The organism is Streptomyces sp. NPDC032940 (genome assembly GCF_040636935.1).
Taxonomy (GTDB): domain Bacteria; phylum Actinomycetota; class Actinomycetes; order Streptomycetales; family Streptomycetaceae; genus Streptomyces.
In genome coordinates this window covers 1-111,093 of record NZ_JBEZVJ010000006.1, presented here as the reverse complement: position 1 = coordinate 111,093, position 111,093 = coordinate 1, and the positions used below count along the sequence as shown (strand labels likewise).

102 protein-coding genes and 3 pseudogenes are annotated in these 111,093 nt (G+C 73.9%); 70 read left to right on the top strand and 35 right to left on the bottom strand.

The genetic code is table 11. The features are described 5' to 3' along the window. Window positions 1-56 precede the first annotated feature (56 nt). The 9 genes from AB0E77_RS10680 (at window position 57) to AB0E77_RS10640 (ending at window position 9,768) form a co-directional block, all read left to right on the top strand. Window positions 57-2,195 carry a hypothetical protein gene (locus tag AB0E77_RS10680; protein WP_361568522.1) on the top strand — a complete coding sequence of 713 codons (2,139 nt, stop codon included), beginning with the start codon at window positions 57-59 and terminating at the stop codon, window positions 2,193-2,195. A gap of 50 nt (window positions 2,196-2,245) precedes the next feature. Continuing rightward, window positions 2,246-3,769, top strand: coding sequence for a GT4 family glycosyltransferase PelF (gene pelF / locus AB0E77_RS10675; protein ID WP_361568519.1), 1,524 nt, complete (start codon window positions 2,246-2,248; stop codon window positions 3,767-3,769). After that, window positions 3,766-5,172 (top strand): hypothetical protein, encoded by a 1,407-nt coding sequence (locus tag AB0E77_RS10670; RefSeq protein ID WP_361568516.1) that lies wholly within the window; start codon window positions 3,766-3,768, stop codon window positions 5,170-5,172. Before pelF ends, AB0E77_RS10670 begins: the two co-directional genes overlap by 4 nt. Window positions 5,173-5,256: 84 nt before the next feature. Next, window positions 5,257-6,258: an SDR family NAD(P)-dependent oxidoreductase gene (locus AB0E77_RS10665; protein WP_361568514.1), complete on the top strand. Its 1,002-nt coding sequence runs from the start codon at window positions 5,257-5,259 to the stop codon at window positions 6,256-6,258. Window positions 6,259-6,291: 33 nt separating this feature from the next. Next, window positions 6,292-7,005, top strand: coding sequence for a sugar phosphate nucleotidyltransferase (locus AB0E77_RS10660; RefSeq protein WP_361568511.1), 714 nt, complete (start codon window positions 6,292-6,294; stop codon window positions 7,003-7,005). Window positions 7,006-7,012: 7 nt separating this feature from the next. Next, on the top strand, window positions 7,013-7,939 hold the full coding sequence (locus tag AB0E77_RS10655; protein WP_361568508.1) for an NAD(P)-dependent oxidoreductase: 927 nt from the start codon (window positions 7,013-7,015) through the stop codon (window positions 7,937-7,939). Beyond that, entirely contained in the window at window positions 7,936-8,598 is a 663-nt protein-coding gene (locus tag AB0E77_RS10650) for a spherulation-specific family 4 protein (protein WP_361568505.1), read from the top strand. Before AB0E77_RS10655 ends, AB0E77_RS10650 begins: the two co-directional genes overlap by 4 nt. Then, window positions 8,595-9,413: an endo alpha-1,4 polygalactosaminidase gene (locus AB0E77_RS10645; RefSeq protein WP_361568502.1), complete on the top strand. Its 819-nt coding sequence runs from the start codon at window positions 8,595-8,597 to the stop codon at window positions 9,411-9,413. Before AB0E77_RS10650 ends, AB0E77_RS10645 begins: the two co-directional genes overlap by 4 nt. 25 nt (window positions 9,414-9,438) lie before the next feature. Next, entirely contained in the window at window positions 9,439-9,768 is a 330-nt protein-coding gene (locus AB0E77_RS10640; protein ID WP_361568499.1) for an antibiotic biosynthesis monooxygenase, read from the top strand. Window positions 9,769-9,827: 59 nt separating this feature from the next. Here AB0E77_RS10640 and AB0E77_RS10635 read toward each other — a convergent pair whose 3' ends face one another. Then, window positions 9,828-13,202, bottom strand: coding sequence for a pyruvate carboxylase (locus AB0E77_RS10635; RefSeq protein WP_361568496.1), 3,375 nt, complete (start codon window positions 13,200-13,202; stop codon window positions 9,828-9,830). Between the two features lie 279 nt (window positions 13,203-13,481). Between AB0E77_RS10635 and AB0E77_RS10630 the strand changes: the two genes are divergently transcribed. Next, on the top strand, window positions 13,482-14,345 hold the full coding sequence (locus AB0E77_RS10630) for a CAP domain-containing protein (protein ID WP_361568493.1): 864 nt from the start codon (window positions 13,482-13,484) through the stop codon (window positions 14,343-14,345). 48 nt (window positions 14,346-14,393) lie between these two features. Here the strand turns inward: AB0E77_RS10630 and AB0E77_RS10625 are convergent, their stop codons facing one another. Together AB0E77_RS10625 and AB0E77_RS10620 are read right to left on the bottom strand one after the other, a co-directional pair. Then, on the bottom strand, window positions 14,394-15,701 hold the full coding sequence (locus tag AB0E77_RS10625) for a HAMP domain-containing sensor histidine kinase (RefSeq protein ID WP_361568490.1): 1,308 nt from the start codon (window positions 15,699-15,701) through the stop codon (window positions 14,394-14,396). Beyond that, window positions 15,698-16,387: a response regulator transcription factor gene (locus tag AB0E77_RS10620; RefSeq protein ID WP_361568488.1), complete on the bottom strand. Its 690-nt coding sequence runs from the start codon at window positions 16,385-16,387 to the stop codon at window positions 15,698-15,700. The genes AB0E77_RS10625 and AB0E77_RS10620 overlap by 4 nt, the downstream gene beginning before the upstream one ends. Window positions 16,388-16,423: 36 nt before the next feature. On the opposite strand from AB0E77_RS10620, the gene AB0E77_RS10615 reads away from it, so the two are divergent. Then, window positions 16,424-16,999: a hypothetical protein gene (locus tag AB0E77_RS10615; protein ID WP_361568485.1), complete on the top strand. Its 576-nt coding sequence runs from the start codon at window positions 16,424-16,426 to the stop codon at window positions 16,997-16,999. Between the two features lie 63 nt (window positions 17,000-17,062). Here the strand turns inward: AB0E77_RS10615 and AB0E77_RS10610 are convergent, their stop codons facing one another. Next, on the bottom strand, window positions 17,063-18,694 hold the full coding sequence (locus tag AB0E77_RS10610) for a cellulase family glycosylhydrolase (protein WP_361568482.1): 1,632 nt from the start codon (window positions 18,692-18,694) through the stop codon (window positions 17,063-17,065). Between the two features lie 227 nt (window positions 18,695-18,921). Further along, window positions 18,922-20,469 (bottom strand): alpha/beta fold hydrolase, encoded by a 1,548-nt coding sequence (locus tag AB0E77_RS10605; RefSeq protein ID WP_361568479.1) that lies wholly within the window; start codon window positions 20,467-20,469, stop codon window positions 18,922-18,924. Window positions 20,470-20,561: 92 nt separating this feature from the next. On the opposite strand from AB0E77_RS10605, the gene AB0E77_RS10600 reads away from it, so the two are divergent. After that, window positions 20,562-21,509, top strand: coding sequence for a MerR family transcriptional regulator (locus AB0E77_RS10600; protein ID WP_361568476.1), 948 nt, complete (start codon window positions 20,562-20,564; stop codon window positions 21,507-21,509). 33 nt (window positions 21,510-21,542) lie between these two features. Here the strand turns inward: AB0E77_RS10600 and AB0E77_RS10595 are convergent, their stop codons facing one another. The 3 genes from AB0E77_RS10595 to AB0E77_RS10585 all read right to left on the bottom strand — a co-directional run bounded on the left by AB0E77_RS10595 (window position 21,543) and on the right by AB0E77_RS10585 (window position 24,583). Then, the gene (locus AB0E77_RS10595) at window positions 21,543-21,809 is read right to left on the bottom strand and encodes a hypothetical protein (RefSeq protein ID WP_361568473.1); all 267 of its coding nucleotides are present in this window, start codon (window positions 21,807-21,809) and stop codon (window positions 21,543-21,545) included. Window positions 21,810-21,892: 83 nt separating this feature from the next. Further along, on the bottom strand, window positions 21,893-24,112 hold the full coding sequence (gene katG / locus AB0E77_RS10590; RefSeq protein ID WP_361568471.1) for a catalase/peroxidase HPI: 2,220 nt from the start codon (window positions 24,110-24,112) through the stop codon (window positions 21,893-21,895). A gap of 24 nt (window positions 24,113-24,136) precedes the next feature. Then, the gene (locus tag AB0E77_RS10585) at window positions 24,137-24,583 is read right to left on the bottom strand and encodes a Fur family transcriptional regulator (RefSeq protein WP_361568468.1); all 447 of its coding nucleotides are present in this window, start codon (window positions 24,581-24,583) and stop codon (window positions 24,137-24,139) included. A gap of 208 nt (window positions 24,584-24,791) precedes the next feature. Between AB0E77_RS10585 and AB0E77_RS10580 the strand changes: the two genes are divergently transcribed. Beyond that, a complete protein-coding gene (locus AB0E77_RS10580; protein ID WP_361568465.1) occupies window positions 24,792-25,892 on the top strand; it encodes a DUF475 domain-containing protein in 1,101 nt (366 codons plus the stop codon). Window positions 25,893-26,012: 120 nt separating this feature from the next. Beyond that, on the top strand, window positions 26,013-26,435 hold the full coding sequence (locus AB0E77_RS10575; protein WP_361568462.1) for a DUF350 domain-containing protein: 423 nt from the start codon (window positions 26,013-26,015) through the stop codon (window positions 26,433-26,435). 57 nt (window positions 26,436-26,492) lie between these two features. On the opposite strand, the gene AB0E77_RS10570 is transcribed toward AB0E77_RS10575, so the two are convergent. Continuing rightward, entirely contained in the window at window positions 26,493-27,569 is a 1,077-nt protein-coding gene (locus AB0E77_RS10570) for a polyprenyl synthetase family protein (RefSeq protein ID WP_361568459.1), read from the bottom strand. Window positions 27,570-27,720: 151 nt separating this feature from the next. On the opposite strand from AB0E77_RS10570, the gene AB0E77_RS10565 reads away from it, so the two are divergent. Next, on the top strand, window positions 27,721-29,646 hold the full coding sequence (locus AB0E77_RS10565; RefSeq protein ID WP_361568457.1) for a TerD family protein: 1,926 nt from the start codon (window positions 27,721-27,723) through the stop codon (window positions 29,644-29,646). 73 nt (window positions 29,647-29,719) lie between these two features. Here the strand turns inward: AB0E77_RS10565 and AB0E77_RS10560 are convergent. After that, window positions 29,720-30,058 (bottom strand): annotated as a pseudogene (locus AB0E77_RS10560) (hypothetical protein); the annotation flags it as partial. Between AB0E77_RS10560 and AB0E77_RS10555 the strand changes: the two are divergent. Both AB0E77_RS10555 and AB0E77_RS10550 read left to right on the top strand, forming a co-directional pair. Continuing rightward, window positions 30,057-30,200 (top strand): hypothetical protein, encoded by a 144-nt coding sequence (locus tag AB0E77_RS10555; protein WP_361568454.1) that lies wholly within the window; start codon window positions 30,057-30,059, stop codon window positions 30,198-30,200. The pseudogene AB0E77_RS10560 and the gene AB0E77_RS10555 sit on opposite strands and share 2 nt — an antisense overlap. 230 nt (window positions 30,201-30,430) lie before the next feature. After that, window positions 30,431-31,267, top strand: coding sequence for a lysozyme (locus AB0E77_RS10550; protein ID WP_361568451.1), 837 nt, complete (start codon window positions 30,431-30,433; stop codon window positions 31,265-31,267). 30 nt (window positions 31,268-31,297) lie between these two features. On the opposite strand, the gene AB0E77_RS10545 is transcribed toward AB0E77_RS10550, so the two are convergent. Both AB0E77_RS10545 and AB0E77_RS10540 read right to left on the bottom strand, forming a co-directional pair. Further along, on the bottom strand, window positions 31,298-32,020 hold the full coding sequence (locus tag AB0E77_RS10545) for an FAD binding domain-containing protein (protein WP_361568448.1): 723 nt from the start codon (window positions 32,018-32,020) through the stop codon (window positions 31,298-31,300). Between the two features lie 267 nt (window positions 32,021-32,287). After that, complete coding sequence (locus tag AB0E77_RS10540; protein WP_361568445.1) at window positions 32,288-33,094, bottom strand: alpha/beta fold hydrolase; 807 nt, start codon at window positions 33,092-33,094, stop codon at window positions 32,288-32,290. A 159-nt stretch (window positions 33,095-33,253) separates the two neighbouring features. On the opposite strand from AB0E77_RS10540, the gene AB0E77_RS10535 reads away from it, so the two are divergent. From AB0E77_RS10535 to AB0E77_RS10525, 3 genes are all read left to right on the top strand, one after another. Beyond that, window positions 33,254-34,054, top strand: a complete 801-nt coding sequence (locus tag AB0E77_RS10535; protein WP_361568443.1) for a thioesterase family protein — start codon at window positions 33,254-33,256, stop codon at window positions 34,052-34,054. 98 nt (window positions 34,055-34,152) lie between these two features. Beyond that, a complete protein-coding gene (locus AB0E77_RS10530; protein ID WP_361568441.1) occupies window positions 34,153-34,758 on the top strand; it encodes a flavodoxin family protein in 606 nt (201 codons plus the stop codon). 116 nt (window positions 34,759-34,874) lie between these two features. After that, window positions 34,875-35,456: a DNA starvation/stationary phase protection protein gene (locus AB0E77_RS10525; RefSeq protein WP_361568438.1), complete on the top strand. Its 582-nt coding sequence runs from the start codon at window positions 34,875-34,877 to the stop codon at window positions 35,454-35,456. 105 nt (window positions 35,457-35,561) lie between these two features. On the opposite strand, the gene AB0E77_RS10520 is transcribed toward AB0E77_RS10525, so the two are convergent. Further along, window positions 35,562-35,918 carry a PRC-barrel domain-containing protein gene (locus AB0E77_RS10520; protein ID WP_361568435.1) on the bottom strand — a complete coding sequence of 119 codons (357 nt, stop codon included), beginning with the start codon at window positions 35,916-35,918 and terminating at the stop codon, window positions 35,562-35,564. A 243-nt stretch (window positions 35,919-36,161) separates the two neighbouring features. On the opposite strand from AB0E77_RS10520, the gene AB0E77_RS10515 reads away from it, so the two are divergent. The 3 genes from AB0E77_RS10515 to AB0E77_RS10505 all read left to right on the top strand — a co-directional run bounded on the left by AB0E77_RS10515 (window position 36,162) and on the right by AB0E77_RS10505 (window position 38,361). Then, window positions 36,162-36,488: an STAS domain-containing protein gene (locus tag AB0E77_RS10515; protein WP_361568432.1), complete on the top strand. Its 327-nt coding sequence runs from the start codon at window positions 36,162-36,164 to the stop codon at window positions 36,486-36,488. Then, a complete protein-coding gene (locus tag AB0E77_RS10510; RefSeq protein WP_361568431.1) occupies window positions 36,485-37,426 on the top strand; it encodes an anti-sigma factor RsbA family regulatory protein in 942 nt (313 codons plus the stop codon). The genes AB0E77_RS10515 and AB0E77_RS10510 overlap by 4 nt, the downstream gene beginning before the upstream one ends. A 92-nt stretch (window positions 37,427-37,518) precedes the next feature. Continuing rightward, complete coding sequence (locus AB0E77_RS10505; RefSeq protein WP_361568428.1) at window positions 37,519-38,361, top strand: RNA polymerase sigma factor SigF; 843 nt, start codon at window positions 37,519-37,521, stop codon at window positions 38,359-38,361. Window positions 38,362-38,383: 22 nt separating this feature from the next. Here the strand turns inward: AB0E77_RS10505 and AB0E77_RS10500 are convergent, their stop codons facing one another. After that, window positions 38,384-39,385, bottom strand: coding sequence for a Ku protein (locus AB0E77_RS10500; RefSeq protein ID WP_361568426.1), 1,002 nt, complete (start codon window positions 39,383-39,385; stop codon window positions 38,384-38,386). Between the two features lie 283 nt (window positions 39,386-39,668). Here AB0E77_RS10500 and AB0E77_RS10495 point away from each other — a divergent pair, with 283 nt between their 5' ends. Then, the gene (locus AB0E77_RS10495) at window positions 39,669-40,790 is read left to right on the top strand and encodes a peptidoglycan bridge formation glycyltransferase FemA/FemB family protein (protein ID WP_361568423.1); all 1,122 of its coding nucleotides are present in this window, start codon (window positions 39,669-39,671) and stop codon (window positions 40,788-40,790) included. Window positions 40,791-40,806: 16 nt separating this feature from the next. Here AB0E77_RS10495 and AB0E77_RS10490 read toward each other — a convergent pair. Together AB0E77_RS10490 and AB0E77_RS10485 are read right to left on the bottom strand one after the other, a co-directional pair. Then, a pseudogene (locus AB0E77_RS10490) lies at window positions 40,807-41,094 on the bottom strand (hypothetical protein); the annotation flags it as partial. A 22-nt stretch (window positions 41,095-41,116) separates the two neighbouring features. Further along, window positions 41,117-42,568 (bottom strand): cytosine permease, encoded by a 1,452-nt coding sequence (locus tag AB0E77_RS10485; RefSeq protein ID WP_361568421.1) that lies wholly within the window; start codon window positions 42,566-42,568, stop codon window positions 41,117-41,119. 68 nt (window positions 42,569-42,636) lie between these two features. Between AB0E77_RS10485 and AB0E77_RS10480 the strand changes: the two genes are divergently transcribed. The 3 genes from AB0E77_RS10480 (at window position 42,637) to AB0E77_RS10470 (ending at window position 45,699) form a co-directional block, all read left to right on the top strand. Further along, the gene (locus AB0E77_RS10480) at window positions 42,637-43,278 is read left to right on the top strand and encodes a TetR family transcriptional regulator C-terminal domain-containing protein (protein ID WP_361568418.1); all 642 of its coding nucleotides are present in this window, start codon (window positions 42,637-42,639) and stop codon (window positions 43,276-43,278) included. A 20-nt stretch (window positions 43,279-43,298) separates the two neighbouring features. Next, on the top strand, window positions 43,299-44,924 hold the full coding sequence (locus AB0E77_RS10475; RefSeq protein WP_361568415.1) for an amidohydrolase: 1,626 nt from the start codon (window positions 43,299-43,301) through the stop codon (window positions 44,922-44,924). Window positions 44,925-45,000: 76 nt separating this feature from the next. Next, window positions 45,001-45,699 carry a type 1 glutamine amidotransferase gene (locus AB0E77_RS10470; RefSeq protein ID WP_361568412.1) on the top strand — a complete coding sequence of 233 codons (699 nt, stop codon included), beginning with the start codon at window positions 45,001-45,003 and terminating at the stop codon, window positions 45,697-45,699. A gap of 115 nt (window positions 45,700-45,814) precedes the next feature. Here the strand turns inward: AB0E77_RS10470 and AB0E77_RS10465 are convergent. Next, window positions 45,815-46,123 (bottom strand): annotated as a pseudogene (locus AB0E77_RS10465) (YrdB family protein); the annotation flags it as partial. 126 nt (window positions 46,124-46,249) lie between these two features. Between AB0E77_RS10465 and AB0E77_RS10460 the strand changes: the two are divergent. The 5 genes from AB0E77_RS10460 to AB0E77_RS10440 all read left to right on the top strand — a co-directional run bounded on the left by AB0E77_RS10460 (window position 46,250) and on the right by AB0E77_RS10440 (window position 50,929). Continuing rightward, on the top strand, window positions 46,250-47,182 hold the full coding sequence (locus AB0E77_RS10460) for a hypothetical protein (protein ID WP_361568409.1): 933 nt from the start codon (window positions 46,250-46,252) through the stop codon (window positions 47,180-47,182). 341 nt (window positions 47,183-47,523) lie between these two features. Further along, entirely contained in the window at window positions 47,524-48,348 is an 825-nt protein-coding gene (locus AB0E77_RS10455) for a hypothetical protein (RefSeq protein WP_361568407.1), read from the top strand. Between the two features lie 79 nt (window positions 48,349-48,427). Beyond that, a complete protein-coding gene (locus AB0E77_RS10450; RefSeq protein WP_361568404.1) occupies window positions 48,428-49,291 on the top strand; it encodes a DMT family transporter in 864 nt (287 codons plus the stop codon). 127 nt (window positions 49,292-49,418) lie between these two features. Next, window positions 49,419-50,162 carry a GntR family transcriptional regulator gene (locus tag AB0E77_RS10445; RefSeq protein WP_361568401.1) on the top strand — a complete coding sequence of 248 codons (744 nt, stop codon included), beginning with the start codon at window positions 49,419-49,421 and terminating at the stop codon, window positions 50,160-50,162. After that, entirely contained in the window at window positions 50,162-50,929 is a 768-nt protein-coding gene (locus AB0E77_RS10440) for a sulfite exporter TauE/SafE family protein (protein ID WP_361568398.1), read from the top strand. Before AB0E77_RS10445 ends, AB0E77_RS10440 begins: the two co-directional genes overlap by 1 nt. A gap of 8 nt (window positions 50,930-50,937) precedes the next feature. Here the strand turns inward: AB0E77_RS10440 and AB0E77_RS10435 are convergent, their stop codons facing one another. Further along, window positions 50,938-51,198, bottom strand: coding sequence for a hypothetical protein (locus AB0E77_RS10435; RefSeq protein ID WP_361568395.1), 261 nt, complete (start codon window positions 51,196-51,198; stop codon window positions 50,938-50,940). A 246-nt stretch (window positions 51,199-51,444) separates the two neighbouring features. Here AB0E77_RS10435 and AB0E77_RS10430 point away from each other — a divergent pair, with 246 nt between their 5' ends. Continuing rightward, on the top strand, window positions 51,445-51,900 hold the full coding sequence (locus tag AB0E77_RS10430) for a hypothetical protein (RefSeq protein ID WP_361568392.1): 456 nt from the start codon (window positions 51,445-51,447) through the stop codon (window positions 51,898-51,900). Between the two features lie 29 nt (window positions 51,901-51,929). On the opposite strand, the gene AB0E77_RS10425 is transcribed toward AB0E77_RS10430, so the two are convergent. The 3 genes from AB0E77_RS10425 to AB0E77_RS10415 form a co-directional block, all read right to left on the bottom strand. Beyond that, window positions 51,930-54,308 carry a glycosyl hydrolase family 65 protein gene (locus AB0E77_RS10425; RefSeq protein WP_361568389.1) on the bottom strand — a complete coding sequence of 793 codons (2,379 nt, stop codon included), beginning with the start codon at window positions 54,306-54,308 and terminating at the stop codon, window positions 51,930-51,932. 35 nt (window positions 54,309-54,343) lie between these two features. Beyond that, complete coding sequence (locus AB0E77_RS10420) at window positions 54,344-56,737, bottom strand: phosphoketolase family protein (protein ID WP_361568386.1); 2,394 nt, start codon at window positions 56,735-56,737, stop codon at window positions 54,344-54,346. 382 nt (window positions 56,738-57,119) lie between these two features. After that, the gene (locus AB0E77_RS10415) at window positions 57,120-57,398 is read right to left on the bottom strand and encodes a metal-sensitive transcriptional regulator (RefSeq protein ID WP_361568383.1); all 279 of its coding nucleotides are present in this window, start codon (window positions 57,396-57,398) and stop codon (window positions 57,120-57,122) included. Between the two features lie 76 nt (window positions 57,399-57,474). Between AB0E77_RS10415 and AB0E77_RS10410 the strand changes: the two genes are divergently transcribed. The 4 genes from AB0E77_RS10410 (at window position 57,475) to AB0E77_RS10395 (ending at window position 62,235) form a co-directional block, all read left to right on the top strand. Beyond that, complete coding sequence (locus tag AB0E77_RS10410) at window positions 57,475-58,122, top strand: TetR family transcriptional regulator (RefSeq protein WP_361568380.1); 648 nt, start codon at window positions 57,475-57,477, stop codon at window positions 58,120-58,122. A gap of 96 nt (window positions 58,123-58,218) precedes the next feature. After that, window positions 58,219-59,793 (top strand): MDR family MFS transporter, encoded by a 1,575-nt coding sequence (locus tag AB0E77_RS10405; protein ID WP_361568842.1) that lies wholly within the window; start codon window positions 58,219-58,221, stop codon window positions 59,791-59,793. A 299-nt stretch (window positions 59,794-60,092) separates the two neighbouring features. After that, entirely contained in the window at window positions 60,093-61,727 is a 1,635-nt protein-coding gene (gene abc-f / locus AB0E77_RS10400; protein ID WP_361568377.1) for a ribosomal protection-like ABC-F family protein, read from the top strand. Window positions 61,728-61,782: 55 nt separating this feature from the next. Then, on the top strand, window positions 61,783-62,235 hold the full coding sequence (locus AB0E77_RS10395; RefSeq protein WP_361568374.1) for an NAD(P)H-dependent oxidoreductase: 453 nt from the start codon (window positions 61,783-61,785) through the stop codon (window positions 62,233-62,235). A gap of 23 nt (window positions 62,236-62,258) precedes the next feature. On the opposite strand, the gene AB0E77_RS10390 is transcribed toward AB0E77_RS10395, so the two are convergent. From AB0E77_RS10390 to AB0E77_RS10380, 3 genes are all read right to left on the bottom strand, one after another. Next, on the bottom strand, window positions 62,259-63,191 hold the full coding sequence (locus AB0E77_RS10390) for a M56 family metallopeptidase (RefSeq protein WP_361568371.1): 933 nt from the start codon (window positions 63,189-63,191) through the stop codon (window positions 62,259-62,261). 6 nt (window positions 63,192-63,197) lie between these two features. Continuing rightward, window positions 63,198-63,584, bottom strand: a complete 387-nt coding sequence (locus AB0E77_RS10385; protein ID WP_361568368.1) for a BlaI/MecI/CopY family transcriptional regulator — start codon at window positions 63,582-63,584, stop codon at window positions 63,198-63,200. Between the two features lie 126 nt (window positions 63,585-63,710). Further along, window positions 63,711-65,810 (bottom strand): DUF1996 domain-containing protein, encoded by a 2,100-nt coding sequence (locus tag AB0E77_RS10380; RefSeq protein ID WP_361568365.1) that lies wholly within the window; start codon window positions 65,808-65,810, stop codon window positions 63,711-63,713. 742 nt (window positions 65,811-66,552) lie between these two features. On the opposite strand from AB0E77_RS10380, the gene AB0E77_RS10375 reads away from it, so the two are divergent. The 19 genes from AB0E77_RS10375 (at window position 66,553) to AB0E77_RS10285 (ending at window position 83,162) form a co-directional block, all read left to right on the top strand. After that, window positions 66,553-67,005 carry a hypothetical protein gene (locus AB0E77_RS10375; RefSeq protein ID WP_361568363.1) on the top strand — a complete coding sequence of 151 codons (453 nt, stop codon included), beginning with the start codon at window positions 66,553-66,555 and terminating at the stop codon, window positions 67,003-67,005. Window positions 67,006-67,142: 137 nt separating this feature from the next. Beyond that, complete coding sequence (locus AB0E77_RS10370; RefSeq protein WP_361568360.1) at window positions 67,143-67,799, top strand: class I SAM-dependent methyltransferase; 657 nt, start codon at window positions 67,143-67,145, stop codon at window positions 67,797-67,799. Window positions 67,800-67,911: 112 nt separating this feature from the next. Next, window positions 67,912-68,229, top strand: a complete 318-nt coding sequence (locus tag AB0E77_RS10365) for a gas vesicle protein (protein ID WP_361568357.1) — start codon at window positions 67,912-67,914, stop codon at window positions 68,227-68,229. A 37-nt stretch (window positions 68,230-68,266) separates the two neighbouring features. Next, complete coding sequence (gvpJ, locus tag AB0E77_RS10360; RefSeq protein ID WP_361568355.1) at window positions 68,267-68,797, top strand: gas vesicle protein GvpJ; 531 nt, start codon at window positions 68,267-68,269, stop codon at window positions 68,795-68,797. Then, a complete protein-coding gene (locus AB0E77_RS10355) occupies window positions 68,794-69,573 on the top strand; it encodes a GvpL/GvpF family gas vesicle protein (protein WP_361568352.1) in 780 nt (259 codons plus the stop codon). Before gvpJ ends, AB0E77_RS10355 begins: the two co-directional genes overlap by 4 nt. 4 nt (window positions 69,574-69,577) lie before the next feature. Then, a complete protein-coding gene (locus AB0E77_RS10350) occupies window positions 69,578-69,856 on the top strand; it encodes a gas vesicle protein GvpG (RefSeq protein WP_361568349.1) in 279 nt (92 codons plus the stop codon). Next, window positions 69,853-70,437, top strand: coding sequence for a hypothetical protein (locus tag AB0E77_RS10345; protein WP_361568346.1), 585 nt, complete (start codon window positions 69,853-69,855; stop codon window positions 70,435-70,437). Before AB0E77_RS10350 ends, AB0E77_RS10345 begins: the two co-directional genes overlap by 4 nt. Further along, window positions 70,434-71,342, top strand: coding sequence for an SRPBCC family protein (locus tag AB0E77_RS10340; protein ID WP_361568343.1), 909 nt, complete (start codon window positions 70,434-70,436; stop codon window positions 71,340-71,342). The genes AB0E77_RS10345 and AB0E77_RS10340 overlap by 4 nt, the downstream gene beginning before the upstream one ends. A gap of 18 nt (window positions 71,343-71,360) precedes the next feature. Beyond that, window positions 71,361-71,705: a gas vesicle protein gene (locus AB0E77_RS10335; RefSeq protein WP_361568340.1), complete on the top strand. Its 345-nt coding sequence runs from the start codon at window positions 71,361-71,363 to the stop codon at window positions 71,703-71,705. Continuing rightward, window positions 71,702-72,583, top strand: coding sequence for a GvpL/GvpF family gas vesicle protein (locus tag AB0E77_RS10330; RefSeq protein WP_361568338.1), 882 nt, complete (start codon window positions 71,702-71,704; stop codon window positions 72,581-72,583). Before AB0E77_RS10335 ends, AB0E77_RS10330 begins: the two co-directional genes overlap by 4 nt. Continuing rightward, window positions 72,580-72,828, top strand: coding sequence for a gas vesicle protein (locus tag AB0E77_RS10325; protein WP_361568335.1), 249 nt, complete (start codon window positions 72,580-72,582; stop codon window positions 72,826-72,828). Before AB0E77_RS10330 ends, AB0E77_RS10325 begins: the two co-directional genes overlap by 4 nt. Further along, window positions 72,825-73,118, top strand: coding sequence for a gas vesicle protein K (locus AB0E77_RS10320; protein WP_361568332.1), 294 nt, complete (start codon window positions 72,825-72,827; stop codon window positions 73,116-73,118). Before AB0E77_RS10325 ends, AB0E77_RS10320 begins: the two co-directional genes overlap by 4 nt. Before the next feature lie 101 nt (window positions 73,119-73,219). Then, on the top strand, window positions 73,220-74,317 hold the full coding sequence (locus tag AB0E77_RS10315; protein ID WP_361568329.1) for a substrate-binding domain-containing protein: 1,098 nt from the start codon (window positions 73,220-73,222) through the stop codon (window positions 74,315-74,317). A gap of 117 nt (window positions 74,318-74,434) precedes the next feature. Beyond that, entirely contained in the window at window positions 74,435-75,766 is a 1,332-nt protein-coding gene (locus AB0E77_RS10310; protein ID WP_361568326.1) for a sugar ABC transporter substrate-binding protein, read from the top strand. A 26-nt stretch (window positions 75,767-75,792) separates the two neighbouring features. Further along, a complete protein-coding gene (locus tag AB0E77_RS10305; RefSeq protein ID WP_361568323.1) occupies window positions 75,793-76,782 on the top strand; it encodes a sugar ABC transporter permease in 990 nt (329 codons plus the stop codon). Next, window positions 76,779-77,642: a carbohydrate ABC transporter permease gene (locus tag AB0E77_RS10300; RefSeq protein WP_361568320.1), complete on the top strand. Its 864-nt coding sequence runs from the start codon at window positions 76,779-76,781 to the stop codon at window positions 77,640-77,642. The genes AB0E77_RS10305 and AB0E77_RS10300 overlap by 4 nt, the downstream gene beginning before the upstream one ends. Before the next feature lie 56 nt (window positions 77,643-77,698). Then, window positions 77,699-78,679, top strand: a complete 981-nt coding sequence (locus AB0E77_RS10295; RefSeq protein WP_361568840.1) for a hydroxyacid dehydrogenase — start codon at window positions 77,699-77,701, stop codon at window positions 78,677-78,679. Beyond that, the gene (locus AB0E77_RS10290; protein WP_361568317.1) at window positions 78,676-80,565 is read left to right on the top strand and encodes a DUF2264 domain-containing protein; all 1,890 of its coding nucleotides are present in this window, start codon (window positions 78,676-78,678) and stop codon (window positions 80,563-80,565) included. The genes AB0E77_RS10295 and AB0E77_RS10290 overlap by 4 nt, the downstream gene beginning before the upstream one ends. Window positions 80,566-80,882: 317 nt before the next feature. Further along, complete coding sequence (locus AB0E77_RS10285) at window positions 80,883-83,162, top strand: catalase (protein ID WP_361568314.1); 2,280 nt, start codon at window positions 80,883-80,885, stop codon at window positions 83,160-83,162. A gap of 43 nt (window positions 83,163-83,205) precedes the next feature. Here the strand turns inward: AB0E77_RS10285 and AB0E77_RS10280 are convergent, their stop codons facing one another. Next, complete coding sequence (locus tag AB0E77_RS10280) at window positions 83,206-84,087, bottom strand: diacylglycerol kinase family protein (protein ID WP_361568311.1); 882 nt, start codon at window positions 84,085-84,087, stop codon at window positions 83,206-83,208. 117 nt (window positions 84,088-84,204) lie between these two features. Next, window positions 84,205-85,800 (bottom strand): FAD-binding oxidoreductase, encoded by a 1,596-nt coding sequence (locus tag AB0E77_RS10275; protein WP_361568308.1) that lies wholly within the window; start codon window positions 85,798-85,800, stop codon window positions 84,205-84,207. A 71-nt stretch (window positions 85,801-85,871) separates the two neighbouring features. Here AB0E77_RS10275 and AB0E77_RS10270 point away from each other — a divergent pair, with 71 nt between their 5' ends. After that, the gene (locus tag AB0E77_RS10270; RefSeq protein ID WP_361568305.1) at window positions 85,872-86,486 is read left to right on the top strand and encodes a TetR/AcrR family transcriptional regulator; all 615 of its coding nucleotides are present in this window, start codon (window positions 85,872-85,874) and stop codon (window positions 86,484-86,486) included. After that, entirely contained in the window at window positions 86,483-88,066 is a 1,584-nt protein-coding gene (locus AB0E77_RS10265) for a glycerol-3-phosphate dehydrogenase/oxidase (RefSeq protein ID WP_361568302.1), read from the top strand. The genes AB0E77_RS10270 and AB0E77_RS10265 overlap by 4 nt, the downstream gene beginning before the upstream one ends. Window positions 88,067-88,122: 56 nt before the next feature. Here AB0E77_RS10265 and AB0E77_RS10260 read toward each other — a convergent pair whose 3' ends face one another. Then, on the bottom strand, window positions 88,123-88,404 hold the full coding sequence (locus AB0E77_RS10260; RefSeq protein WP_361568839.1) for a hypothetical protein: 282 nt from the start codon (window positions 88,402-88,404) through the stop codon (window positions 88,123-88,125). 163 nt (window positions 88,405-88,567) lie between these two features. Between AB0E77_RS10260 and AB0E77_RS10255 the strand changes: the two genes are divergently transcribed. Continuing rightward, window positions 88,568-88,933, top strand: a complete 366-nt coding sequence (locus tag AB0E77_RS10255; RefSeq protein ID WP_361568300.1) for an STAS domain-containing protein — start codon at window positions 88,568-88,570, stop codon at window positions 88,931-88,933. Between the two features lie 227 nt (window positions 88,934-89,160). Beyond that, window positions 89,161-89,592, top strand: coding sequence for a VOC family protein (locus tag AB0E77_RS10250; protein WP_361568297.1), 432 nt, complete (start codon window positions 89,161-89,163; stop codon window positions 89,590-89,592). A gap of 81 nt (window positions 89,593-89,673) precedes the next feature. Here AB0E77_RS10250 and AB0E77_RS10245 read toward each other — a convergent pair whose 3' ends face one another. Continuing rightward, complete coding sequence (locus tag AB0E77_RS10245) at window positions 89,674-91,017, bottom strand: endo-1,4-beta-xylanase (protein WP_361568295.1); 1,344 nt, start codon at window positions 91,015-91,017, stop codon at window positions 89,674-89,676. Window positions 91,018-91,322: 305 nt separating this feature from the next. On the opposite strand from AB0E77_RS10245, the gene AB0E77_RS10240 reads away from it, so the two are divergent. The 3 genes from AB0E77_RS10240 to AB0E77_RS10230 all read left to right on the top strand — a co-directional run bounded on the left by AB0E77_RS10240 (window position 91,323) and on the right by AB0E77_RS10230 (window position 97,632). Further along, window positions 91,323-93,911: a SpoIIE family protein phosphatase gene (locus AB0E77_RS10240; RefSeq protein ID WP_361568292.1), complete on the top strand. Its 2,589-nt coding sequence runs from the start codon at window positions 91,323-91,325 to the stop codon at window positions 93,909-93,911. Between the two features lie 88 nt (window positions 93,912-93,999). Beyond that, window positions 94,000-96,750: a SpoIIE family protein phosphatase gene (locus AB0E77_RS10235; protein ID WP_361568290.1), complete on the top strand. Its 2,751-nt coding sequence runs from the start codon at window positions 94,000-94,002 to the stop codon at window positions 96,748-96,750. Between the two features lie 42 nt (window positions 96,751-96,792). Continuing rightward, a complete protein-coding gene (locus AB0E77_RS10230; protein WP_361568287.1) occupies window positions 96,793-97,632 on the top strand; it encodes a chitosanase in 840 nt (279 codons plus the stop codon). An 89-nt stretch (window positions 97,633-97,721) separates the two neighbouring features. On the opposite strand, the gene AB0E77_RS10225 is transcribed toward AB0E77_RS10230, so the two are convergent. Beyond that, entirely contained in the window at window positions 97,722-97,895 is a 174-nt protein-coding gene (locus AB0E77_RS10225; protein ID WP_361568284.1) for a CsbD family protein, read from the bottom strand. A 162-nt stretch (window positions 97,896-98,057) separates the two neighbouring features. Between AB0E77_RS10225 and AB0E77_RS10220 the strand changes: the two genes are divergently transcribed. Next, window positions 98,058-98,204, top strand: coding sequence for a hypothetical protein (locus AB0E77_RS10220; RefSeq protein ID WP_107481856.1), 147 nt, complete (start codon window positions 98,058-98,060; stop codon window positions 98,202-98,204). Window positions 98,205-98,236: 32 nt separating this feature from the next. On the opposite strand, the gene AB0E77_RS10215 is transcribed toward AB0E77_RS10220, so the two are convergent. Further along, window positions 98,237-99,703, bottom strand: a complete 1,467-nt coding sequence (locus AB0E77_RS10215; protein ID WP_361568281.1) for an MFS transporter — start codon at window positions 99,701-99,703, stop codon at window positions 98,237-98,239. A gap of 219 nt (window positions 99,704-99,922) precedes the next feature. Between AB0E77_RS10215 and AB0E77_RS10210 the strand changes: the two genes are divergently transcribed. Further along, window positions 99,923-101,287 (top strand): FAD-dependent oxidoreductase, encoded by a 1,365-nt coding sequence (locus AB0E77_RS10210; RefSeq protein ID WP_361568278.1) that lies wholly within the window; start codon window positions 99,923-99,925, stop codon window positions 101,285-101,287. Window positions 101,288-101,364: 77 nt separating this feature from the next. On the opposite strand, the gene AB0E77_RS10205 is transcribed toward AB0E77_RS10210, so the two are convergent. The 4 genes from AB0E77_RS10205 to AB0E77_RS10190 form a co-directional block, all read right to left on the bottom strand. After that, a complete protein-coding gene (locus AB0E77_RS10205) occupies window positions 101,365-101,739 on the bottom strand; it encodes a hypothetical protein (RefSeq protein WP_361568276.1) in 375 nt (124 codons plus the stop codon). A 79-nt stretch (window positions 101,740-101,818) separates the two neighbouring features. Then, window positions 101,819-102,355 carry a roadblock/LC7 domain-containing protein gene (locus tag AB0E77_RS10200; RefSeq protein WP_361568273.1) on the bottom strand — a complete coding sequence of 179 codons (537 nt, stop codon included), beginning with the start codon at window positions 102,353-102,355 and terminating at the stop codon, window positions 101,819-101,821. A gap of 41 nt (window positions 102,356-102,396) precedes the next feature. After that, the gene (locus AB0E77_RS10195) at window positions 102,397-103,182 is read right to left on the bottom strand and encodes a hypothetical protein (RefSeq protein WP_361568270.1); all 786 of its coding nucleotides are present in this window, start codon (window positions 103,180-103,182) and stop codon (window positions 102,397-102,399) included. Next, a complete protein-coding gene (locus tag AB0E77_RS10190) occupies window positions 103,179-103,577 on the bottom strand; it encodes a hypothetical protein (RefSeq protein WP_361568268.1) in 399 nt (132 codons plus the stop codon). The genes AB0E77_RS10195 and AB0E77_RS10190 overlap by 4 nt, the downstream gene beginning before the upstream one ends. 371 nt (window positions 103,578-103,948) lie before the next feature. On the opposite strand from AB0E77_RS10190, the gene AB0E77_RS10185 reads away from it, so the two are divergent. Beyond that, the gene (locus tag AB0E77_RS10185) at window positions 103,949-105,016 is read left to right on the top strand and encodes a YihY/virulence factor BrkB family protein (protein WP_361568265.1); all 1,068 of its coding nucleotides are present in this window, start codon (window positions 103,949-103,951) and stop codon (window positions 105,014-105,016) included. A gap of 9 nt (window positions 105,017-105,025) precedes the next feature. Here the strand turns inward: AB0E77_RS10185 and AB0E77_RS10180 are convergent, their stop codons facing one another. Next, window positions 105,026-105,820, bottom strand: coding sequence for an SDR family oxidoreductase (locus tag AB0E77_RS10180; RefSeq protein ID WP_361568262.1), 795 nt, complete (start codon window positions 105,818-105,820; stop codon window positions 105,026-105,028). A 194-nt stretch (window positions 105,821-106,014) separates the two neighbouring features. Between AB0E77_RS10180 and AB0E77_RS10175 the strand changes: the two genes are divergently transcribed. From AB0E77_RS10175 to AB0E77_RS10160, 4 genes are all read left to right on the top strand, one after another. After that, window positions 106,015-107,163, top strand: coding sequence for a hypothetical protein (locus tag AB0E77_RS10175; RefSeq protein ID WP_361568259.1), 1,149 nt, complete (start codon window positions 106,015-106,017; stop codon window positions 107,161-107,163). A 145-nt stretch (window positions 107,164-107,308) separates the two neighbouring features. Beyond that, complete coding sequence (locus AB0E77_RS10170) at window positions 107,309-107,875, top strand: 2Fe-2S iron-sulfur cluster-binding protein (RefSeq protein ID WP_361568257.1); 567 nt, start codon at window positions 107,309-107,311, stop codon at window positions 107,873-107,875. Beyond that, the gene (locus tag AB0E77_RS10165) at window positions 107,872-108,864 is read left to right on the top strand and encodes a xanthine dehydrogenase family protein subunit M (protein ID WP_361568254.1); all 993 of its coding nucleotides are present in this window, start codon (window positions 107,872-107,874) and stop codon (window positions 108,862-108,864) included. Before AB0E77_RS10170 ends, AB0E77_RS10165 begins: the two co-directional genes overlap by 4 nt. A 25-nt stretch (window positions 108,865-108,889) precedes the next feature. Continuing rightward, a complete protein-coding gene (locus AB0E77_RS10160) occupies window positions 108,890-111,019 on the top strand; it encodes a xanthine dehydrogenase family protein molybdopterin-binding subunit (RefSeq protein ID WP_361568251.1) in 2,130 nt (709 codons plus the stop codon). The last annotated feature ends 74 nt before the right edge of the window (window positions 111,020-111,093 follow it).

The window sequence follows — 111,093 nt, the reverse complement described above, 5'->3', positions numbered from 1 at the left end:
GGTGGGGGCTCCGCAAGGGGCGGCCGACCCCTGCCCGGGGGAGGGAATCTCACCGCATGAAGCGGACCATTCGCACGACCGCACTCACCGTGGGCGCGCTGATCGCGTCGCTGGCGCTGCCGGCCGGCACGGCCCGGGCGGAGGATCCGGCACCGCGCGTCGACCTGCGCGTGCTGGTCGTGAGCGACGGAGGGCCGGCCACCGACGCGATCGCCGCCGAACTCGAGACCGCGGGAACGCCGTACACGGAGGTCGACCTCGGGGACGCCGGCCGGCCCTCGATCGACGCCGGCTTCCTGGCGGACACCGTGGACGGACGGCCCCGCGCCAGGTTCCAGGCCGTGGTCATGCCCAACGACAACCCCTTCCCGGCGGGTTCGGGCGAGATGGCGGCCCTGGCCGCCTACGAGGCGGAGTACGGGATCCCGCAGGTCGACGCCTACACGTACGCGCGTCCCGAGGTCGGACTCCAGTACGCGGTCGGTACCGGGTACGCCGGCAGCCTGGACGGCGTACGGGCCGAGGTGACCGAGGCCGGTCTGGCGGGCCCCTTCGGCTATCTGGACGGGGCCGTGCCGTTCGAGGACAACTCCCCCATCGTGGGCGAGTCCTACGCCTACCTGTCGACGCCCGCGCCGGGCGCGGACTTCGTTCCCTACGTCCAGGCGGCGATCCCCGGGCGGGCGACGAAGGGCTCGCTGGTGGGCGAGTATCGGCACGACGGACGGCGTGAGCTGGTCGTCACCTTCGTCTACAACCGGTACCAGCAGCAGTTCCGGCTGCTGGCCCGCGGCATCGTGGAGTGGATGACCGGCGGGGTCCATACGGGCGCCGACCGCAACTACTTCGCCGTCCACGTCGACGACGTGTTCGCGGCCGACGACCGCTGGGACACCGCGCTCAACTGCACGCCCGGCGACGTGGACTGCGCGCCGGGCGAGGGGACGCCGAACCCGATCCGCATGGTGCCCGCCGACGTCGACCACGCCATCGCCTGGCAGGACAGCAGGGACTTCACCCTCGACCTGGCCTACAACGGCTCCGGCAGCGTCGACCACCGCCAGGACAACGGCGGCGCCGACCCGCTCGCCGACAAGCTGATCGCCGACCGCGGCGCGTTCCGGTGGATCAACCACACCTACACGCACGCCTTCCTCGGCTGCGTCCAGGACGTGAGCGTGGTGCCGTGGAAGTGCGCCACGAACCCCGACGGCAGCACCCGGTGGGTGACCCGCAACGAGATCGCGGACGAGATCGCCACCAACCGCGTCTGGGGTGAGGGGGCCGGGCTCCCGCTGGACGACGACGAGTTGGTGACCGGTGAGCACTCGGGCCTGAAGGTGACCCCGCAGCAGCCCGAGGACAACCCGAACCTGGGCCCGGCCCTCACGGACAACCGCGTCGCCTGGCTCGGCTCGGACAACTCCCGCGACCCCGTGCAGCGCCGGGTCGGCAGCGCCACCACCGTCTCCCGCTATCCGATGAACGTCTTCTACAACGCCGGGCGGGCCGCCGAGCAGGTCGACGAGTACAACTGGATCTACACCAGCCGCGCCCAGGGCGGCAGCGGCATCTGCGAGGACAACCCGGCCACCTCCACCTGCCTGCCCGCACCGCTGGACCCGGCCACCGGCTACGCCGGCCACATCGTGCCGCTGGAGACCCGGATCGCCCTCGGGCACGTCCTGTCCAACGACCCCAAGCCGCACTTCATCCACCAGTCGAACCTGGCGGAGGAGCGCATCGCCTACCCCGTCCTCGACGGTGTCCTGGACGACTACGCCGGACTGTTCGCCGACAACACGCCCGTGGTGAACCTGCGGATGGCGGACATCGGCGTCGAACTCCAGCGCCGCGCCGCCTGGCAGGCGGCCCTCGACGCCGGCCAGGTCACCGCCTACCGCGTCGGCGACGCGGTGACCGTGAAGGCGCCCGACGGTGTCGCGGTACCGGCGACCATGCCGGCCGGCACCCTGCACGCGGGCACGGCCTTCGGCGACGCCTATGCCGGTGCGGTGTCCGGCTGGACGACGCCCGGGTCCGGACAGCCCCTCGTCCTTACCCTGCCGTCGTCGGCCACCGCTCCCCCGGCCGCCGCCGGCTCCGGCGGCACGGCCGCCACGCCGCCGGCCGCTCCGCGCACCCGGGTCCCGGCCGGCGTGCGCGAGCCGGTGCCCTACGGCACGGAGCGCTGAGCGCACCACAGGTCCCGCCACACCCCACACCCCGGCCGTGGAGCACATCGATGCACGTTCCCCACGGCGCGCGGCGCCCCGGCGCGCCGCGCGTCACCCTGCTCACCGAGGGCACCTACCCGCACAGTCACGGCGGAGTGAGTGTCTGGTGCGACCAGCTCGTCACCGGCATGCCCGACCTGGACTTCGACGTCGTCGCCGTCACCGGCACCGGACGCGAGCCGCTCGTCTGGGACATCCCCCGGCATGTCGGCCGGGTGGTCTCCGTGCCCATGTGGGGGCCCGCCCCGCAGGGGCGCCCCTCGCGCGGGCGCGAGCGCAACCGGCTCGAGGCCGCCTACGAGCGGTTCGTCACCGCGCTGCTCGACCCGCGGGCCGAGGACGGGTTCGGCCCCGCCCTGTACGGGCTCGCGCGGGCCGCCGCCGACGGCCGGCTGGGCCCGTTCCTGCGCGGTGACCGGGCGATCGGCGTCCTGACCGCCGTCTGGAACCGTCCGGGGCTCGCCGTTCGGGAGGCCCGGCCCACCCTGCACGACGCGGTCACGGCGACCGCCCTGCTGGAGCACGCCCTGCGGCCACTGGCAGCCCCGGGCCCGGAGCGGGGCGTGGCCCACGCGGTCAGCGGCGGCGTCGCCGTGCTGCCGGGGCTGGCCGCGCTGGAACGGCACGGGGTGCCGCTGCTGCTGACGGAGCACGGGGTGTATCTGCGCGAACGCTACCTCGGTTACCGCACCGCCCCCTACCGCTGGCCGGTGAAGGCGCTCGTGCTCGGATTCTTCCGGCTGCTGGCCGAGGAGACGTACCGCAGGGCCGCCCTGATCACGCCGGGCAACCGCTACAACCGGCTGTGGGAGGAGCGGGGCGGCGCCGCCCCGGAGTCCATACGCACGGTCTACAACGGCGTCGACCCGGCCGCGTTCCCGCCCGCCGGTCCGGAGCCCTCGGAGCCGGTGCTCAGCTGGGCCGGCCGGGTCGACCCGATCAAGGACCTGGAGACCCTGATCCGCGCCTTCGCCCTGGTGCGGGCCGAACTGCCCGCGGCGCGGCTGCGGTTGTTCGGCGGCACGCCGCGCGGTGGCGAGGCCTACCGGGAGCGCTGCGAGGCGCTGGCGGCCCGGCTCGGCCACGGCGACGCCGTCACCTTCGAGGGCCGGGTCGAGGACATCAAGGACGCGTACGCCGCCGGGAACGTGGTGATGCTGTCCAGCATCAGCGAGGGCTTCCCCTTCACCCTGATCGAGGCCATGTCGTGCGGCCGGGCGACCGTCTCCACGGACGTGGGCGGCGTCCGGGAGGCCGTCGGCGACGCCGGTCTGGTCGTGCCGCCGCGCGACCCGGCCGCCATGGCCGCCGCCGCGCTGGAGCTGCTGGGTGATGCCGGGCGGCGCCGGGCGATGGGCGAGGCGGCACGGCTGCGGGTGATCGAGCAGTTCACGCTCCGGCAGACCATCGACACCTTCCGGTCCATATACCTGGAGCTGTCGGCGTTCGGCTCCGCGGCCGTGCCCACGGCGGCCGGCGACGACCCGTTCGCGGCGGCCGGCGCGGCGCCGGTGAGGAGTGCGACCGGATGAGCGGACCCATGGCGCTGGAGCCCGGCGGCGCGGAGCAGGACACGCTGGCGCTGCGCCTCGCCGACACGCGCCCGCCCGCCCCGCGCTCGGCCGACCACCACACGCTCGCCCTGGTCCGTCCCGGGCACGGCAGGCGGGAGGAGGCGGTCGACCGGCTGGCCGCCGAACTCGCCGACCGCATCGCCCCGGCCGTCCATCCCTACGAGGTGGCCGCGCTGCTGGAGTCCGAGGGGCTGACCGGCGAGACGATCACGGAGCGGTACGGGCACCGCGATCTGTTCTCGCTGGCCACCGCGTTGTACGAGCGTGTCCCGCGCACCTTTCCCGAGCCGCCGCGGCCGGCCGACCCCTGGCGGCCCGACCATGTGCGCTGCGCGCTGCGCGGAGCCCTGTTCGCGCTGCCCGGCCTCGGCTACGCGCTCGCCGGGCGCCTGCTGCCGAGCGGTCGCACGGTGACGGCGCTGGTGGTGGCGGGGCTGGTGTCCTGGGCGTGGAACCAGGCGCTGGGCCACCGCGCGTATCTGCGGCTGGCGGCCGGACGCCGGGAGGCCGGCCGCACCCTGCTGAAGGGGGCGCCGCTCGGTGCCGTGGCCGCGGTCGCGGCGGGCGCCCCCCTGGCCGGGACCGGCGCGGCGGTGGCGGCCGTGGCGGTCCAGTCGGGGTATCTCGCCGCGGCGGGCGTGCTGCTGGTGCTGGGCAGGGAGCGGCTGCTGCTGGCGGCGCTCGTGCCGGTGGTCGCCGGCGCTGCGGCGCTGCCGTGGTGGGAGCCCGGAGGCCTGCTGCGGGCGGTCCTGCCCGCGTTGTCGCTGGGGGGCGCGGTGGCCGCGGCCGGCTGGGCGCTGCGCGGCACCCTGTCGGCGGCACCGGTCGCGGGAGCGGTGCGTCCGCGGCCGTCGCGGTCGCTGCCGTACGGGCTGTTCGGGCTGGCCGCGGGGGTGCTGGTGTTCCTGACGGGACGTCACCAGCCGTGGGCGGTGGTCGTGCTGACCGTGTCCATGGGACCGGCGGAGTGGCTGCTGTACCGCTACCGCGGTCTGTCCGTGGCGGCGCTGCGGGCCACCGCCACCCCGGCCGCGTTCCGGCTGCGGTCGGCCGCCGTTCTCGCCGGCTGCCTGCTGGCCTACGCCGGGCCACTGGTACCGGTGGCGCTGCTGGTGGACGCCGATCCGGTGGCGACGGCGCTGCTCGCGGTGGTCCTGTGGACCTCGCTGCTCCTCCAGGCCTTCGGCGTGGCCTGGCCGCCCGCCGCCCTGTGTCTCGCCACGGCCGGGGGCGCCGGCGCGGTCGTGCTGTACGGACCCCCGTCCGGCGCCGCGGCCCTGTCGTGGGGCTGCGGGATCGCCGCGCTCTGTCTCACCGGCTGCGTGCTGCGACTGCTGGGCCGGCCGGCCGCCCATGCCTGACCCGTCCGACCGCGTCACCCGTGCCCCCAGGGGCCCGACGTCCCCGTACACCACCGACCCACCCATCGACCGGAAGGACCCCGCGTGACCTCCACACCGCTCGCCGCCGTCACCGGAGCCGAGGGCTTCATCGGCTCCCACCTCACCGAGGCGCTCGTGGCCTCCGGGCACCGGGTGAGGGCCATGGCGCAGTACAACTCCTTCTCCTCCTACGGCTGGCTGGAGACCCTCTCCCCCGACGTCCTCGACCAGGTCGAGATCGTCCTCGGGGACGTCCGGGACCCCGGCTCCGTCCGGCACCTGGTGGAGGGCGCCGACTGCGTGTACCACCTGGCCGCCCTCATCGCGATCCCGTACTCCTACCGGGCGCCGCACAGTTACGTGGACACCAATGTCACCGGCACCCTGAACGTGCTGGAGGCGGTGCGCGCCCAGGGCACTCCCCGGCTGGTGCACACCTCCACCAGCGAGACGTACGGCACCGCGCGGACCGTGCCGATCACGGAGGATCACCCCATCAACACCCAGTCGCCGTACGCCGCGTCGAAGGCGGGCGGGGACCGGCTGGCCGACAGCTACCACGCGAGCTTCGACACCCCGGTGGTGACGCTGCGGCCCTTCAACACCTACGGCCCGAGGCAGTCCATGCGGGCCGTGATCCCCACCGTCATCGGCCAGGTCGCGGCGGGCGAACGGACCATCACCCTCGGGGACCTGCGGCCCACCCGGGACTTCACCTTCGTCGCGGACACCGCGCAGGCGTTCCTGGCGGTGGGCACCGCGCCCGCCGACCGGGTCGTGGGCCGCACCTTCAACGCCGGTACCGGCGGCGAGATCTCCGTCGGCGATCTGGTGGCGCTCATCGGCAAGGTGATGGACACCGCGCTCGACGTGCGCGAGGACGCCCAGCGGCTGCGGCCCGCCAACTCCGAGGTGATGCGGCTGGTCGCGGACGCGAGCCGGCTGCGGGAGGCGACCGGCTGGAGCCCGGCGCACGACCTGGAGCGGGGGCTCGCGCGCACGGTGGAGTTCTTCCGCGACCCGGCCAACCTGGCCCGCTACAAGACCGGCATCTACAACATCTGACCCAGACCGGCACGTTGACCGAGGGGGAACCTCATGCACGCTGTGATCCTGGCCGGGGGCAAGGGCGTCCGGCTGCGGCCCTACACCACCGCGCTGCCCAAACCGCTCGTACCCATCGGCGACCAGCACGCCATCCTCGAGATCGTCCTGCGCCAGCTCGCGTCGGCCGGGTTCACCGGCTGCACCATCGCCATAGGCCACCTCGGTGAGATCATCCGTGCCTATGTCGGCGACGGCTCGCAGTGGGGGCTGACCGTCGACTACGCCACCGAGGAGAGCCCGCTGGGCACGATGGGGCCGCTGCTGACGATGCGCGAGCGGCTGCCGGAGCACTTCCTGGTGATGAACGGCGACATCCTCACCGACCTCGACTACGCCGACGTCCTGCGCCGGCACGGCGCGTCCGGCGCGCCGCTGACGATCGCCACGTACGCCCGCAAGGTGCACATCGACTTCGGGGTGCTGACCACCGACGCCAGCAGAGTCGTCGCCTTCACCGAGAAGCCGAGCATGGACTACCGCGTCTCGATGGGCGTGTACGGCCTGTCCCGGAGCACGCTCGACGGCTACACCGCCGGGCTGCCGCTGGGCTTCGACGAACTGGTGCTGGACCTGCTGCGGGCCGGCGACCCGCCGCACGCCTACGAGTTCGACGGCTACTGGCTCGACATCGGCCGCCCGGACGACTACGACCGGGCGAACGCCGAGTTCACCAGCCGCAAGTCCCTGCTGCTCAAGGGAGCCTGAGCACCGCATGCGCATCCTCGTTGTGGGCCACACCGGCTATCTGGGCGCCCATGTCGCCGAGCGGCTCCGTGCCCTGCCGGGCACGCGGGTCCTCGGCGCCGGCCGCTCGCCCGGCGCCGACGTCCCGGCCGATCTCGCCGCCGACTCCGTCGAACGCCTCGCGCGGGCGCTGGCGTCGGCGGCCGTCGACGCCGTCGTCAACTGCGCGGGCGCCACGGGCGGCGACGCGGTCACGCTCGCCGAGGTCAACGCCCGCGGCACCGCCGTCCTGTGCGAGGCGCTGCGCCGGGCCCGCCCCACGGCCCGCCTGGTCCACCTCGGCTCGGCCGCCGAGTACGGGCCGGGCGAGCCGCAGGTCAGGGTGACGGAGTCGGCGCCCACCCGTCCCCTCACCGTCTACGGCGCCACCAAGCTGGCCGGGACGGTCGCGGTCGCCACATCCGGCCTGGACGCGGTGGCCCTGCGGGTCGGCAACCCGGTCGGGCCCGGCGCCCCGGCCGCCGGCCTGCCCGGCCGGGTCACCGCGCTGCTGCGCGAGGCGGGCACGGACCCGGCCGCGGTGCTGCGGCTCGGCGACCTGTCGGCGTACCGGGACTTCGTCGACGTCCGCGACGTGGCGGGCGCCGTCGCACGGGCGGTGACCGTGCCCGGCCCGCTGCCCGGGGTGCTCAACGTCGGCGGCGGGCGGGCGGTGCCGGTGCGGGACCTGGTGCGGATGCTGGCCGAGACGGCCGGATTCCGCGGCCGGCTCGAGGAGCGGGGCGCCGGGTCCGTCCGTTCCGGGCAGGTGTCCTGGCAGTGTTCCGACATCTCCGCCGCGCGGTCCGCGCTCGGCTGGGAGCCGTCGTACGCTCTGGGCGACTCCCTGGCCGCGCTGTGGTCGGCCGGCGTGCCGGAGCCGTCCCCCCGCGCCGAAAGTGACGTCCCGTCGTGAGCCTGCTGATCCCGCTGTACGTCCATCCCGCCGAGGACCCCGGCGCCTGGCACCGGCTGATCACCGCGGCCGACCGCACCTACGGCGTCGTCCTCAACCCGGCGGACGGGCCGGGCGATGCGCCCGATCCGGCGTTCACCGCGGCGGCCGGGGCGCTGCGCGCGGCAGGGGCGCGGCTGCTCGGCTACGTCGACACGGACTACGGCACCCGCTCCGCGGCCGACGTCGTCGAGGACGCCCGGCGGCACCGCGAGTGGTACGCGGCCGACGGGTGTTTCCTCGACCGGGTGAGCGCGGCCAGGAGCGGACTGCCCCCGTACAAGGCGCTGGTGCGTGACCTGAGACGGCGGGGCGCGACGTGCGTGGTGCTGAACCCGGGGGTCCACCCGGCGCCCGGCTACGCCCGGCTGGCCGACCTGGTCGTCACCTTCGAGGGACCCTGGTCCACGTATGTGTCGGCGTTCAGCCGGCCCGACTGGACCCGCCGCCATCCCCCCGAACGCTTCTGCCACCTGGTGTACGGGGTGCCCGAGGCCCTCGCCCCGCTCGCCGTGCGCACCGCCGGCGAGCGGGGCGCCGGGGTCAGCGGGCCGGTCACGGGAGAGCCGCCCAACCCGTGGGCCCGTCTGACGCCCGTCCTGACCGGGGCGCGGCGATGAGGCGGGAGTGGCGGCCGGCCACCCTGCTGCTCGCGCTGCTGCTCCTCGCGGTGGTGGCCGGCTGTGCGGGCGGCGGGGGCGGCGAGGACCCGCGGCCGGAGCCCACGTCGCGCGGGGAGGTGTGGCGGCCGCGTCCCGGGCTGGCCTGGCAGTGGCAGCTCGACGGCCGGGTGGATCCGTCGGCCGACGTTCCCGTCTACGACATCGACGGCTTCGAGAACGGCGCGGCGGACGTGGCCCGGCTGCACCGCGCGGGCCGCAAGGTGATCTGCTACGTCAACGTCGGCGCGTGGGAGAGCTTCCGCCCGGACCGGGACGACTTCCCCCGGGACGTGCTGGGTGCGCCCAACGGCTGGCAGGGCGAGCGGTGGCTGGACATCCGCCGGATCTCCGTGCTGCGGCCGATCATGGAGCGGCGGTTCGACATGTGCCGGGACAAGGGGTTCGACGCGGTGGAGCCCGATCTGGTGGAGGGCTTCGGCAACGAGACCGGTTTCCCCCTCACCGCCCGGGACCAGCTGGCCTACAACCGCATGATCGCCGAGATCGCCCACGAGCGCGGGCTGTCCGTCGGGCTCAAGAACGACCTGCCGCAGATCCCGCAGCTGGTGGACGACTTCGACTTCGCGGTCAACGAGGAGTGCGCGCAGTACGGGGAGTGCGAGCGGCTCACCCCGTTCGTCGCGGCCGGCAAGGCCGTCTTCCACGTCGAGTACGCCGAACCGACGGGCCGCTTCTGCCCGCAGTCGCGCCGGCTGGGACTGTCCTCGATGCAGAAGAAGCCGGAGCTCGGGGTCTGGCGGCGGGCCTGCTGACGACCGGGTACGGCAGGATGGGGCCATGAGCGTAGTCAAGATCAACGTACTGACCGTGCCGGCCGAGCAGCGCGAGACGCTGGAGAAGCGCTTCGCCTCGCGTGCCCACGCGGTGGAGAACTCCGACGGCTTCGAGTGGTTCGAGCTGCTGCGCCCCGTCGAGGGCACCGACACCTACCTCGTCTACACGCGCTGGCGCGACGAGGAGTCCTTCAAGGCGTGGATGGAGGGCCCCATGAAGTCGGCGCACCAGGGCGGCGGCGAGCAGGGCGGGGAGCGGCCCAGGCCCGCGGCGAGCGGGTCCACGCTGTGGTCGTTCGAGGTGGTGCAGCAGGCGGCGCCGAAGGGCGCGTGAAACGCGGCGACGGCGTCCGGGACCGGTCCCGGACGCCGTCGCCGTCACGACGGCTCGGTTCAGTTCAGTTCGACGAGGAGGTCGCCGCCCTCCACCTGCTGGATGCGGTTGATGGCCAGCCGGCCGACGGTGCCGGACTTCGGCGCCGTGATGGTGGCCTCCATCTTCATCGCCTCGATGGTGGCCACGGTGGCTCCGGCCTCCACCGTGTCGCCCTCGGCGACGGCGAGGGTCACCACGCCGGCGAAGGGCGCCGCGACGTGGCCGGGGTTGCTCCGGTCGGCCTTCTCGGTGACGGGGACGTCGGAGGCCGCGGCACGGTCGCGGACCTGGATGGGCCGCAGTTGGCCGTTGAGGGTGGACATGACGGTGCGCATGCCGCGCTCGTCGGCGTCGCCGATCGCCTGGAGCTCGATGAGCAGCCGCACCCCGGGGTCGAGGTCGACGGTGTACTCCTTGCCCGGGCGCAGCCCGTAGAAGAAGTCCTTGCTGTCCAGGACGCTGGTGTCGCCGAAGGTGCCGCGGTGGGTGTCGAACTCGCGCGCCGGACCGGGGAAGAGCAGCCGGTTGAGCGTGGCCCTGCGGTCCTTGGCCAGCCCGGTGCGGTCGTCGGCACTCAGCTCGGCCACCGGCTTGGCCTCGGCGCGGCCCCGCAGCGCCTTGCTGCGGAACGGCTCGGGCCAGCCGCCGGGCGGGGTGCCCAGTTCGCCGCGCAGGAAGCCGATGACGGAGTCGGGGATGTCGAACCGGTCGGGCTCGGCCTCGAAGTCGGCCGGGGAGACACCGGCACCCACCAGATGCAGGGCGAGGTCGCCGACCACCTTGGACGAGGGCGTGACCTTGACCAGGCGGCCCAGCATGCGGTCGGCGGCTGCGTACATCGCCTCGATGTCCTCGAAGCGGTCGCCGAGGCCCAGCGCGATGGCCTGGGTGCGCAGGTTGGAGAGCTGGCCGCCGGGGATCTCGTGGTGGTAGACGCGGCCGGTCGGGGAGGCGAGGCCCGCCTCGAAGGGCGCGTAGACCTTGCGGACGCTCTCCCAGTAGGGCTCCAGGTCGCCGACGGCCTGGAGGTCGAGGCCGGTGGGCCGCTCGGTGTGGTCGGTGGCGGCGACGATCGCCGAGAGCGACGGCTGCGAGGTGGTGCCCGCCATGGACGCCACCGCGCCGTCGACCGCGTCGGCGCCGGCCTGGACCGCGGCGAGGTAGGTGGCGAGCTGGCCGCCGGTGGTGTCGTGGGTGTGCAGGTGCACCGGCAGGTCGAACTCGCGGCGCAGCGCGGAGACGAGGGTCGCGGCGGCGGGGGCGCGCAGCAGTCCGGCCATGTCCTTGACGGCCAGCACATGGGCGCCGGCGTTCACGATCTTCTCGGCGAGCCGCAGATAGTAGTCGAGGGTGTAGAGCCGCTCCGCCGGGTCCGACAGGTCGGCGGTGTAGCACAGCGCGACCTCGGCGACCGACGTGCCGGTCTCGCGTACGGCGTCGATGGCGGGCCGCATCTGGTCGACGTCGTTGAGGGCGTCGAAGATGCGGAAGACGTCGATGCCGGTGGCCGCGGCCTCCTGCACGAAGGCGTCGGTGACCTCGGTCGGATACGGGGTGTAGCCGACGGTGTTGCGGCCGCGCAGCAGCATCTGGAGGCAGATGTTGGGCACGGCCTCGCGCAGGGCGGCCAGCCGCTCCCAGGGGTCCTCGGCGAGGAAGCGCAGCGCGACGTCGTAGGTGGCGCCGCCCCAGCACTCCAGGGACAGCAGCTGGGGCAGGGTGCGGGCGACCACGGGGGCGACGGCGAGCATGTCCTTGGTGCGCACCCGGGTGGCGAGCAGCGACTGGTGGGCGTCGCGGAACGTGGTGTCGGTGACGCCGATGACGGGTGACTCGCGCAGCCAGCGGGCGAAGCCCTCGGGGCCGAGCTCGGCGAGCCGCTGCCGGGAGCCGGCCGGGGGTTCGCCGACGGGCAGCGGCGGCAGCTTGGTCAGCGGGTCGGCCAGTTCGGGGCGTTCGCCGTGCGGCTTGTTGACCGTGATGTCGGCGAGGTAGGTCAGCAGCTTCGTGCCGCGGTCGGCGGAGTGCCGGGCGGTCAGAAGGTGCGGGCGCTGCTCGATGAACGACGTGGTGACCTGGCCGGCCTGGAAGTCGGGGTCGTCCAGCACCGCCTGGAGGAAGGGGATGTTGGTGGCGACGCCGCGGATGCGGAACTCGGCCACGGCACGCCGGGCGCGGCCCACGGCGGTGGCGAAGTCCCGGCCCCGGCAGGAGAGCTTGACCAGCATCGAGTCGAAGTGCGCGCTGATCTCCGTACCGGCGTGGGTGGTGCCGCCGTCGAGGCGGATGCCCGAGCCGCCGGGCGACCGGTAGGCGCTGATGGTGCCGGTGTCCGGGCGGAAGCCGTTGGCCGGGTCCTCGGTGGTGATGCGGCACTGGAGGGCGGCGCCGCGCAGGGTGATGTTCTCCTGGGCGAGTCCGAGGTCGGCCAGGGTCTCGCCGGCGGCGATGCGCAGCTGGGACTGGACCAGGTCGACGTCGGTGACCTCCTCGGTGACCGTGTGCTCGACCTGGATGCGCGGGTTCATCTCGATGAAGACGTGGTTGCCGTCCCGGTCGACGAGGAACTCCACGGTGCCGGCGTTGCGGTAGCCGATCTGCCGGGCGAAGTTCACGGCGTCGGCGCAGATGCGCGCGCGGAGATCCGGGTCGAGGTTGGGCGCGGGGGCGAGCTCGATCACCTTCTGATGGCGGCGCTGCACCGAGCAGTCCCGCTCGAAGAGGTGGACGACGTTGCCCTCGCCGTCGGCGAGGATCTGGACCTCGATGTGGCGGGGTTCGACGACCGCCTTCTCGAGGAAGACCGTGGAGTCGCCGAAGGCGGACGCGGCCTCGCGGGACGCCGCCTCGATGGCCTCGCGCAGCTGCCCGGGCTCCTCGACGCGGCGCATGCCGCGCCCGCCGCCGCCCGCGACGGCCTTGACGAAGACGGGGAAGCCGATGTCGTCGGCGGCGCGGACGAGTTCGTCGACGTCGGTGGAGGGGGCCGACGAGCCAAGGACGGGCACGCCGGCCTGGCGGGCGGCGGCCACGGCGCGGGCCTTGTTCCCGGTCAGTTCCAGGATCTGCGCGCTCGGTCCGACGAACGTGATGCCGGCCTCTTCGCAGGCGCGGGCCAGCTCGGGGTTCTCGGAGAGGAATCCGTAGCCCGGGTAGACCGCGTCCGCCCCGGCGCGGCGTGCCGCGCGGACGACCTCCTCGACGGAGAGGTAGGCGCGCACGGGGTGCCCGGGCTCCCCGATCTCGTACGCCTCGTCGGCCTTGAGCCGGTGCAGCGAGTTGCGGTCCTCGTGCGGGAAGACCGCCACGGTGCGCGCGCCCAGCTCGTAGCCGGCTCGGAACGCGCGAATCGCGATCTCGCCGCGGTTGGCGACCAGCACCTTGCGGAACATGGTGGATCCCTTCAGCCTGCCGGTGACAAAGGACCATGGTGTCGGTGGCACCGCCGGTACGCCATGTGAGCCGGGCCACTCCCCCGGGTGTCCGGTGCACCGGATTCCTCAGCGGACTCTGTCGGCTTCCTTAAGGCTTCTTGAAGATGACCTTCGAGGTGCCGTATCCGCACGGTGCCCGTCCTAGGCTCTCGGCAACCCCCCACAGTCCCGGTGGGCGCCCAGGCGTCCACCGGGGTCTCCCTCTTCGTCCGACCGACAAGCCGAGGTGTCCTGCGCATGGGTTCCCGCCGAGCCGCCCGTCCGTCCCGTTCCCACGCACGCCCCCACCGCGGACTGGGCAGGCGCGGCACCGCGGTGGTGCTCGGCGTCGCCGTCACGGCGGGCGTCGGGATCACGCTGGCCGTCTCCGGCGGCGAGGACGACGGTCCCGCGGACCGGGTCACGACGAGCGCGGCCGGTGGGGGTCCGAACGCCGAGGTGGCGGCCGGAGGCGCGACGGCGCCGGTGTCCCCGTCGGCGAGTGCGAGCGCCTCGCCCCGGGTGAGTGCCACGCCCAGTGCCTCGCCGTCGAGGACGGCGCGTGCGTCCGCCGCGCCGGCGAAGAAGACTCCGGCCGCGTCCACGGCGCCCGCGAGGGCGACGGTGAAGACCCGCACCGACGGGTCCGCGTCGGGTGGCGGCGGCACGGACTCCGGCGGCGGACCGGGATCCGGTTCGGGGCCGGCCTCGGTCGCGGGCTCGGGTTCCGGCGGGGCGAGCGGGGCCGAGGCACAGGTCCTGGCGCTCGTCAACAAGGAGCGGGCCTCGGCCGGCTGCTCGCCGGTCACCGCGAACGACCGGCTGACCCGGGCCGCCGACGACTACAGCGACGTCATGGCCGCGAGCGGGGTGATGTCCCACACCGGCCCGGACGGCTCCACCATGACGACCCGTGTCGAGGCCGCAGGCTACGAGTGGTCCACGCTGGGCGAGAACATAGCCCGCGGGCAGGCGGACGCGGCGTCGGTGATGGAGTCCTGGATGAACAGCCCCGGGCACCGGGCGAACATACTCAACTGCTCCTTCGAGGAGCTGGGCGTCGGCGTGCACTTCGGCGACGGCGGGCCCTGGTGGACGCAGGACTTCGGCGCGAGCCGCTGAGGCCGCCCAGCCGCCGACGCCCGTCCGCCCCCCGGTCCGCGACCGGGTTCAGCGCCCCGGCTCGGCGAGCACGAACGACACCCGCACCCTGGCCCCGCCCAGCGGTGCGCGGCCGATCGTCAGCTCGCCGTCCGCCGTACGGGCCGCCCGGGCGACGATGTCCAGGCCCAGGCCGGTGGAGCCGCCGACGCTGACGCCGCGGGTGAGCGCGGCCTCGGGATCCGCGACACCCGGACCGGCGTCGTCCACGGTGAGGAACACGTGCCCGTCCGCCCGTTCCACGCGGACGGCGAAGGCGGTGCCCTCGGGGGTGTGCCGGAAGACGTTGCCGATCAGCGCGTCGACGACGGCGGCGAGGTCGTCCTCGGGGAAGGCGACGGGGGCGGGGCGCGGGGTGAGGGAGCGCTCGTAGGGGCGGGCCTGCTGGGTGGCGAGGACCGACCAGAAGTCCAGACGCATGGCGACCACCTCTGCCGCGTCGCACGGTTTCGCCGTGCCCGGCCCGCCGCCGGACTGCGCGGCGGCCAGGGGCGTGCGGGCGGCGGCGATGATCGAGTCGAGTTCGCCCTCCAGCTGTCCGGCCGCCTCGGTGACCCGCCGGGCGCTCGGTGTCGCGCCCATCCGGTCGGCCTCCAGGTAGAGGGCGGTCAGCGGGGTGCGCAGCCGGTGGGAGAGGTCGGCGACCAGTTCGCGTTCGACGGCGAGCAGGTCGACGACCCGGTCGGCCATGGTGTTGAACGCCACGCCGGCCTCCTGGAGCTCGGGCGGGCCGTCCGGTTCCACGCGGACGTCGAGGTCACCGGAGCCGAGGGCCAGGGAGGCGCGCTCGAGGCTCCGGGAGGAGCGGACGACGCGGGCGCCGAGCCGGTCGGCGACCAGGACCGAGCCGCCGACCAGACCGAGCGCGAGCAGCGCCATCACGCCCCAGGACGCGGCGACCCCGCGGGTGAGGTCCGCCGCGGGTACGTGGGCCTCGACGACGGCGACCCGGTCGCCGCGCAGGACGACCGGCTGGAGGTAGACCCAGCCGTCGGTGGTGTCCACGGCGAGTGTCTCGCGGCCGCGCACGGCCCGGTCGAGGGCGTCCTCGGGCGCGTGCGGGGTGCCGACGAAGCCGCCGTCGGGCAGCCGCACCGCGAGCTGGTCGGCGGAGTCGAGTTCGGTGACGGCCTGCTGCACGTCGGCGCGCCGGGTGGTGAGCGCGAGCACCGGGGAGAGGGCGGCGGCCCGCTGTTCGGCGGCGGTGGTGACGCGGTCACGGGCCTGTTCGCGCACGAGGAGGGCGAGCGGGACCAGGAAGGACAGGGCCACCATCGAGGTGACGGCGAGGGCGATGCCCGCGAGGGCGCGTCTCATGGCGAGCTGACCAGCTTGATGCCGATGCCGCGCACGGTCTGGAGATAGCGGGGCTTGCGCGCCTTCTCGCCCATCTTGCGGCGGAGCGCGGAGAGGTGGACGTCGACCGTCTGATCCTCCACATACGGCTGCTGCCACACCTCGGTGAGTATCCGCTGTCTCGATATGACCTGGTCGGCGTGGGCGGCGAGATAGGCGAGCAGGTCGAACTCGCGTCGGGTGAGGGCCAGTTCGCGATCGGCGAGGTGGGCGGTGCGGGCCGTGGGGTCGATGCGCAGGTCGGCGACCCGCAGGACGGGCGGCTGTGCGGCGCGGGTGCCGGCGGGCGCGGAGCGGCGGAGCACGGCGGCGAGGCGGGCCGCGAGCTGGCCGCCGGAGAAGGGCTTGACCAGGTAGTCGTCGGCGCCGGCGTTGAGCAGCCGGATGATCTCCGTCTCGTCGTCCCGGGCGGTGGCGACCAGCACGGGGACGCGGGAGATGCCGCGGATCATGCGGAGCACGTCGAGCCCGTCGAGGTCGGGCAGCCCGAGGTCGAGCACCACGATGTCCGGCGGACTCTGGGTGATCTCGCGCAGCGCCTCGAAACCCTGGTGAGCGGTCTTGACCGCGTAGCCGTGTCCGGTGAGGACCTCGATCAGCGCGGCCCGGATCACGGGGTCGTCCTCGACGACAAGTACACAGGCCATGGGCAGGCACGTTAGCCGGTCCGTCACTATGGTGTCGTGTCCCGCCTCCTGCGCCACCTGATCATCTGGCTGTCGTGCACGGCCGCCAGCATCACGGCCGTCATCCTCACGATCCACTTCGTGGTGGGCTCGACCCGCCCCACCGCGCCGGTCGCGCAGTCGGCGCCGCGGGAGCTGCCGGTGTCGCAGCGGCCCGCACCGTCCCCGAGCGCACGGCCCTCCTCCCCGAGCCCGACGCCCACCGGCGAGAAGCCCCGTCCGACGCCGTCCCCGACCCGCGAGAAGCCGCGCGAGCCGAGCCCGGCGCCGACCCCTCCGGCCGCCTCCCCCACCACCGAGGCGCCGCCGGCGGGCGGGGGCGAGCGGGGGTGCGAGGAGGGCGGTTCGGGGGTGTACACGGTGCCGTCGGAGGGCGGCAGGGCGACCGTGCGCTTCGGCGACGGCGGGGTGTGCCTGGTGTCGGCGGTGCCGGAGCAGGGTTTCACGGTGGCCACGAGCCAGAGCGCGGCCGAGACACTGACGGTGACCTTCTCGGCGAGCCGACACCGGTCGGAGATCACCGCGACGACCGAGCCGCGCAGCCAGGCCAGCGTGCGTGAGGTCTCCTTCTGACGCTCCTCTGTGTCCGGCGCCGGCCGTCCGAGGGGGCTTCGGACGGCCGGCGGGCGGGTCCGGTCAGGCGGTGGCGCAGGCCGCGCCGTCGAGGCTGAACGCGGCCGGGGCGGTGTTGGCGGTGCCCTTGGCGGCGGTGAAGCCGAGGGCGACCGAGCCGCCAGCGGGGATGCTCGACGTGTAGGAGGCGGGGGTGATGCTCACGGCGCCGTCGTGCTGGGTGGGGGTGCCGCCCCACATGTTCGTGACGGTCTGGCCGTCGGCGAAGGTGAAGGTGAGCGTCCAGGCCGCGAGAGGTGCGGCGCCGGTGTTGCGGACGGTGATCTCGCCCTGGAAGCCGCCCGGCCACTCACCCGTGACGCGGTAGCCGACCGAGCAGGCGGTGCCGGTGCCCGCGCCGGTGGTGACGGCCACGGTCGCGGAGCGGGCCGAGCGGTTGCCGGCCGCGTCGCGGGCGCGGACGGCGAAGGTGTAGGGGGTGTCCGGGGCGAGGCCGGTCACGGTGGCGGCGGTGGCGGTGCCGGTGACGACCGTCGTCTCGGTGCCGCCGTCGACGCGGACGACGTCGTAGCCGGTGACGCCGACGTCGTCGGTGGCGGCGCTCCAGGTGAGGGTGACCGACGTGGCCGTCACCGCGGACGCGGCCGGGGCGCCGGGGGCGGTGGGCGCCTCGGTGTCCTGCGGGGCGCCGTCGCCGTAGACGGAGGCTTCCTCCGCGGTCGAGGCGATGCCGTCGGCGCCGTGGAAGACGCGCTCGCCCCAGGCGCTGAGCCGGGCGGGGTCGAAGTCGGTCGCGAGGTCGAGGGCCGGGTCGGTGTTGCCGCTCCAGGACCAGGCGAGGTACCCGAGGCCCAGTTGTTCGGCGGTGGCCATCACGGTGTCCTCGTCGGGGTCGCCGTACTGGTCGGCGGGGCCGCCGAACTCGCCGACGAGCAGGGGCAGTCCGGCGTCGGCGAAGGCGTGCAGGTAGTCGGTGATCTCCTGGGCGGTGTCGTACACGCTGTACATGTGGATGGAGAAGATCAGGTTGCCGGTGGGGTCGGCGGCGTGAACGGCGCGGGCGTTGTCCCGCATGACGCCCTGCCAGTCCTGGCCCCAGTTGGGCGCGTCCACCATGATCGTGTGCTGGAGACCGGCGGCGCGCAGCTTCCGGACGGCCGCGATGGTGGGCTCGGTCCAGCCGGCGGGGTTCGTGTTGCCCCAGGGCTCGTTGCCGATGTTGACGACGACGTGGCCCTCCTCGCCGGCGAGCACGTCCTTCAGGGCGATCCAGTAGTCGGCCGCGTGGTCGAGCGTGCCGGCCGCCGCGTCCTCGCCGTAGCCGGTGGTGTCGTGCACCTCGAGGACGCAGATCAGCCGGTTGGCCTTGCACCGGCCGATGACGGCCGCGACGTCCTCCGGGCTGTTGCGGCTCCAGCGGTGCCCGTCGGACAGGACGACCCGGACGGTGTTGGCGCCGAGCGCCTTGACGTCGGCCAGCGACTGCGTCTCGCCCGGGTACCAGGTGTGGGCGTGGTTGACCCCGCGCATGACGAAGTCGTTGCCGTCGGCCTCCAGCAGCCGGCCGTCGCTGATGTGCAGGCCGGTGGCGAGAGCGGGGGCCGGGGGCTGGGCGGCCCGCGCGGCGGCGGGGCACAGGACACCGACGACGGCGATGCCGACCAGTGCCGCCAGCACCGCCCGGACGCGGGGCACGGGGTTGCTTCGGGTGCCGGTACTCGCGGGGTTGCTTCGGGTGGCGCTTCTTGCCTTTCGCACGGCGACTCCAGGGAGGTGAGGGGTCAATGACGCGGGAATGGCGGCGGCGAGCGATGGGAGCGCTCCCATGAACGCATCTCGTCGCGCACACGTCAAGGCTGCGGCCACCGTGCCGCGGCCCCGTGGACCGGGTCGTCCGGACCACGGGGCCGCGGCACGGCCCCTCACCGCCGCAGATGCCCCAGCACCGCGCTCATCGCCCGGCGCACCGCGTCGCGCGACTCGTCGGTCACGTCGCGGGTCTCGAAGCCGTGGTGGCCGTTCGGCACGTCGACCACCTCGACACCGGCCCCGCACTCCTCGGCGGCCACCAGGAACTCCTCGACGCGGGCGGCGATCTCGGGCATCTCCCGGCCCGCCCGGGTGAGGACCACGGGCAGGTCACCGGCCTTCGCCACCGCGCGCGCCGGGTGGAACCGGGTGCCGGACATCCCCCAGTTCGGCAGGGGCGCCAGGACCGGGTAGGTCGCCGCCAGGCAGCGCAGCCACGACGGGGGCGCGCCCAGCCAGTCGGCGGTCATCAGCCCGCCGCCGGAGAAGAACCACAGCGCGACGCGGTCCGCGTCCACCCGGGGGTCGGCCCGGATCCGCTCCACCGCGCCGGCCACGTCCGCGGCGGCCCGCTCGTAGTCGGCGAGGTCGTGCAGCCGGTGGGCGACGACCGCGCCCACCACGCCGTTCCCGGCGGCGTAGCGGGCGTACCCGGTCAGCGTGGGCCAGTCCCTCGGCTCGGGCCGGGCGTCGGCGGGTACCGGACCGCCGTGCACGAACACCACCGCCGGCCGCGGGCCGTCGGCGTCGGCGTCGGGCAGGTAGAGGTCGACGCTGCCCGTACGCTCCCTCGGGATTTCGGGCACGTCCAGCAGGAACGGCCCCTGCTGGGCGGATGGTTCGCCCGCATCGGCCGGCTCCAGGCGGTGTCCCTCGCCGGCGGCGGCCCGCAGCAGCACGTCCGCCAGGCCGTCGGGGCGGGACAGCATCGGCCAGTGTCCGGTGGGGAGTTCGAAGAAGGTCACCCGGGGGTCGACGAGGGCGCTCAGGGCGGGGTCGCCGAATCCCACCAGCATCTGGACCATCTCGATGCTCGAGCCGTTGGCGGTGCACAGGACGCCGGTGGTGGGCACCCCGGCCACCGCACCGGTCAGCCGGAGCGGCTGGAGCAGGGTGCCGAGCGGCTGCGGGGCGGCAAGCGCGGTGAGCCGGTCGAGGGCGGCGTCGCTCAGGCCCGCCGTGCTGCCCCAGCGCTCCCAGGTGTCGCGGGCCGGGGGCGGCAGTTCCCCCGCGGTGCCCGCTCCCCCGTCGGCCCCGGCCCGCCCGGCCAGCTGTGCGCGCAGCGACTGGTCGGGGACTGCGGCCAGGGCCGGGACGCCGTCCTGCGGCATGGCCGAGTCCAGGTACACGATCCGGTCGATCCGCTCCGCCCGGCGGTCGGCGGCGCCGAGTGCGGGATGGATGCCGTAGTCGTGGCCCACCAGCACGATCCGCCCGTCGCCCGTCGCGCCCTGCTCCGCGCCGACCGCGTCGATCACGGCGAGCACGTCCGCGATGTGCGTCTCCAGGTCGGTGCCGGCCGGTGCGGGGCCGGGCGGTCCGTCGAGCCCAGTCAGGGCCACGGGGTGCGCGCCGGCGCCCGCGGCCGTCAGGGCTGCCGCGGTGCTCTCCCACACGTGGGTGCCGGTGAACATGCCCGGCACTAGGACGAATGCGGTCATGGGTCTCTCCTCCGTAGGCGATCGCGCGGACCGGCCCGGTCGGCCGGCCGCGCTCGCCGGTACGGTAGGAACTCCCCCTGAGGGAGGTTCAAGTGTTCATGTCGCGCGACGGGTTGTGCGGGATCGGTGAGCTGGCCGAGCGGGCGGGCGTCACGGTCAAGACGGTCCGTTTCTACTCCGACCGCGGGCTGCTGCCGGAGGCCTCCCGCAGCGTCGGCGGGCACCGTCGGTACGGCCCGGAGGCGCTCGGCCGGCTGCGTCTGATCCGTTCGCTGCGGGCCCTGGGCCTCGCGGTGTCCGAGGTGCGGCGCGTGCTCGACGAGGAGGACGGGGCGAGCGGTGTGCTGGAGGACGCAGTCGCCGGGCGGCTGCGGGAGGTCGGCTCCGAGCTGAGGGCGTTGCGCTGGCGGGAGGCGGCGCTGCGGCTGGTGCAGGAGTGTCCGCCCGGGGAGCGGGCCGACCGGCTGCGGCTGGTCGGCTCGGTGGCCGCCCCGCCCAGTACGGAGCCGCTGGTCCGCTTCTGGCGCGGCTGGCTGCCGCCGCGGATGCCGGCGCGGGCGACCGCGGCGTTCCTGGAGGTGGCGGTGCCCCGGCCGCCCGACGACCCGGCTCCCGCCCAGGTCCTGGCCTTCGCGCGGCTCAACGCCCTTACGCTCGCCCCGTGCCCGGGCACCGCGCAGCCGCAGCCCGAGGCGCACCGGACCGCCGGGGCGCGCGGTGCCGCGGTGTTGTACGCGGGGCTGGCGGAGGCGTACGAACTGGCGGGTGCCCGGCTGCGCGGGGGCGTGGAGCCGCACGCGGGTGACGCGCTGGACTGCTTCGTGAGCGCGTACACGGACGCCTACGGCGTCCGGGACACCCCGGACTTCCGCCGTGTGCTGGTCCGGCAGCTCGCGGACGACCCGCGGCTCGACCGCTACTGGGAGCTGGTGGCCGAGGTGGCCACCCCGCCGGGCGGCCGGCCGGAACCCACGCCGGGTGCCGCGCACGACTGGCTGTGCGCCGCGCTCCAGGCCCAGACCGTGGCCACGGCGGCGTGAGCCGCCCCCGTGCGAGGCCCTTCGGGGCGTGTCTCAGGGCACGTCGCCCCGCCAGTCGAAACGGCTGGGTTCGCCGGTCCTCGGCCCGTAGACGCACCGGCCGCCCGGACCGTAGCGCCCTATCTCCGTCGCCAGGACCACGCCCCGGCCGCGTGCGTCCTCGGCGAGGTCCGTGACGTCCAGCAGCAGGCCGTCGAGCGGGCCGCCGACCAGCTGCGCGTACGCGCGTCCCGGCCTGGGCCCGGGGTTGTCGTGATCGGCCCCGTACACCCGGCCTCGCATGAACTCCACCTCATCCATACGGGGCAGCCTCGCATCCGCCACTGACAACGCGGACGGACGAGCCCGGGCCGGCGGACGTGCCGGCCCGGGCGTCGCGACGGTCAGACCAGGTCGAAGCGGTCGAGGTTCATGACCTTGACCCAGGCGTCGACGAAGTCCTTCACGAACTTCTCCTTCGCGTCGTCGCAGGCGTAGACCTCCGCGAGGGCGCGCAGTTCGGAGTTCGAGCCGAAGACCAGGTCGGCGCGGCTGCCCGTCCACTTGACCTCGCCGGTGGCCGCGTCGCGGCCCTCGAACGTGGTCTGGTCCTCGGACGTCGACTTCCACGTGGTGCCCAGGTCGAGCAGGTTGACGAAGAAGTCGTTGGTGAGCCTGCCGGGCGTCTCGGTGAAGGCGCCGAGCGGCGACTGCTGGTGGTTGGCACCGAGGACCCGCAGGCCACCGACGAGGACGGTCATCTCGGGCGCGCTCAGGGTGAGCAGGTTGGCCCGGTCGAGCAGCAGGAACTCGGCCGGCAGGCGGTTGCCCTTGCCGAGGTAGTTGCGGAAGCCGTCGGCGGTCGGCTCGAGTGCCTCGAACGACTCGGCGTCGGTGTGCTCCTCCGTCGCGTCCACCCGGCCCGGGGCGAACGGCACCTCCACCTGGACCCCGGCTTCGCGGGCGGCCTTCTCGACGGCGGCGGAGCCACCGAGGACGATCAGGTCGGCCAGGGAGACCTTCTTGGCACCGGCGGCGTTGAACTCCTGCTGGACACCCTCCAGGACGCGCAGGACCTGCGCGAGCTCGTCGGGCTCGTTGACCTCCCAGCCGCGCTGCGGCTCCAGGCGGATGCGGGCGCCGTTGGCACCGCCGCGCTTGTCGCTGCCGCGGAAGGTGGAGGCCGAGGCCCACGCGGTGGACACCAGCTGCGCGACGGACAGGCCGGACTCGAGCAGCTTGGCCTTGAGGGCGGCGACGTCCGCGGCGTCGACGGCCTCCCCCTCGGCCTCGGGCAGCGGGTCCTGCCACAGCAGGGTCTCCTCCGGGACCTCCGGGCCGAGGTACAGGGACTTCGGGCCCATGTCGCGGTGGGTCAGCTTGTACCAGGCGCGGGCGAAGGCGTCCGCGAACTCCTCCGGGTTCTCGTAGAACCGGCGGGAGATCGGCTCGTAGATCGGGTCGAAGCGCAGCGACAGGTCGGTGGTGAGCATCCGCGGGCGGTGCTTCTTCTCCGGGTCGTGCGCGTCCGGGATGATCTCCGGGGCGTCCTTGGCCACCCACTGGTTGGCGCCGGCGGGGCTCTGCTCGAGCTCGTACTCGAACTCGAAGAGGTTCTTGAAGAAGCCGTTGCCCCACTGGGTCGGGGTGCTGGTCCAGGTGACCTCCAGGCCGGAGGTGATGGCGTCCGCGCCCTTGCCGGTGCCGTGGGTGCTCCGCCAGCCGAGGCCCTGCTCCTCCATGGGGGCGGCCTCGGGGTCGGCGCCGACGGCGTCGGCGGGGCCGGCTCCGTGGGTCTTGCCGAAGGTGTGGCCGCCGGCGATCAGCGCGACGGTCTCCTCGTCGTTCATCGCCATGCGGCGGAAGGTCTCACGGATGTCGCGGGCCGCGGCGATCGGGTCCGGATTGCCGTTGGGGCCCTCCGGGTTGACGTAGATCAGGCCCATCTGGACGGCGCCGAGCGGGTTCTCCAGCTCGCGGTCACCGGTGTAGCGGCGGTCGTCGAGCCAGGTGGTCTCGGGGCCCCAGTAGACGTCCTCCTCGGCCTCCCAGACGTCGGCGCGGCCGCCGGCGAAGCCGAAGGTCTCGAAGCCCATCGTCTCCAGCGCGACGTTGCCGGTGAGGACGAGCAGGTCGGCCCAGGAGATGCTCTGGCCGTACTTCTTCTTGACCGGCCACAGCAGGCGGCGGGCCTTGTCGAGGTTGCCGTTGTCGGGCCAGCTGTTGAGGGGGGCGAAGCGCTGCTGGCCGGCGCCGGCGCCGCCGCGGCCGTCGCTGATGCGGTAGGTGCCGGCGCTGTGCCAGGCCATCCGGATCATCAGCGGGCCGTAGTTGCCGAAGTCGGCCGGCCACCAGTCCTGCGACGTGGTCAGCACCTCGGCGATGTCGCGTTTGACGGCGGCCAGGTCGAGGGACGCGAACGCCTCGGCGTAGTCGAACTCCTCGCCGAGCGGGTTGGCCACGGCGGGGTTCTTGGCGAGGATCTTCAGGTTGAGCCGCTCCGGCCACCACTGACGGTTTCCGCCGCCCTGGGTGGGGTGGAGGGCGCGGGTGTGGGCGACCGGGCAGCCGCCCGTCTCCTCGGTCTTCGCGTCGGTCACGATCGCGTCGTGGTTCTCGGACATGATGTTCCTTCCGAACAGGGCGGTTCACGGTGCGGGAGAAGTACTGGTGCCGGCGCAGCCGGGACACAGGCCCCGGTAGATGACCTCGGCCTCGTCGATCGCGAAGCCGTGGTCGTCGGACGCGGTCAGGCAGGGTGCCTCGCCGACGGCGCAGTCGACGTCCGCGAGGGCACCGCAGATCCGGCACACGACGTGGTGGTGGTTGTCGCCGACGCGCCCTTCGAAGCGGGCCGGGCTGCCGGGCGGCTGGATGCGGCGTACGAGTCCTGCCGCGGTGAGGGCGTGCAGGCCCTCGTACACGGCCTGGAGGGACACATGGCCCACCCGGTCGCGCACGCCGGAGGCGATCGCCTCCACGCCGAGATGATCGCCCGCCCGGACGGTCTCGAGCAGGGCGACGCGGGCGGCGGTCACCCGCAGCCCTGCTCCGCGCAGGTCCTTGGCCGTGGCCGTGCTCCGGGGGGCGGTCATACGGGCGAACCTACTCCGCCAAACCGGAACTCCTCAAGGAAACGAACGATTCTAATTTTCGAAGATGCCGGGGAGGGAGCGGTGCGCGGGCGTCGCCCGTCCACGCGTCCGCCGTGGCGGCCGCTGATCGTGGTAGACAACGTGCGTGGCGGGCACTGGCAAGGACGTGCCGCGACCGGCACAGCGCGACGACAGGAATGAGTAGCCCGTGCTTGTGAAGACGTTCCGCTGGGCGTTCGCCGTCACCGCTCTCGGCCTCGCCGCGGGGGTCCTCTACGACGGCTGGGCCGCACTCGGGCTGGTGGCGGTCCTGGCGGTCCTGGAGGTCTCGCTGTCCTTCGACAACGCGGTGATCAACGCCGGGATCCTGAAGAAGATGAGCGCCTTCTGGCAGAAGATCTTCCTCACCGTCGGCATCGTGATCGCGGTCTTCGGCATGCGTCTGGTCTTCCCGGTGGTCATCGTCGCGATCAGCGCCCGGCTGAGTCCGTGGAAGGCCGTCCACCTCGCGCTCACCGACAAGGAGCGCTACGAGCAGCTGGTGACCGACGCGCACCCGTCGATCGCCGCCTTCGGCGGCATGTTCCTGCTGATGATCTTCCTGGACTTCATCCTGACGGACCGGGACATCAAGTGGCTGGGCCCCGTCGAACGGCCGCTGGCCAAGCTCGGCCGGGTCGACATGCTCTCGGTCTGCGTCGCGCTGATCGTGCTGCTCGTCTCCTCGCTGACCTTCGCCGCGCACGCCCACCAGCACGGCGGCGTCCACGCCGACAAGGCGCAGACGGTGCTGCTCTCCGGGGCCCTCGGCCTGGTCACCTACATGGTGGTCCACGGTCTCTCCGGGTATTTCGAGCACCGGCTGGAGGCGGAGGAGGAGCGCGAGCACGAGGCCGAGGAGGAGGCCGAACGCTCCGGCACACCGCGGTCGGCGGCCGCCCTGACCGGCAAGGCCGCGTTCTTCATGTTCCTGTACCTCGAGGTCCTGGACGCGTCGTTCTCCTTCGACGGCGTCATCGGCGCCTTCGCCATCACCAACGACATCGTCCTGATGGCCCTCGGCCTCGGCATCGGCGCCATGTACGTCCGGTCCCTCACCGTCTACCTGGTCCGCCAGGGCACCCTCGACGACTACGTCTACCTGGAGCACGGCGCCCACTACGCCATCGGCGCCCTCGCCGTCATCCTCCTCGTCACCATCCAGTACGAGATCAGCGAGATCGTCACCGGCCTCATCGGGGTGGTCCTGATCGGCTGGTCCTTCTGGTCCTCCGTGCGCCGCAACAAGGCGCTCGCGAACGCCGGCTGACACCGCGTCCGGAGCGGACCTCCGCCCGCGGCGCCCGCGGCACCGAACTGGTGCGCTACATTTTGCATCGCCTTGACCACGATCACTCTCGATCACTCACGCTACGGAGCCGGCATCCCCATGAGCGACATCGTCGACGGACTCGGCCGCGCCACCGCCTACGGGGCCCTGGGCCTGGTCCTGCTGGTCCTCGGGATCTTCCTGGTGGACCTGCTGACGCCCGGGAAGCTCGGCCGGCAGATCTGGGAGCAGCGCAACCGCAACGCGGCGCTGGTGCTCAGCTCGGCGCTGCTCGGTGTCGGCGGCATCGTGTTCACGTCGATCTGGACGACGTACGAGGACTTCGGCAAGGGTCTGGTGTCGACCGCGGCGTTCGGTCTGCTGGGGCTGGTGATGATGGCCGTGGCGTTCCTGGTGGTCGACGTGCTCACCCCGGGGCGTCTGGGGGCGACGCTGGTCGAGCCGGAGCCGCACCCGGCGGTCTGGGTGACGGCGTGCTGCAACCTCGCGGTGTCGGCCATCGTCTCGGCCTCCATCGCCTGACGTCCGCCCCGCGCGGGACGCGGTGGCGAACGCCGGGCCGGCCGGTGGCCACAGGGGTCAGGCGTCCCGCTCGACGCTCCACAGCGGGAGCTGTTCGAAGAAGGTGACCGCCTCGTCGCGCCAGCGCGGACGCCAGCCCGCCGCCACCCGTCCGGCCTGCTCGGCGTGGCGCCGCATGGCCGCCCGCATCAGGCCGGGCACGCCGTGGCGCTCGCCGGCCCCGCGGATCGCGGCGAGCGTCTCGGGCGTACAGGCGGGGTCACCGAGGGCCCCCTCCACCAGGGCTCGCTCGGAGCCCTCCAGGGCGGACAGCAGGCGGACGACGGCGTAACTGCGCCTGCCCTCACGGATGTCGGTGCCCACCGGCTTGCCCGTCCGGGCCTCGTCGCCGAACAGGTCGAGGTAGTCGTCGCGCATCTGGCCGCAGATGCCCACCAGCCGCGCGTAGCGCCGCAACTCCGCTTCGTGGGCGCCCGGCTGTTCACCCGCGGCCAGGAGTCCGAGGCGCAGGGGGGCGAGGACCGAGTAGCGGGCCGTCTTGTGGTCGGCGATGTCGTGCAGGACGTCGTCGTCGGTGACCGCGGGGCCGAAGTCGCGTTCCAGGTCGGCCATCTGGCCCACGAAGGTGTCGGCCGCGGCCCGGGTCTGGACCTCGGTCATGGCCTGCCGCAGCTCCGCCGGGAGCTCGGCGTCGAGGAGCACCCGCAGGGAGAGGGCGAGGGCGAGGTCGCCGGCGAGGACGGTGAGCCCGAGCGCGGCCTGCTGATGGTGGGGGAACCGCTCCCGGTAGGCGTAGTAGGTGGTGGGCCCGCCCCGGCGGGTGGCGCTGTCGTCGATGAGGTCGTCGTGCACCAGGCCGTGGGTCTGGAGCAGCTCGATGCTCAGCGCGGCGGCGTCCAGCGCCTCGGCGGGCGCGTCGTCACGCACCAGACGCGCGGCCTCGTGCAGCAGGACGACCCGCATCCGCTTCCCGCCGCGCAGGGAGAGGTCGCGCAGCAACTGGAGGCAGTCCGGTGTGAAGCGGCTGAAGGACGGCGCGTCCAGCGTCGCGCCCAGCCGGTCGAAGTACTCCGCGAAGAGCCCGTTGAACCGGCGCTCACAGCGGGCGGCACGGTCCAGCACCTGCTCGGTCATGGCGAAGTCCTCCTGGCTGCGGGGCGGGTGACACGCCGCCAAGTCTGTCAGGAGGCGCGGGGCGCACACGGCGGGCGTCGAGATCGCCGCAGAACGGGACGAATCGCCGTTCGAGTTGAAGGAACCGTGTGCCCGCCTTCACCCTTCCTCCATGTCTGTCACCTCTCCCGCCCCCGACCGCACCCCACAGCGCGACCACGCCTTCGAATGGGCACTGGTCGACGTGGAGACCTCCGGCCTCGTACCGCGCCGTGACCGGGTGCTGTCCGTGGCCGTGGTGACGCTGGACGCGGACGGTGAGCAGACCGGGGAGTTCTCGACCCTGCTGGATCCCGGGTGCGACCCGGGGCCGGTGGACGTGCACGGCCTGACGCGGGAGCGGCTGCGGGGTGCGCCGGCCTTCGCGCAGGTGGCCGAGGGGATCGCCGCGTTGCTGGAGGGCCGGGTGCTGGTCGCCCACAACGCCCAGTTCGACTACGACTTCCTCGCCCACGAGTTCGCGCGGGCCGGGCTGCGGCTGCCCGTCGCCCGACGGTTGTGCACGCTGGCCCTGAACCGCCGGGTGGACCCGCCGACCGACGACCTGAAGCTCGGCACGCTCGCCGCCCACTACGGCGTCCCGCAGCTGCGGGCGCATGACGCGCTCGACGACACCCGGGTGCTCGCGGGGGTGCTGCGGGCCTCGCTGCGCGAGGCGGCACGGTTGGACGTGCCGCTGCCGCTGGTGGCCTGCCCGCCCCGGCAGGACCCGCAGTTCGCGCCGAAGCCGCCGAAGACACCGTGTGCCTTCCGCAACCCGGGGCGGCTGACCCCGGGCGGGCCGCTGGTGCAGGGCATGAAGATCGCGATCACCGGGGAGACCCGCACCTCGCGGGCGGACCTGCTGCTGCGGGGCGCCGCGGCGGGGCTGAACATGATGGGTTCGGTCAGCCGGCACACCAGTGCCCTGGTCACCAACGACCCCTCCGCCGGCTCGGCCAAGGCGCGGCGGGCGCTCGCCGAGGGGGTGCCGGTCATCGACGAGGCGGCCTTCCTGGAGCTGCTCGGCGCCGTGCGGGCCGGTACCTCGCACGAGGCGAGGGCCGCCGGGACCGCCGCCGGTCCCGCCCCGGCTCCGGCCTCGTTGCCGGCCGTCCCCGCTCCCCGGGCACCGGAGGCCGCCGAGACCGTCGGCACGGCGCCCTCCCCCGCCGAGCCGGCCGTGCCCGCACAGGCCGCGCCGCACACCCCGCCGGCCGGGGGTGCGAAGCCCGCACGGCGGACCGGCAAGCCGCGCGGTCCGCTCACCGGACGGCGGGTTCTCGTGCTCGGCGGCACCCACCCCGAGGCGGTGGCCGCGCGTACCCGTGTCGTGGAGCTCGGCGGGGCCGCCGCCATCAACCTGTCCGCCGGCGTCACCGACGTGGTCGTCCTCGACGGCGGCCACACCGACCGCCGGCTGCCCCGGATCACCGCGCTGCGGCTGCCCGTGCACGACGCCGCGTGGCTGGTGGCACCGGTCGTCACGGCGACGCCGCGGCCGGACCGGCGTACGGCCGCCCACGTGCTGCCGCGCGGCGGGGTCGTCGACCTGCCTCTTCAGCACGGGCGGGGTTCGGCGCACCGCTGGACGGTCACCGCGTCCTGGGCACAGCAGACGCGGTGCGACATCGACGTGGTCGCGTTCGTGCTGGACGAGGACGAACAGGTCGCCTTCGACGAGGACTTCGTCTTCTACGGCGCTCCGGAGAACCCGGGCGGCACGGTGCGGCTGCTGAGCGACGGCCCGACCGAGCAGACGGTCAGCGTGGACCTCGTCACGCTGCCGCCCTCGGCCCGCAAGGTCGTGGTCGCCGCCGCCGTCGACGGCTCCCCCGCCTTCGGCGACGTCGGGGCCCTGCACATCGCCTCCGGGCCCGGCACCAGCGCGGCGGCCCTGGTGCAGGCCACGCTGGACGCCGCGACCACCGAGCGCACCATGCTGCTCGCCGAGATCTACCGGCGCGGCGAGAGCTGGCGGCTGCGGGCCGTGGGGCAGGGGTACGACCACGGGCTGGGCGCGCTCGCGCGCAGCTACGGGGTCGACGTCGCCGACTGACCCCGGCGGAACGGGACACGGAGCGACCCGGACCGCCGGCCGCGGGCCCGCGGCCGGGGTCGTCGGGGCGGGGTCAGCAGTCCTGCCAGAGGCGGGTCATCACCCGTGCCCCGAAGCGCGGGCCCTCCAGCGGCACTCGCTCGTCCACGCCGTGGAAGAGGCGGCCGTGGTCCAGGCCGGCCGGAGGCCTGAGCCCCTTGAAGCCGAAGCAGCGCACGCCGAGCCTCGTGAAGGCCTCGGCGTCGGCGCCGCCCGGGTTGCAGTACGGCACCGGGTGGCCGTCGGGGTCCTCGGCGCTCACCGCGGCGCACATGGCGTCGACGAGCGGGCCGTCGAAGCCCGTCTCCATGGCGATGTCGTGGTTGACCCACTCCCGGGACACCGAGGGCAGCAGCGCGTCGATCGTGTCGATGGCCTGGGTCACGCCGGCGCAGCAGGACGCGGTGTTCCGGGCGATCCGCGACCGCGACCAGGAGGCGGCGGACCGGGTCATGGCCGAACACATGCGCATGGCCGGCGCCCGGCTGCGCGTCTCCGTGGACGGCGACGGCTGAGCCGTCCGCGCGCACGGGCCGGGCGGCGGTGCGGTGCCGTCCGGGGTGACCGGAACGGGCGTACGGGCCGATGAGGGCACCGGAGGTTCACGTAGGGTCAACTACGCACCGGTGGAGGGACATTGACCCGAGCTGCGTCCCACGTCCACCGGCCCGGGTCACCGTTCCCCCCACGCCGTCCGGGTGAGTGTGAGATGCGGTGCCGCGCGACAGCGGCTCGTATGGGACGCATGCGCAGATCCATAGCCGTGGCGTCACGCCACTCACGCCTGCTCGTGTCGGGCATCGCCCTCGCCGTCCCGTCCCTTCTCCTCACCCTGTGCACCGCGCCCGCCTCGGCCGACGCGTCCGGCGGCACACCCGTCCGCGGTACGGCCTACATGGGCCGTGGCGTACTGGCCCACGAAGGCGTGCAGGGACTGCCCGCCGACACCAGGGCCACGCAGACGGAGGGTGTGGACGTCTCCAGCCACCAGGGCAACGTCGCGTGGCCGACCCTCTGGAACAGCGGGGTCAGGTGGGCCTATGTGAAGGCCACCGAGGGCACGTCCTACCGCAATCCCTACTTCGCCCAGCAGTACGGCGGTTCGTACGACACCGGCATGGTCCGCGGCGCGTACCACTTCGCGACCCCGGACACGGCCGGCGGCGCCGCGCAGGCCGACTACTTCGTCGACCACGGCGGCGCCTGGTCCAAGGACGGCAGGACCCTGCCCGGCGTCCTGGACATCGAGTACAACCCGTACGGCGCCACCTGCTACGGCCGGTCGGCGAGTCAGATGGTCAGCTGGATCAAGGCCTTCCTCGACCGCTACAAGGCGCGCACGGGCCGCGACGCCGTCATCTACACCTCCACCAACTGGTGGAAGCAGTGCACCGGCAACTACAGCGGCTTCGCCGCGAACAACCCGCTGTGGATCGCCCGGTACGCCTCGTCGGTGGGCGAACTCCCGGCCGGCTGGGACTTCCACACCATGTGGCAGTACACCTCGACCGGGCCGACCGTCGGGGACCACGACAAGTTCAACGGCGCGGTGGACCGCGTCAAGGCGCTCGCCAACGGCTGAGCCCAGCCCCGGACCCGGCCGGCCGCGGCGTCAGCGGCCGGCCGGACCGGCGAGGACGGCGGCGACCTGCCGGCGCACCGCCTCTCGGGCCTGCGGGGGCAGCGCGCCGACGTCCGTCCGCTCCAGGGCGCCGATGACCTGATCGGCGCCCTCTTCGCACGCGGTGGTCTCGCTGAGCACGTCGTAGCCGTCGCGGACGGCCACCCGCAGCTGCTGCCGTCCCTCGGCGTCGGCGTGGACGGCGGTGGCGACGACCAGGGGCGGTGGGCCGCCGGCGTCGGCGTGCTCCTTGTGGTAGCCGCTGGCCACGGGGGTCCGCCAGCGCAGGGCGAGCAGCAGGTGACGCTTCGCCAGAAGCTCGTTCAGGTCGGTCTCGTACGTGCCGTCGGTGCCGAGGACGGTGGCGCGTGCGTCCAGGACGAGGGCCGCGGGGAGCAGACAGCGCAGGCTGCTGCCGACGAGGTTGCCGCCGACCGTGGCCGTCCGGCGCACGGCCCCGGTGCCCACGGAACCGGCCGCCCGGCGCAGCACCTCCGGCACGCGGTCGTCGACCCGGTGCAGCACCACGGCTCCGCCCAGCGTCCCGGGCCGGACCTCGGTCGCCTCCGGGAGGTTGCGCAGCGACATGGCCTGCTCCGGGAAACCGTCCCGTTGCCAGGTGGCCCACACGAGGGTGGCTCCGCCGATGGGCACCGCCCCGTCGGCCAGGCACTCCTGTGCTTCGGTCACGGACGTGGGCAGACGCAACAGCACGGCGATCGACCTGCTTTCCCCGGAAGTCGGCGGTCGGCCGGCCCGCACCCCCGCCGCGTGATCACGGTCCTGTCGTATTGTCCGCGCGGCCGCGGGGGCGCGTACAGGGCTCACACGCAATCCATGCGCGCCCTGTGCGCGCCGGAGCGTCTCCGGCGCGCATTCGGTGTGTGCTCGGCGCGTCTCCGGCGGTCCCGGACGGTCTTCAGCGCCTTGAACGCCCGGTCCGCCGTGCCGTCTCCGCCGTCCGGTGGACATGCCCGACGGTCAGGCCGCCTTCTCGGCGAGGAAGTCCAGCAGGGCGGCGTTGAAGCGGTCGGGCTGCTCGGCGCCGGGGAGATGGCCGGCCTTCTCGATGACGGCCAGGGTGGCGTGCGGGACGAGTCGGTGGATGGCCTCGGCCTGCGCGACCGGGGTGTAGACGTCGTCCGCGCCGACGACGATCAGCACCGGTGCCGTCACACCGGCCAGGACGTCCCGGTAGTCGGGGCGCTCGGCCCGCCCGCGCAGGGCGGCTGCGGCACCGCGTGGATCGGTGGCCCGCATCATCGCCAGGACCCGCGTGGCCACGTCCGGCATCGCGGTGACGTTGTAGTCGGCGAGCATCTTGTCGATGACCTCGTGCGCGTAGCCGTCCATGCCCTCGGCGAGCAGCCGGTCGGCCAGCCGGTTGCGCAACAGCCGGCCCTCGGGGGTCTCCGCGGGCGCCGAGGTGTCGGACAGGACGAGGGCACGTGCGCGTCCCGGGTGGCGCCGCTGGAACTCCATGGTGATCTGGCCGCCCATCGACACACCGCCGACCACGGCGCGCTCGATGTCCAGGTGGTCGAGCAGTGCGGCGAGGTCGTCGGCGAAGTCGGCGAGGAGGACCTTGCCGGGGGTCACGCCGCTGCGGCCGTAGCCGCGGAGGTCGGGTGTGACGACGCGGTGGCCCGCCTCCGTCAGCGCCGTCACCTGCGGCGCCCACAGGGTGCGGTCGAAGGGGTGCCCATGGATCAGCAGGACGGGAAGACCGGTCGAGGGGCCCGCGTCGTCGTAGCCGATCGTGGCGCCGCGCAGGGTCACGGAGTTCATTCCGGGACCCTGACTCCCCTGACGCATACGGGCGAAGTGATTGCGGGGCAGGCCCGTGACCAAGTGCGTGGCCCGGCCAAGTACCGTCGGGCCAGGCCGGCCCGTCAGCCCTCGGCCCGCCGGCCCGTCCGCCCCAGCACGCCCGGAAGGTGAGCCACCGTGAGCACCGGCAGTTACTTCGAGCCCATCGACGAGCACCGTTACAAGCCCACCGGTCACGCGGGCGGCGCCTGGGACCCCGACGAACAGCACTTCAGCCCGCTCGGCGGTCTCGTCGTCCACGCGATCGAGCGTCATCTGGCCGAGCGGCCCGGACTCGCTCCGCTGCTGTCCCGGATCAGCTTCGACATCCTGGGCCGGCTCGCCCTCGACGAGTGCGAGGTCCGGGTGGAGACGCTGCGCCCCGGGCGCACCATCGAACTCGTCGAGGCCGTCGTCCGCATCGCCGGCCGGTCCGTCGTGCGGGCCCGCGCCTGGCTCCTCGGTCCCGGGGACACCACCGCGGTCGCCGGCGGCGGCGCCGCGCCGCTCGCCCCGCCCGAGACCCTCGCCTCCTGGCCGATGAGCGACCTGTGGCCCGGTGGGTACATCGCCTCCCTGGACGTCCGTCCGCTGGCGCCGCCGCAGCCCGGCCGCACGACGGCCTGGATCTCCACCGGTCTCGACCTGGTCGCCGGGCGGACCGTGAGCCCGCTCGCGTCCTACGTCGCCCTCGTCGACACCGCCAACGGCATCGCCGTACGGGAGTCGCCGACGGCCTGGATGTTCCCCAACGTCGACCTCACCCTCCACCTCCACCGCCGGCCCGAGGGCCGCTGGACCGGGCTGGACACCACCGTCGTCTTCGGCCCGACCGGGCAGGGCATCACCAGCACCGTTCTGCACGACCTCACGGGTCCGGTCGGACACGCCCAGCAGATCCTCACCGTCCGTCCCCTGCCGGCCGCCGACGCCACCTGAGAAGCGGCGACACCGGCCGGGTCCCCGGGCTGGGGCAGGCGGGTGAAGGCGGGGCCGGTGCGTCGTCCGGCCCCGCCGCCCGGGGAAGAGAGGGACTCATGCGCGCACTCGTCATCAACTGCACCCTCAAGCCGTCGCCCCGGCCGTCGAACACCGAGGCCCTCGCCGCCACGGTCATCGCGTCCCTGAAGGGGCACGGCGTGGAGGTGGACGTCGTACGGGCCGTCGACCTGAATCTGAAGCCGGGCGTGGAGACCGACATGGGCGACGGCGACGACTGGCCGGCAGTGCACGAGAAGCTGCTGGCGTCGCACATCCTCATCATCGCGTCGCCGACCTGGCTCGGCCGCCCGTCGTCGGTCGCCCAGCGCGTCCTCGAACGCATGGACGCGATGCTCTCCGAGACCGACGACGAGCAGCGGCCCGTCGCCTACAACCGTGTCGCCGGCGTCCTCGTCACCGGCAACGAGGACGGTGCCCACCACGTCATCAGCGAGATCGGCGGCGCGCTCGGCGACATCGGCTACACCGTCCCCGGCCAGGCCTGGACCTACTGGCACCTCGGCCCCGGGCCCGGGCCCGACTACCTGGACGACGAGCGCGGCCACGACTGGTCGACCTCCACGGGCAGGGCGATGGCGTCCAACCTCGTCCACGCGGCCGGCGCTCTCGCCGCGTCGCCGCTGCCGGCCCCGCCGTCCTGACGCGGCCGCCCCGCGGGCCCCGGAAGGAAGGCGTCCGGGCATGTCTGCCGTCGCCGAATCGGGGCATTCGTGCCGGTGCAAAGCCGTACACGACAGATCAGGAGCTGAAGCCCGCCATGACGCACGACCTGACCCCGAAGTACACGGTCCCCGGCATCGAGCGCGAGGCCGCCGGACGACTGATCGGCGTGCTGCGCCTGCGCCTGCACGCGCTCAACGACCTGCACCTCACGCTCAAGCACGTCCACTGGAACGTCGTGGGTCCGCACTTCATCGCCGTGCACGAGATGATCGACCCGCAGGTCGACCAGGTGCGCGAGATGGCCGACGACGTCGCGGAGCGCATCGCCGCGCTCGGCGGGGTCGCGCAGGGGACCCCAGGGGCCCTGGTGGCCGAGCGGAACTGGGACGACTACTCCATCGGCCGGGCGGACGCCATCGCTCACCTGGGCGCGCTCGACGTGGTGTACACCGGTGTGATCGAGGGCGTGCGCGCCGCGGTCAAGGAGGCCGGGGAGATCGACCCCGCCACGGAGGACCTGCTGATCGGGCAGCTGCGCGACCTGGAGCAGTTCCAGTGGTTCGTGCGGGCCCACCTGGAGACGGCCGGGGGCACCCTGGCGACCGGCAGCGCGGAGTCCGAGGCGGAGGGCGCCGAGCGGGGCTCGGAGCTCGCTCGGGGCCAGAGCGGGCGGTGACGTGCCGAGGTGCCCGGCCGCGTCACCGCGATGCGGCCGGGTTCCTGGTGACGGCCCGGTTCCTGGTGACGGCCCGGTTCCTGGTGACGGCCGGGTGCCGGGTGCTCAGCGCCGGCCCAGCCGGCGTTCGCCGCGGCTGCCCTGCGCGTAGGGCAGGTCGTAGTGGGCGAACACGGCGCTCTCCGCATCGGCCTCGAGTTCCCCGTCCGGGTCGATGCCCGGGGCGGACTTGACCAGCCCTTTGTCGTAGGTCACCTTCAGGTAGCCCGGTCCGACGGTGGCCCGGTCCAGCGGGACGAACACCAGCCGGCGGCGGATCGCGAGACCGACGGTGACCGTGGCGAAGGCGGGCCGGTCGGTGGCGGTGTCGAAGTAGACGGACTCCAGAGTGCCGATCTTGTTGCCGCCGTTGTCGACGACGTCCTGGCCCCGCCAGTCACGAATGTTCTCAGCCTCGAACATGGCTCGTTCTCCCTTTCCGGAACTCGCTCTCCCTTCTTTGTTCCCCTCTTCGTGCATATGTCGCATGTTTTGTCCGTTATCGGGCGGGAGACGGCTCGCCGGCCGTGCCGTCGCGGACCCCCGTCTGGCCGGTCGGGGGTCCCCCGTCGCGCTAGGCTGCCTGGCCGGAGCCTTTTTCCCGGCCCGCGCCGAAGGGGAGCGCCGTGCCGGACCCGGCGAACGCCTTCCCGAAGGAGACCGAGTGTGGACGGCACACACGACAGGGCCGTGCTGGAGGTGGGACCGTTGTCCGGACGTCCCGGCATCCGTGCCCGCGGGGAGATCAACGTGATCTCCCGCCCGTCCTGGGAAGAGGCCCTCGCCGAGCTGTCCCGGCGCCACGCGGACGTCTCCTACGTGGAGCTGTCGGGGGTCCGGTTCGTCGACGTGGCCGGGGTGACGGCGCTCGCCGTCACGGCCATGAACCTGCCCGGCGGCCGGGTCGTGGTGGAGCAGCCCCCGCCCCAGCTGCCACGCGTGCTGGAGCTGTTCTGGCCGTCGCTGCGCGGGATCGAGGTGGCCGCCCGATGAGCACGCGGACCACGGAAGAGGTGTTCGCGCACCCGGCGCTCTTCTACCGCTCGGAGCGGGAGTACACCGACCGCACGGTGTCGTTCGTCCGGGAGGGGCTGGAGGCGGGCGAGCCGGTGGCGGTGGCCGTCCCCGGACCGAACCTGGAGCTGATCAGGGCGGGACTGGGCGCCGTACGTCCACAGGACGTCGTGTTCCTTGACATGACGGAGGCCGGGCGCAATCCCGGGCGGATCATCCCCGGGGTCCTCAGGCGGTTCGCCGACCAGCACGCGGGCGCACGGGTCCGGATCATCGGCGAGCCGATCTGGGCCGGGCGCAGCGCGGCGGAGTACCCCGCGTGCGCCCAGCACGAGGCGCTGATCAACGCGGCCTTCACCGGCCGCCCCGCGACCATCCTGTGCCCCTACGACGTCTCCCGGCTGGACGCGGAGGTCCTCGCCGACGCCCGGCGCACGCACCCGACGGTCGTCGACGAGGGCCGTGAGGCGGCCAGCGAGGCCTACGACTGGCCCGCGGTCGTCGCCCGCCACAACCAGCCGCTGACGGCCCCGCCGGACGCCGCCGTGTTCCGGTTCGACGCCGAGGGACTTCCCGGCGCGCGGCGCTTCGCCGTGGAGCGGGCCGGGTCGCTGGAACTGACCGAGCGGCGGCTGCCGGACCTGGAGCTGGCCGTGGCCGAGCTGACCACCAACAGCGTGGTGCACGGCGGCGGCCTCGGGACGCTCGCCGTCTGGGCCGAGGCGGGGCAGGTGGTGTGCGAGGTCCGCGACACGGGGCGGCTGACCGACCCGCTCGCCGGCCGCCGGCCGCCGGAGCGGGGCCAGATCGGCGGACGCGGACTGCTGCTCGTCCACTACGTCGCCGACCTGGTGCGGATCCACACGTCGGACGAGGGCACGACGGTCCGCTTCCACCTCGGGGCGGCGCCCGCGTAAGACCGCAGGTGTGCGCGGCGTGAGCCGGGGTAGGCGCTTGGTCGTCGGCCGATATGGACAGCGACAGGGCCGACCGACAGGGAGGGCACATCATGGCGACGACCGTGCAGGCTACGGAGCACCACACGACCGGCGTACCGGAGATCGCGGACCCGTCCAAGGTGGCGCCCAGGGACGCACGGGAGCTGTCGAAGCTCTTCTTCGACCAGCTGGCGGTCCTCGAGGAGGGCACTCCCGAGTACCAGTACGCGCGCAACACGCTGATCGAGATGAACATGTCCCTGGTCCGCTTCGCGGCCGGCCGCTTCCGCAGCCGGGGCCCGGAGGAGATGGAGGACATCGTCCAGGTCGGCATGATCGGCCTGATCAAGGCCATCGACCGGTTCGAGCTGACGCGTGAGGTGGAGTTCACCTCGTTCGCCGTGCCGTACATCGTGGGCGAGATCAAGCGGTTCTTCCGCGACACCTCGTGGGCCGTCCACGTGCCGCGGCGTCTGCAGGAGGCACGGGTGCAGCTGGCCCGCGCCACCGAGGAGCTGCGCAGCCGGCTGGGCCGCAATCCGACCACCAAGGAACTGTCCGAGCTGATGAGCCTGCCGGAGGACGAGGTCGTCGAGGCCCGTCTGGCGGCCAACGGCTACAACTCGTCGTCCCTGGACGCGGCCATCGGCGGCAGCGAGGACGGCGAGTCGGTCCTCGCGGACTTCATCGGCGCCGACGACGCGGCGCTCGCGCTCGTTGACGACTTCCACGCCCTGGCCCCGATGATCGCGGAGCTCGACGACCGCGACCGGCAGATCATCCACTGGCGGTTCGTGGAGGAGCTCACCCAGAAGGAGATCGGCGAACGCCTCGGCGTCTCCCAGATGCACGTGTCCCGGCTGATCTCGCGCCTGCTGGCCCGGCTGCGGGAGGGCATGCTCAGCACCGCGTGAGGCACGCCCGAGGCGGATCTTCTCAGGCTGCCGTGGGCTTCTTGCGGGGGCGGCCGGTGGCGGCGAGGGCGTCGATGAGCTGGCTGCGGGTCATCCTCGAGCGGCCGGGGACGTCCTGGTCGGTGGCCATGCGGTAGAGCTCCGCCTTGCTCAGGTCCCGTAGTTCGGACCGCGCCGGCGCCGCCTTGCCGGAGGGGGCCTTGGCCTTCTTCCGTTCGCGCGGTGCCGGCTCCTCTTCCCGGCCGCTCTTCGCGCGGTCCAGGCTGTTCCGGAGGACGTCCATGAGGTCGACGACATCGGTGGCCGTGGGCGGTTCCTCGGCGAGGGCGACCTCCTGGCCCTCCGCCTTCGCCCGTACCAGGTCGCGCACCTTCTCCTGGTAGGTGTCGTGGTAGCGCTCCGGCTCCCAGGGACCGCTGAGCGCCTCGACCAGTTGCAGCGCCATGTCCAGCTCCTTGCCCCGGCCCGCCGGTTCCGACGGCAGCTCAGGCAGCTCCTTGACCGGGTCGCGGACCTCGTCGGCCCAGTGCAGGGTCTGGAGCACCAGGACCTCGCCGTCCGCCCGCAGCGCGGTCAGGTACTGCCGGTTGCGCATGACGAAGGTGGCGACGCCCGCCTTGTTCGCCTCGGCCAGGGCGGTACGGAGCAGCTGGTAGACCTTGAGGTACTCCTTGCCGCGCGGTGCGACGTAGTACGTGCGGTCGAAGTAGACCGGCTCGATCCGGTCCAGGTCGACGAAGTCGGTGATGTCGACGGTCTGCGAGCGGCCCGGCGCGATCTCGTCCAGCTCGTCCGGCTCCACGACCACGTACTCGCCCTCGGCGAGCTCGTAGCCCTTGACGATGTCGCCCGTGCCGACCTCCTCGCCGGTGCGCTGGTTGACCCGGCGGTTGCGGATCCGGTCGGAGGTGCCGCGCTGCAGCTGGTGGAAGCGGACCGAGTGGTCCTGCGTCGCCGAGTACAGCCCGACGGGCACGGTGACCAGCCCGAAGGTGATCACACCCGTCCAGATCGCCCGTGCCATGGCCGTCCGCTCCGTCCGTCCTGCCGGCGCCGCCGGTGCCCTCCACGCCCTTCCACGCCCTTCCACGCTGGCACTCCTGTCGCGGCACCGCGCGTCGGGCGGGGCAGCCAGGGGGTGACGGGACCGGCTGCCGCCGGCCCGCGCCCACTGCCCGAACAGCCGGTAGCCCGCGCGGATTCCGCTCCGCCGGTATTCCCTGGGGGTGGGGGACGGCACCGCTTGCGCGCCGCGGCCGTCCCGACCGTCGACACCGTCGAGCGAGCCGAACGAAGGGTCACCGCCCATGAGCCATCACCTGAAGGCGATCACGCGTGAGGAGCACCTGCGCTTCGTCGCGTCCCGGCCTCCCGTGAGTCATCTCCAGCTCCCCTCGTGGGGAGAGGTGAAGCCGGACTGGCGGGCGGAGAGCCTCGGCTGGTTCGACGACGGCGGGGACCTGGTCGGGACCGCCCTGGTGCTGCTGCGTCCACTGCCGAAGCTGCGGCGCTACCTGGCCTATCTGCCCGAGGGCCCGGTCATCGACTGGAACGCGGCCGGGCTGGACCGGTGGCTGGAGCCGATGCTCGCCCATCTGAAGCGGCGGGGCGCGTTCTCCGTGAAGATGGGTCCGCCCGTGGTGGCCCGGCGCTGGAGCGCCGAGGCCGTCAAGGCGGGGATCGCCGACCCCGGGGCCCGGCGGCTGCGGGACGTGAAGGCCACCGTGGACGAGCCCGGCGCCCGCGAGATCGCCGAGCGGCTCCGCCGGGCGGGCTGGCGGCAGGCGGAGCCCGGCGGCGAGGACGGCTTCGCCGCGGGGCAGCCGCGCTACGTGTGTCAGGTGCCGCTCGCCGGGCGGTCGCTGGAGCAGATCCAGAACGGGCTCAACCAGCAGTGGCGCCGCAACGTCAAGAAGGCGGAGAAGGCCGGCGTCAAGGTCGTCCAGGGCGACCAGGAGGATCTGCGCGTCTTCTACGAGCTGTACGTCGAGACCGCCGAGCGGGACGGGTTCGTCCCGCGCCCGCTCGCCTACTTCCGGCGGATGTGGACCGCGCTGACGGCCGAGGACCCGGACCGGATGCGGCTCTACCTGGCCCATCACGACGGCGAGGTGCTCGCCGCGGCCACCATGCTGACGGTCGGCGACCACGTCTGGTACTCCTACGGCGCCTCCACCGTCCGCCGGCGCGAGGTCCAGGCCAGCACCGCCCTCCAGTGGCGCATGATGAGCGACGCCCACGAACGCGGTGCACGGGTGTACGACTTCCGGGGCATCACCGACACCCTGGACGAGGACGACCCCCTGCTGGGTCTGCTCCGGTTCAAGGTCGGCGCCGGCGGCGAGGCCGTCGAGTACCTCGGGGAGTGGGACTACCCGCTCAACAAGGTGCTGCACAAGGCGCTTCAGCTGTACCTGTCCCGGCGCTGACCGGCCGGGGCGCGGTTCAGCCGGCCGGCTTCTCCCGGACCGAGACATGTCGTCGGCCCTCGTGCGTGACGGGAGTCCCGTCCCAGTCCTCCCACCGGTCCCGCAGACGCCGTCCCGCGAGCCGCGCCATCAGGTCGACCTGGGCGTCCTGCGTGGTCAGGTTGTCGACGGTGTTGCAGACCAGGCAGACCAGGCAGACCAGCGTGAACGTGCCCGGCACCCGGGTGGTCGCGAAGTCGCCGGTGGTCACCCCGACGGCGTCGCCGCCCGGCTTGGCGCGCAGCCGGGCGGGCATGGCGCGGGACCTGCCGGGGCCGTACCTCTCCTCAGGCCCTGGGCGCCACGGAATTTCCGCCGCGCGCCAGGGCGGCGTAGAGCAGGGCGGCGACGGCCATGCCGGCGGGGAGGGAGAGGTCGATGCCGCCGAGGGCCCGGGCGATCGGGCCGGTGTAGAGGGTGTTGACGCACAGGGCGGACACGGCGACACCGCCCGCGAGCGCCAGGGCGCCGGCCGGGTTGACACCCGCGGTGTACCAGAAGGGGCCGCCGGCCGACTCGTCCGTCAGGGCGGGCCCGTCGTAGCGGTTGCGGCGCAGCAGGATGTCGGTGGCGTAGACGGCCATGGCGGGGCCGAGGAGGACGACGGTGAGCTGGAGGACGTTGCTGACCGTGTCGAGGAAGTCGGAGACGAGCAGGCCGTAGAGGGTGAGGGCCACGGCGGCGGTGCCGTCGGCGAGGACGCTGCGGGTACGGGGGATGCGCAGGCCGACGGCCTGGAGGGCGAGGCCCGCGCTGTAGGCGGTCAGGGCGTTGATGGCGATGGTGCCGAGGACGAGGGCGAGCAGGAAGACGGGCTCGAACCAGCCCGGCAGGATGGTGCCGAGTCCGGCCTGCGGGTCCGTCATGTCGACGGCGGTCGCGGCGAAGGCGCCGAGGGAGCAGACGGCGATGCTGGGCAGGATGCCGCCGAGCGCGGTCCAGCCGATGATCGACCTGGCGGACGTCGTCCGGGGCAGGTAGCGGGAGAAGTCGGCGCTGGTCGTGTACGACAGCGGGCCGGCCCCGACGAGGGTGACCCCGGCGACGAGCACCGCCCACAGGTCCGTGCCGGTGAGCGGCTCGGCGGGTACGTAGGAGAAGTCGGTCTCGCCGAACACGTAGAACGCGACGACGGCGAACGCGGCGGTGAGCGCCAGGGTGATCGGGAGGTAGAGCTTCATGATCATGGCGTGGCCGTAGACGCCGATGGCCAGGGTGAGCGCGGCGATGACCACGACGACGGCGATCTTGACGCCGGTGCCGGCGGTGAGTCCGGTCTTCTCCACGAGGGCGAAGGCGGCGGTCGCGGCGGCGGCCAGGTTCAGGGCGAAGTAGCAGACGGAGATGAGCCAGCCGACGATCGCGTTGTTCACGCGGTTGCCGCGCACGCCGTACATCGCCCGTGTGATGACTTCGCTCGGTGCGCCGGCGGCCGGGCCGGATATCGACAGCAGGCCGGTGAAGAACCAGAACAGGTTGCCCACCACGATGACCGCGAGGGCCTGCCACAGGGTCAGGCCCATGAGGACCAGGGCGCCGCCGATCACCAGGCTCAGGTAGTTGACGTTCGCCGCGGCCCAGACGGAGAACAACTGCCGTGGGTGCCCGTGGCGTTCGCTGTCGGGTATGTGGTCGATGCCGTGCGCCTCGACGCGGCCGGCCCGCTCCGGATCGGGCACCCCCTCCTTCGGGCGGAGGTCGGGGGTGCCGGACTGCGGGTCGGGAATCGTGGACGCCATAGGGCTCCTCCGGGTGCTGGTAACCCACCTGCTTGCTTGTTGGTCGCACACTCAATAGCATGGATTCCATGCCGTCAAGCGTCCCGAACAAGCGAATCCGCAAATCTCCCGCGGCCAGACGTGCGGAAATCGTTGCCGCAGCCGCCGACGTCGCCCTCACCGAAGGGCTCGAGTGCATCACCCTGCGGCGGATCGCCGAGGAACTCGACGTCCGTCCGGGACTCATCAGCCATTACTTCCCGGCGGTGGAGGAACTGGTGGCCGAGGCCTACGGCGACGCCGTCGGCGGCGAGCTCGACGAACTCCTCCCGGCCGACCGGGAGGGCAGCACGCCGACGCGGCATCTGGCGCGCTTCTTCGCCCGGACGAGCGGCGAGGCCTTCGACGACATCAGCCGGCTCTGGCTCAACGCCCGCCACCTCAGCCGCTACCGTCCCGCGCTGCGTGACCGCGTCGCCGTCCAGGAGGCGGCCTGGCGGGAGCGGCTGGAGTCCCTCGTCCGCGACGGCGTCGAGCTGGGCGAGTTCCGCACCGCGGACCCGGCGCTGGCCGCCATCCAGATCCTGGTCGTCCTCGACGGCCTCGGCATGCTCGTGAACAGCGCCGACACCGGCGAGGACCCGCCCGCGGTGCGGCGCCTGCCCGTCACCACCGCGGAACGCGAACTCGGCCTGCCCGCCGGGGCGCTGGCACCCGTCGACGCCCACTGACCCGCCCTCAAGGAGCCTTCGTGCGCACCTCTCTCATCCTGCTCTCGGCCCGCCTGCTGGACCCGGTCACCGGTGGCTTCCTGCCCCAGACCGCGCTGGCCGCCGGCGGCGGGCGCATCACCGCGCTCGGTGACGACCGGGAGATCCGCGCCCTCGCGGACGCCTCGACCACGGTGATCGACCTCAAGGGCGCCGTGGTGACTCCCGGCCTGGTGGACGGGCACATCCACCCCGTCTCCGGCGCCGAACTGACCCACGGCCTCGACCTGTCCGGCTGCACCGGCCTGGAGCAGGTGCGCGAAGCGCTGGCCGGCGCGGTGCGGGACCTCGCGCCTGGCGAGTGGCTCCAGGGCTGGGGGCTCGACCCCAACGTCTTCGCGGGGGGCCCGGTCGACATGGCTCCCTTCGAGGCCGTGCTCGACGGTGTGCCCGCCTTCCTGCTGCTGTTCGACGCACACTCGGCGCTGGCCAGCCGGCGGGCGCTGGAGCTGGCCGGGGTGGCCGGGCCGCGCACCTTCGCGCAGGCCACCGCCGAGGTGGTGTGCGACGCGGACGGCAGGCCCACGGGGCTGCTGCTGGAGGACGCCGCCTGCGAGCTCGTGGAGCGAGTACTGCCGCAACCCACGCGCGAGGAGCGCCGCGACCGGCTCGCCGCCGCGCTGGGCGCCATGGCCGCGACCGGTCTGACCGGCGGCCACGTCATGGACGCCAACGGCGACAGCCTCGACTTCTTCGCCGAGCTCGACACGGCCGGGCGGCTGCCGGTGCGACTGCGGGTGGCGCCCTGGTGCCAGCCCGGCACCGACGCGGAGGGCCTGCGTGCGCTGATCGCCGGGCAGGGCGCGGGGGGCAGGCTCTGGCGGACCGCGGGCGTCAAGATCTTCATGGACGGGACGGTGGACAACGGCACCGCGTGGCTGGAGCAGCCGGACTGCCACGGCGAGTCCCGGCACGCCTTCTGGCCGGACCCCGAGGAGTACACGCGGGTCGTCGGCGAGCTGCACCGGGCCGGGGTGCCCACGGCCACCCACGCCATCGGGGACGCGGCGGTACGGCATGTCCTCGACGCCGTCGAGAAGGCCCGGGCGGACGGCGGACCCGGGGTGCGGCACCGGGTCGAGCACATCGAGACCGTCCCCGACGACACCGTGCGCCGGTTCGCCGAGCTGGGCGTGGTCGCCTCGATGCAGCCCACCCACTGCTGCGACTTCACCCGGGCCGACCACACCGACAACTGGTCGCGCCGCCTGGGCGAGGAGCGGGCCTCGCGGGCGTGGCGCTGCCGCGACCTGCACGACGCCGGTGCCGTCGTCGTCCTCGGCTCGGACTGGCCCATCGCCCCCTACCCGCCGCTCGGCGTGATGGCGGGCGCGCGTCACCGCCGGCCCACCCGTGACCTCGGCCGGGACCCGCACGGCCCGGAGCAGGCGCTGACGGCCCTGGAGGCGCTGCGGGGCATGACCGTCAACGCGGCCCACGCGGCCGGCGAGGAGTACGAGGCGGGCCGGATCGCCGTCGGTCACCGCGCCGACCTGACCGTCCTGGCCGCCGATCCGCTGAGCGTCGCGGCCACCGAACTGGCCGATGTTCCGGTGCTGCTGACCGTCCTGGACGGCGGCCTGACACATCGCGCCGCCGGTCTGTGACCCCGCCGGGGGTTGGCTCCGGGCGCGGTGTGGGCAGGGGGCTGGTGTCCGGGTGAGGTGAGCGGGAGGTGGGCGGGTGTCACGGGTGCTGGTGGTGCAGAACGGCCTCAGCGGCGGTCCGGGGCGGTTCGGTGACTGGCTGACCGCGCAGGGGCTGACGCTGGACGTGGTGCACGCGTACGCCGGGGCGCCGCTCCCCCGGCGCCTGGACCACGCGGCCGTGATGGTCCTGGGCGGCGGTTATCTGCCCGACGACGACCTGCGCGCCCCCTGGCTCGCGGACACGCGCGCGCTGGTCGGCGAGGCGCTGGAGCGGGACGCTCCCGTGTTCGGGATCTGCCTCGGCGGGCAGTTGCTCGCGCAGGTCGCGGGCGGCATGGTGCGGGGGCGGCACGGCGAGCCGGAGTACGGCAGCACACCACTGAGCCTGCGCCCCGAGGCCGGGGCCGATCCGCTGTTCCGGGGACTGCCGGGCCGGGTGAGCGCGATCGAGCACCATGTGGACGCCGTGACCGCGCTGCCGCCGGGGGCATCCTGGCTGATGGAGAGCGAGGGGTGTCCGTACCAGGCGTTCCGCGTCGGCGACCGGGCGTGGGGCGTGCAGTTCCACCCGGAGGCGGACGCGGACCGGGTGCGGTCGTGGGACCCGGAGCGGATCCGGGCCCTGGGCCTGGACCCGGCGGAGCTGTCCCGTCGCGCGGAGCACGACGAACCGGCGGCCGCGGCGGTCTGGCACCAGGTCGCCCGGCGCTTCGCCGCGGTCGTCGGGGGGTGAACGGGTCCCCGGGACGGACGCCTGTCGCATCGCGGCCCGGGGTGACCGGCGCAGCGGAGAGTGCAGGGCGGAAGGTCTCGGCCAACGCGGTGTCGGCGACCGTGGCGAGCGCCAGGACGACGGCCGCGGCCGGCCGGCCGAGCCCGTACACGGCGAGGGCACCGCCGCCGAGCACCAGCGCCTTGACGACGAGCACCGGCGGAAGTCCCGGCCGCCACCGCACCCGGGGTGCGGCGAACAGCCCCCACGGCACGATCGCGAGCGCCGGTGCCCTCGCCGAGCAGCACGCGCACCGCGCCCTCGCGGCCCGCGCCGAGCCCCGCCGGCCGGGCGCCACGAGCGCGACGATCTCCAGAAGGAACGCCAGCGCCTCGTCGGCGGCGAACCACCCGCTGGCCGCGGGTGCTCGAGCGTCACCGGCCATGCGGTCCTCCCCCGTCCGCCGGGCCCCAGCATGTCCTGGCGACGACCGCGTCCGGGTCGCGTCGCAGCCGGGGCACCCGTAGACAGGATGCAGTGTCCGTGGACGTCCGACGGGAGGCGGAGGAGCATGCAGCGCAAGGGCGGGCGCCGGCCCGGAGCGGGGGAGCCGGACGTGGAGGCGGTTCTCGACGAGCTGTACACCACGCCGCCCTCCGACTTCGTCTCCCGGCGCGAGGAACGGGCCGCCGCCGCGAGAACCGCCGGGCAGGCACAGGACGCCCGCAGCATCCGTGCCGCACGCAGGCCCACGCGCGCGGCCTGGGCGGCGAACCTGCTGCTGCGCTCCCGGCCCGAGGAGAGCCGTCGTTTCCTGGAACTGGGCCAGGCCCTGCGCGAGGCACACCGCACCCTGGACGCCGCCGGGCTCAAGGAACTCTCCGCACAGCGCCGGAGCGTCGTCACCGCGCTGTCCCGGCAGGCGGCCGAGCTCGCCGGCCAGGCGGGTCACCCGTTGTCGGAGGCGGCACGGCGGGAGGTCGAGTCGACGCTGCGCGCGGTCCTGGCGGACCCGGACGCCGCCGGGCGCTGGGCGGAGGGACGCCTGGAGAGCTCACTCACCCCGCCGTCGGAGTTCCCCGCCGGAACCGCGGCCACCGCCCCGGTGGCGAAGCCGTCCCGGCCGGCGGCGGAACGTGCCCCCGCCGGTGCACGGGCCGAGGACGAGCTGGCCGAGCGGCGGCGCAAGCGGCAGGAGGAACTCACCCGGGCGCAAGAGGTCGCCGAGGCCGCCGAGCGACATGCCGATGAGCTGCGTGCGGCACGGGCGGACGCCGAGGAGGCACTGCGGCGGGCGGATGACGCACGGGACCGGGCCAGGCAGCGTGTGTCGGACGCCGAGCGTCAACTGACCGAAGCTCGTGAGGAGTTGGAGCGCACTGAGCACGAACGACGCGAGGCCGAGGAGCGGGACCGGTCGGCCGGCGACGCGCTGGCGGGGGCCGAGCGGCAGGCGCGGGAGGCGGTACGGCACAGGGACCGGCTGGCCGCACGCGTGCGGTAGTCACCCCGGAACATGTGCCGCACGGGCGTGGGGAGTCGGGTGTCTGTGTTCCGAACACCCGCGCGACGAACCGGTACCGGGCGACGCCCCGGGAGTCACTGAAGGCGTCGATGTGCTGGTGACGCGTACCACGGCACAGGCCTGACGTGGTATACCGGCCCGAAAGCAAACAGGCGAACAACAGGCGCCGCCGTCCGTACCATTCGGGTGTCGACGCGGTCGGCAGCAGTACCGAACGCTCCGCTGCCCGGCGCCGACCGGACATGACCTCCATGTCCCACGACTTCTGTCCCGCCGTTCTCCCGTGCCTTCACGGCCGCGAATCGAGGAGAGTCCACACGATGTCCGAGAGCACCACGCAGAGCGCCACCGAACTCGCTTCCCAGTACAGCGTCCAGGTGGCGAACGACCTGGAACGCAACGTCAAGGAACAGGAGCGTGTCAGCGGGGAGATCACCGACCTCCAGCAGCAACTCGCGGCGCTGCAGCACGACCACGCCCTGCTGGTGAACATGCAGCAGGCGCTCGGTGTCACCGCGCCACCGGCCCCGCCGGTGACCGGGTCGGCGCCGGTGCCCGCGCCCCGTGACAGCGCCGCCACCGAGACGGCCGTCGCCGGCAGGCGCACACGGGGCGGGAAGGCCGGTGCCGCGCCCAAGCGCGCCGCGGCCACCAAGCCCGCCACCAAGCCCGCGACGAAGTCCGCGGGCAAGCCCGCCACGAAGTCCGCCGCCGCCAAGCCCGCCTCGAAGTCCTCCGCGAAGCCGGCCGCCAAGGGGTCCGCCAAGGCGGTCAGGAAGCCGGCGGCGAAGAAGTCACCGGCCGCGTCCGCCACGGCCGCCGTCTCGTCCTCCTCCCCGCAGTCCTCGCCGTCCTCTGCGGCCGCGAGGCCGGACCAGCCCACGCTGGTCGAACTGGTCCGGGGGCACCTGGGCGAGCAGAAGGAGCCGCGTTCCGCCGCCGAGGTCGCCACGGCGCTCGGCCAGGCCCACCCCGACCGCACCGTCAAGACCACGGTCGTGCGCACCACGCTCGAGGGGCTCGTCGCCAAGAACCAGGCCCAACGCACCAAGCAGGGCACGTCCGTCTACTACACCGCCACCGACGCGCCGGAGCCGAAGCGGGCCGACGCCGGGGCGGCGGCCGCCGACCGCGCCGACGGCTGATCCGGCACCCGGCAGCGACCGAGGACACGCCGGAGCACCGCGGCGCGCGGCCGGGGCGAAAGCGGGTGAGGATCGGTGGATGGGTGTTGTCCTGCCGGTGCTCTTCGCTCTCGTCGCCGCGTTCAGCAACGCGCTGGCCACCGTGTTGCAGCGGCGGGCCGCCCTGAGCGTGCCGCAGTCCCAGGGCTTCCGTCCGGGGCTCGTCCTCGACCTGCTGCGGCGGCCGGTCTGGCTCGGCGGCATGCTGGCCGTGGTGGTCGCCGGGGTGGGGCAGGCGGCGGCCCTGGCGACCGGGCCGATGTCACTCGTCCAGCCGTTGTTCGTGCTGGAACTTCCGCTGGCGCTGCTGCTGGCCTCGCTGGTGACCGGCCACCGCCTGCCCGAGGTGATGTGGCTCGCCGTGGGCGGTGTGGTCGTCGGCCTGGGGGTGGCCCTGGCGGCGGCCGCGCCGGACGGCGGCAGCGAGAACGTCTCCATGGACCGCTGGGTGCCCGCGCTCGGCGCCTGCGCCGGGCTGGCGGTCCTGCTGGCCGCGGCCGGGCTGAAGCGCCCCGTCGGCAAGGCCCGCGCCGGCTGCCTGGGTGCGGCCACCGCCGTCTGCTACGCCCTGACCGCCGGGCTGATGAAGGACTCCATGCGAGTCCTGGACACGGACGGCGTGGCCGGCTTCCTGACCGTGTGGCAGACGTACGCGTTCGCCGCGGCCGGGGTGTGCGCCGTGCTCCTGCTGGAGCACGCCATGCAGGGCGGCCCCCTGGTCGCCTCCCAGCCGGCCCTCACCCTCGGCGACGCCACGGTGAGCCTGATGCTCGGCGTGGTCCTGTACCAGGAGGACGTGCGCACCGACTGGTGGGTGCTGCCCCAGCTGGCCGGGGTCGCCCTGATCGTCGTCGGTGTCCTCACGCTGGCCCGGCGCGGGGTGGATCTGCGGACCGGGCAGTGAGGCGCCGCCCGGGAACCGGGTGGCGAAGCGCCGGGCGCCCGACAGGAAGCCGCTGGTCAGACGTTTTGGCAGGTCAGCTCGGGTGGCGTAACTTCGGCGAAACATGGACCGGGCTAACGTGCCCCGCATGGAACACGACCTGGGGCGGCCCCGTGCCGAGCGGGCCCGGCGGATGGCCGACGTGCTGCGGCAGCAGATCGGCGACGGTCACTTCGCCGGCGGCATGCTGCCGGACGAACGGGTGCTGGGCCGTCGGTTCGGCGCCTCCCGCAACGCGGTCCGCGACGCACTGGCCCTGCTGCGCGCGGAGGGACTGATCACCCGGCGCCGCGGGGTGGGGACCTCGGTGGTGCTGGCGAAGCACGGACACGGTCTGGACCGCCTGACCGGACTGGCCGAGGAGCTCACCGGGTGCGGCACCGTCACCAACGAGGTGCGGGCCGCGGCGGAGGTGTCCGTCCTGCCCGACGCGATCGCCGCCCGGCTGGAGGTGCCGGCCGGGGCGGGCGGCGTGTACGTGGAGCGGTTGCGCCGGCTGGACGGGGTGCCGCTGTCGCTGGACACCAGTTATCTGACCGCGGACATCGGCCGTGCGGTGCTCGCCGGTGACCTGGCGGGACGCGACGTGTTCGCACTGATCGAGGAGGCCGCGGGCGAGCGGCTCGGGCACGCCGAGGTGGCCGTGCACGCCGTCACCGCCGACCCGGGCACCGCGGAGCTCCTGGGCGTCGATCCCGGGGCGGCGGTGTTCGCGCTGGAACGGCTGACCCGGCTGGAGGACGGGCGGCCGGTCGACGCCGAGTCGATCCGGGTCCGCGCGGACCGGATGACCCTGCGGGCCACCGTATACCGCACGCCAGGGGGCCGGTGATGGCCGGGCCGAGCCCTTCCGTCCTGGTCGCACTCGGGCTGTTCGGTCTGGTCGGCGGGATCGGCCTCACCGCCGTCGGTCCGGGCGGCGTCCTGCCCACGGTCGGCCTGTTCGCCCTGACGGGACTCACGCCCGCGCAGGTGGCCGGTACGGCCATCGTCACCCATGTCGCCACCGGGGCGCTCGCCACCGCCGCCTACACCCGCTCCGGCCAGCTGCGCGAACCCGGCACCCGGCGCACGGCCCTCGTCCTGGCCGTGAGCGCCGTCGCCGGGACGCCGCTCGGCGTGCTGGTCAACTCCCATGTGTCGAAGGGGGCGTTCGGGCTGGTGCTCGGGCTCTTCGTGGCGGCCGTGGCCTGCCTCGTGTGGTTCCGGGAGCGGCGCCGCCGCCCGGTCGCGCCGCGGGCACACCCTCGGCCGGCGCTGCTGGCCGGGCTGGGGTTCGGCGTGGCCGTCGCGGCGGGTGTCGTCGGCATCGGCGGTCCGATGCTCACCGTGCCGCTGCTGGTGGCCCTCGGGGTGCCCGTGCTGGAGTCCCTGGCCTCGGCGCAGGCGCAGTCCGTCGTCATCGCCGGGGTGGGGACGGCGGGGTACGTGGCGCACGGCGCCGTCGACTGGCCGCTGGCCGCGCTGGTGGGCGTACCCGAGCTGGCCGGGGTGCTCATCGGCTGGCGGATCGCGCACGCGCTGCCCACCCGCCATCTGAAGTACGCCTTGATCGCCACCCTGCTGGCGCTCGCCCCGTACCTCGCCCTGCACGGCTGACCCCGGCATCACCGGCAGAAGCCGTACGCCTGTTCCAGCCATCGGCGCAGGGCCACGTGCACGCTGCCGGGGAGCTCGCTGAGCCGGTCGATGGCCGCGCGGTCCCCGGCGGAGGGCGCGATGCCCGCCGCGGTCAGGAGGGCGAGCAGGTCCAGGCGGCGCAGGTCGACGGGGTCGATCCGGCAGGGGACACGGTCGGCCGGGTCGGGCGGCTGGAGCAGGAAGTCGCCCTGGGTGTCGGCGGGTGTCGGGGCAGTGATCGTGTGCATACCGCGGTCCTCCAGGTGAGGGGTCGCCGTTCTTGCCGGGATGAGACACCCGGGCGGTGCCGGCGGTTGCGGGCCGCCGCGACGACCACACGGTGGATGCAATCGGCGTCTTGTCGCACGAACCGGCCCGGGCGGCCCCGGCGTCCGGGGGTGTTGGTCCGTACGAGTGGTGCGTCGGTGGACGCGGTCGTACGGTCGGTACGGGGAAGAGCGGAGACAGCGACCCCGAGACGGCCGGGAGCAGACATGGGCAGGAACCCGATGAGGGCAGCGGTCACACTCTGTGCCGCCGCCGCGCTGGCAGTACCCCTGGGCACCGCTTCGGCCGCCCCGCGGGCGGAGCACACCGTGCGGCAGCAGGTGCAGGACCCGGTGCTCGTCGACTGCTCGATGCAGGGCCAGGTGCGGCCGGCGGCTTACGTGCTGGCCTGCGGGGACGGCAACAGCCGCCTCACCTCGATGCACTGGTCCCGCTGGGACGCGGCCGAGGCGGTCGGGCAGGGCTACAACGCGGTCAACGACTGCGACCCCTACTGCGCGGCCGGCACCTTCCGCTCGTACCCGGTGACCGTGCGGCTCGACCAGCCGCAGGGCCGCGAGCAGGACCCGGGCGAGCAGCACTACACCCGGATGACGCTGACCTACACCGACGGCAGGCCGGACGGGTTCCCGCGCGTGGTGACGTACCCCCTGCCGGGCTGAGGGCCCGGCCGAGGACCCGGGCGGAGGAGTCAGTCCGGGAGCATGAGCCGGCAGGCGTCGCCCGGCTGGAGCCGGATGGCCCGGTCGGGCAGCCGGACGTCGATCGGCAGCCGGTCGGAGGGCGGCACGGCGATCTCCAGGCGGCCGTGCTCGAGCCGGAACCGGACGCCCCAGTGTCCCTGGTAGCGGACGGCGAACTCGTACGACGACAGCTCCGGAAGGGGCACCGGGTCCAGCCAGAGGGCGCCGGCGCGGGTCTCCAGTCCGGTCAGGCCGCGCTGGACCAGGTCGAGGGTGCCCGCCATGGCACCGAGGTGGATGCCCTCGCCGGTGGTGCCGCCCTGGATGTCGGCGACGTCGCCCTCGAGCGCCTCCTGGCAGAAGGCCCAGGCCTCGGCGCGGCGGGCCCGGGCCAGGATCCAGCCGTGCACGAGCCCGCTGAGGGTGGAGCCGTGGGAGGTGCGGGCGAGGTAGTGGTCGACGGTGCGCCGCCAGGTGTCGTCGTCCAGCGGGTAGCCCAGCCGCTCGAACAGGGCACGGAGTTCGGCCGGGGAGAACAGGTAGCCGAGCATCAGGACGTCGGCCTGTTTGGACGCCCGGTAGTTGTTGACGCTGTCGTCCTCGGCCTCCAGGATGCGGTCCAGCCGCCGGATGTCGCCGTAGCGCTCGCGGTAGCCCGCCCAGTCGAGTTCGGCGAGGTCGCCGTAGCCCTCGAACTGGCTGATGACTCCCTCGTGGAAGGGCACGTGGAGGGTGCGGGCGATGTTCTCCCACTGTTCGAGTTCGCCGCCGTCCAGGCCGGTGCGCTCCGCGAGTTCGCGGCGGCGGGGTTCGGGCAGGGAGCGCACGGTCTCCAGGGCGCGGGTGAGTACCCAGGAGGCGGTGACGTTGGTGTAGGCGTTGTCGTCGAGTCCGGGTTCCTCGGCGCCGGGGTAGGCGTCGTGGTACTCGTCGGGGCCGACGACGCCCCGGATGCGGTGCCGCCTCAGGCCGTCGTCCCAGGTGGCGGAGTCCGCCCAGAAGCGCGCGATCTGCAGCAGCGTCTCGGCACCCTTGGTGTGCAGGAACTCGGCGTCGCCGCTGGCCTCGTAGTACTGCCAGACGTTGTAGGCGATCGCCGAGCCCACATGGTGCTGGAGGTGCGAGTGGTCCGGCAGCCACCGGCCCGAGTGGGGGTTGAGGTGCAGTCGCTGGGTCTCCTCGCGGCCGTCGCTGCCGCTCTGCCAGGGGTAGAGGGCGCCTCGCCGGCCGATCGCCCGGGCCGCGGCGCAGGCCCGTTCCAGGCGGCGGTGCCGGTAGCGCAGCAGGGCCCGGGAGACCTCGGGGAAGTGCAGGTTGAGGTAGGGCAGGACGAACAGCTCGTCCCAGAAGACGTGCCCCCGGTAGGCCTCCCCGTGCAGCCCGCGGGCGGGTACGCCCACGTCGAGGTCGGCGGTGTGCGGGGACAGGGTCTGCAGGACGTGGAAGAGGTGCAGGCGCAGGATGGCGCCCGCCTCGCCCGCGACCTCGAGCCGGGCGCGGCGCCACAACTGGCCCCAGGCCGTGCGGTGGCGCTCCAGCAGCTCGTCGAAGCCGGGGGCGTGGGTCACCCGGTCCACGGCGGCCTGGAGGGGGTCGCTGATCGCGGGGTCGCGTGAGGTGTGCAGGGCCACGGTCTTGTCGACGGTGACGGTGCGTCCCGGTTCCAGGCGCAGGGTGGTGCGCTGGGCGACGCGCAGGTGCTGCCGGGCCGGCGAGACCGGGGTGGGGGCGGTCGTACGGGCGGCCATGCCGATCCGGATGTCCGAGGTGCGGGTGCGGCAGCGCAGCCACACGGTGCCGTCGCCGCCCTCGCCGGTGTGGACGTGGGTGAGGTGACGGCCGTCGAGGTCCCGGTAGCGTGCGACGCCGGCGTTGGTGACGTCGCCGTCGAGGGCCGCCTCCACGTCGAGGCCGGTGGCGGCGCCCTCCACCGTGAACTCCGTGCGCAGCGCGGCGAGGTGGGGGTCGGCCATGTGCACCAGGCGGAGCTGGCGCACGGTCAGCACGCGTCCCTCGCCGAGGGGGAAGCGGGTGCTGCGCTCCAGTACTCCGGAGTCGAGGTGCACGGTCTGCCGGTGGTCCCGCACCGGCGCGGTGTCCGGTGTGAGCCAGTCTCCTCCCGGGACGCGGAAGCACAGCGGCAGCCAGTCGGGGAGGTTGACCATGTCCTCGTTCTCGACGTGCCGCACCTCGTCCCCGGCGACGGTGGAGGTGAGCCGGTTGTAGCAGCCGGCCACATAGGTGCCCGGGTAGTGCACGTCGTCCGCGGCGCACTCGGGCAGTGCGCCGCGGGTGGCGAAGTAGCCGTTGCCCAGGGTGCACAGGGACTCCCGCAGCCGCTCCTCGGCGGGGTCGTAGCCGATGTACTCCCAGACGGAGGCGGTCACGGGTTTCCCTTCACTGGGCGCTGCGGCACGGCGGATCAGCCCTCCCAGGACCAGTCGGCGACCTCGGGCAGGTCGACGCCGTGTTCCCGGATCCAGTCGTGGTGGCGCAGCCGGGTGTCCTCCATGCGCTGCCGTACGGCCGCGGCGCGCACGGCGAGGCCCGGCACCCGGTCGATGACGTCCATGACCAGGCGGTAGCGGTCCAGGTCGTTGCCGAGGACCATGTCGAAGGGTGTGGTGGTGGTGCCGATCTCCTTGTAGCCGCGCACGTGCAGGTGCGGGTGGCCGGAGCGGCGGTAGGCGAGGCGGTGGATGAGCCAGGGGTAGCCGTGGTACGCGAAGATCACGGGCCGGTCGGCGGTGAACAGCCCGTTGTACTCGAACTCGCTCATGCCGTGCGGGTGTTCCTCGCCGGGCAGGAGCCGGGCGATGTCGACGACGTTGACCACGCGCACCGCCAGGTCCGGCAGGTGGCGGCGGATGAGCTGGGCGGCGGCCAGCACCTCCTGGGTGGGGACGTCGCCCGCGCAGGCGAGCACCACGTCGGGTTCCCGGGTGCCGTCCTCGGTGCCGGCCCACTCCCAGATGCCGGCGCCGCGGGCGCAGTGGACGCGGGCCTGTTCCATGGTCAGCCAGTCGAAGCAGGGCTGTTTGCCGGCGACGATCACATTGACGTAGTCGCGGCTGCGCAGGGCGTGGTCGGCGACGGACAGCAGGGTGTTGGCGTCCGGCGGCAGATAGACCCGTACGGCCTCGGGGCTCTTGTTGAGGATGTGGTCCACGAAGCCGGGGTCCTGGTGGGAGAAGCCGTTGTGGTCCTGGCGCCACACGTGGGAGGTGAGCAGGTAGTTGAGGGAGGCGATGGGGGCTCGCCAGGGCAGGCGGCGGGTGACGCGCAGCCATTTGACGTGCTGGTTGACCATCGAGTCGACGATGTGGACGAAGGCCTCGTAACAGGAGAACAGTCCGTGCCGGCCGGTGAGGAGATAGCCCTCCAGCCATCCCTGGCAGGTGTGTTCGGACAGGATCTCCATCACCCGGCCGTGCCGGTCGAGGTTCTCGTCGACGGGCAGGATGTCCTCCTGCCAGGCCTTCCCGCTGGCGGTGTAGACGGCCTCGAGCCGGTTGGAGGCGGTCTCGTCGGGGCCGACGAGGCGGAAGTCGCGCCGGTCGGCGGTGGCCGCCATGACGTCAGCGAGCAGGCCGCCGAGGACCCGGGTCGGTTCGTGCGTGCTCGCGCCGGGCTTGTCCACGGCGACGGCGTACGTGTCCAGGGGCGGCAGGGGCAGTTCGCGCAGCAGCAGGCCGCCGTTGGCGAAGGGGGTGGCGCCCAGGCGGCGCGGTCCCTCGGGACAGGCGGCGAGGACGGCGGGGCGCGGGGCGCCGGTGTCGTCGAAGAGTTCCTCGGGCCGGTAGGAGCGCAGCCACTGCTCCAGCTGCCGCAGGTGCTCCGGGTCGGTGCGGACGGCGGGGAGCGGGACCTGGTGGGCGCGCCAGGTGTTCTCCACGGGCAGTCCGTCGACCTCGGCGGGTCCGGTCCAGCCCTTCGGGGTGCGCAGGACGATCATCGGCCAGCGGGGGCGCTCTCCGGCGCCGTCCTCGCGGGCGGCGCGCTGGATCGCGGCGATGCGGTCCAGGCAGGTGTCCATGGCGTGGGCCATCGCCCGGTGGACGGCGGCGGGGTCGTCGCCGGTGACGTGGACCGGGTCGTGGCCGTAGCCGCGCAGCAGGTCGTCGAGTTCCTCCTCGGGGAGGCGGGCCAGGACGGTCGGGTTGGCGATCTTGTAGCCGTTGAGGTGCAGGATCGGCAGGACGGCGCCGTCGTGCACCGGGTCGAGGAACTTGTCGGAGTGCCAGGACGCCGCCAGGGGGCCCGTCTCCGCCTCGCCGTCGCCGATCACGCAGGCGACCACCAGGCCGGGGTGGTCGAAGGCGGCGCCGTAGGCGTGCGAGAGCGAGTAGCCGAGCTCGCCGCCCTCGTGGATGGAGCCCGGGGTCTCCGGGGCGACGTGGCTCGGCACGCCGCCGGGGAACGAGAACTGCCGGAAGAGCCGGGCCATGCCGTCCGCGTCCCGGGTGACGTCCGGGTAGGTCTCGGTGTACGAGCCCTCCAGCCAGGAGTTGGCGAGGACGGCGGGTCCGCCGTGGCCGGGGCCCCAGATGCACAGGGCGTCCAGGCCGCGGGCCTTGATCACGCGGTTGAGGTGGGTGTGGACGAGGTTGAGACCCGGTGAGGTGCCCCAGTGGCCGAGGAGGCGCGGCTTGACGTGTTCCGGGCGCAGGGGCTCGTTGAGCAGCGGGTTCGCCATGAGGTAGATCTGGCCGACGGAGAGGTAGTTCGCGGCGCGCCAGTGGGCGTCCAGGGTGGCGAGCTCCTCGTCGGGGAGACCGGGGGGCTCGGGGGGCGCCTGCTGCGTGTCGGCGGACATCGGGGGTCCTTTCCGTGTCGGGACAGCGGTCGGGCGGGCGGACGACGCGGGGTGGTGCGGCGGTGGTGCTCCTGCACATCCCAACCCTGTGGGGAGGGAGCGGGTACCCGACAGGGCCGTTCGGGTCACGTCGGATCCTGAGCGGGGGGTGCCGACGGGGTGGGTGCGTCATGTGGTCCGGCGTTTGCCGTGGCCGGCGGCGGGGTGGGGCGCGTGCGTTTCGCGGCCCGGCGTTGCGGGGCGTCTCCCCCACAGTCGGCTTCGCCCGCAGCCACGTACGTGCGGGCTGCACGGCCGTCATCGGCGCCGACTCCGGTGGCGGCCGTGCTGGTGCGGCGTGTACCCCAACTTCTCGGTGGCACCCCGGAGTTGTACGGAAAGGTCAGGCCAGGGACAAGAAGAGCTTCTCCAGGCGGGCGCGCATCTGCGCTGAGTCGCGGACCTCGGGGTCGTCACTGGTCATGCACTGCTGAAGCCCCGTGGCGATGATCGAGAAGCCGGCCCGGTCCAGGGCGCGGGAGACGGCGGCGAGCTGGGTGATCACGTCCTCGCAGTCGCGCCCCTCCTCGATCATCCGGATGACTCCGGCCAGCTGGCCCTGGGCGCGCCGCAGCCGGTTGAGTGCCGACTTCAGCTCCTCGGCCGACATGTCGAGTTCCACGCGTCCTCCTTCAGATACCCCTGCGGGTATGGTACCGCGAGGGAGGAATTTTGCAGGGCATGCATCTTTGCATACCATGCAAATTATGTCGGAGAAGAGTCCCGCCACGGGCGGTCTGCGGGAGCGGAAGAAGCGGGCCACGCGCGCCGCCCTCGCCGAGGCGGCGGTACGGCTCGCGGCCGAGCACGGGGCGGACAAGGTCACCGTCGAGGCGATCAGCGCCGCGGCCGGGGTGTCCGTGCGGACCTTCTTCAACTACTTCGACACGCGCGAGGACGCCTTCGTCGTCATCGACGCGGACGCGGGCGCGCGGATACGGCGCGCCGTGCTCGGCGCACCGGCCGGCCTCTCCCCGCTGGAGGCCCTGCGCGAGGCCATGGCCGCGGAACTCGCCGAGGCGGAGCAGCAGCACGAGCTGTGGCGTCTGCACGCCGAGGTGCTGCACGCCTCCCCGCACCTCCTGGCGCGCGGCGTCGGGGCGCACATGGCGGCGGAGGCCGACCTGGCCGATGCCATCGCCGTCCGGCTGCACGGGACCTCCGGCGACGGGGAGCGGCCCACGGACCCCGGTCTCTACCCGCGGCTGCTGGCCGCGGTGGCGAGCGCCGCGGTGCGGACCAGCGTGGACCACTGGTCGGCCCACCAGCAGGAGGCCGCCTTCGTGGACGTTTTCCACGAGGTGTTCACCCTCCTCGCCGCCGGTCTTCCGGCGCCTCCCGCGTGACCGCCGCGCACAACCATCGCGACCCCCACCCCACCATCACGTGAAAGAGTTGCCGTGACCGCACCTCAGGCGCCCGACGACGCGCCTCCCACCTCCATGACCCACCGGCAGATACTCCAGGCCATGTCCGGGCTGATGGCCGGCATGTTCGTCGCGATCCTGGCCGGCACCGTCGTCTCGAACGCGCTGCCCACGATCATCGCCGACCTGGGTGCCAGCCAGTCCTCCTACACCTGGGTCGTCACGGCGGAACTGCTGGCCATGACGGCGACGGTGCCCCTGTGGGGCAAGCTGTCCGACCTCTTCAACAAGAAGCTGCTGCTCCAGCTCTCGCTGTGCATGTTCGTCGTCGGCTCGCTGCTGGCGGGCTCCTCCCACGGCGTCGGCCTGCTGATCTTCAGCCGCGTGGTGCAGGGCATCGGCGCGGGCGGTCTGACGGCCCTCGCGCAGGTCGTGATGGCCTCCGTCATCCCGCCGCGCCAGCTGGGCAAGTACGCCGGCATCTTCGGCGCGGTGTTCGCCGTGGGTACCGTGGCCGGACCACTGGTCGGCGGTGTGCTGGTGGACACCTCGTGGCTGGGCTGGCGCTGGTGCTTCTTCATCGGCGTGCCGTTCGCGCTGCTCGCCATCGCGCTGCTCCAGCGCACGCTGCGGCTGCCGACCACGCGCCGCGAGGTGCGGATCGACTGGCTCGGCGCGTTCCTGATCGTCGCCGGCGTCTGCGCGCTGCTCATCTGGGTGTCGCTGGCCGGCAACGAGTTCGACTGGGCCTCCTGGCAGACCGGCGCCCTCGCGGGCGGCGGCGTGCTCCTGCTGGCCGCCGCGGTCCTCGTGGAGGCCCGTACGGCCGAGCCCGTCATCCCGCTCGGCATCTTCCGCAACCGCACGGTGACGCTCACGACCGTCGCCAGCCTCCTGGTCGGCGTCGCCATGTTCGGCGGGACGGTCTTCCTCTCCCAGTACTTCCAGGTCTCCCTGGGCAAGTCGCCGACGGTCGCCGGTCTGATGAGCCTGCCCATGATCCTCGGTCTGCTGGTGTCGTCCACCGTCGCCGGCCAGGTGATCAGCCGCACGGGCAGGTGGAAGCGGTACCTGGTGGCGGGCGCGGTCGTCATGGCCGCCGGCCTCGCGCTGCTGTCCACCATCGACGCCGAGACCCCCTTCGGTCTGCTGAGCCTCTACATGGCGGTCCTCGGCATCGGCGTCGGCATGCTGATGCAGAACCTGGTGCTCGCCGCGCAGAACGACGTGCCCGCCGCCGAGCTGGGCGCCGCGACCTCCGTGCTGTCCTTCTTCCGGAGCATGGGCGGCACCATCGGCACCAGCGTCCTCGGCGCGATCCTCGCCAACCGGGTCACCAGCGAGATGACCGAGGGGCTCAGGAAGGCCGGCCTCACCGTGCCGGCCGGTGAGGGCTCGGGCGAGAGCAGTGTGCCGGACATGTCCACGCTGCCCGCCCCGATGCGGGAGATCGTCGAGCACGCCTACGGCGTCGCCACGGCGGACCTGTTCCTGGTCGCCACGCCGTTCGCGCTGCTGGCGCTGGTGGCCGTCGTGTTCCTGAAGGAGAAGCCGCTCAAGACCACCAGCGGTATGGAGCGTCTCGCCGAGGAGTCCGGCGAGGCCGCCGCGGCACCGGCCCGCAAGGGTCCGGCCGCGCCCGTCGGCTGATCTCCCGGCAGGCACCGCACGACGGAGCCGGCTCGCCCACCCGGGCGGGCGGCTCCGTCGTGTGCGCGGGCCGCCCCGTGCGCGGAGCCGGCTGTTACGCTGGTGGAGACGTTGATCGCGTATCGAGAGGTCCCGGACATGGTGGGTGACGACGACATCTGCGGGTGATACCCCGCGCTGAAGGCCACGGGCAGGCACACAGGAGCGCCGCCTCAGTGGTCTCTCTCGTCGTTCCCTTCTCCCCTGTCTGCCCGGGCGGGCGTGTCCACTCCCCCGCCCCTCTTTCAGCGAGGTCACCCATGTCCGACGCCGCCGTCGTCTGCTCGAACCTCTCCTTCTCCTGGCCCGACGACACCCCCGTCTTCGAGGACCTGTCGTTCACCGTGGGCCCCGGCCGCACCGGCCTGGTGGCGCCCAACGGCTCCGGCAAGAGCACCTTGCTCCGTCTGATCGCCGGGGAACTGCGGCCCGGCGCCGGGTCCGTGTCCACCGCCGGCAGCGTCGGCTATCTGCCGCAGACGCTCCCCCTGAGCGGTGATCTCACGGTGGCGCGGGTGCTGGGCGTCGACGGCGTGATCCGCGCCATCGACGCCGTCGAGTCCGGCGACGTGGCCGAGGAGCACTTCACCGCCATCGGCGACGACTGGGACATCGAGGAACGCACCCGTGCGCAGCTCGACCGCCTCGGCCTGGGCGACCTCACCCTGGACCGAAGCCTCGGCACGCTCAGCGGCGGCCAGATCGTCTCCCTCGGGCTCGCCGCACAGTTGCTGAAGCGGCCCGACGTGCTGCTGCTCGACGAGCCCACCAACAACCTCGACCTGGACGCACGGCACAAGCTCTACGACGTGCTGTCGGACTACAAGGGCTGTCTGCTGCTGGTCAGCCACGACCGCGCCCTGCTCGACCGCATGGAACGCATCGCCGAACTGGACCGCGGTGAACTGCGCTTCCACGGAGGCGACTTCACCGCGTACGAGGAGGCGGTGCGGGCCGAGCAGGAGGCCGCCGAGAAGAACGTCCGCAACGCCGAGCAGGAACTGAAGCGGGAGAAGCGGGAGATGCAGCAGGCCCGGGAACGGGCCGAGCGCCGCGCGAGCAACGCCGCCCGCAACCTCAAGAACGCCGGTCTGCCGAAGATCTTCGCGGGCACCATGAAGCGGGGCGCACAGGAGTCCGCGGGCCGGGCGGGCCAGACCCACGCGAACCGGGTCGGCGAGGCCAGGGCCCGGCTGGACGAGGCGGGGCGCGCGCTCCGCGACGACCAGCGCATCGTCATCGACCTGCCGGACACCGACGTACCCGCCGGCCGCACCCTCTTCCACGGGGAGGGGTTGCGGGTCCGGCTCGGCGACCGGGACGTGTTCGCCGGCCGGGGCGTCGACCTGTCCGTCCGGGGCCCCGAACGAATCGCTCTGACCGGCCCCAACGGCGCCGGCAAGAGCACGCTGCTGCGCCTGCTGAACGGCGACCTCGAGCCCGGGGAGGGCACGGTCCGGCGGGCCGACGGGCGCGTCGCGTATCTCTCGCAGCGGCTCGATCTGCTGGACGAGGACCGCACGGTCGCCGAGAACTTCGCCGCGTACGCGCCCGGCCGGCCCGAGGCCGAGCGGATGAACCTGCTCGCCCGCTTCCTCTTCCGGGGGACCCGCGCCCATCTGCCCGTGGGCGTGCTGTCCGGCGGCGAGCGGCTGCGGGCCACCCTCGCCTGCGTCCTGTGCGCGCAACCCGCCCCGCATCTGCTGCTCCTGGACGAGCCGACCAACAACCTCGACCTGGTCAGCGCGGAACAGTTGCGGAGCGCCCTGAACTCCTACCGGGGAGCCTTCGTGGTGGTCAGCCACGACGAGCGGTTCCTCCAGGAGACCGGGGTCGGCCGGTGGCTGCGGCTGGCCGACGGCACCCTGACGGAGACGGCGGCTCCCGAGGTGTGAGCCGCCGCCCGGTGTCTGTTGCGGCCGGAGGGTGGCGGAGGGCAGGCTTCGGGGTGTGACCACCTTGCTGATCGTGCATCACACCCCGTCGCCGAACTGCCAGGCGATGCTCGAGGCCGTCGTGTCCGGAGCGACCGCACCGGAGATCGAGGGTGTCCGGGTCGTCCGGCGGGCGGCCCTCGCGGCCACGGCCGTCGACGTGCTGGAGGCCGACGGCTACCTGCTGGGCACCCCGGCCAACCTGGGCTACATGTCCGGCGCCCTGAAGCACTTCTTCGACCAGGTCTACTACCCGTGCCTGGACGAGACGCGGGGCCGGCCCTTCGGCTACTACGTGCACGGCGGCAGCGACACCACCGGCGCGGTGCGCGGCATCGAGTCGGTGACGACCGGTCTCGGCTGGCAGCGCGCAGCCCCGGCGGTGACGGTCGCGGGTGAGCCCGCCAAGGCCGACCTGGAGGCCTGCTGGGAGCTGGGGGCCGCGCTCGCCGCCGGGCTGACGGACTGACGGGCCGGGCGCGGGCGCCTCGGTCAGAGGGGCGTCGCGGCGCGCAGGACGAGGAACATGGTCACCGCCGCGTTCGCGGACGACATCGCCGAGACGGCCGTACCGGCCGCCGCGCCCCACACCGCCAGCCCCACCGAGGTGAACACGGAGGGCCAGGTGCGGATCGTTGGGGCCGGGCCGAGCAGGGCCGCCACCCGGCGGGGCACCGGCCCGGGTGCCGCGAGGCCGGCCAGCGTGGCGACCGGGGTGCCGCGGGAGACGAGGGCGGCCTTCCCGATGGCGGTCGCCACCGCGCGGCGGTCGCCGACCGTCCGCGCGGCCTCCTCGTCGGCCCAGCGCTCCGCCGTGTAGGCGACGGCCGTACGCAGCGGCCGCAGGAAGGGGTTGGCCAGCGCGGCGAGCCGGACGGCGAGCAGGAACCGGTGGTGCCGGGCGGCGAGGTGGGCCCGCTCATGGGCGAACAACGCCCGCCGCTCGGCCGGTCCGAGGCACTCCAGCAGGGCCGTGGTCACCACCACCCGGTCCCTTCGCCCGCCGGGCAGGGCGTACGCGTAGGGGACCTCGTCCGGCAGCACGGCCACGGAGGTGCCCCGCAGTCCGGCCAGCGCGCGGTGGGCGCGGCGGCGCACCCGGCCGTGGCGCCACAGGGTCCGGGACGCGGTCGCGACCACCGCGCACAGCGCCGGGATCGCCGCCTTGCCGGCGACCTCGTCGTGGGGCAGCGCGGCCCGCACCTGAGGGTCCGACCAGCCGTCGGGCAGCGGATTGCCGGGGAGCTGTGCGGTGCCGACGACCATCAGCAGGGCGAGGCACACCGTGCTGCACAGCGCCATCACCGCGGCCACGGCGGTGAGCAGCCGGGTCGCGGTCCGCGGATGCAGATGCTGTTCGGCCAGGCGTGCGATCGGCCACGCGGTCAGCGGCAGGACGAGCGGCAGGAAGACGAAGACCCCCATGAGGCGTCAGTCTTCTCCTTCGGCCCGTGCCGCGTCGTCCAGCAGTTCGCGCAGCAGGCGTTCGTCGGCCGGGTCGAGGCCGGTCACGAAGCTCGCCAGTACCGCCTCGCGGTCGCTCTCCGCGTCCAGCACCCCGCGCATCCTGCGGGCGGCCAGCCCCGCCGGGTCGACGGGCGTCCAGACGAAGGAGCGGCCGGCGCGCTCCCGGCTCACCGCACCCTTGTCCAGCAGCCGGGTCAGGATCGTGACCACCGTCGTGTAGGCGAGGTCCCCGCCGAGGCGCTCCTGCACCCGGCCGGCCGTCACCGGGCCGTCCGCCTCGCGCAGCACCGCGAGCACCAGGGCCTCCAGTTCGCCCTGCCCCCGCCGCCGGGGACGCCGGTGATCCGTCACGCCCGTACTCCCTCGCACCGCTGTCTACCTGCCGGTACGCCATCGTATCGACGCCGTGGCGGGTCCACGCCGCCGACGCCGTTCGGTCCCGGCCGGCGTCGGGACCGAACGGCGCCGTCACCGGTGTCACCGGGTGCGCCGCCGGGTGCGGAGCAGCAGCAGGCATCCGGCGGCGAAGAGGACGCCTCCGGCCGCCGCGGGCCACAGCCCGAGGCCCGAGCCCGTCTCGGCGAGGCCGCCCCGGGCGCCCTGCGGCTCGCTCGCGGAGCCGGCGGCCTCGGCGGCGCCGCTGCCGCCGTCCGTGCCGCGCGTCCGCTCGGGCGCGGCCGTGTCGCCGTTCGCGGCGCCCGCCGTCCCGGCCGGTGTGGTGGCGGGCGTCGTGGCGGCCCGGGGTTCGGCGGCGGTGCGGGAGGCCTCGGGCCGGTCCGGGTTCGCGGGGTCGGTCTGCTTCCCGTGCTGCCCGGCGCCGGCCGGTGCCGACGCGCTGCCGTCGCCTGCGGCCGGGGGTGCGTCGGTCCGTGCGCCGCCGTCGCCCGGCTGCCGCGGCGCCTCCTGACCGTTGCCGTCGTCGGGGGCGGCGGAGACCTCGGGGGTCATGGAAGGCTCAGGGGTCTGGGGGGTCTGCGGGTTCTCCGGGGCCTGGGTCGGCTGCTCCTGCGGAGCCTCGCTCTCGGCGGGGCCGGGCTCGGCGGGCGTGTCCGGGCCGCAGGAGCGGCCGCTGTTGATGCAGTCGACCATCTCGCGCATCAGGTCCTCGTCGAAGACGTTGATGAAGTCGCTGTGGTCCGTGACCGGCTTGTGCAACTGCTCGGGGAAGGAGTCCACGGCGAACAGCGGCGTCGTCCTGCCGCCGTCGCCGAGGCTGGGAGCGTCCACGTCGTAGACGATGCGCTGCACCAGCCGCGGGATGGGCTGGAAGCCGTCCGGGCAGCTCCCGTCGGCGGCGGCGAACGCCACGTGGGTACGGTGGTTGGCGCTGTCGGTGTTGCGGCCGTCCCAGCAGCTCTGGAAGGTGAAGGTGCGCACCACGTCGCTGCCGGCCGGGCAGAGCGGGTACTTGTCCTCCAGGCTCCGGTCCTCGAAGCCGGTGCAGCTCCAGGAGGCGTTGGCGTTGGTGTCCCCGTTGACGAACGCCTTGGCGTCGCCGGTGATGATGCGCAGCAGCCTCGGCATGTCCGTGACCTTGCCGCGCTCGTTGCCGGCGAACGTCAGCGTCACCTCGGCCGGCGTGACGATCTCGCCGGCGTTGCCCTCGATGCCGCCGCCGGGCGACTGGGCGTCCTTCTCCGTGGTGCCGTTCTGCAGGCGCAGCACCGGCCAGTAGTAGGACGACTTGTCGCCCTGGTCCGCGCAGCTGGTGCCGGCGGCGGCCAGGTCGTCGTCGGAGGCGAAGGCGGTGTTGCCCTGGTTGCCGACGTAGTCGTGGAAGTGGTGGGCGCCGTTGCCGACGCCGGGGGCGGCGATCACGTTGTCGGAGTTGAACAGTCCCTCGGCGTTGACGCCGCAGCTGGTGGTGAAGGTGCCGCGCGAGGCGTCCTCGTCCTGGCGCGGCTTCACGGCGTTGGGCTGCACCGTGGTGATGTCGGCGTAGTCCGCGGCGACGGGGCCGTTGCCGGCCTGGCCGCCGTTGCCCTGTTCCTGTTCCTGTTCCTGCTGCTGTCCCTGTCCCTGTCCCTGTTCCTGCTCTTCGCCGGCCTGTTCGCCGTCGCCGCTCCCGTCCTGCTGCTGCCCGTCCGGGCTGCCGCTCGGCGTGCCCTGGGTCGCGACCGCGGTGCGTCGCAGGGTGCACGCCGCGAGGGCCTCCAGCCCCTCGGGCCGGTCCCCCGCGCCGTCGACGGCCGTGACGATGCGGGCGATGGTCTCGGTCCGCTGCTGCTCCAACGGGTCGAGGATCGCGCCCTCGTCGACCGTGCCGTCGTCGGCGGCGCCTGCGGCTTCCTGGAGTTGGCGGTAGGCCGTGGCGATCTGCTCGTCCAGTCGGGCGAGTTCGGCGTCGACGCCGGGTCTGGCCGGTTCGGGGACCGTCGTCAGCCGCTCGCTCAGGTCGGGGCAGTCGACCGTGGCCGCGACGCCGGAACTGCCCAGGGGAACGGGGCTGTTCGCCGACTCGGTCGCCGAGGCGAACACGTTGACGGCGACGAGGCCACCGCCGCCCAGTATCAGCGCGACCGCGGAGAAGGTCGCGCGCCGCGCCCCGGTCGGGCGTCTGCGCCTGTTGTGTCCCAAGGCGTGCTCCTGTGTCGTGCGTCGTGGCGGTCCCGGGCATGCGATGCCCCCGGCTCCATACGGAGCCGGGGGCGCCGGTGTTCAACCGCCCCGTGGATTCTCAGGAATCCCTCACCTCACGGGCGCGGGAAGCGCCCACCGCGGATCCCGGCCCTCGCGGGGCACGGAGGCCGGCAGCAGCCGGGTGTGGTCGGGTCCGGCCGGCACACGGCGGGTGGGCCCGCATGGCGAGCACCCGGGCGCTCGCGACCGCCGCCGGCCGCCGGACGTCTGCCGGGGCCGTGCGCCGCCCTCCCGTCCCCGAGCCCGACCCGGTCCAGCGGGACCGCGGCCTCTTCCCGACCCCCGGCCAAGCACACCGGGGACACCGCGCCGCGAGCGGGCCCGGCCGGCCCGCGCCCGGGAGATCCACGGAGAACGACACGTCGTCGGCGGCGGTGAGCCGGCGCGTCCGGGCAGGGGGTACGTCCTGCGCGGGCGGTCCACGTCGAGCAGGGCGCTGTCGTCGGTCACGAGACGCCCGCTCGCGGGGTCCGGGGCGGACTCGCTCACGGGGTCCTCCTCTCGGCGGCCGAGGACGGGGCGGCCGGGGACAGGGCGGCGGGGCCGGCGACAGCCGGGTGCGGCGCGCGGGCCGCGGCGCGAGCCCACGGGGGGCCTCTGTTAGGCCGCCACGAGAGGGGAACCCGGGGGCCGTCGTGACCGTCGTGCGCCAGCGCGCCCGTACCGAGGGAGTTCCGGTATGCAGTCACTGATCAAGGGCCTGGTCGCCGGCGCGGCGGGGACCGTCGCGCTGAACCTCACCACGTACGGCGACATGCTGCTGCGCGGCCGGGGGTCCAGCGACATGCCCGCCGAGGTCGCGGACCGGGTCGCCGACCGGGTCGGGCTGGTGCTCGGCGACGAGGAGACGAAGCCGAACCGCGAACAGGCCGTCGGTGCCCTGCTCGGCTACGCCACCGGCCTCGGGGTCGGGGCGGCCTACGGGCTGCTGTGCCGCCACCGCGGGCCGCTGCCGGACTGGCTGGCCGGACCGCTGCTCGGCGCCGCAGCCATGGTGGGCAGCGACGTACCGGCCGCGGCGCTCGGCGTGACCGACCCGAAGCAGTGGGACCGCACGTCCTGGGTGTCGGACATCGTGCCGCACGTCGTGTACGGCTTCACCACGGCGTCGGTGTACCAGGCGCTGCACTGAGGCGGTGAGCGGGCACGCGGTGGCACCGGCCGGGCCGCCCGCTGACGGCGCGGGACGGCCGGCGGGCCCCTTGCCGGTGGCTGCGCCGCGGTGGAACGATGATCCCGGCACCGGCTCACCCCACCGGAGGTACCCCCGTGGCCGACGGACAGCAACGACCCCCGGCCGCCGCCGTGTTCGACGCGCTGGGCGCCGACTACGAGAAGGCGTTCGCCGGGGCGCCGGCGCACCGTCGCTCCCTGGAGTGGCTGCTCGGGCGGCTCGCGCCGGGCAGCCGGGTGCTGGACGTCGGCAGCGGGACCGGACGGCCCACGGCCCGGACCCTCGCGGACGCCGGTCACCGGGTCGACGGCGTCGACGTCTCCCCGGTCATGGTGGAGCTGGCGTCCCGGCAGGTGCCGGAGGCCTCCTTCCGGTGCGCCGACATCCGCGACGTCCCGCTGACCGACGGCTCGTACGACGCGGTCTGCGTGTACTTCGCCCTGCTCCAGCTGGACCGGCGGGAGCAGACGGACGTCGTCCGGCGCCTCGCGCGGACGCTGGCCCCGGCGGGACACCTGGTCCTCGCGACCGTTCCGCTGGACGTGGAGGGCGTCGACGCCACCTTCATGGGGCAGCCCGTGCGCGTGACCAGCTTCACCGCGCCGGACTTCGTCGCCGTGGCCGAGGGCGCGGGTCTGGAGGTCCTTGAGCGGGAGGAGCTGCTGTTCACCCCGGCCCACCCGGACGCCGGGCCCGAACCGCACCTCTTCCTGCACTGCCGGCGCCGGACCACCGCGACGCCCGGCGCCTGAGCCCGCCGCCCGGCGCATCTCCGCCCCCCTCGCGGTGAGCGGGGCGCCGGCCCGCGCCCGGATGGGGTAACAGGGGGCGCGCGGACCGGGACGCGCGGCCAGAGTGGGCTCCATGACAGAACCTGGCGAGCGACGCCGCGGCACGACGTCCACGACCACGCGCGAGCGTGCCGTGCGGGACGCCCGGGAGGCCGCCCGACGCGCGGCGGACGCCCTGTCCGAGCTGATCCGGCACCGCGTCGAGGGGGTCTCCGCGGTGTGCCGCAGCGAGGACGACGGGTGGATCGTCAACGTGGACGTGCTGGAGGTGGCGCGCATCCCGGACACCACCAGCCTGCTCGCCACCTACGAGGTCGAGCTGGACGAAGCGGGCGGTCTGCTGCAGTACCGCCGGATCGCCCGCTACCGGCGCGGTGCCCAGGACCAGTGACCCGGGCCGCCGGCCCCGCCCCCGGAAGGACGACCGCATGATCACCTATGACGACGAGATCGTCTGCGCGCCCCGCGCCGGAACGCTCTACGACGTCCTGGAACTCATCCTCGACCGCGGCATGGTGATCGACGTCTTCGTGCGCGTCTCCCTGGTCGGCATCGAGATCCTCAAGGTGGACGCGCGCATCGTGGTCGCGAGCGTCGACACCTATCTGCGGTTCGCCGAGGCCTGCAACCGCCTGGACCTGGAGCACGACGTGCGGTCCAAGACCGTGCCCGAGCTGTTCGGCGGGCCGGTCGCCAAGACCGTGGGCCGTGCGGCCGCCAGACGCGGGACGCGTTCGCTGACCGACCGGGTGCGGGACATGCTCGCGCCCGAGGAACCGGAGCCGGCCGCGGAGGAGGAAGAGGAGGAGCCCCTCCCCCGGCGGCGCACCGGCTCCCCCGCCCGCGAGCGCGAGGAGCGGGCCCAGCGGCCCCGGAGCCGTACGGCCGGGCGTCCCCGCGGTGACGACGACCGCCCGCGCAGCCGCCCGCGCCGGCACACGGGAACGGAGGAGGAATGACCGTGTCCGCGACAGCCCCCAGCACCACCGCCGACGCCGTCGCGGAGTCCGGTGCCGCACTCTACGTCTACGGCATCGCCCCCGCCGGGGTCCGCACGCCCCGCTCCCCGGGGGTCGGCGGCGCCCCGGTGCGGCTGCTCACCGAGTCCGGCCTGAGCGCGGCGGTCTCGGACACGCCCGCCCGGCTCCGGCCCCGGCGCCGCGACCTGATGGCCCATCAGGCGGTGCTGGACGAACTGGCCGCGCAGGGGCCCCTGCTGCCCATGCGGTTCGCGGTCCTCAGCCCCCGGGTGGACGTCCTGCTCTCCCAGCTCCGCTCCGACGCCGGCCGTCTGGAACGGCAGCTCGACGGCGTCCGGGGGTGCGTCGAGCTCAACGTCAAGGGCGCGGTCGTGCCCGGTAGTTTCGCCGAGCTGGTGCGCCGGGACGAGAAGCTGCGGGCCCTGGCCCTGCGGACCCGGCGCCGCCCCGACTACGAGGCCAACGTCCGGCTCGGCGAGGCGCTCGCCCGGGCCGTCCGCCGCGAGGCGCGGCGCGCGGCCCAAGAGGTACTGGACCGGCTGACCCCGCTCGCCGTGCGCACCGTGGGCGGCCCGACCGGCGACGACCAGGTGCTGAGCGCGTCGTTCCTGCTGCGCTCCGCCGACGAGGACCGGTTCCGGCAGGCGGTGGACGCGTGCGCCCGTGAGCGCGGGGACCGCATCGCCCTCAGCGTGACCGGCCCCCTGCCCTGCTACAGCTTCGTCGACCCGTCCCCCGCGCCGGCCGGGCGGTGACGCGGTGGGCATCGTGAGCGGCCTCCTCCTGCTGCCCCTGGCCCCGGTGCGGGGCACGGCGTGGATCGCGGACCACCTGCTCCAGGAAGCCCGGCGTCAGCTCCACGATCCGCGTGCCGTGCAGGCCCGTCTGGCCGCGCTCAACCGGGCGCTCGACGAGGGCGCGATCGACGAGGCGGCCTTCGAACGCGAGGAGGAGCGCCTGCTCGCCCTCCTCGACCGCCCGGCCCGGCCCACGGGCCGCACCACCATCACGCATCCAGCGCACGGAAGGCACCCATGAGCGACAGCAAGGCGGCCCTGGCGGCGGCCATGGCGGGCGGATACCTCCTCGGCCGCTCGAAGAAGGCCAAACTGGCCCTCGTGGTCGGTTCCTACCTGGCGGGGCGGCGCCTCGGGCTGTCCCCGGCCCAGGTGCTCTCCCAGGGACTGGGCAGGCTCCAGCTGACACCGCAGCTCCAGGAACTGTCGGACCAGGTGCGCGGCGAGCTGCTGACCGCCGGGCGCACGGCCGTCACGGCCGCGGCGAACCGCCGGCTCACCGGCCTCGCGGACAGCCTCCGCGACCGCACCGACGCCCTCGACGGCGGCGGCCGGCGGGACGACGAGGACACCGCGTACGACGACTCCGACGGGTACGACGACTCAGACGACGCGATGGACGAGGCCGGCTACTTCGACGACGAGGAGTGGGAGGAGGACCAGGAGCCCGCCCCCGCGCCACCGAGGAAGACGGCGCGGAAGGCTCCCCCGCGCAAGGCCGCGCCCGCCGGGAAGCCACCGGCGAAGAAGACGGCCGCGAAGAAGACCGCCGCCCGGAAGGCCGCGCCGTCGCGGAAGGCACGGGGAGGTGGGCGCGGATGAGCCCCGCCGGACCGGGGGACGGCGCATCCCCCCTGGGCGACGTGAAGGACGCCCTCGGCGGCTACCTCTCGGCCGCCGGACGCAGCCTCGTGGGCAGGGCGGGCAAGGGGATCGGCGGTCTGACCGACCGCCTGACCGATTCCGCGAACAGCGGCTCGGACTCGGGCTCGGGCGGGAGTGGCTCCGGAAAACGGCGGGGCGGCTCCGCGGGCAGCGTGAAGGCGACGCACATCATGGAGACCGTCGACATCGGCGTTCCCCTGCGCACCGTCTACGACCAGTGGACCCAGCTCCAGGACTTCAGCTCCTTCACCAAGGGCGTGCGCAGCGTCAGCACCTCCGACGAGGTCACGTCCGACTGGAACGTCAAGGTGGGACCGTCGAGCCGGAGCTGGAAGGCGACCGTCGAGGAGCAGGTACCCGACGAGCGGATCGCCTGGACCTCCGAGGGGGCCAAGGGCAGCACCCGCGGTGTGGTCAGCTTCCACGAGCTGGCACCCCGGCTGACCCGTGTCGTCGTGGTCGTCGAGTACTACCCGGCGGGCTTCTTCGAGAAGACCGGCAACCTCTGGCGCGCCCAGGGACGCCGGCTGCGGCTGGACCTGAAGCACTTCGCCCGGCACGTCACCCTCCTGGGCGACGTGGAGGTGGAGGGCTGGCGCGGCGAGATCCGCGACGGCGAGGTCGTCCGGAGCCACGAAGAGGCGCTGGAGGACGAGGACGAGGGGTCGGACGAGGAGTACGACGACGAGGACGAGGACGACGAGGACGAGGACGAGGACGAGGACGACGAGGACGCGGACGACGGCGAATACGACGAGGACGAGGACGAACCCGACGGGGACGACGAGGACGACGAGGACGACGAGGACGATGACGACGAACGAGCCCGCCCGCGTCGCTGACCGCCCGGGGAGTACGCGGTGACCGACCTCGACCACGGATACCCGGGACCGGCGGCCGAGCCCTGTGCCCCCGCCGCCGGCAGCCTCGCCGACCTGCTCGAACGCGTCCTCGACAAGGGCATCGTCATCGCCGGCGACATCAAGATCGACCTGCTCGACATCGAGCTGCTCACCATCCGGCTGCGGCTCTTCATCGCCTCGGTGGACACCGCGAAGAAGGCGGGCATCGACTGGTGGGAGACCGACCCGGCGCTGTCGTCCCGGGCCGCGCGGGACGAACTCGCCGAGGAGAACGCGCGGTTGCGGGCACAGCTCGACGAACTGACGGAGGCGGTCGAGGAGACGACGGGAGCCGTCCGGTGAGCGGGCGCCCGGCCGGCCTCGCGGAGGCCCCTGTCCTCGTCTGCGCGTTCGCCGTCACCCGCACCCCGCCGGACCCCGCCGCACTCGCCGCGGCGACCGGTCACGAGGAGGGCGGCCCGCTGCGCGTACTGCACACGGACGGCCTGTGCCTGCTCGTCCAGGACGTCCCCGCGGAGCTCTTCGACGACGCGGCGCTGGCCGAGCGGCTGGGCCGGCCCGACGAACTGGAGCGGTGCGCCCGCGCGCACCACCGTGGCGTCGAGGCCGCCGGCGGGCGGGGCCGCTCCGTCGTCCCGCTGCCGCTGGCGACCCTGTACCACGACGACGGGAGCGCCCGGCGGGCGATCACCGCCCGTGCGGCGGAACTGAGCGCGCTGCTCGACCGCCTCCAGGGCCGCACGGAATGGGCGGTGAAGGTGCATGCCGCCGAGGCCGCGTCACAGCCCGATGCCCGTTCTGACGGCGACACCGGCCCGGGTGCGGGCGGGCGTGCCTACCTCAGCCGGGCCAGCGCCCGGCGGCGCGACCGGCACGACGCGCACGCGAAGGCTCTCGCCGAGGCGGAGGCCGTCGACGCGGAACTGCGGCGGTACGCCGTCGCGGCGACCCGGCACCGCCCGCAGAGCGAGCGGCTGACGGGCCGGCGCTCCCCGCAGCTGCTGAACTGCGCCTACCTCGTGGAGGACACGGAGGGCTCCGCCTTCGCCCGCGCGCTGGCCCGGCTCACCACGGACCGTCCGTACCCGGCCGTCGAGGTCGGCGCCTCGGGCCCGTGGATCCCGTACTCCTTCGCCCGCTGGGACCAGGCGCCGGACCGGCCCCAGGAGGAGCGGGACCGACCCCGACCGGAGCACGCGGAGCAGGGAGCCGGCTCATGACCGCCGTGGCACCCCGCAAGCCGGGTCCCGCGCCCGTGCCCTGGGGCGGGCCGGAGCCGTACGCGCCGGTCGGGGTGCCCCTGGTCGACCTCCTGGACCGGGTGCTGGCGACCGGTGTCGTCGTCAGCGGGGACCTGGTCCTGGCCATCGCCGACGTCCCCCTGGTGCGGATCTCCCTGCACGCACTGCTGTCGTCGGTGAACGAGCGCGTGCCCGCCCCGTGGCCGGACAGCGGGCCGCTGTGACCGCGCCCCGCGCCCACGCCCTCGACCTGGACCCCGAGCGCGTGACGAACGACCTGGCCGCCCTGGTGCTCACCGTCGTCGAGCTGCTGCGCCAGCTCATGGAGCGCCAGGCCGTGCGCCGCTTCGACGAGGGCACGCTGAGCGCCGAGCAGGAGGACCGGCTGGGCACGGCGCTCATGCTGCTCGACCGGCGCATGGACGACCTGTGCGCGCAGCACGGCCTGAGCCGGGGCGACCTCAATCTCGACCTGGGCCCGCTGGGCATGCTGCTCGCGGACCCCGAGCCGTAGGTCCGTAGACCGAGACTCCCGATGCCCGGGACACCGGATGTGAGCGATCGTTATGATGACGCCGAATCGCTCAAACGAACATCTGCGGGTGGGGAGTCCTGATGCGGGAGCCGGTCGATGTCAGGCGGCAGCGGATCCTGGCGGCGGTCCAGGCGCGCGGTACCGCGCGGGTGCGCGATCTCGCCGACGAGTTGCAGGTCTCGGTCGTGACGGTCCGCCGGGACGTGGAGGAGCTGACGCGGGAGGGCAGGCTGCGCCGCGGGCACGGCGTCGTCCGCTCGACGCTGCCCGCCCCCGAGGTGCCGGCCCGCGAGCCGGCCGGCGGCGACCGGGTGGCCGTGGTCGTGCCGGAGCGGCACTCGTACCTGACCGAGACGCTGCACGGCGCCCGCACGGTGCTGGAGGAGGCGGGCGTGCGCCTGGCGCTGCACATCGCGCCCCAGGCCACCGGGGCCGAACGCCCGCTGGTGGAGCGGGCGATCGAGGACGGCGCCCGGGGGGTGCTGCTCGCTCCCCGGTGGAGCACCCTGGCCGCCGAGGAGGCCGACTACGGGTGGCTGGCGGGGCTGGACGTGCCGACGGTACTGATGGAGCGGCGGCCGCGGCGCGGCAGCGCGCCGCACTCGCTGGACTCGGTGTGCTCGGACCACTGGTACGGGGCGCATCTGGCGGTGGAGCACCTGGTGGGGCTCGGTCACCGGCGCATCGTGTTCGCGACCCGGGACGACAGCCCGACGGCGCGCACGCTGCGGGCCGCGTTCGCCGGGATCGCCGGGACGCATCCGCTGGTGGAGCACTGGGCGTGGGCGCTGAGCGCACCGGAGTCGGGGCCGGAGGGGCCGTACTCGGCGCAGGAGACGGCCGGGCTGCCGGAGCTGCTGCGCGGGACGGGGGCGACCGCGGTCGTGCTGCACGGCGACGTGGACGCGCTGATGATCGTGCAGCGGCTGGCGGACGAGGCGGTGCGGGTGCCGGAGGACTGCTCGGTCGTGGCGTACGACGACGTGGTGGCCGGGCTCGCCACACCTCCGCTGACGGCCGTGTCCCCGCCCCGGGCGGAGGTCGGCCGGGTGGCCGCCGAGCTGCTTCTCGAGCGGCTGCGGGAGACGGGCGCACGGCCCACGCGGCGCGTCGAGCTGCTGCCGCGGCTCATGGTGCGCGGCTCCACCCGTCCCGCGGTCGACACTATGAGCGTTTGAGCGCTTTATTTTCTTCTGATCGATCTATTGACCGTTTCCATCGGGCCGGTCCAGGATTCCCGTGTCCCCAACAGCCGTGCCCGGAGCCGCGGGCACGCAGGAGCCGTGGGAGCCGCCATGCCCGGACGACCCAGCCGCCGCTCCGTGCTCGCCGCGATGGCCGCCGTACCCCTGACAGGAGCCGTGAGCGCCTGCCAGGGGGACGGCGGCGCCTCGTCGGCCCGCACGGGCACCACCACGCGCATCACCTTCTGGTCCGCCCTGCGCGGCAGCCAGGAGGTGGTCGACGCCTTCAACCGCACGCACCGCACCGTCCAGGTGGAGTTCCAGCAGATACCCTCCGGCGGACAGGGCGGCTACGCCAAGCTGAGCAACGCCGCACGGGCCGGCAACGCGCCCGACGTCGCCACCATCGAGTACCCGCAGGTGCCGGGGTTCGCCATCGACGGTGTCGCCCGTGACATCACCGACCTGGTCGGCGACGGACTGCGCCGCAAGCTGCTGCCGCAGGCACTCGGCCAGACCACCTTCGAGGGCCGGGTGTTCAGCGTGCCGCTGGACGTCGAGCCCATGGTGATGCACTACCGCGCCGATCTCTTCGACCGGTACGGACTGCGGCCGGCGCGCACCTGGGACGAGTTCGCCGAGCAGGCCGCCACCGTGCGCCGCACGGCGCCGGGGCGGCGGCTGGTGCTGTTCCCCACCGACGGCATGACGCAGTTCGCGGGGTACGCGTGGCAGGCGGGCGCCCGCTGGTTCGACATCTCGGACGGCGCCTGGAACGTCTCCCTCGCCGACGCGCCCTCCCGGCGGGTCGCGGACTACTGGCAGCGGCTCATCGACCGGGACGACGTCTTCATGAACGCCGTGGAGAGCAGGCAGTCGGACGCCCAGCTCGGCAACGGACTGGTCCTCACCCGGCTCAGCGGCGCCTGGGACGCCGGCGCCCAGATGAACGCGCGGCCGGGGCAGAAGGGGCAGTGGCGGATCGCCCCGATGCCGCAGTGGGGCGCCGGCGCGCCCGCCGTCGGCATGCACGGCGGCTCCACCTTCGCCGTCACCGAGGACAGCCGCCATCCCGAGGCCGCCATGGAGTTCATCGAGTGGCAGGTCTCCCACCCCGACGCCCTGCGCGCCCGTCTGTCCAGCGGCACCAGCAGCCAGTACCCGGCCGCCCCCGGCCTGGTGGCGGTGGGGCGCGAGGCCTTCGACCGGTCGTACTACGGCGGCCAGGACATCTACGGCCTGTTCGAGCAGGAGGCCCGGAAGATCGGCGAGGGCTGGCTGTGGGGGCCGCGGATGAGCGCCACCCAAAAGGTCATGCAGGACTCCTTCGCCCGGGTCGGCGCCGGCCAGGGCTCCCTGGTCGAGTCGTTGCGCACGGCGCAGGAGGGCACCATGCCCGACCTCAAGGCCCTCGGCCTGTCCACCACCCAGCACAGCACCTGAGCCGACGAAAGGCAGGTGACACCCCCATGACCACGACCACTCACCCCCGGGTGCCGGCCGGCACCGTCCAGGCCGCCGGCCCGGAGTCCGCCGCCTCGGGTCTGCGCGCCCGCAGGGCGGCCGGACGCCGCCGGCTGACCGCGTGCGCCGTCCTGATGGCGCCCTTCTTCGCCCTGCTGGTCACCGTCTTCCTGATCCCCGTCGGCACGGCGGTCTACCTCAGCTTCTTCAGCGACGACCAGCCCGGACTCGGCTTCGGCCCCGAGCGCACCGTCTTCGTCGGCCTGCGCGGTTACGCGGCCGTCCTGACCGATCCCACCTTCCTCGGCGGGCTCGGCACGGTCGCGCTGTACTGCCTGATCTACATCCCCCTCATGGTCGTCGGCGCGCTCGCCCTCGCCCTGCTGCTCGACTCGGGCGTGGTGCGGCTGCGCGCCTTCGCCCAGCTGGGCCTGTTCCTGCCGCACGCCGTGCCCGGCATCATCGCGGCCCTGATCTGGCTGTATCTGTACACGCCGGGCATCAGCCCGGTGATCGACCTGTTCGCCCGCGCCGACATCACGATCGATTTCCTCGGCATCCACACGGTGATCCCGTCCATCGTCAACATCGCCCTGTGGAGCAACCTCGGCTACAACATGGTCGTCTTCTACGCCGCCCTGCAGGCCGTGCCCCGCGAGGTGATCGAGGCGTCGGTGGTCGACGGCGCCGGACCGGTGCGCACGGCGCTCCAGGTGAAGACGCCGCTGGTGCGGGCCTCGATCGTCATGGTCGCGATCTTCACCCTGATCTGGGCGCTCCAGCTCTTCACCGAGCCCATGCTGCTCAGCCAGTCCTCCCCCATGATCAGCTCCCGGTTCTCGCCGAGCATGTACATCTACGACGCGGCCTTCACCCGGAACAACTACAGCCTGGCGGCGGCCGCCTCGGTCGTCCTGCTCGTCTGCACCATCGCCCTGTCCTACGGCGTCACCCGCTTCACCAGCCGCGCCGACTCCGCCGAGGAGGCCCGATGAGCGCCACCGACAGCTCCCTGCGCCGCCCGGGACTGCTGGGCCGTACGACGGTCAACGTGGTCGTCGCGGTCTCCGTCCTCTACACGCTGCTGCCCGTGCTGTGGCTGGTGCTCGCCGCGTCCAAGAGCCGGGACGCCCTGTTCAGCAGCGACCTGCTGTCCCTGAGCGACTTCTCCTTCGTCCGCAACTTCCGGGACCTGTTCGCGATGGACGGCGGGCTGTACGGCCGCTGGTACCTCAACAGCCTGCTGTACGCCGTCCTCGGCGCCGCGCTGGGCGCACTGCTGAGCGTGGCCTGCGGCTACGCCTTCGACAAGTACCGCTTCCGGCACAAGGAGAAGCTGTTCGGCCTGGTGCTGGCCGCGGTGATGGTGCCGCAGACCGTCCTCGCGCTGCCCCTGTACCTGATGGCGTCCGAGGCCGGCCTGGTCAACACCTTCTGGGCGGTGTTCGTCCCGGTGCTGTTCAACCCGTTCGGCGTCTATCTCGGCCGCATCTTCAGCCGGGGCTACGTGCCCGACGAGGTGCTGGAGGCGGCGCGCGTGGACGGGGCGGGCGAGCTGACCACGTATGTGCGTGTGGCGCTGCGCATGCTCGGTCCCGGGCTGGTCACCGTCTTCCTCTTCCAGCTCACCGCGATCTGGAACAACTTCTTCCTGCCCATGGTGATGCTGTCCGACCAGGACCTGTATCCCGTCAGCCTCGGCCTGTACCAGTGGAACAGTTCGGCGTCCGTCTCGCCGGAGTACTACCCGGTGGTCATCATGGGGTCGCTGCTGGCCGTACTGCCGCTCATCCTCGCCTTCGTCCTGCTCCAGCGCTTCTGGCGGAGCGGGCTGACCGCCGGAGCCGTCAAGTGACCGTGCACGCCCCCGACACCCCCGGCCGCGCAACCCGGCCCCGGGCCGTCGCGGCCATGTCCCCGGACGCCGCCGAGGCCGTCCTCGACCCCGAGTCGCTCGAGGCGTTCCGCCGGATCTGCGACCTCGCCCCGCTGCCCGCGCTGGACGACCTGTCCGCCCCGCGCGCCCGGTCGCTGCTGGCCGAGGCCGAGCTGCTGATCACCGGCTGGGGCTGTCCGCCGCTGGACGCCGCGGTGCTGGAGGCGGCGCCCCGGCTGCGGGCCGTGGTGCACACGGCGGGCAGTGTCCGCGGTCATGTCACCGAGGCCTGCTGGGAGCGCGGGATCGAGGTCTCCTCGGCCGCCGCGGCCAACGCGCTGCCGGTGGCCGAGTACACCCTCGGCATGATCCTGCTGACCGGCAAGCGGGTGCTGGAGCGGGCCCGCGACTTCCGGCGGTCCCGCACCCGCGGCAACTGGCTGCGCACCCCCCGCGACGTCGGCAACTACCGCCGCACGGTCGGCATCCTGTCGGCCTCGCTGATCGGCCGCCGGGTCGTCGAGCTGCTGCGCCCGCACGACGTCGAGGTCCTGCTGCACGACCCGTACGTCGGCGACGCGGACGCCGCCGGGCTCGGCGTCGAACGCGTCGGGCTTCCGGAGCTGTTCGCGCGCTGCGACACCGTCAGCGTGCACACCCCGCTGCTGCCCGAGACCCGGGGCCTGGTCGGGCGGGCGCTCATCGACGCCATGCCGTCCGGCGCCGTGCTGATCAACACCTCGCGCGGCGCGGTCATCGACCAGGACGCGCTCACCGACGCCGTCCTCGCGGGCCGGATCCGGGCCGTGCTGGACGTCACCGACCCCGAGGTGCTGCCGCCGGACCACCCGCTGTGGGACTGCGACCACGCGCTGATCACCCCGCACCTCGCCGGTTCCGAGGGCAACGAGTGGCGCCGCCTGGCCGACCTCGCCCTCGCCGAGACCGCCCGCTGGGCGTCCGGCGCCGGTTTCCTCCACCCCGTACGACGCGAAAGGCTGGCGTTCCTGGCATGAGCATCCCCTTCGAAGTGCCCACCGAGGACCGTGCGCTGAGCCCCCGCACGGGGTACACCCGCGCCCACTGGGAGGCCGTCGCGGACGGGCTGCTGTGGGCGGCGTGGCGCTGGAGCACGCCGGGCTGCGCGCTGCTCGACCTGCCGGGGCGGCCCTCGCGCTCGGGTGTGCGTTCCGACGGTCTCGAGGGGTTCGCCCGGACGTTCCTCGCGGCGGCCTTCCGGGTCGCCGGCGCCGACGGCGACGACCCGCACGGCTGGCTGGACCGCTACGCGCGCGGCCTGGCCGCGGGCACCCTCACCCCCGGGCGTGAGGACACCGAGTCCTGGCCGCTCATCCTCGACCACGACGTGCAGGGCCAGCCCATGGTCGAGTCGGCGTCGGTGGCGCTCGGCCTCAGGCTGACCGCGCCGTGGCTGTGGAAGAACCTGGACGCCGGGGTGCAGGACCGGGTGGAGGAGTGGCTGCGCGGGGCGCTGCGGCACGTTCCGGCGCCGAACAACTGGTACCTGTTCCCGTACACGGTCGCGGGGTTCCTGGAGTCGGTCGGCCGCGGCGACGCCGAGACGGCCGCGGCCCGGCGGCGGGCGCAGGAGCTGATGGAGAGCTGGTACCGGGGCGACGGCTGGTACGCCGACGGCGACGGACGCGCCTTCGACCACTACAACGGCTGGGCGCTGCACTTGTACCCGGTGCTCGACGCCCACCTGGCCGGCGACGACGCCCTCGGCGCGCGGTACGGCGAGCGGCTGCGGGCCCACCTCGAGGGGTTCGCGTCGATGTTCGGCTCGGACGGGGCGCCGCTGCACTACGGCCGGTCGCTGTCGTACCGCTTCGCCGCATCCTCGGCGGTGAGCCTCGGCGCGCTGACCGGGCACACCCCGCTGTCGCCGGGGGCCTCGCGGCGGCTGGCCAGCGGCAGTCTGCGGTACTTCCTGGAGCGCGGGGCGCTGACCGACGACGGGCTGCTCAGCCTGGGCTGGCACGGCCCGCACGACGCCACGCTCCAGACGTACTCCGGTCCCGCGTCCCCCTATTGGGCGTCCAAGGCGTTCGTGTCGCTGCTCGCGCCCGCCACGCATCCGCTGTGGACGGCCACCGAGGAGCCGGGGCCCGTCGAGGAGGCGGACCGGATGATCGCCCTGCCGGCACCCGGGCTGCTGGTGCAGTCGACGCGCGGCGACGGGATCGTGCGGCTGCACAACCACGGCAGCGACCACGTCCGGCCGCACGAGGGCGAGTCGGCCGCCGAGGACGACCCGCACTACGGCCGGCAGGCGTACTCCACCCGGACCGGCCCGACGGCACCCGGCAACGTCGCGGACAACCACCTGTCGGTGGAGGTGAACGGCCGGCGCAGTGTGCGCCGCCGGATCCACCCCCTGGGCGCGGGGCACGGCGACGGCTGGGGCTGGGCGGCGTCCTGGCACCGGCCGGTCTTCGCCGGCGGCCCCCCGATGGTGCCGGGCCTGCGGGTGGAGAGCGTGACCGTGGCACGGGGCCCGTACGAGCTGCGGGTGCACCGGGTGACCGGCGCCCCGGCCGGGACCCGCCTCACCCACACCGGGTGGGCCACCGGCCCCGAGGAGCCGCTGGTATCGGCGCTGCACGGACTGCACGGCTGGAGTCCCGAGCCGGAGACCGTCCGCGCCCCGCAGGGCACCGCCTACGCGCCGTGGGCGGAGCTTCCCCGGCTGTCCGGCGAGGCGGGCGCCACCTCGCTGCACGTCTGCCTGGCCGCACTCACCGGTGAACCGGGCCCCGGGCCGCTGGCGGACGCCGTCACGGAGGTCGTGGCCGACGGCGACGGTGTCGGGGTGGTCTGGGCGGACGGTGGTGCGCGCACGCGCGTCTCGTTCGAGCCGGTGCGCGTCACACACGGCTGAGCCTGAGCCTGCGAGGCCCCCGGCCGGCACGACGCCGGCCGGGGGCCTCCCTCGTGCGCGTGCCTCCGGTGGCGCCCCCTCCCGGGGCCGGTGAGGCTGGTACGGCCACCGGCGAGAAGGAGTCCCCATGCACAAGGCGTCGTGCGCCGGGGGGCGGTGGAGCGTTCGTCGTCGCGCGTCACGTCCCCGTGTCCTGCCGCCGTCGCGCATGCCTTGAGTCGCGGTGGCTGGGTACGCGGTCACGGCCCACCACGGCAGTCGGTACCCGAAGACGACCGGTCGCGAGCAGCGGCCCGCCCAGAACGGAGACAAGGCTGATGAGCGAGGCCAACCCCCTCAAGCGGGTAGCCCACAAGGTCACCGAGAGCCTGCAGGGAGAGGGCGGCGGTCCGGCGGACGGCGTGCCCGGCAAGCCCGGGCCCGAGTCTCCGCCGGTCGCCGAACCCACCACCCCGCGCGAGCCGCTGCCCCCGAAGCCGGACCAGAGCGGCCCGGACACGGTGTCGCCGACCGGGCAGCCCACCGGTGCCGACCAGGCCCGCGTCGCCCAGTCCGGCAGCTATCTGACGAACGCGCAGGGCACGCGGGTGGGCGACACCGACCACTCGCTGAAGGCCGGTCCGCGCGGGCCCGTGCTGCTGCAGGACCATCACCTGCGCGAGAAGGTCATGCACTTCGACCACGAGCGCATCCCGGAGCGCGTGGTCCACGCCCGGGGCGCGGGCGCGCACGGCGTCTTCCAGAGCTACGGCACGGCGGCCTCGGTGACGAAGGCGGGCTTCCTCGCCGCGGACGTGGAGACGCCCGTGTTCACGCGCTTCTCCACGGTGGTCGGCTCCCGGGGGTCCGCCGACACCGTGCGCGACACCCGGGGTTTCGCGACGAAGTTCTACACCAGTGAGGGCGTCTTCGACCTCGTCGGCAACAACATCCCGGTCTTCTTCATCCAGGACGCCATCAAGTTCCCGGACGTCGTGCACGCGGCGAAGCCGCACCCCGACCGGGAGATCCCGCAGGCGCAGAGCGCGCACGACACCTTCTGGGACTTCGTGTCGCTGCACACCGAGGCCACCCACCACACGCTCTTCTTCATGGGCGACCGCGGCATCCCGCGCTCCTACCGGATGATGGAGGGCTTCGGCGTCCACACCTTCCGGCTGGTCAACGCCGAGGGCGCCACGACACTGGTGAAGTTCCACTGGAAGCCCAAGCTGGGTGTGCACTCCCTGGTGTGGGACGAGGCGCAGATCATCAACGGCGTCGACCCGGACTTCCACCGCCGCGACCTCGCCGACGCCATCGAGGCGGGCGCGTACCCGCAGTGGGAGCTGGGCATCCAGACCTTCCCGGACACCCCGGAGCAGACCTTCGAGGGCATCGACCTGCTGGACCCGACCAACATCGTGCCCGAGGAACTCGCCCCGGTGCAGCCGGTCGGGCTGCTGACCCTCAACCGCAATCCGTCCAACTTCTTCGCCGAGACGGAGCAGGTGGCCTTCCACGTCGGTCACCTGGTGCCGGGCATCGACATCACCGACGACCCGCTGCTCGCCGGACGGCTGTTCTCGTACCTGGACACGCAGATCACGAGGCTGGGCGGTCCCAACTTCCCGCAGCTGCCGATCAACCGGCCGCAGGCGCCGGTCAACGACATGCTGCGCGACGGCATGCACCAGACGGCGGTGCACCGGGGTGTGGCGCCCTACAGCCCCAACACCCTGGACGGCGGCTGCCCGTTCACCGCCGGCGCGGACATGGGCGCGTACATCGAGGCGCCGGTCCCGATCCCGGCGGCGTCGAAGGTGCGTGAGGCGCCGGAGTCCTTCGCCGACCACTTCAGCCAGCCGCGCCGGTTCTGGCTGAGCATGAGCCCGGTGGAGCGCGAGCACATCATCGGCGCCTACACCTTCGAGCTCGGCAAGTGCTACGAGCAGGCCATCAGGGAGCGCACCCTCCAGGTCCTGGCCAACATCGACCCCGAGCTGTGCGCGGGCGTCGCCGAGGGTCTCGGTCTGCCCGCCCCGGAGCCGACGGTGCCCCTGGCCGACGTCGAGCCCAGCCCGGCGCTCTCCCAGGTCGGCAAGGTCTGGCCCGTCGAGGGACGGGTCATCGGCATCGTGACCAGCGGGGCCGACGTGGAGGGTGTGGCGGCGGTGCGCGAGGCGGTGCTGGACGCCGGCATGGTGCCGCTCGTGGTGGCGCCGACCGGCGGCCACCTCGGCTCGGGCGACGCGGCGCTGACCGTCCAGCGCAGCTACGTCACCGCGCGGTCGGTGGAGTTCGACGCCGTCCTGGTGGCGGGGGTGCCCGCGCTGGGCGGCGACGCGTACACGCCGCGGGACTACAAGGCGGCGCCGGCGCCCACGGGTCCGGGGTCGATCGACCCGCGGGTGAGCCTGCTGCTGTCGGAGGCCTTCCGGCACGGCAAGGCGATCGGCGTCTGGGCCGGCGGCGAGGCCGCCCTGGAGGAGTCGGGCGTGCCCGCCGACGCCGCCGGCGTGGTCGTCGCCGAGTCCGGCACCGCAGCGCTGGAGCAGGTCACCCGGCTGCTGGGCTCCCACCGGGTGTGGGAACGCTTCACCACGCCCCGGGGCTGACCGCGCACCGGGACCTATCCGCTCGCCGGACGCGCTGCGTGTCTCAGTGCAGGACGCGCAGCGCTCCGGGAAGCACCCGGGCCGTGACGGGGAGGACGGCATCCACCTCGCCGTCGGCGCCGTAGGGGACGGGCCGGTCGGACTCGATCCGGACCTCCTTCCCGCGCAGGACGTGCACCTGGGGTCGGTGGACGTGGGCGCCGGAGGAGAGTTCGTTCATGAGGGCGAAGAAGAGCCGGCGCGGCGCGTGGTGGATCATCACGACCTCGAGCAGGCCGTCGTCGACCCGGGCGGCGGGGGCTATGAGGCGGTTGGAGCCGTAGTAGCCGGAGTTGGCGGCCACCACGGTGTAGCCGGTGAAGGCGTGCTCCCGTCCGTCGACGGTGACCCGGTAGCGGGTCGGGCGCCAGGTGGTGATGGCGCGCAGGGCGCCCGCGTAGTAGGAGGCGGTACCACGCAGCAGGCGTGCGTGGTTGGCGTGGCGGTTGGCGAGCGCGTCGACGCCGGCGTAGACGCTGCCGAGCACGACGGTGCGGTCGTGGACGGCGGAGACGACCTCGATGGTGTCGACGGGGCGCGGCTCGCCGCGCAGCAGCAGTTCGGCGAGGTTCTCGGGCTCGGCGGGCAGGTCCAGGGCGCGGGCGAAGTCGTTGCCGCGGCCCGCCGGGACGAGTCCCAGCACGGCGCCGGTGCCGCTGAGGGCGCCGCCGATCCCGCCGGCCATGCCGTCCCCGCCGACGGCGAGCACCACCCGGCCCCGACGCCCGGCCTCGCGGGCGAGATCCCGGGCGTGGGCGAGGCTGCGGCTGTACTCGGTCTCCAGTCCGGCGCCCGCCTCCCGCAGCAGCCGCGCCACCCCGAGCAGTGCGGCGGCCGAGGTGGCGCCGCCCGCGGTGGGGTTGACGACGGCGGTGAACTGTCGCATCGATGTGCCTCCGGGCTGACGGGTGGTGCCGGACTGTTGTCTCACGGGACGGCCGGTGACCGGCCGGCGGGGGTCTGCCGTGCGGGTCGCGGCCGTGGGTGGCGACCCCTGAAAGCCCTATAGGGGCAGCAGGACGCCCGGGTTGAGCAGCCCGGCCGGGTCCAGCGTCCGCTTGACGGCGCGCAGCGCCTCGATGCCGAGGGGGCCCGCCTCCCTCAGGTACCAGTCGCGGTGGTCGGTGCCCACCGCGTGATGGTGGGTGATGGTGCCGCCGGCGGCGAGGATCGCCTCGTTCGCGGCGTGCTTGGCCCGCGTCCAGTGGGCCACGGCATCCCCGTCGCCCTGGGCGGAGACGACGGTGAAGTACAGGGAGGCGCCGTTCTCGTAGACGTGCGAGATGTGGCACATGACCAGCGGCGGGGTGCCGGCCTCGGTGAGCGTGGCCGTGAGCGCGTCGCGGACGGCCGTGTACAGCGCGGGGATCCTGGACCAGTAGGCCGCGGTCTCCAGGGTCTCGGCGAGCGCGCCGGCGTCGAGCAGGGAGTCGCGCAGATAGGGCGCGGAGTAGCGGCCGTGCGCCCACCGCTCCCCCGGTTCCGCGCCGGCGAAGGTGCCGCCGCACTCGGCGAGCACGGCCGCCGCCTCCTCCCGGCGGTGCGTGGTGTCCCGCTCGGTGCCCTCGAAGCCGGCGATCGCGAGGCAGCCGGCGTTCGTCTCGGCGAGGGAGGCGCCGATGGCGTCGGGCTGGGCCAGGCCGATCAGGGTCTCCGTCTCGTCGGACAGCCGCAGCACCGTCGGGCGCGGTCCGTCCTGGGCGAGCCGGCGCAGGGCGGCGGCGCCCTCGTCGAAGGAGGCGAAGCGCCAGCCCTCGTAGCGGCGGACGTCCGGGACCGGGCGGATGCGTACGGTGACGGAGGTGATGACGCCGAACGCGCCCTCCGAGCCCAGCACGAGCTGGCGCAGGTCGGGGCCGGCCGCCGAGCGCGGGGCGCGGCCCGTGTCGAGGGTGCCCTCGGGGGTGGCGAGGGTGAGGCCCAGCACCATCTCGTCGAAGCGTCCGTACCCGGCGGAGGCCTGTCCGCTGGAGCGGGTCGCGGCGAAGCCGCCGACGGTGGCCCACTCGTAGGACTGGGGGAAGTGGCCGAGCGTGTAGCCGTGCTCGGCGAGCAGCGCCTCGGCCTCGGGGGCGCGCAGGCCGGTTTGCAGGGTGGCGGTGCGGGAGACGGGGTCGAGGTCGAGCAGGCGGTTCATGTGCCGCAGGTCGAGGGCGACGAAGGGGCCCGGCCGGGCGGGGGCGAGGCCGCCGACGACGGAGGTGCCGCCGCCGAAGGGGACGAGCGCCAGGCCGTTGTCGGCGCAGGCCCGCAGGACCGCGAGCACCTCGGCGTGGCCGTCGGGCAGGACGACGGCGGCCGGGGTGTCGCGGACGTCGCCCCGCCGCATGCGCAGCAGGTCCGGCGTGGACTTGCCGCGGGTGTGCCGGACGCGCGACTCGGCGTCCGTGCGCACGCGGCCGGCGCGGTCGCCGACGGCGGCGAGCAGCGCCCGGCGGGCCGGCTCGTCCAGGACGTCGGGCAGGTCGATCTCCGTCAGGCGGACGGGCGCGGCGCCGCTCTCCTTGACGCCGAGCAGATCGCGCAGCAGCCCCGTCACGGTGTCGGGCAGCGGCGTCGCCCGGGCCGGGTCGCCCCAGCCGTTCCACAGCATGTCCATTGCCTGTCGTCCTCACCGGTCGTTGCGGGGGATGCCGCCCGCGCGGCCCCATTGGCGTTACACTGTTACACATGACGCCCAACCGTCACAACCACTCGAGCCGGCCGTCCTCGGACAACGACACGGTGCTCGACGCCGTACGCGACTGTGTCCTGGCCGTCGGCGTGCGCCGTACGACCATGACCGACGTGGCCCGCCGCGCCGGGGTCTCCCGGATGACGCTCTACCGGCGGTGGCCGGACGTGCGGTCCCTGGTCGGCGATCTGATGACCCGGGAGTGGATCGCCGTCGCCACGGGGGCCATCCCCGCGCCCCGGCCCGGGCTGGACACCCGTACGCGCGTCGTCGAGGGGCTGGTGACGGGGGTGGAGGCGTTCCGCGCCCATCCCCTCTTCCGGAAGATCGTCGACGTCGACCCCGAGCTGCTGCTGCCCTACGTCCTGGACCGGCGCGGGGCGAGCCAGGAGGCCCTGCTCGAGCTGCTGGCCGCCGCGCTGCGGGAGGGGCAGGCCGACGGGTCGGTGCGGGCGGCGGCGCCGGAGCGGCAGGCGCGGTCCGTGCTGCTGGTCGTGCAGTCCTTCGCCCTGTCCCTGCGGACCATGACCGAAGAGGACGACCCCGATCTGACCGCCGCGGCCTTCCTCACGGAGCTGCGGACCATCCTCGAGAGGACCCTCACCCCATGAGCCCCACCAGCAGCCCCGCCGCCGGTGCCGCCCTGTCCGCCGCGCGCCGCTCGCGGGAACTGACCGACACCGTCGGCGGCCCGGTGGCCGACGTCCTGGTCGTCGGTCTCGGCGCGACCGGCGCCGGCGCCGCCCTGGACGCCGCGGCCCGGGGTCTGAGCGTCGTCGCCGTCGACGCCCACGACCTGGCCTTCGGCACCTCGCGGTGGAGCTCGAAACTCATCCACGGCGGCCTGCGCTACCTCGCCTCCGCCCAGCTCGACGTCGCCCACGAGAGCGCGGTGGAGCGGGGCGTGCTGATGGAGCGCACCGCCCCGCACCTGGTGCGCGCCCAGCCGTTCGTGCTGCCGCTGACGCCCCTGGTCTCCCGCTCGCAGGCCACGCTGGCCTGGGCGGGCTTCCGGGCCGGCGACACGCTGCGACTGGCGGCGCGCACGGCCCGGGCGACGCTTCCCGCGCCGCGCCGGCTGTCCGCGGTGGAGACCCGCCACCTCGCGCCGGCGCTGCGCCCGTCGGGACTGCGCGGCGGTCTGCTGTCCTGGGACGGCCGGCTCACCGACGACGCCCGGCTGGTGACAGCCCTGGCCCGCACCGCCGCCGCGCACGGCGCCCGGATCCTGACCCGCGTACGCGCGCTGGAGCTCACCTCGTCGGGCGCCCGGATCCGCGACGAGGTCACCGGCGAGGAGGGCATGATCCGCGCCCGCGCGGTGATCAACGCCTCCGGCGTGTGGGCCGGCGGCCTCGTGGACGGCATCCGGATCCGGCCCTCGCGCGGCACACACCTGGTGCTGCGCTCGGACCGTCTCGGCCCGCTGCCCGCGGGGCTGCACGTCCCGGTCCCCGGGGAGACCAACCGCTTCGTCCTCGTCCTGCCCCAGGGCGACGGCCGGGTCTACGTGGGGCTGACCGACGAGCCCGTGGACGGCCCGGTGCCGGACGTGCCCGAGGTGCCGGAGACCGACATCGGCTTCCTGCTCGACGTGCTCGGTTCGGTGCTGGACGTGCCGGTCCACCGAGAGGACGTGGCCGGCGCCTTCGCGGGCCTGCGTCCCCTGCTGGACACCGCACCACGGGACCGGCCCGGCGCGGGGTCCCGGACGGCGGACATCTCCCGCCGGCACGCCGTACTCACCTCGCCGGAGGGCGTGACGACCGTGGTCGGCGGCAAGCTCACCACCTACCGGCGCATGGCCGAGGACGCCGTGGACGCCGCCGTCACCGCCCACGGCCTCGCAGCGGGGCCCTGCACGACCGCCGCGCTGCCGCTGGTCGGCGCCGCCGCGCCGCACGTCCTCGCCGGGCTGCGGGCACCGCGCCGCCTGGTGCGGCTCTACGGCACGGAGGCACCGGCCGTGCGGGCCCTGGCCGACCGGGATCCCCGGCTCGGGGAGCGTGTGCTGCCCGGCCATCCCGTCACCGGCGCGGAGCTGGTGTGGGCGCTGCGTCACGAGGGAGCCCTGGACGAGGCCGATTTGCTGGACCGGCGCACCCGCATCGGGCTGGTGCCCGCGGACCGGGCGGCGGCGCTGGCCGCGGTGCGCGACCTCGTCGGCGAGGCCGCGGCGAGGCAGGGCTGACCCGCGCCCCGGCGCGGGTCAGGCGCCGCCCCTGCCGGGGCGGGTGCCCGGCCGGGTCAGGTCGCCCGTCGCGGCCCGTCCTGGACGGCCTTGCGGACCTTCGCCTCGAGCTTGTGCCGGGACTGGCCCTCCTCCTTGACGTACTCCGTCATCGCCGTCTGCGCGTCCCGGTCCAGGTCGCGCCATGCCCGTACGGCGGTCTCGTACGTCTGCGACTGCCGTCGGGTCCACTGTTGCTGCGTAGGAGGCCCGTACGAGTCGCGCAGCTCCTCGACCCGGTGCTGTGCCTGGTCCGCCGCGCGGCGCTTGTGCACGAGCTCTTCGAATGTATGAGCCACCACACCCTCGACCGTAGTCACAGGACGGCCATCGCGCGCGCCGAGCCCGCACGGCCCGCCCGGAGGCCTGCTCCGGTCCGCACAAGTGGCCCCCATGAGCGCGGAAGAGCCTTAACATCGACGCACCGACGGGGGCCGGGCATATGCGAGAAGTGGGGGAAGCGTGGCGGACATCGAGGGTGCGGCGGTACCCGAGCGGCTGCTGATCACCCGTACCACCGCGGACAGTGACGTCAGCCTCGTCACCGTCGCCGGAGAGGTCGACCTCGACGGCAGCAGTCAGCTCCGCGACGTGCTGCTCGCCTGTGTGGAGACGGCGCCGTGCACGGTGGCCGACTTCTCGGAGGTCGCCTTCCTGGACTCCAGCGGCATCAACGTGCTGATCTCCGCCCACCAGGCAGCCGAGTCCCGCGGCGTCCCCTTCCGGCTGGCCGCGCCGCAGGAGGCGGTCCTCCGGGTCCTGCGACTCGTCGGCGTGGACGCCCTCATCCCCTGCTACCCCACCGTCGACGAGGCCCTGGCCGCCTGAGCGCGGGGGCGGGGCGACGGAATCGCCGTTGCCCCGGCTCGCATCCGGCCGGTAACGTCGGCCGCGTGACTGCCGGGTCGGCCATGGGCCATGCACGAGTGAGGGTCCCGGCCTCGGCGTGACCTCACGGCGGGCCCGGGGCCCGCCCCCTTCTCCGCGTTCTTCGTTCCCGGCGCCCGTGCAGCGGACGCCGACCCGCCGAACCGAGACCCGGAGACCTCCGACGCATGCCTGACAACCCGCAGTACCCGCACGCTGCCGAGCCCTCGACCACCACCACCGTCCAGCTGAACCACACCGCCGTCCTCGCCCGGGACCGGCGGCTGTCCGCCGAGTTCCTCGCCGCGGTGCTCGGGCTGGAGGTCGGCGCCCCGTTCGGCCCGTTCCTGCCCGTCGACCTCGGCAACGGCGTGACCCTCGACTACTACGAGATGCGGGACGAGCCGATCCAGCCGCAGCACTACGCGTTCCTCGTGCCCGAGGAACGCTTCGACGGCATGATCGCCCGCCTGGACGCGGTCGGGGTCACGTACTACGCCGATCCCCGCCACACCGAACCCGGCCGGATCAACCGGCTGTTCGGCGGGCGGGGCGCGTACTTCGACGATCCGGACGGCCACAACCTGGAGATCATGACCCGGCCGTACGTCCGGCCCTGACGGCCCCGCGGCCGTACGCGCCGCGGCGCACCGGACCCCTCGGCCCTCGCGGGTGCGGGCGGGCCCGGTGCGCCGGGTGGTTCAGGAGGCGGTGCAGGCGCCGACGACGGGTGCTGCGGCGCTGCCGTTCTTCGCCACGGTGAAACCGAAGCTGGTCGACGCCCCGGCCGCGAGGGAGCCGTTCCACGTCGGCCGCACCGTCATGACGGTGCGGCTCGCGTCCCAGGCCGGCGAGCCGTTCCAGGTGGCCGAGACCTGCTGCGGCGGCGTCAGGGTGACCGTCGTCGACCACGAGGTGACCGGCTCGCTCCCGGCCGTGATGGTGACCTCGCCGTTGTAGCCGGTGCTCCAGTCCGCGGTCCGCGTGTAGGTGGCGGTGCAGCTCACCGTGCCGTCTCCCCCGTCACCGTCGCCGCCCGAGCCGCCGAGGGCGGCGAGGACCGCGTCGTAGGCGGGCTTGGCGGCGTAGTCGCCGTCGAACAGCAGCGGGGTGCCGCCGCTGCGCCACGAGTACTTGTCGGTGACGCCCCAGACGGTGATGCCGGCGCAGCGGCTCACGGCGAGACACGCCTCGGTCACCGTCCGGTAGCTGCTCGCCTGGGCTGCGCCGGAGCCCTCGATGTCCAGCTCGGTGATCTGCACGTCGACGCCGAGGTCGGCGAAGCGCTGGAGGTTCGCCCGGTAGTCGGAGGGGACCGGGGACGCGCTGTTGAAGTGGGACTGGAAGCCGACGCAGTCGATGGGCACGCCGCGGGACTTGAAGTCCGCGACCATCGCGTACACGGCATCGCTCTTCGCGTTGACGCCGTCGGTGTTGTAGTCGTTGTAGCAGAGCTTGGCGGCCGGGTCGGCGGCGCGGGCGGTGCGGAACGCCTCCTCGATGAAGCCGTCGCCCAGCTTGTCCTGGAAGGGCGAGCTGCGACGGGCGCCGCTGCCGCCGTCCTGGAAGGCCTCGTTGACGACGTCCCAGCTGTCGATCTGCCCCTTGTAGTGCTCCATCACCCGGGTGATGTGGTTGTTCATCGCCGCGCGCAGGTCGGTGGCGCCGAGGCCGCCCACCCAGGAGGGCAGCTGGGAGTGCCAGACGAGGGTGTGGCCGCGGACCTTCATGCCCTGGGTCTTCGCGTGGGTCACGATCTGGTCGGCGGCGCCGAAGGTGAAGGTGTTCCTGGTGGACTCGACGGCGTCCCACTTCATCTCGTTCTCGGGCGTCACCTGGGTGAACTCGCGGTCGAGTGTGGCGGCGTAGGCGGCTTCTCCGAGGTGGCCGGCGGCGACGGCGGCGCCGAAGTAGCGGCCCTTGCCGGCCGCCGCGGAGCCGAGGGTGTCGGCGGCCTCGGCGGAGTGGGTCGCGGCGGTCAGCGCGGCCGCGGCGACGAGTCCGGCCGTGACGGCTCTCCCCAGGCGCTTGACGGACATGTGCATGACATTCCTTTCGATCGCAACGGTGCAGGGAGTGAATGGGAAGTGCGAGATGTGCGCTGCGGATCTACGAAAGTTTCGGTCAACTTTCCGAATGACTCGCAGGAGGTTACGGACTCGGATACCGGAGGTCAACGCCCGTCACCGCATGGCTGATTTCCCCCCGTCGAGAGGGGCACGTTACCGAAACTTTCATCGCCTGAGCCGATCGTGATCACCCATGCGGCCCGACCACGTGCGCCGGAGCGGTCCCGTGACGCATTCTTGCTGTGTCGCCCGTGCGGCGGCACACGGACGAGGTGGGGCCGATGACGACAGGCGCCGAGGACGCGGACAGGACGGCCGAACGGCTCGTGACACTGCTGATCGACGCCACCGCCGGGGCGATCGGCGCGGCCGGAGGTCACACGGGCGGGGTGTACCTGTGCTCGCGCACGCCCGGACTGCTGCGGCTGGGCGTCCTCGCGGGACTGCCCGGCCCGCTGTTCCGTCCCTGGTGGCGACTGCACGCCGACAGTCCCTTCCCCGCCGCCGACGCCTACCGGCTCGGGGTGCGGGTGATGCTGCCCGACGCCGCCGAGACGATGCGCCGCTATCCGCAGTTCGCGGCCGGCCTGCCCTTCCCGTTCGGCTCCCTGTACGTGCCGGTCTCCGGCCCGCGGCGGACGTACGGCGTCCTGACCGTGCTGCGTGCGCCGGTCCCGGACGCCGCCGAGGTGCTGGAGGGCGTGGAGGGCATGGAGCGGTGCGCGCGGGTCCTGGGGGCGTCCCTGGACCGGCTGGAACGGGACGGTGCCGCCGATCAGGTCGCCTGGGACGGCGATCCGCTGTGTGTCCGGCCGCCCGCGTCCCGGCGGTACCCGCCGCGGGCCGGGACGTTCGCGTGGGACCCGGTCACGGACGAGGTCATCGTCGACGAACCGCTGTGCGCCCTGCTCGGCACGGCGGGCGGCCAGTCCCTCGGCCTCGGGGCGCTGACGGCCGCGCTGGCACCCGACGACGGGCACCGGATGGGCGCGGCCCTGCGTCAGACCGCCGCGGGCCGGCCACCGCCCCTGCCGCTGTACGTCCGTGCCGCGGACGGCGTGCTGCGGCTGGTGGAGCTGTGGACGCCGCGCTCCGGGCCGCCCGGCACGGGCCCGGTGCGCGGCGTCGTCCGCGATCCGGCGGCCGGCACGGTGGCCGACGCCGCGGCCGACCTGCTGCCCGACGGCGTGTTCTGCGTGGACCGGCTCGGCACGGTCGTGTACGCGAACCCGCGCGCGGCGCAGCTGCTGGGCCGGCCACGGGCGAAGCTGATCGGCCACTCCCTGTGGGAGGCCGTGCCGTGGCTCGGTCAGGCCGCCTACGAGGACCACCTGCGCGGCGCCCTGCTGTCCCCGGAACCGGTCCGGTTCCACGTACGGCGCCCGCCCGACGACAGCCGCAGGGCGGCGCCGCAGCCGTACGAGGGCGACTGGCTCGAGGTGTCCGTCCACCCGGGTCCCGACATCCTCACCGGCACGCTCCGCCCGGCCAACCGGGTGGCGGACACCTCCGCCGGACTCGGGCCCGGGGACGAGGAGACCGGGCCCGAGGAATCCGCGGGCGAGGAGTCTGCGGGCGAGGAGTCCGGGGCGGCGCCCGAGGCCGGCCGAGCGGCGCCGGCCGCCGCCTCGACCGCGCCCGTGTACCGCCCGATCGTGCTGGCCGTGGCCCTGACCGAGGCGGTCACCGCCCGTCAGGTGTCCGCCGTGGTCATGCGCGAGCTGCTGCCGGCCTTCGGCGGCCGGCGGCTCGCCATCTACCTGCTCCAGGACCGCCACCTGCACCTCGCCTGGGAGACGGGCTTCCCGCCCGGCTTCCTCAAGCCCTTCGAGGGCGTCGGTCTCGACGCCCGGCTGCCCGGCGTCGAGACGCTCACCAGCGGCCGTCCGCTCTTCTTCGACTCGATGCAGGACCTGGCCGCCGCCTACCCGGGCATCCCCCTGGACGCCACGGTGGGCGCCCGTGCCTTCCTGCCGCTGATCGCCTCGGGTCGCCCGGTCGGCTCCTGCATCCTCGGCTTCGACCGCGTCCGGAGCTTCGGCACCGAGGAGCGCACCGTGCTCACCGCCCTCGCCGGGCTGATCGCGAACGCCATGGAGAAGGCACGGCGCTACGAGTCCGAGACCGCGCTCGCCCGCGGGCTCCAGCGGGCCCTGCTGCCCCGCCGGCTGCCGGCCCACCCTCAGCTGGAGACCGCCGGGCGCTATCTGCCCGGCACCCAGGGCATGGACGTGGGCGGCGACTGGTACGACGTCGTCGCCTCGGGCGGCGGCATGGCCCTGGTCATCGGCGACGTCCAGGGGCACGGGGTGCAGGCGGCGGCCGTGATGGGGCAACTGCGCAGCGCGGCGCGGGCCTTCGCGCTCGGTGACCGGCCGCCCGACGAGGTGTTGAGCGGCACCAACAGCCTCCTGATCGATCTGGACGCGGGCCTCTTCGCGAGCTGCTGCTACATCCGGCTGGACCCGGCCACGGGGCATGCCCTGGCCGCCCGCGCCGGGCACCTGCCGCCGCTCGTGCGCCACCCGGACGGACGCACCCGGGTACTGGACCTTCCCGGCGGGGTGGTGCTGGGCGTGGACCCGCAGGCCCGCTACCCGCTGGCCGAGTTCCGGCTCGACGCCGGTGCCGTGCTCGCCCTCTACACCGACGGACTGGTCGAGCGGCCCGGCACCGACATCGACGACGGCATCACCGCGCTGCGGGTGGCCCTCGCCAAGGCCGGTGACCCCTCGGCGCGGCCCGGCGGCCGGGCGCTCGCGGGCATGGCCGACCGGCTCACCGCGGCGGCGCGGCACGCCGGCGACCGCCCCGACGACATCGCCCTGCTGCTCGCCAGCCGCCGGGCCGGCCGAGGGGGGCCCCCGTGACGGCGGGTGCCGGGCCCGGCCCGCGGGGCCCCGCGGCCCCCGCCGGCGCCTCTCGCCTCACGCGGCCCGGCAGTGTAGACATGGGCACATGGTCCGACTGATGGGTCGATCGGGAGAGCGGTCACCCCGTCGTCCCATCGGTTCGCTCGCCCGGCAACGCGACGCGGACCGGTCACGACGGGCGGCGGCCATGGGGCCGCGGGGGCGACTCGCGGCACTGCGGTCGGCGCTGTCCGGACGCAGCGTCGCCGGACAGGTCTTCGTGCTGAACATCGTCATCGTGCTGCTGCTCGTGGTGGCGGCGGCGGTGTCGCTCGTCCTCCAGGTGCAGCACGACAGCACGGTGGAGGCCCGCAACCGGTCGGTCGCCGTGGCCTCGACGTTCGCGAACTCCCCCGGCATCGTCGCGGCGCTGGACAGTCCCGATCCCACGGCGGTGCTCCAGCCGCGGGCCGAGGCGACCCGCAAGGCGACGGGCGTGGACTTCGTCGTGGTCCTGAACACCGACGGGATCCGCTACACCCATCCGCTGCCCGACCGCATCGGCAAGAAGTTCGTGGGGAACATCGAGCCCGCGCTGGCCGGGGAGACCGTCACCGAGGAGATCGACGGCACCATAGGCCGGCTCGTCCAGGCCGTGGTGCCGGTCGAGGCCCCGGACGGGAAGGTCGTCGGCCTGGTCTCGGCCGGTATCACCACGGAGAACGTGGGCGGTGTCGCCGACCGGCAGCTGCCGCTGGTGCTGATCGCCGCGGGCGTGGGGCTGGCCCTGGCGACCGCGGGCACCGCGCTGGTCAGCCGGCGGCTGCTGCGGCAGACGCACGGCCTGGGCCCGCACGAGATGACCCGGATGTACGAGCACCACGACGCGGTTCTGCACTCCGTCCGGGAGGGCGTGCTCATCGTCGGCGGGGAGGGCAGGCTGCTGCTCGCCAACGACGAGGCGCACCGTCTGCTCGACCTGCCCGCCGACGCCGAGGGCCGGCACGTCCTGGACCTCGGCCTGCCCGACGACATGACCCGGCTGCTGGACTCGGGGCGGGTGGCCACGGACGAGGTGCACCTGGTCAAGGACCGGCTGCTGGCGATCAACGTGCGGCCCACGGACGAGCGGGGCGGCCCGCCGGGCAGCGTCGCCACCCTGCGCGACTCCACGGAGCTGCGGGCCCTGTCCGGCCGTGCCGAGACCGCCCGGGAGCGGCTGGAGATGCTGTACGACGCCGGGGTGGGCATCGGCACCAGCCTGGACGTCACCCGGACCGCCGAGGAGCTGGCGGAGCTGGCCGCGCCCCGGTTCGCGGACTACGTCACCGTGGACCTGTTCGACGCGGTGCTCAGCGGCGGCCAGCCGGAGGAGGTGACCACACTGCGCCGCACCGCGCTCAGCGGCGTCGACGGGAACGCGCCGCTCTATCCGGTGGGCCGGCAGATCCGCTTCGTGCCCTCTTCGCCGCAGGCCCAGGCCCTCGCCACCGGGCGCCCGGTCCTGGAGCCGGACCTCCGCCGGGCCCCGGGGTGGCAGGCGCAGGACCTCGAGGTCTCCGCGCAGATCGTGGCGTACGGCATCCACTCGCTGATCACCGTGCCGCTGCGCGCGGGCACCCTGGTGCTCGGGGTGGTCGGCTTCTGGCGGTCCCGGCGGCCGGAGCCGTTCGACGAGGACGAGCTCGCGCTCGCGGAGGAGCTGGTCGCGCGCGCCGCGGTCTCCATCGACAACGCGCGCCGCTACACGCGCGAGCACGGCATGGCGGTGACGCTCCAGCGCAGCCTGCTGCCCCGCAGGATGCCCGAGCAGAACGCCCTGGACGTCGCCCACCGCTATCTGCCCGCGCAGGCGGGGGTGGGCGGCGACTGGTTCGACGTGCTGCCGCTGTCCGGGGCTCGGGTGGCGCTGGTGGTGGGCGACGTCGTCGGCCACGGTCTGCACGCCGCGGCCACCATGGGCCGGCTGCGTACGGCGGTGCACAACTTCTCGGCGCTGGATCTGCCGCCCGACGAGCTGCTGACGCTGCTGGACGAGCTGGTCGCCCGCATCGACCAGGACGAGGCCGCCGACGACTCCACCGCACCCGTCACCGGCGCGACCTGCCTCTACGCCGTCTACGACCCGGTCGCCGCCACCTGTGTGGTCGCCCGGGCCGGTCATCCGCCGCCCGCGCTGATCCGGCCGGACGGCAGCGTCGAGTTCCCTGACGTGCCCGCCGGTCCCCCCCTGGGCCTGGGCGGACTTCCGTTCGAGACGGCCGAGCTGCACCTGCCGGAGGGCAGCCGGATCGTGCTGTACACCGACGGACTCGTGGAGGACCGGGAGCACGACATCGACGTCGGCCTCGAGCAGCTGCGCAGGGCGCTGGAGATCGCCGGCGATTCGCCGGAGGACACCTGCCGGACCGTCCTCGACGCCCGGCTCCCGGACCGGCCGGTCGACGACATCGCCCTGCTCGTCGCCCGGACCCGTGTGCTGGGCCCGGACCAGGTCGCCGAGTGGACGGTGCCGAACGACCCGGCCGCCGTGGGCGAGGTACGGGCGCAGGTCACCCGGCGGCTCGCCGAGTGGGGGCTGGACGAGCTGGCCTTCACGACGGAGCTGATCCTGAGCGAGCTGGTCACCAACGCGATCCGGTACGGCGGTGAGACGGTCCACGTCCGGGTGCTGCGCGACCGCAGCCTGATCTGCGAGGTCTTCGACAGCAGCAGCACCTCACCGCATCTGCGCTATGCGGCCATGACCGACGAGGGCGGGCGCGGACTGTTCCTCGTGGCACAGCTCGCCGAGCGGTGGGGCACCCGCTACACACCGGACGGCAAGGTCATCTGGGCGGAGCAGCCCGTGCCCTGAGGGGCGGGGCGTCGTCCGTCGGCTCGAACACCAGGAGAACCCGTGAACCGTCCCTCCCCCGATCCCGCGCGCCCACGGGGTGTCCTGCGCCGCGCGCTGCTCGCCCTGACCTCCGCGTCTCCCGCGGCGGCGCTCCCGCTGCTGCGGCCGTCCCGTGCGGCGTCCGGGCGCGCGGCGGGGCTCGGCGATCCGGCGAAGAAGGAGATCGCCATGCGCCTGGTGGCGAGCGCGGAGAACTCCTCGCTCGACTGGAAGGCCCAGTACGCCTATCTCGAGGACATCGGCGACGGCCGCGGCTACACCGGGGGGATCATCGGCTTCTGCTCGGGCACCGGCGACATGCTCGACCTGGTGCGGCTGTACACCGACCGCAGGCCGGACAACGTGCTCGCGCGGCATCTGCCCGCGCTGCGCGAGGTGAACGGCTCCGCCTCGCACGGACGCCTGGACCCGGACTTCCCCGACGACTGGCGCCGGGCCGCCCTCGACCCCGCGTTCCGCCGGGCCCAGGACGACGAACGCGACCGCGTGTACTTCGGCCCGGCCGTCCGGCGGGCCACCGGGGACGGCCTGAGGGCGCTGGGCCAGTTCGCGTACTACGACGCCCTGGTGATGCACGGCGGCGGCGACGACCCGGACGGCTTCCCGGCGATCCGCGAGCGGGCCCTGCGCCGTGCCCTGCCCCCGGCCCGCGGCGGCGACGAGGTGACCTATCTGCACGCCTTCCTCGACGCGCGGGTGCGGGCGATGCGGCAGGAGGCGGCGCACAGCGACACCAGCCGGGTCGACACGGCCCAGCGTGTCTTCCTGCGCGCGGGCAACCTCGACCTCGATCCGCCGCTCCACTGGCGGGTGTACGGCGACAGCTACCACATCGGCTGACACCCCCGGGTCCCACGACGTCACGCGGGCCGCGGAAGGGGCCGTACGCCCTCCTCCGCGGCCCGCCCGGTGCCGCTTCGCCGCCGGCGTCAGTGCCGGAACGCGTCCTTGCCCTTCTCCTTGGCCTGGCGTGCGTCGCCCTTCGACTGCTCGGCGCGGCCCTCGGCCGTCATCCGCTCGTTGCCGACGGCACGCCCCGCCGCCTCCTTCGCCTTCCCCTTGGCCTGTTCCGTCCTGGCCTTGGACTTCTGGTTGCCGGCCACGTCTGCTCACCTCACGGCTTCGGTTGCGATCTCCTGCCCTGCGGGTCGCCCGTCCCGGCGGTGCCAAACCCGGGGCCTGTTCCGGGGGCCCCCGGGTAGGAGGGTGCCGTACGGGTGAGGACGCCGTACGGAGGACGCAGGACCCGTCGAGCGGAGGACGTCATGGCCGGAATGCTGGACCGGATCAAGCAGTTCGCGCGCAGCCCGCAGGGCCGCCGCGCGGCGGAGCAGGTGCGCCGCGCCGCGGCGGACCCCCGCCGCCGTGCGCAGGCCCAGGAGATGCTGCGGAAGTTCGGCAAGCGCCGCTGAGCGGGCCGGGGCGGCCGCGCGGGGCAGGTCCCTCAGCCCTGGCCCGCGTGGGTGTGACTGTGGGACGTCTCCGGCGCGCAGCCGTGCCTGGCGTGGCGGTCCCGGCGCCAGTCGAGGACGGCGACGGTCAGGGCGCACAGCATGGCGGCGACACCGGAACCGACCGACAGGGCCATGGCCTCGTGGTAGTCGTCGTGGGTGGCGTTCAGCGTCAGGTAGAACAGTCCGGGCAGCGCCGCGGTGCCCACGGCGCCGCCGAGGCGCTGGCCGGTCTGGAGGGCCCCGCCGGCGGCGCCCGCCATCCGCACCGGGACGTCCCGCAGCGTCATGGTGACGTTCGGCGAGATCACGCAGCCGCTGCCGAGCCCGCCGAGCAGCAGTGCCGGGGCCGCGAACCAGGCCGCCCGGTCGGCGGGGGCGAGCCACAGCACCAGCGCGGTCGCCCCGAGCCCCGTCATGACGGCGACGAGTCCCCAGACGGTCAGCACCCGGCCCAGCCGCTCCACCAGCCGGCCCGCCACGGCCGCCGCGGCGGCGGAGCCCGCGGCGAACGGGGTCACCGCGAGTCCGGACTCGAGCGGGGAGAAGCCCAGGCCGTTCTGGAAGAAGAGGGCGAAGACGAGCCAGACCCCGCTGAACCCGACGAAGTACAGGGCGCCGAGGCCCGCGCCGGTGGCGTAACCGCGGGTCTCGGTGAGCAGTTCGGGGTCCAGCAGCGGCTCCCCGCCCCGGCGGGCGACGCGGCGTTCCCAGCCCGCGAATCCGAGCAGGACGAGCAGCCCCGCCGGGAAGAGCCACCACGCGTGGCGCACCCCGCCCGCCTCGGCGAGCACGAGCGGCAGCATCACGGCGAGGATCCCGGCGCCGAGGAGCGCGACGCCCACCGGGTCCAGGCGTCCCCGGCCGCCGGGCGCGACCCGCGGCAGCAGGCGCAGGCCGAGCAGGAGCGCGAGCACGCCGACGGGCACGTTGACGTAGAAGATCCATCGCCAGCCCTCGGGACCGGCCAGGGCCAGGATCACGCCGCCGACGACCGGGCCCACGGCGCTGGAGACCCCCACGGTGGCGCCGAAGAGGCCGAAGGCGCGTCCGCGTTCGGCGCCCCGGAAGAGCTGCTGGATCAGCGCCGAGTTCTGCGGCGCGAGGCTGCCCGCGGCGATCCCCTGGGCGAGCCGGGCGGCGACCAGCAGCTCGATGCCGGGCGCGGCGCCCGCGGCGGCGCTGAACACCACGAAGGCGGCGAGGGCGGCGAGGAACACGCGGCGCCGGCCGAACGCGTCGCCGATCCGGCCGGCCGTGACCAGGGTCAGGGCGAACGCGAGGGCGTAGCCGGACACGACCCACTGCACGGACGCCGCGGAGGCGTGCAGTTCCCGCTGCATGGACGGCAGCGCGACGGCGACGATCGTCACGTCCAGCAGGGTCATGAACCCGGCGACCAGCGTCACCCACAGGGCCCGCCACCGGTTCGGATCCGGCCGGTCGTCCGGACGCTGCACGAGGGCTCCCCTCACGAGACGGACGTGGGACGCGTTCGCCGCGCCTCACGCCTGCGTCACCCGTGACGGGGGGTTCAAACCCGGCTCACAAAGCCGGGCCATGAGATCCCATAAGCTGTCCTTATGCCCTCATAGACCGGACCCGCGTACCGACTTAGGCTTGCCTTAGCTTAGGCTTCCCCGAGAGTCGATCTGTCACCGCTCGAAGGGAACCTGAACATGCCCCGCCCTCTGCGGGTAGCCATCGTCGGATCCGGCCCGGCCGGGATCTACGCCGCCGACGCCCTGCTCAAGTCCGAGGTGGCCGCCGACCCCGGTGTGTCCATCGACATCTTCGAGCGCATGCCCGCTCCGTTCGGGCTCATCCGCTACGGCGTCGCCCCCGACCACCCGCGGATCAAGGGCATCATCACGGCCCTGCACCAGGTGCTCGACAAGCCGCAGATCCGCCTCTTCGGCAACGTGGACTACCCCACCGACATCAGCCTGGACGACCTGCGCACCTTCTACGACGGCGTGATCTTCGCCACGGGCGCCACGGCCGACCGGGCGCTGTCCATACCCGGCATCGACCTCGACGGCTCCTACGGCGCCGCCGACTTCGTGTCCTGGTACGACGGTCACCCGGACGTGCCGCGCACCTGGCCGCTGGAGGCGGAGAAGGTCGCCGTCCTCGGTGTCGGCAACGTCGCCCTCGACGTGGCCCGCGTCCTCGCCAAGACGGCCGACGAGCTGCTGCCGACCGAGATCCCGCCGAACGTCTACGAGGGCCTGAAGGCCAACAGGGCGATGGAGATCCACGTCTTCGGCCGACGCGGTCCGGCGCAGGCGAAGTTCAGCCCGATGGAGCTGCGGGAGCTGGACCACTCCCCCAACATCGAGGTCGTCGTCGACCCCGAGGACATCGACTACGACGACGGCTCGATCGCCACCCGGCGCGGCAACAAGCAGGCGGACATGGTCGCCAAGACCCTGGAGAACTGGGCGATCCGCGACGTCGGCGACCGGCCGCACAAGCTGTTCCTGCACTTCTTCGAGTCGCCCTCCGAGATCCTGGGCGAGGACGGGAAGGTCGTCGGGCTGCGCACCGAGCGCACCGCGCTGGACGGCACGGGCAACGTCAAGGGCACGGGCGAGTTCAAGGACTGGGACGTCCAGGCGGTCTACCGGGCCGTCGGCTACCTGTCCGACCAGCTCCCCAAGCTGCCCTGGGACCTCGACTCCGGCACGGTCCCGGACGAGGGCGGACGCGTCGTCCAGGACTCCGGCGAGCACCTGCAGTCGACGTACGTCACCGGCTGGATCCGGCGCGGCCCGGTCGGTCTGATCGGCCACACGAAGGGCGACGCCAACGAGACGGTGTCCAACCTGCTGGACGACTACGCGAACGGCAGGCTCCACACGCCCGCCTCGCCCGCCCCGGAGGCCGTGGACGCGTACCTCGCCGAGCGGAACATCCGCTTCACCACGTGGGACGGCTGGTACAGGCTCGACGCCGCGGAGAAGGCGCTGGGCGAGCCGCAGGGCCGCGAGCGCGTGAAGCTGGTCGAGCGCGAGGACATGCTCAGGGAGAGCGGCGCCTGAGCCACGGACGCCCGGGCGCGGCCCGGCGGGACATCCCGCCGGGCCGCGCCCGCCCGTGTGCCGGGTGCCGTGGGGTGTCAGACCTCCAGGTCGCCCTCGATGCGGCGCAGCTGGTGCCGGGCCATCGCCAGGTTGGCGCGGCTGCCGTCGAGCACCAGGTAGAGGAAGAGGCCGTTGCCGCCGCGGCCCTTGAGCAGGCGGATCAGGTGGTACTGGCTGTTGAGGGTGATGAGGATGTCCTCGATCTCGTCCTTCAGGCCGAGCAGTTCCATCGTGCGCAGCTTGGCCCGCACCACGTCGGTGTTGCCGGCTGCGGCGACCTCCAGATTGAAGTCCTTGGTCCCGCCCAGGGTGCCGAGGGCCATGCCGCTGGTGTAGTCGACCAGCGCGGCGGCGGTCGCTCCGTCGATCGAGCTGAGGCATTCCTTGAGCGCGGTCTCCAGGTTGGCCATGCGTGGGTTCCTTCCGTGCGTGATCGGTGGATCGTGTTCCGTGCGGAATCGGTGGATCGTGTGGACACCCGACCCGGGGTCAGGTGGGCCGGCGGTGACCGTCGGCCTGGGGGCGTGGTTCGTGTGCGGGCCGTTGCGGGGTGCGCACCGGCAGGGTGCCGATCGGCCGCGCCGGGCCGGCCGGCGTGGACGGGGCGGGTTCGCACGGTGCGGACCGGTCGCCGGGGCGGCTTCGGTCATGGCCGATCCGGGCGGCGACCAGTTCGCCGATGCGGGCGCCGCTGCGCCGGCCCTCCAGGTGCAGCCGTCCCACGTTGACGCGGCCCTCGGCGAGCAGGGTGAGCACGGCGGCGGGGCCGGCTGCGTAGGTGGCTACATAGCCGTCGGCCCCCCGCAGCAGCAGTTCCCGGAAGCCGCCGCGTGCGGTGGCCTCGGCCATCCGGTGGGCGACGCCGAGCGCGGCGGCGGTGAGGGCGGCGAGCCCCTCGGGTTCGGTGCCCGGTGCGTCATGGGCCAGCACGAGCCCGTCGACGGTGGCCGCGAGTGATCCGGTCAGCTGGGGCACGCGGTTGCGCAGGCGGTGCAGTTCGTCCAGGACGTCGCTCTCGACGGCCATGATGAGCAGTCTCCTTTCGGCACGCTGGCGACGCGCGCGGATCACAGGGCCTCCAGGGCGTCTCGAAGCCGTCGCAGCAGGGCGGTGTCCGGGTCGTCCCACACGGCCGGGCAGGCCTCCTGGCCCGCCGGGGCCGGCGCGGGTGGGCGCGGTGCGGCGGTGACGAGCCCGGCCGCGGCCAGGCGGCGCAGTTCGACGAGGGTGTGGTAGGTGCGGCAGGCGAGGGACGCGGCGATGTCCGCGGCGGTGCGCACGCCGTCGACCCGGGACAGGGTCCGGCCGCGCCGGGCCGGCAGGTCGCCGGGGTCGGCGCCGGACACCCGGGCGAGCGGCGCCACGTCGATGGCGGGGTCCGGCCAGATGCGCTCCAGCAGGGCGCGGCGGCGGCGCGACTCCCGGACGACGGTGTCCACGGGCACGGACCGCACCGCGCCGAGCCAGTGCAGGGCACCGGGCCTGAAGCGGTGCGCGCGGGTGTCGTGGGCGAGGACGAAGTACGCGGCGTCGAAGAGCGCGCCCAGGTGGCAGACCTCGAGGGCACCGGCGGTGAGCCGGCCGCTGTCCACCAGCCGGTGTCCGACCCGGTGGTGGACCCCGCCCCGGTCGACCGCCTCCCACCAGCCGTCCGGCGGGACGGTGCCGCTGCGGGTGAGCAGCGCGCCGAGGTCCGGGGTGAGGGCCGACTCGACGTGCACGACGCGGCCCGCGGAGAGGTAGACGATGCCGCGTTCGCCCGACAGGGCACCGGTCGCGCCTTCGGCCGCGAGGGTGCCGAGGGCTTCGGACGTCGTCCCGTGCTCGGTCCACTCCGTCGTCACCGCGGTCATCCGAGCACCAGGCGGTCCGCCATCTCGCCCAGCCGGATGCGGGCCAGGGCGAGGTTTCCGTCGTTGCGGTCGAGCCAGAGGTGGAGGAAGACGGTGCTGTCGAAGGGGGTGCTCACGAATCTGAGCAGATGGTAGGAGTCCGCCGTCGTGACGATCATGTCCTCGACGGGTGGTTCCTTCTCCGGCGCCGCGGCCTCGCCGGCCGGTGCCAGGGAGCCGCTCTCCGCGACGTGCCGGGCGAGTTCGGCCGTCTCCGCCGCCGTCGCCTCCGGGTCGCCGCCCGGTGCGTCGCCCACCGCGCCGAGGGCGAGTCCGCTGATCCAGTCGACCAGCGAAGCGCCCCGGGCGCCGGGCAGCCGCATGGCTTCCAGCAGACTCTCGTCGATTCCGGGCACGCCGGATCCCCTCCCCCTGCACGGCAGTACCGCGAACGTGACCACGAGACTACGGAAGGTGCACGCATCCGGTGAGGGCTTTGGCATTTTCCAGAGGAACGTGCCCCTGGTGCGGCATACTGCGACGTTTCAGCCCGGTTCGGAGCCGGGAGCGCAGGGAGGGGGAAGGGGCGCGGGCAGGCCCGCGCCCCGGTGCGGATGGTGGGCGGGACCTGTCCGCCGGCCCATTGTGCGGGCGCCCCCGAGCACTCCGCCACGAGTGAGCGGCGCGGCCGCGGGTGCGCGCCGCACACCCGGTGCGGGCACCGGCGCACCGGCGTGTACGCGGGCGCACAGGCGTGGACGCTCCCGTTCGGGCAACCCGCCGGAACATGGCAGAACAGCCCCCTCCCCCTCATGGACAGCAGCCACCGGACCGCGACCGCGCGGCGGACGACAGGGCGCCGGAGGACTTCGGTCCGGGCGCCTCCACCGAGCGGGCCGCCCCCGACTCGCCCACCGAACTGCCCAGGCGCTCGTGGAAGGCGCTGCTGCGGCGCGTACTGGCCGAGTTCAAGGACGACGAACTCACCGACCGCGCCGCCGCCCTGACCTACTACGGGATCCTGGCGCTGTTCCCCGCCCTGCTGGTGCTCGTGTCCCTGCTCGGGATCGCCGGGCAGTCCGCCACTCAGGAGGTCCTGGACAACATCCAGAAGCTCGCCCCCGGCTCCGCGCGGGACGTCGTCACCGACGCGGTGAAGCAGCTCCAGGCCAAGGCCGGCCTCGGCTCCGTGCTGGCGGTGGTCGGTCTGCTCGGTGCCGTCTGGTCGGCGTCCGGCTATGTGGCCGCCTTCATCCGCGCCGCCAACGCGGTCTACGACGTGCCCGAGGGCCGGCCGGTGTGGAAGGTGCTGCCGCTGCGGGTGGCACTGACCGTGGTACTGCTCGTGCTCGCCGTGGTCAGCGCGCTGATCGTGGTGTTCACCGGCAGTCTGGCCCGGCAGGCGGGCACCGCGCTCGGTGTCGGCGACACCGCGCTGACCGTGTGGTCCATCGCCAAGTGGCCCGTCCTGGTGCTGCTCGTCACCGTCATGATCGCGACCCTGTACTGGGCCACCCCGAACGCCCGGGTGCGGGGCTTCCGGTGGATCACGCCGGGCAGTCTCATCGCCCTGCTGGTCTGGCTGCTCGCCTCCGTCGGGTTCGCCTTCTACGTGGCGAACTTCGGCTCGTACAACAAGACGTACGGCACGCTGGCGGGCGTCATCATCTTCCTGGTGTGGCTGTGGGTGACGAACCTGGCGATCCTGCTGGGCCTGGAGTTCGACGCCGAGCTGGCCAGGCAGCGCGTCATCGACGGCGGCCATCCGCCCGAGGACGAGCCGTACGTCGAGCCGCGGGACACCCGTGCCTGGGACGCCGCGGACCGACGGCGCGCGGCGTCACCGGACGAGTAGGGCCTCTGGCTAGGGGAGGATCGAGTCGACGTATCCCCCGTCGACCCGGACCGCCGCTCCGGTCGTGGCGGAGGCCTGTCCGGAGCTGAGGTAGACGACGAGGTTCGCGATCTCCTCGGGTTCGATCAGCCGCTGGAGCAGCGACTGCGGGCGGTGCTCGCGCATGAAGACCCGCTGCGCCTCCTCCCAGGGCAGGTCGCGGTCGACCAGCTGGTACACGAAGTCCTCGACCCCCTCGGTACGGGTCGGCCCGGCGATCACGGAGTTCACCGTGACGCCGCTGCCGGCCGCCTCCTTGGCGAAGCCGCGGCCGACCGCCAGCAGGGCCGTCTTGGAGACCCCGTAGTGGATCATCTCGGCCGGGATCACCACGGCCGAGTCGCTCGCGATGTACAGCACCCGGCCCCAGCCCCGTTCCCTCATCCGGGGGAGATGGGCGCGCGTCAGCCTGACGCCGGCGAGGACGTTGATCTCGAAGTAGCGGCGCCACTCGTCGTCGCTGATCTCCAGCGCGGGCACGGCGCCGAAGATGCCGAGGTTGTTGACCAGGATGTCCACGTCGGGCAGCGTCCGTACGGCCCGCTCGGCGCCCTCCTCGGTGCCGAGGTCTGCGGCGACGGCCACGAAGTCGCCGTCGGGCACCGCCGCCCGCAGCTCTTCGACGCTCTCCGCCAGCCGGGCGGCGTCCCGTCCGTTGACGCCCACCCTGGCTCCGGCCCGGGCCAGCTGGGCGGCGATCGCCGCGCCGATGCCCTGCGAGGAGCCGGTCACCAGCGCGGTCCGCCCGCCGAGGTCGAGGTTCATCGGGTCGCTCCCTGTCGTGCCGTGCGGTCTTCCGTCGTGCGCACCACCAGCCTCGCCCACGACCCGCCTCCGGACCCGGCGGGCCGCGCCGGGCGGGGTCGCGGCACGCCCGGTCGGCGGACCCGGGGTGATATCCGGCCGCCCGCGGCGGGATACTGGCCTTTCACCCCTGCTCCCGCCTCTCAGATGGACTCATGCCGACCTCTCCCACCGCCCGCCCCACTACTCCACCCACGGTGTGGCCGGCTCGCGGCCGCCACGTCGGCTCCGCCGCGGAGGACACCGTCCGGCGCACCCTGCGACGGCTCAAGGACGACCATGTCCTCGACGACTTCCAGGAACTGCCCGAGGACCCGGCCGAGGGCGGCGCGCCCGGTGCCCTCGTCTTCGAGGCCCGCTGGAGGGCCGGCGGCACCGTCACCGTGCGCGCCCGGCTGACGCTGGCGCGCGCCTCGGCGGGCGGACAGGACTGGACCCTGCTCGCGGAGGCCGAGGAGGCCTGGGACCCCGCGTGGCCGTCGCCCGCCACCATGTTCTGGCCCGACGACCCCGACGTCACGTGGGACCGCGACATCGCCACCGGCCTGCGGCTGCGCGGGATCAACAGCCTGCCGGACGACGACAAGGCCGTACGGCGGCTGATCAAGGAGGCCGGGCGCGGGGCGTGGAACATCCACGTGATCGTGCACGAGGCGATGACCCCGGACCACCGCGGCCGGGTGCCGCTGGCCGAGCGGCTGCCCGCGAGCCTGCGCCACCGGGTGGTCGAGCACCGCGCGGCGCCGCAGCAGCTGCGGGTGGTCAACTGGGCGCTGGAGGACTTCGGCGTCCAGGTGCCGCGCGGCGGCGCGGTGATCCTGCCCGGCACCCCGGCCCCGGCCGGCTACGAGGCCGGTGACTTCTCCGTCCGCAGCGTCTTCCTGGACGGCACCGAGCCCGTCGAACTCATCGCGGCGGTGACGGCCTTCGCGGAGCTGCCCCGGCCGCTCGTGGACGGCGCGGAGGAGGCGCTCAGGGCGCTGCGTGAGGACTGGCGGCTGCTCACCCTGGAGGAGGAGCTGGCCCGCGAGCGCAAGCTGGTGGCCATGTACGCCGAGGCGCTGGAGGCCATGACGCAGTCCCGCGACCTGTACCGGGAGGCGGCCGAACGCGCGTCCGAGGCGCTGGCCGCGTACCGCGAGTCCGCCGGAGCGGCCCCGGCCGTCCCGCCGCCGTCCGAGGCTCCGGCGCCGTCGCCGCTGCGCGGGCTGACCCGCACGCTGGAACGGTTCAGGAACGCCGGACGGGCGGCGCGCGCCGAGTCCGGCGGCCAGGAACCCCCGCCGCCCGGGCGCGGCGGCTGACGACGGCCGGCACCGGTCGCGGCGTTCGCGGTCCCGGCACCCGCTCCCGGGACCGCACCCGCTGAGGCGGTCTCAGGTGTCAGGCGGCGTGTCGTGGATACGCGGTCTGCACAGCAGCACGGCCCGTCCCGGAAGGTCAGCGACCATGGACAGCCAGCACCGGAGCGCCTCCCCCGCCTCCCGCACGTCCGAACCACCACGCTCGGACACCACTGTGCGGGTCAACGGCAAACCCCACACCGTCACCGTCGACCACCGTCGCGTCCTGCTGGACCTCCTGCGGGAGGACCTCGGACTGGCGGGCGCCAAGAAGGGCTGCGACCACGGGCAGTGCGGCGCCTGCACCGTCCTGGTGGACGGCCGGCGTGTCAACAGCTGTCTCCAGCTGGCCGTGGCCCTGGACGGCTGTGAGGTCACCACCGTCGAGGGCCTCGCCGGGGACGGCGAGGAGCTGCATCCGCTGCAGCGCGCGTTCCTGGAGCGCGACGCGTTCCAGTGCGGCTACTGCACGCCGGGCCAGATCTGCTCCGCGATCGGCGCGCTCGCCGAGGCCGAGGCCGGCCATCCGTCCCATGTCACGGACCCGTCGGTACCGTCCGGCGAGCCCGTGCCGCTGGACCGGGACGAGATCCGGGAGCGGCTCAGCGGCAACCTGTGCCGGTGCGGGGCGTACCCGCGCATCGCCGACGCGGTCGAGGACGTGATCCCGTGAAGCCCTTCGCCTACGTACGGGCGGGCAGCGTCGAGGAGGCCACCGACGCCTTCGCCGCCCACCCCGGCGCCCGCTATCTGGGCGGGGGCACCAACCTGGTCGACCTGATGAAGCTCGGCGTGGAGACACCCGCCGCGCTCGTCGACGTCACCCGGCTGCCGCTGGACGCGGTGGAGGAGCTGCCCGACGGCTCGCTGCGGGTCGGCGCGATGGTGCGCAACAGCGACCTCGCCGCCCACCCCGCCGTCCGCGACCGCTGGCCGGCGCTGTCCCAGGCCCTGCTGGCGGGCGCCTCGGGGCAGTTGCGGAACGCCGCGACCACGGGCGGCAACCTGCTGCAGCGCACCCGCTGCCCCTACTTCCAGGACGTGTCCAAGCCCTGCAACAAGCGTGAGCCCGGCACCGGCTGCGGCGCGCTGGAGGGCGTGCACCGCGACCACGCCGTGCTCGGCTACTCCGACCAGTGCATCGCCACGCATCCCTCGGACATGGCGGTGGCGCTGGCCGCACTGGACGCACGCGTGGAACTGCGGGGTCCCGAGGGCTCCCGCAGCGTGCCCGCCGCCGACTTCCACCGGCTCCCAGGGCGGCATCCCGAGCGGGACACGGAGATCCACCCCGGTGAGCTGATCACGGGGGTGGTCCTGCCGGCCGCCACGGCCGGGCTTCCGTCGGCCTACCGCAAGGCCCGGGACCGGGCGTCGTACGCCTTCGCGCTGGCCTCCGTCGCGGTCGTGCTGCATCTGGCGGACGGCGTGGTGGACCGGGTGGGCATCGCCTTCGGGGCGCTCGCGCACCGGCCCTGGCGGGCCCGCCGGGCCGAGGACGCGCTGCTCGGCGCGGCGCCCACGACGGCCGCGTTCGAGCACGCCGTCGGCCTGGAGCTGGAGGCGGCCGAGCCGCTGCGGGACAACGCCTACAAGGTGCCGCTGGCCCGTCGGCTCGCCGTGGACGTACTGGGCCGCCTGGCGCCGCCCGCCACCACCTGACACCGGCGTCCACGAGGAGGACTCCATGACCGGCACCGAGACCGTCCTGGGCGCTCCCGCCGAGCGCCTGGAGGGGCGGGAGAAGGTCACCGGCACCGCCCGGTACGCCGCCGAGCACGACGTCCCGGGCCACGCCCAGGCCTGGCCCGTCCCGGCGGTGGTCGCGCGCGGCCGGGTGACCGGCGTGGACGCCGCGCCGGCGCTCGCGCTGCCCGGCGTGCTCGCGGTGCTCACGCACGAGAACGCGCCCCGGCTGGGCGAGCCCGACGACCCCACGCTCGCCCTGCTGCAGAGTCCGCACGTCCCGCATCGGGGCTGGTTCGTGGGCCTGGTGGTGGGCGAGTCCCTGGAGGCGGCCCGCGCGGGCGCCGCCGCGGTCCGTGTCCTCTACGAGGCCGAGAGCCACGACGTGACGCTCACCGTGGACGACCCGGGAGCCTACGTACCCGAGAAGGCCAACGGAGGCTTTCCGGCCGTCACCGAGAAGGGCGACGCCGAAGGCGCCTTCGCATCCTCGCCGGTGCGCATCGACGTCGCGTACGAGGTGCCTCCGCTGCACAACCACCCCATGGAGCCGCACAGCAGCACCGCGGTCTGGGACGGCGAGCGGCTGACCGTCCACTCCTCCAGTCAGGGCACCACCGCCGTGCGCAAGGAGCTGTCCCGGCTGTTCGGGCTGACGGAGGACCGGATCACCGTCCTCGCCGAGCATGTGGGCGGCGGCTTCGGGTCCAAGGGCACGCCCCGCCCCGACGTGGTCCTGGCCGTGATGGCGGCGCTGCACACCGGACGGCCCGTCACCGTCGCGCTGCCGCGCCGCTACCTGCCCACCGTCGTCGGCCACCGCGCGCCTACCCTGCACCGGCTGCGCCTGGGCGCCGACGCCGACGGCCGGCTCAGGTCGCTGTCCCACGAGGCGACCACGTGCACCTCGCGGGTGAAGGAGTTCGTGGAGCAGGCGGCGGTCCCCGCACGCGTCATGTACGGGGCTCCCGCACTGCGCACGCTGCACCGCGTGGTGCCGCTGGACGTGCCCACGCCGTCCTGGATGCGCGCCCCGGGCGAGTGCCCCGGCATGTACGCGCTGGAGTCCGCGATGGACGAACTCGCCGCGGAGACCGGCGTCGACCCGGTGGAGCTGCGGATCCGCAACGAGCCGGGGACCGAACCGGAGAGCGGCCGGCCCTTCAGCAGCCGGCACCTCGTGGAGTGTCTGCGCGAGGGCGCGTACCGGTTCGGCTGGGCGGAACGCGATCCGCGTCCGGGGTCGCGCACCGAGGGTCCCCTCCTGGTGGGCAGCGGGGTGGCCGCCGCCACGTATCCGGTGATGGCCGCGCCCTGCCGGGCCTCGGCCCGGGCGCTGCCCGACGGCGGCTTCCTGGTACGGGTCAACGCCACGGACATCGGCACCGGGGCGCGGACGGTGTGCGCGCAGATCGCGGCCGACGCCCTCGACGTGCCCCTGGACCGGATCCGCATCGAGGTCGCGAACAGCGACTTCGGTTTCGCGCCGGTGGCGGGCGGCTCGTCCGGCACCGCCTCGTGGGGCTGGGCCGTGCACGAGGCGTGCGCGCGGCTGGCCGAGCGGCTGGCCGGGCCCGTCGGGCCGCTGCCCGACGAGGGCGTCGTGGCCGAGGCCGACACCACCGGCGCCGCCGACGCCGAGACGCCGTACGCGCGCCACGCGTTCGGGGCGCACTTCGCCGAGGTCGCCGTCGACACGGTCACCGGTGAGGTGCGGGTACGGCGGATGCTGGGCGTCTTCGCCGCCGGGCACATCCTCAACTCCCGTACCGCCCGCTCGCAGTTCATCGGCGGGATGACGATGGGCCTGGGCATGGCCCTGACCGAGGACAGCACGATGGACCCGGCGTTCGGCGACTTCACCGAGCGCGACCTCGCCTCGTACCACGTGCCCGCGCACGCCGACGTCCCGTCGGTGGAGGCGTACTGGGTGGACGAGGACGACGCCCGTCTCAACCCGATGGGCAGCAAGGGGATCGGCGAGATCGGCATCGTCGGTTCGGCGGCGGCCGTCGCAAACGCGGTCCACCACGCCACCGGCGTCCGCTTCCGCGAGCTCCCGCTCACCCCCGACCGGGTGCTGTCCGGACTGCTGGAGCACGCGCACCCCGCGGGGATGCTGGGGGTGTGACGGCGGCCGAGCTGCGCCGGCACGGGCACCTGGAGATCCGGGGCGCGGGCTTCCGCTACCCGGGGGCCGAGGAG

Excerpts from the sequence above, each read along its gene's own strand:
- AB0E77_RS10200 (WP_361568273.1), bottom strand. The coding sequence starts at position 102,355 with ATGGCCGTCGAGAGCGACGTCCTGGACGAACTGCACCGCCTGCGCAAC.
- AB0E77_RS10315 (WP_361568329.1), top strand. The coding sequence starts at position 73,220 with ATGCGGGAGCCGGTCGATGTCAGGCGGCAGCGGATCCTGGCGGCGGTC.
- AB0E77_RS10345 (WP_361568346.1), top strand. The coding sequence starts at position 69,853 with ATGAGCGACAGCAAGGCGGCCCTGGCGGCGGCCATGGCGGGCGGATAC.
- AB0E77_RS10530 (WP_361568441.1), top strand. The coding sequence starts at position 34,153 with ATGCGCGCACTCGTCATCAACTGCACCCTCAAGCCGTCGCCCCGGCCG.
- AB0E77_RS10275 (WP_361568308.1), bottom strand. The coding sequence starts at position 85,800 with ATGGACATGCTGTGGAACGGCTGGGGCGACCCGGCCCGGGCGACGCCG.
- AB0E77_RS10340 (WP_361568343.1), top strand. The coding sequence starts at position 70,434 with ATGAGCCCCGCCGGACCGGGGGACGGCGCATCCCCCCTGGGCGACGTG.
- AB0E77_RS10480 (WP_361568418.1), top strand. The coding sequence starts at position 42,637 with ATGCCGTCAAGCGTCCCGAACAAGCGAATCCGCAAATCTCCCGCGGCC.
- AB0E77_RS10445 (WP_361568401.1), top strand. The coding sequence starts at position 49,419 with ATGGAACACGACCTGGGGCGGCCCCGTGCCGAGCGGGCCCGGCGGATG.
- AB0E77_RS10160 (WP_361568251.1), top strand. The coding sequence starts at position 108,890 with ATGACCGGCACCGAGACCGTCCTGGGCGCTCCCGCCGAGCGCCTGGAG.
- AB0E77_RS10220 (WP_107481856.1), top strand. The coding sequence starts at position 98,058 with ATGGCCGGAATGCTGGACCGGATCAAGCAGTTCGCGCGCAGCCCGCAG.
- AB0E77_RS10170 (WP_361568257.1), top strand. The coding sequence starts at position 107,309 with ATGGACAGCCAGCACCGGAGCGCCTCCCCCGCCTCCCGCACGTCCGAA.
- AB0E77_RS10270 (WP_361568305.1), top strand. The coding sequence starts at position 85,872 with ATGACGCCCAACCGTCACAACCACTCGAGCCGGCCGTCCTCGGACAAC.
- AB0E77_RS10620 (WP_361568488.1), bottom strand. The coding sequence starts at position 16,387 with ATGGCCTGTGTACTTGTCGTCGAGGACGACCCCGTGATCCGGGCCGCG.
- AB0E77_RS10565 (WP_361568457.1), top strand. The coding sequence starts at position 27,721 with ATGTCTGTCACCTCTCCCGCCCCCGACCGCACCCCACAGCGCGACCAC.
- AB0E77_RS10655 (WP_361568508.1), top strand. The coding sequence starts at position 7,013 with ATGCGCATCCTCGTTGTGGGCCACACCGGCTATCTGGGCGCCCATGTC.
- AB0E77_RS10280 (WP_361568311.1), bottom strand. The coding sequence starts at position 84,087 with ATGCGACAGTTCACCGCCGTCGTCAACCCCACCGCGGGCGGCGCCACC.
- AB0E77_RS10495 (WP_361568423.1), top strand. The coding sequence starts at position 39,669 with ATGAGCCATCACCTGAAGGCGATCACGCGTGAGGAGCACCTGCGCTTC.
- AB0E77_RS10300 (WP_361568320.1), top strand. The coding sequence starts at position 76,779 with ATGAGCGCCACCGACAGCTCCCTGCGCCGCCCGGGACTGCTGGGCCGT.
- AB0E77_RS10670 (WP_361568516.1), top strand. The coding sequence starts at position 3,766 with ATGAGCGGACCCATGGCGCTGGAGCCCGGCGGCGCGGAGCAGGACACG.
- AB0E77_RS10265 (WP_361568302.1), top strand. The coding sequence starts at position 86,483 with ATGAGCCCCACCAGCAGCCCCGCCGCCGGTGCCGCCCTGTCCGCCGCG.
- AB0E77_RS10295 (WP_361568840.1), top strand. The coding sequence starts at position 77,699 with ATGTCCCCGGACGCCGCCGAGGCCGTCCTCGACCCCGAGTCGCTCGAG.
- abc-f (WP_361568377.1), top strand. The coding sequence starts at position 60,093 with ATGTCCGACGCCGCCGTCGTCTGCTCGAACCTCTCCTTCTCCTGGCCC.
- AB0E77_RS10185 (WP_361568265.1), top strand. The coding sequence starts at position 103,949 with ATGGCAGAACAGCCCCCTCCCCCTCATGGACAGCAGCCACCGGACCGC.
- AB0E77_RS10355 (WP_361568352.1), top strand. The coding sequence starts at position 68,794 with ATGACCGTGTCCGCGACAGCCCCCAGCACCACCGCCGACGCCGTCGCG.
- AB0E77_RS10635 (WP_361568496.1), bottom strand. The coding sequence starts at position 13,202 with ATGTTCCGCAAGGTGCTGGTCGCCAACCGCGGCGAGATCGCGATTCGC.
- AB0E77_RS10605 (WP_361568479.1), bottom strand. The coding sequence starts at position 20,469 with ATGACCGCATTCGTCCTAGTGCCGGGCATGTTCACCGGCACCCACGTG.
- AB0E77_RS10250 (WP_361568297.1), top strand. The coding sequence starts at position 89,161 with ATGCCTGACAACCCGCAGTACCCGCACGCTGCCGAGCCCTCGACCACC.
- AB0E77_RS10420 (WP_361568386.1), bottom strand. The coding sequence starts at position 56,737 with ATGTCCGCCGACACGCAGCAGGCGCCCCCCGAGCCCCCCGGTCTCCCC.
- AB0E77_RS10625 (WP_361568490.1), bottom strand. The coding sequence starts at position 15,701 with ATGAGACGCGCCCTCGCGGGCATCGCCCTCGCCGTCACCTCGATGGTG.
- AB0E77_RS10290 (WP_361568317.1), top strand. The coding sequence starts at position 78,676 with ATGAGCATCCCCTTCGAAGTGCCCACCGAGGACCGTGCGCTGAGCCCC.
- AB0E77_RS10550 (WP_361568451.1), top strand. The coding sequence starts at position 30,431 with ATGCGCAGATCCATAGCCGTGGCGTCACGCCACTCACGCCTGCTCGTG.
- AB0E77_RS10375 (WP_361568363.1), top strand. The coding sequence starts at position 66,553 with ATGCAGTCACTGATCAAGGGCCTGGTCGCCGGCGCGGCGGGGACCGTC.
- AB0E77_RS10630 (WP_361568493.1), top strand. The coding sequence starts at position 13,482 with ATGGGTTCCCGCCGAGCCGCCCGTCCGTCCCGTTCCCACGCACGCCCC.
- gvpJ (WP_361568355.1), top strand. The coding sequence starts at position 68,267 with ATGATCACCTATGACGACGAGATCGTCTGCGCGCCCCGCGCCGGAACG.
- AB0E77_RS10570 (WP_361568459.1), bottom strand. The coding sequence starts at position 27,569 with ATGACCGAGCAGGTGCTGGACCGTGCCGCCCGCTGTGAGCGCCGGTTC.
- katG (WP_361568471.1), bottom strand. The coding sequence starts at position 24,112 with ATGTCCGAGAACCACGACGCGATCGTGACCGACGCGAAGACCGAGGAG.
- AB0E77_RS10365 (WP_361568357.1), top strand. The coding sequence starts at position 67,912 with ATGACAGAACCTGGCGAGCGACGCCGCGGCACGACGTCCACGACCACG.
- AB0E77_RS10390 (WP_361568371.1), bottom strand. The coding sequence starts at position 63,191 with ATGGGGGTCTTCGTCTTCCTGCCGCTCGTCCTGCCGCTGACCGCGTGG.
- pelF (WP_361568519.1), top strand. The coding sequence starts at position 2,246 with ATGCACGTTCCCCACGGCGCGCGGCGCCCCGGCGCGCCGCGCGTCACC.
- AB0E77_RS10505 (WP_361568428.1), top strand. The coding sequence starts at position 37,519 with ATGGCGACGACCGTGCAGGCTACGGAGCACCACACGACCGGCGTACCG.
- AB0E77_RS10245 (WP_361568295.1), bottom strand. The coding sequence starts at position 91,017 with ATGCACATGTCCGTCAAGCGCCTGGGGAGAGCCGTCACGGCCGGACTC.
- AB0E77_RS10305 (WP_361568323.1), top strand. The coding sequence starts at position 75,793 with ATGACCACGACCACTCACCCCCGGGTGCCGGCCGGCACCGTCCAGGCC.
- AB0E77_RS10680 (WP_361568522.1), top strand. The coding sequence starts at position 57 with ATGAAGCGGACCATTCGCACGACCGCACTCACCGTGGGCGCGCTGATC.
- AB0E77_RS10595 (WP_361568473.1), bottom strand. The coding sequence starts at position 21,809 with ATGGATGAGGTGGAGTTCATGCGAGGCCGGGTGTACGGGGCCGATCAC.
- AB0E77_RS10175 (WP_361568259.1), top strand. The coding sequence starts at position 106,015 with ATGCCGACCTCTCCCACCGCCCGCCCCACTACTCCACCCACGGTGTGG.
- AB0E77_RS10645 (WP_361568502.1), top strand. The coding sequence starts at position 8,595 with ATGAGGCGGGAGTGGCGGCCGGCCACCCTGCTGCTCGCGCTGCTGCTC.
- AB0E77_RS10205 (WP_361568276.1), bottom strand. The coding sequence starts at position 101,739 with ATGGCCAACCTGGAGACCGCGCTCAAGGAATGCCTCAGCTCGATCGAC.
- AB0E77_RS10455 (WP_361568407.1), top strand. The coding sequence starts at position 47,524 with ATGTCCGAGAGCACCACGCAGAGCGCCACCGAACTCGCTTCCCAGTAC.
- AB0E77_RS10440 (WP_361568398.1), top strand. The coding sequence starts at position 50,162 with ATGGCCGGGCCGAGCCCTTCCGTCCTGGTCGCACTCGGGCTGTTCGGT.
- AB0E77_RS10525 (WP_361568438.1), top strand. The coding sequence starts at position 34,875 with ATGACGCACGACCTGACCCCGAAGTACACGGTCCCCGGCATCGAGCGC.
- AB0E77_RS10450 (WP_361568404.1), top strand. The coding sequence starts at position 48,428 with ATGGGTGTTGTCCTGCCGGTGCTCTTCGCTCTCGTCGCCGCGTTCAGC.
- AB0E77_RS10485 (WP_361568421.1), bottom strand. The coding sequence starts at position 42,568 with ATGGCGTCCACGATTCCCGACCCGCAGTCCGGCACCCCCGACCTCCGC.
- AB0E77_RS10500 (WP_361568426.1), bottom strand. The coding sequence starts at position 39,385 with ATGGCACGGGCGATCTGGACGGGTGTGATCACCTTCGGGCTGGTCACC.
- AB0E77_RS10520 (WP_361568435.1), bottom strand. The coding sequence starts at position 35,918 with ATGTTCGAGGCTGAGAACATTCGTGACTGGCGGGGCCAGGACGTCGTC.
- AB0E77_RS10210 (WP_361568278.1), top strand. The coding sequence starts at position 99,923 with ATGCCCCGCCCTCTGCGGGTAGCCATCGTCGGATCCGGCCCGGCCGGG.
- AB0E77_RS10235 (WP_361568290.1), top strand. The coding sequence starts at position 94,000 with ATGGTCCGACTGATGGGTCGATCGGGAGAGCGGTCACCCCGTCGTCCC.
- AB0E77_RS10240 (WP_361568292.1), top strand. The coding sequence starts at position 91,323 with ATGACGACAGGCGCCGAGGACGCGGACAGGACGGCCGAACGGCTCGTG.
- AB0E77_RS10585 (WP_361568468.1), bottom strand. The coding sequence starts at position 24,583 with ATGACCGCCCCCCGGAGCACGGCCACGGCCAAGGACCTGCGCGGAGCA.
- AB0E77_RS10640 (WP_361568499.1), top strand. The coding sequence starts at position 9,439 with ATGAGCGTAGTCAAGATCAACGTACTGACCGTGCCGGCCGAGCAGCGC.
- AB0E77_RS10435 (WP_361568395.1), bottom strand. The coding sequence starts at position 51,198 with ATGCACACGATCACTGCCCCGACACCCGCCGACACCCAGGGCGACTTC.
- AB0E77_RS10180 (WP_361568262.1), bottom strand. The coding sequence starts at position 105,820 with ATGAACCTCGACCTCGGCGGGCGGACCGCGCTGGTGACCGGCTCCTCG.
- AB0E77_RS10430 (WP_361568392.1), top strand. The coding sequence starts at position 51,445 with ATGGGCAGGAACCCGATGAGGGCAGCGGTCACACTCTGTGCCGCCGCC.
- AB0E77_RS10325 (WP_361568335.1), top strand. The coding sequence starts at position 72,580 with ATGACCGCCGTGGCACCCCGCAAGCCGGGTCCCGCGCCCGTGCCCTGG.
- AB0E77_RS10285 (WP_361568314.1), top strand. The coding sequence starts at position 80,883 with ATGAGCGAGGCCAACCCCCTCAAGCGGGTAGCCCACAAGGTCACCGAG.
- AB0E77_RS10460 (WP_361568409.1), top strand. The coding sequence starts at position 46,250 with ATGCAGCGCAAGGGCGGGCGCCGGCCCGGAGCGGGGGAGCCGGACGTG.
- AB0E77_RS10540 (WP_361568445.1), bottom strand. The coding sequence starts at position 33,094 with ATGAACTCCGTGACCCTGCGCGGCGCCACGATCGGCTACGACGACGCG.
- AB0E77_RS10410 (WP_361568380.1), top strand. The coding sequence starts at position 57,475 with ATGCAAATTATGTCGGAGAAGAGTCCCGCCACGGGCGGTCTGCGGGAG.
- AB0E77_RS10660 (WP_361568511.1), top strand. The coding sequence starts at position 6,292 with ATGCACGCTGTGATCCTGGCCGGGGGCAAGGGCGTCCGGCTGCGGCCC.
- AB0E77_RS10510 (WP_361568431.1), top strand. The coding sequence starts at position 36,485 with ATGAGCACGCGGACCACGGAAGAGGTGTTCGCGCACCCGGCGCTCTTC.
- AB0E77_RS10575 (WP_361568462.1), top strand. The coding sequence starts at position 26,013 with ATGAGCGACATCGTCGACGGACTCGGCCGCGCCACCGCCTACGGGGCC.
- AB0E77_RS10555 (WP_361568454.1), top strand. The coding sequence starts at position 30,057 with ATGGCCTGGGTCACGCCGGCGCAGCAGGACGCGGTGTTCCGGGCGATC.
- AB0E77_RS10310 (WP_361568326.1), top strand. The coding sequence starts at position 74,435 with ATGCCCGGACGACCCAGCCGCCGCTCCGTGCTCGCCGCGATGGCCGCC.
- AB0E77_RS10405 (WP_361568842.1), top strand. The coding sequence starts at position 58,219 with ATGACCCACCGGCAGATACTCCAGGCCATGTCCGGGCTGATGGCCGGC.
- AB0E77_RS10195 (WP_361568270.1), bottom strand. The coding sequence starts at position 103,182 with ATGACCGCGGTGACGACGGAGTGGACCGAGCACGGGACGACGTCCGAA.